Origin of the sequence: Pantoea agglomerans NBRC 102470 (assembly GCF_001598475.1) — a bacterium.
In the GTDB taxonomy this organism is placed as follows: Bacteria; Pseudomonadota; Gammaproteobacteria; order Enterobacterales; family Enterobacteriaceae; genus Pantoea; species Pantoea agglomerans.
This window is the reverse complement of sequence record NZ_BCZA01000005.1, coordinates 342628-432075: the sequence shown is the minus strand read 5'-3', so window position 1 is coordinate 432075 and position 89448 is coordinate 342628. Positions and strand designations below refer to the sequence as shown.

The following is an 89448-nucleotide window of genomic DNA, read 5'->3' as shown; positions in this document are numbered from 1 at the left end:
GAGAGACAGATTTTCAGCCTGTACCGGATAAAAATTAGCGGAAACGAAAGATTTTGCGGCGTGACAAGGCGCAGAGCGAGGACGTCAGCGGGAGCATACTGAAGTATGTGACCGGTGTGGCTGAGCGATGGCAACGCGGTCATGGCGTAAAAGATTCGTTTCGTGCACCAAGATTTGCCTGGCGGCTTTAGCGCGGTGGTCCCACCTGACCCCATGCCGAACTCAGAAGTGAAACGCCGTAGCGCCGATGGTAGTGTGGGGTCTCCCCATGCGAGAGTAGGGAACTGCCAGGCATCAAATAAGTGAAGAAGCCCCGCACGAAAGTGCGGGGCTTTTTTACGTCTGCACTTTGCCACGTTAAGCTGAATACATGACCTGCAGGCACGCGGTATGTCACCCTTAACTCCCCATTCTCCACCTCTGAATGACCAGCAACCCGCTGATTTTTCGATAATTAGCGACATGGCTCACAATAATAATCTCGGATTACGCCGCCTTTACCTTCAGTAGACTTAAATGCTTTACTCACTCCTTTAAACGCTGTTGATCAGCAAGGAACAGAGGTAAGGCATGGCACCCACAAATAATAAAACTCAGACGGATGATACAAAGAAACGTATCTGGGCTATCGTCGGCGCGTCATCAGGTAACCTGGTTGAGTGGTTCGACTTTTACGTTTACTCCTTCTTCTCACTCTATTTTGCCCACATTTTCTTTCCGCAGGGCGATACCACCACTCAGTTGTTACAGACGGCGGGCGTTTTTGCGGCAGGATTTTTAATGCGTCCGATTGGCGGCTGGCTGTTTGGCTATATCGGCGACAAACATGGCCGAAAAAATTCGATGCTGGTTTCGGTCTGCATGATGTGTTTTGGTTCGCTGGTGATCGCCTGCTTACCCGGTTACGCAACGATCGGCGTGGCTGCGCCCGTCATTCTGCTGCTGGCGCGTATGTTTCAGGGATTATCGGTGGGCGGAGAATATGGGACCAGCGCAACCTACATGAGCGAAGTGGCTCTGGAAGGACGCAAAGGATTCTACGCCTCATTCCAGTATGTCACGCTGATTGGTGGCCAGTTAGCGGCGGTACTCACCGTCGTGGTCCTGCAATTTTTGCTGACGGATGCAGAACTGCGAAGCTGGGGCTGGCGTATTCCGTTCTTCCTCGGCGCACTCCTCGCCGTTGTCGCATTATGGTTACGACGCTCACTGGAAGAGACCTCAGATAAGACGAGCCGCGAACATCGCGATGCGGGTAGCGTAATCGGGTTACTGCGCAATCATACTCGTCCCTTCCTGATGGTGCTGGGTTTCACCGCAGGCGGCTCCCTGAGTTTTTACACCTTCACCACCTACATGCAGAAGTATCTGGTTAATACGTCAGGTATGGATCCTAAAACCGCCAGCGGCCTGATGACCGGTGCGCTGCTGGTCTTTATGCTGATTCAGCCGATTATCGGTGCCCTGTCAGATAAAATCGGTCGTCGCACCTCAATGATGATTTTTGGCGCGGGCGCGGCCATCTGTACGGTCCCCATTCTGACGCTGTTGCAAAACGTGCAAAGTCCCGGTGTGGCTTTCCTGTTAATCATGCTGGCGCTGCTGATTACCAGCTTCTACACCGCCATCAGTGGCATTCTTAAAGCAGAAATGTTTCCGCCACAGGTGCGCGCACTGGGTGTAGGGCTATCTTACGCAGTAGCGAATGCGATCTTTGGTGGGTCGGCAGAGTATGTTGCGTTGCTGATGAAGCAGCAGGGGATTGAGACGACTTTCTTCTGGTATGTTTCAGCGATGGGCGCGGTGGCATTTCTGGTGTCGTTGTTGCTGCACAAGCGCGGTAAGGGGATTAAGCTTTAACAGAGAAAGCTACTGACTCAGATTCCACAGGGCAATGCCGCTGGCAGCACCGGCGGCATCCCAGGCGAAATCTTTCCAGCTCCAGCCGCTGCCATTCGGGCGGCTGTCATACCACTCTTTTCCCGCCCCAGGCGTTAATGAAAACAGTCTGGCTTTGCCGGTCAGAATGGTGCTGACGCTGCCTGCCCATATTCACTACCGGCAGCGGCCAGGACTGCAGAGGCGACAAAATGCTCCGCTTTATCCCGTCCGGTCTACTGATCTTCCGCCATATGGGCGCATCCGCTACACAACAACACAGCAAGCAGCACACTTCGCATAGCAGATGCCTTATTAACCGTAGTGATTAAAGAATCCGGCTGATCAGGCGATCGATACGTATCCGGCGCAGACGGCGAATCAGCTTGCGCACCTTGGCCGGGTAATCAGCAATACTTTCAAGCTCACGGAAATGCGTTACTACCGTCGTGTTCTGCCGGATTAACGTCAGTTCCTTCTCACGCTGAGCCGCTAACTCCTGATGAGGATCGTGGATCAGCACCGCATTTTCCAGATCGAGCCGCCAGGCACGTGGATTGAGGTTATTACCGGTAATCAGCTGCCATTCGTCATCAACCCACATTCCTTTAAGGTGATAACTATTCTCGCCATCCTTCCACAGTCTCACGACCAGCTGATCGGTCGTAACGTAGTAGTGCAAACGGCTCATAAAGCGACGCAGATTGATTTCATACAGGTAAGGCAGCGCGCCTATGATTTTGAACGGCTGATCGGGCGCAATATAGAAGTCATTGGCTGTTTTATCGCCGACGATGATCTCAACCTGTTTTCCCTGACGCAGAAGATGAATGATATTACGTACCAGCAAGGCGGGCATGTTGAAGTAGGGGGTACAGATGATCAGCTTCTGTTCCGCACAGGGCATCAGGTGGAAAATGGTTTTATTGAGCAGGCTATGCTTACCCAGACCGACCAGCGGCGTGACCGTCAGTTCATCGTTGCCGGCATTCCCTTCAAACTGATAATTGAAACCGCGCAGGTCCTGACGGAACTGGCGTGTCTCATTTTTAATTTCAGGACTTGAGGGGCGCTCAGCAAAATCGAGTCGGTTTACCGCTTCCGCTGACTTCAGATTGAGCGTGATCCAGTCATACATCGTATCTGTCAGCTGGGAATTACGGATAACCTGGTAACGGTCATAGCGATACTTATCATGCTGATGCAGGTAGACATCATTGATGCTGGCACCGCTGTAGAGCAGCATATCATCAATAATGAACCCTTTAAGGTGGAGCACGCCCAGCGCTTCACGGGTATTGACCGGGATACCATAAACCGGGATGGCGATATCCGGATAACGTGTCGCCATTTCGCAATACCAGTCGGCATTGGTTACGCCTCGCGCTGCGCCAATTCGGCCACGCTGCGCACGGTGCCAGTCAACCAGAATCGAAATATCCAGCTCCGGCCGCGCCTGCTTCGCACTATAAAGCGCATCCATGACGGCACGTCCGGCGTCATCATTTTCCAGATAGAGCGCAACAATACAGATGCGAGTCTGCGCTGCCGCAATCTTCTCCAGCAACGTCTGGCGAAATTCGGCAGGCGAGTAAAGTGTCGACACATCCGCAACGGATTGTGACAGTTTCGGCAGCTGTGCGAGGTGTTGTTGGTGTTTGTTACGTTTAAATTTAGTCAACATCACAGTGCACTTCTTCTCTGTTCATTGCATGGCCTTTTGCCATCAAATCAGGGTTATAACCACAAATAATAACATCAACTTCGCCGATTCGAACGTTTTTTACCTTTCTCTACAAGGTTAGTTGATCTCATTCTGTAAAGACAATTTCAGGCTGACAATACCGTCATCCAGTTGAATATCAACATGAAAGTTGAGCTTTCGTGCCAGCGTAATCATGCCGCGGTTATGGGGCATGGTGATACCGTTCAATTGTTGCAAGCCGTGATGCCGGGTATAGCGGATCATCTTTTCCAGCAGACGACGGCCCATGCCCAGGCCTTTCAGGTCGGAACGGACCAGCACCGAAAACTCTGCATCAATGTTATCTGCATCAGAGATAGCGCGGGTGACGCCGATGATCTCGGGTCGTCCATGATGCTGACGTACCGCCACAATCGCCATCTCGCGGTCATAATCGATCTGGGTCATGTTGGCGAGATCATCATGAGTAAACTCACTGATTTCACTGAAGTAGCGGTAGTAGAGATCTTCTTTGGTGACCTGACTGATGAAATCGCGCAGCAGGGGCTCATCCTCTGGCAGAATGGGCCGGAACAGGCAGAATTGCCCATCCTTTAACTCCACCTGCTCTTCCAGATGCTGAGGATAAGGACGTATTGCCAGCCGTGCTTCGTTATCGCCGTGGAACGGAGCCAGCGTCAGGGTGACATCCAGCAGGGTAAAATCATTGCCCGCCGCCAGCAGCGGATGAATATCCAGTCGCTGGATCTCCGGGCAATCCACCACCAGGTTAGAGACCTGCACCAGCAACTGGCTTAAACCGGGGATATCCAGCGGATTCAGCGCGCTGCGGCTGCGGATTTTTCCGCTCTTGATCGCCTGAATCACCAGATAGCGTGCCAGCGTCATATTCAGCGGGGGAAGGGCAACGGCAGCCTGTTTATCGGCCTGCCATTCAACGCCGCCTTCCCCCAGCATAATGATCGGGCCAAACAGGGCATCCTGTTCGACCACGACCCGCAGCTCCTGTGCGCCTGCACGACTCGCCATGCTCTGAACCAGTAGCCCTTCGATACGTGCCTGCGGCAACGTCTGTTTTACCCGATCAAAAATGGCCTCAGCGGCATGCTCCACTTCGCTGGCATTACGCAGGTAGAGCATCACGCCCTGCACCTCCGATTTATGCGCGATATCGGGTGAACGCAGTTTTAGCGCCACCGGATAGCCAATCTGATCGGCAATCGCCACTGCCGCCTTACTGTCGCTGGCGATCCAGGTCGGCAGCGTGGCCAGGCCGTAAGCCTGCAGTACCGGCTGCACTTCGTGGGTATCCAGCGCGGTAACACCGCGCTCCAGCGCCTGTGACAGCAGCTGGTGTGCATGGGCACTGTCCAGGTTCAGGGTGGCGGGCAGGGCAGGGGTTTCGCGCAGCTGCTTCTGGTTACGGCGGTACTCAACCTGATGCATAAAAGCGGTCACCGTTCCCTCTGGCGTGCGCCAGGTCGGTATCCCCGCCTGCGTAAAGGCTCGGCGCGCGGCTTGTGAAGAGAACTCGCCGCTCCAGTTGGTCAGCAGCGTCACCAGCTTACCGCGCGGGTGACGGGCGATGGTGTCGATCAGATGTCCGGCCGTTTCAGTCGCGGGCGCGACCGCGCTTGGCGCATGAATAATCATCAATGCATCAAGTTCATGGCTGTCGAGCAGGATCTCTGTGCAGGCGGCATAACGTTCTGCTGTGGCGTCATCTTTTAAATCCAGCGGGTTGCCGCGGCCTGCGCCAGCGGGCAACAGCGCCTCGAGCTGCTGAATCGTCTGCTCGCTGAGCTGTGCCAGTTTCCCATTGCGGGCATAGAGCTCATCCAGCGCCAGCGCGGCGGGGGCGGCACCATTACTGATGATCATCAGCCTGTCGCCACGCAGCGGCCGCATATGACTCAGCGACTCAACGGCGGAGAAGAGCTCATGAGTATCCTGCACCCGCAGTAACCCGGCACGCTGAATGGCTGCATCCCAGGCGGCGTCCAGACCGCTGTGGGTGCCCAGCAGCGCCTGTGCTTCCCGGCTGCGACCACTCTTGATCACCAGAATCGGTTTATTACGGGAGGCGCTGCGTGAGGCAGAAACAAAACGACGCGCATCGCTGAGGTGCTCCAGATAGAGCAGGATAGCGCTGGTTTTACCGTCGCGAGCCAGGAAGTCGAGCAGATCATCAACATCGGTATCCAGACTGTCACCCAGCGCGATAAACCAGGAGAATCCGAGATTACGCTGCTGCGCCCAGTCGAGAATGGTGTTGGATACGGCGGCGGACTGAGAGATAAATGCGATACGGCCTTTCTCTATCGGCACCGGCGAGAAGCTGGCATTCAATCCCTGCCAGGGGGCCAGCAGGCCAAGACTGTTCGGTCCCAGCAGACGTATCTGCCACTGGCTGGCGCAGGCTTTGAGTTCGGCCGACTGGCTGGCGGGCGCAGAAAGAATAATGCAGGCCTTGCAGCCTTTTTCACCGAGCTGTTGCAGCAGTTCGAGGTTACGTTTTGAGTGGGTGCAGATTACTGCCAGGTCTGGCGCAAAAGGTAAGCTGTCGATGGTGGGCCAGGCCAGTACGCCGCTGACCGCTTTATATTTTGGCGTCACCGGCAACACCGGTCCGCTAAAACCGCCTGCCAGCAGGTTACGCATCATAAAATATCCGGCGCGCCCTGGCGTGACCGAGGCACCAATCACCGCAATTGATTTAGGTCGTAACAGCGCTTCCAGTCCGCGTTGGCTCATCTCGCTCTCCAGAGTTCGGGATTTGCGTGATTGTAAACGCTTTTTGCTGGCAGTGCTTCCGGGCAGATCGCAGGCTGCGCATCCCGATTTTAATCTCTGTCACCGCAGGGTCTCTCCCGCCAGGAGGTGACAGGGCGCTTAATCCTGTCCGGCGTGGTGTGGTTTCCCTGCCAGATAGGCCGCGCGGAACTGATCAAAATGGTGAGATAACGCCTCAGCCGCCAGCCGATCGCCCGCCTGCGTCAGCAGCGCCGCGGCCACTTCAGCAGTGCAGTGCTGACCTGCGCCGTGGGCTTCACGCAGCGTATAGCGCGACGGGGTGCTGACATCCAGCGACATCACCGGCAGGGCGTCGAGCCAGGGGCTTTTACGGAACATTTTGCGGGCTTCGGTCCAGGTGCCGTCCAGCATAATAAACAGCGGCGGCTTGCCACTGACGGGCGGCGTTGTCAGCACTTCGCGACCGGCATCGGCATAAGCGGCCGGGAAAACGACCAGCGGCTGATAATCGGGATTGCGCACCGCCGCCAGCAGCAGCGGATCCGGCTCGGTGCGTGACCAGCCAAAAGCCTGAGTTTCCGGCAGAATATCGGCAATCAGCCGGCCGGTGTTGCTCGGCTTCATCGGCTCGGTATCGAACATCACCAGGCAGAAGCGGCTACGGGCGGACTGCGGCACGATCTGACTGCAGAGACAGTTGACCTCTGGCAGCAGACAGCCCTGACAGCGGATGACCCGATTCCCGCGCGCGAGGAAAGGACGGGTAGATCGGGCCAGGCGTTGGGTGCGCAAGCGCAAAACAGCATTATCAGACATGAGTATTCAGGGCAGGAAAAACGTCAGTGTAATCGAAGCGCAGGCGAAAAGGAAAAGGCCAGCCAGGCTGGCCTCTGAAGATTAAAGTGACTCATCCAGCCATTCATTGAAAGGCGCTTTGGGCATCGCGCCATTCAGCATGTCGACCCGCTCGCCGTTCTTAAACAGCATGATGGTCGGGATGCTGCGAATGTTGAAACGGGCGCTCAGGGCCGGTTCCGCTTCGGTGTTCACTTTAATAAAGCGGACTTTACCGCTGCGTTCACTGGCGACATCTTTAAACACCGGCGCAAAATTGACACAGGGACCACACCAGGGCGCCCAGAAATCGATCACCACCGGCAGATCATCCTGCAGATATTTGTCAAAGTTAGCGCTGGTGGCATTCACCACTTCGCCATCAAATAACGCATTTCCACAGCGACCACATTTCGCCACGTCGGCAAGGCGTTCTTCAGGAACGCGATTGGTTGCCTGACAGGAAGCGCATACCGTATTCATAGGAACCTCTGATGTTGAAAAGTGTCAGTCTGATAAATATTGTTCATTATGAAAGGGGACGGATTCCCTCTCAATCTGGATTGCTCTATAGGTTCAATAGTTGATAGCTAAGCGCCAGCACATCAGGTAATCTGCGCGCTCTCAATGCAGGAGGAAGACATGAACGACGAATTTAAAGGCAAGAGCGGTAAGGTTAAGGTGATGTACGTGCGTGGCGAGGACGATAAAAGCGCGCGCGCGCCTAATCCTCGTACAGGCAAAGGTGGTCACGCTGCTGCCCGTTCGGATGATAATCGTCGTTCGTCTGGCCCCCGTACTGAACGCAGTCAGGAAGGTGGTCGCTCCGCTGGCCGTCGCAGCGACGACACCGGTCGCAGCAGTTCACCGCGTCGTGATGAAGGCGGACGTGGCGCTCCACGCCGTTCAGACGATGGCGCAGGCCGCCGCAACGATCGTGGCGATGATAATCGCGGCGCCTATGGCAGCAGCGATTCCCCATGGCGCACTGTGTCACGCGCGCCATCAGCAGATCGTCCGGCAACCGAAAGCGATAAGCCGGATCATGGCGGCATCAGCGGCAAGAGCTTCGTCGATCCCGAGCAGATCCGTCGTCAGCGTAACGAAGAGACGCGCGTCTATGGTGAGAACGCCTGTCAGGCGCTGTTCCAGAGCCGTCCTGAAGCGATTGTTCGCGCCTGGTTCGTGCAGGAAGTGACACCGCGTTTCCGCGAAGCGCTGCGCTGGCTGGCGGCTAACCGCAAAGCCTATCACGTCGTGGAAGATGCTGAGATTACCAAAGCGTCAGGCACTGAGCATCACGGTGGCGTCTGCTTCCTGATCAAAAAGCGCATGGGTATGGCGGTTTCTGAATGGCTGAGCCAGGCGAATACCAAAGATTGCGTACTGGCACTGGAAGATGTCAGCAACCCGCATAACCTCGGCGCGATTATGCGCAGCTGCGCGCACTTTGGCGTAAAAGGTTTGCTGGTGAACGACGCCTCACTGCTGGAGTCCGGCGCAGCGGTACGTACCGCAGAAGGCGGAGCTGAGCATGTGCAGGCCATCAGCGGCGCAACCTTCAGTGAAGGTCTGGAAGCGTTCCGTAAAGCGGGTTACACCATCGTCACCACCTCCAGCCATCAGGGCACGCCGCTGGCGCAGGCTCAGCTGCCCGAGAAAATGGTGCTGGTGTTAGGGCAGGAGCGTGAAGGTCTTTCTGATACCGCGTTCAAACAGGGTGACATGAGCCTGTCGATTGGCGGCACCGGCAACGTAGAAAGCCTTAACGTCTCGGTCGCAACCGGCGTACTGCTCGCCGAATGGTGGCGTCAGAACGCATAAAAAAACGGGCCGAAAGGCCCGTTTTGCTGTGTCACATCAGTGCGCGCCACCGCCACCGCCGCCTGCGCTAAACGGCGGACGGGCAAACCAGATCAGCACCAGCAGAATCAAAAAGACTCCCGCCGACGCCCAGAAAATTTCATTCGCTGAAATAATCAGTCCCTGATTGGTAATCTGCTGCGCGATCCAGGCCGACGCCTGCTGCTGCGTCATCCCCATGCTCTCCAGCTGGCTATACATCTGCTGAGAATTGACGTTGTACGGGGTGATCGACTCCGTCAGGTAGCTATGATGCATCGACTCGCGGTTACTCCACATGGTGGTGGTAATCGACGTTCCCACCGAGCCTGCAAAGGTACGCATAAAGTTCGACAGGCTGGAGGCAGCGGCCATGCGCTCCGGCGGCAATCCCGAGAGCGTAATGGTGGTCAGCGGCATAAAGAAGCAGGCCACGGCAAAGCCCTGAATAAACTGCGGCCAGGCTGAGGCACCAAAGTCCATTCCCGGTTCAAATGTATACGCGCGCCAGTAGAAGCAGACGGCATACATAATGAAGCTGAACGTGACCAGCCGTCGCATGTCGAGCTTATGGGCAAAGCGTCCGATGATCGGCGACAGGATCACCGGCAAAATGCCCACTGGCGCAGACGCCAGACCGGCCCAGGTTGCGGTGTAGCCGTAGACCTCCTGCAGCAGCTGCGGCAACAGAACAATCGAGCCGAAGTAGAGCATATAAGCCAGACTGATCGACAGGCAGCCAATGGTGAAGTTGCGCGACTTAAACAGCGACAGATCAATGATCGGGTGATCGTCAGTCAGCTCCCACACCAGCAGGACTGACAGCGCAATCACGGCCACTACCCCGAGCACGATAATCTCGGACGAGTTAAACCAGTCGAGCTCCTTTCCGCGATCCAGCATCACCTGCAAACAGCCGATCCCCACCACCAGCAGCACCAGCCCGACCATATCGATCCGCCGGATTTCGGTTTTGGTTTCCCGGCCGCGCAGGGTTTGCAGCGTCAGTATTACCACCGCCACACCAATGGGCACGTTGATAAAGAAGATCCAGCCCCAGTGATAGTTATCGCTGATCCAGCCGCCCAGTATCGGGCCACAGATTGGGGCGACGATCACCGTCATCGCCCACAGCGACAGCGCAACACTGCGCTTGGCGGGCGGATAGTTGTTGAGCAGCAGACTTTGCGACAGCGGGATCAATGGACCCGCGACGATCCCCTGAATGACGCGGAAGAAGATCAGCATCTCCAGGCTGTCTGACATGCCGCACGCCCAGGAGGCGATAGCAAACAGAATGGTCGACCAGGTAAAGAGCTTCACTTCACCGATGCGTTTTGCCAGCCAGCCGGTCAGCGGGATCGAGATCGCATTGGCCACACCAAACGAGGTGATCACCCAGGTTCCCTGGGAGTTCGACGCCCCCAGATTACCGGCAATCGTAGGGATAGCCACGTTGGCGATGGTCGAGTCCAGAACCTGCATGAACGTCGCCAGCGATAGCGCAATGGTCATCAGGACCAGCGGCATTCCTTCAAGCGGTTTTTGTGCCATTACAGCCTCCGCGTCATCATCCGGCGTTGGCGCGGACGATATCGGTGATCAGCTGATTGACCGGCGCAAGGTCAATCGCCAGTGCGTTGCTGCTGTAAGCGGCTTGCTGACGGGCGCTGGTGGCCAGCGCGCTGCCCTCTTTGCTGGTGGTATCGATTTTAACCAGCGTTGAGAGGCCAATACGCAGCGGATGTCTGGCGATATCTTCCTGATTCAGTTCGATACGAACTGGCAGGCGCTGAACCACTTTGATCCAGTTACCGGTGGCATTCTGTGCCGGCAACAGTGAGAAGGCGCTGCCGGTGCCCATATCCAGTCCTGCAACTTTGCCCTGATAAACCACTTCGTCACCGTAGATGTCGGCAACCACGGTGACAGGCTGACCAATACGAACGCCAGCCAGCTGAGTCTCTTTAAAGTTGGCATCGACCCACAGATTCGTTGCAGGCACGACGGCGAGCAGCGGGGTGCTGGTGGAGATTTGCGAACCGACCTGCACGCTGCGACGGGAGACAAAACCATCCATCGGACTACGGATTTCGGTGCGCTGCAGCGCCAGCCAGGCGTCACGCAGCTCAGCCGCGCTCTGTTGCACGGCAGGCTGATTTTCCAGTGAGGTGTTGAGAATCATCGCCTGATTCGCATTGTATTGCTGAATCGCCACGTCCAGTTGTGCTTTGGCCGTCGCGACGGCATCGCGGGCGTGCTGCAACTCTTCACGGCCAATCAGATTAGCCGCGCCTAACGGCTCACGGCGTTTCAGGTCGGCCTGTGCCTGCGCCAGAGCGGTCTGTTGCAAGGTAATGCTGGCCTGATACTGTTTGCCATTAATCATCAGCTGATGCGTCTGACGCACGCTGGTGGCGAGTGCCGTCTGCGCTTTTTCAAACGCCTGCTCCGCATCCGTCTTATCCAGTGAAACCAGCACATCGCCTTTTTTGACGAAATCGGTATCTTCAAACCAGACTTTATTCACGCTACCGGAGACCTGTGCCATCACCTGCACCTGGTTACCCGCAACGTAGGCGTCATCCGTTTCCTGAAAATGGCGCAGGACCAGGAACCAGTAAACTCCCCAGGCAATACCAATCAGCACAAAGATCAACGCCAGCACGATGAGCACACTTTTGCGCTTCTTCTTTTTGTTGGCTGACGGTTGCGGGCTTTGTGCTTCTGCCGTTGCACTCATGTCTTTCTCCACGTTTTCCATTTAGTCGGGCGGCAGAAATCCCTTTTCGCCAGCGCCCGAGTCGAAAAAGCCAGCGACTGAGCGCTGGCCAGATAAAAAAGGAAATTAAAATAACGATTCCGACAGGTGATTGTGTCGCACTTATTGCTATTAGCGGGAAAGCGAGGCGATCAGCTGATCTTCATCCATTTTATCAAGACGATTAAGTAGCTTACGGGTGATGCCTTCCAGCTGCGACTTCTCATCGACGGAGAGCGACGACCAGAGGTACTGCAGGCTCTGATGCTGAGGTGGCAGCAGCTGACGCAGGAACTCCATCCCTTTATCGGTCAGATGCAGGTGCAGGCAGCGACGGTCGTGATCGCTTTCACGACGCTCAATCCAGCCGCGCTTTTCCAGCTCATCAGCAATGCGCGTGGCATTGGTGCGTGAAGAGCCAAGGGCGGAGCTGAGCTCAGAGGGCTGAATACTATGGTTTTCCTGTGCATCCAGCGTAATCAACGCCATGAACAGGGTTTCATTAATACCCTGTGCTTTCAGCATCTTATTGCGGTTGTCCAGCAGTTTACCCTGCATATGCATACAGAGACGCGTCAGAATAATTTCCTGCAACGGAAAATCCTTATGGCGATTGGCACGGATGTTTAGCATCTGCTCAATGGGAGTAAACGAACTTTCCATTAAAAAAAACCTCACTAATTGCAACTTGTATAATAACTATGGTGACAGGATAAGCGTAGTCACTTTTTGGCAGGTGATCGCTGACAGAATCACTATTCACCATCAAAGGTATTCCAGGCCATTCCCTGGCCCTGGGTCAAAAACCCGTACGTCCGGCGGCAGCCGCTGTGCCGGAACGTGATCAAAAAGGGGGCAAATTTAATAATATCGCGGGGAAAAATAACTGAAGTGAATAGGTTTGCTACTAACCATAACAAACCTAACCATTTGTGACCAGACGCAATGCGCTGTCCGGCCAGGCTTCAGTTGATTTTTTCCGGCTCAAAGCGCGATCCGGCTGCCCAAATCAGCAGATTAACCACAGTCAGCAGCGCGCCAGCGCCACAGACGCCATACCAGCCCCAAAGATGGTAAGCGGTCGCGGAGAGCAGTGAGCCGGCCGCGCCACCCATAAAGTAGCTGGTCATGTAACCGGCATTAAGACGGTTCCGCGCCTCCGGCATCTGCGCGTAGATCACGCTTTGATTGGTGATATGGACGGCCTGTACCGCCAGATCCAGCAGCAGGATGCCGACGATCAGCGGCGCAAGCTGCTCCGCGCCCCACGCAATGGCAGCCCACGACAGCAGCATAAGCAGCAGGCCCAGTCGGGTGGTCAGCTTCGCTTTACCCTTGTCAGCCAGCGCGCCCGCCTGACGTGCGGCCAGCGCACCCGCGGCACCGACCAGCCCCAGCAAGCCAATCTCGCCCTCTGAGAAGTGATAAGGCGCCCCGGCGAGCAGAAAGGCCATTGAGGTCCACAGCAGGCTGAAATTGGCAAAGGAGAGGCAGCCGGTCCAGGCGCGGGTGCGGAGCACCCGATTACCGGCATACAGGTGAAAGATGGAGGCCAGCAGTTGCGGATAGCTCATGGGCACGGACTGTTTTACGCGTGGCAGCGCTCGCCACAGCGCCAGGGCCATCACCACCATCAGCAGGCTGGCAGTCCAGTAGACGGTACGCCAGCCGCCAAGCTGCGCCAGGCCGCCTGCCACGGTGCGCGCCAGCAGAATCCCCAGCAGCAAACCGCTCATTACCGTCCCCACTATTTTGCCGCGCCGCTCCGGCTCTGCCAGCGTGGCGGCCAGCGGCACCAGGATTTGTGCGGCGACCGAGAACAGGCCGGTCATCACCGTGCCCAGCAGTAAAAAGAGAAAGGAGTGCGAAAGGGCGATAATCACCATGCCCGCAGCAGCCAGCAGGATCATCGTAACAATCAGGCTGCGTCGTTCAAACCGATCGCCAAGCGGCACCAGCAGCAGCAGACCGCAGGCGTAGCCCAGCTGCGCCGTGGTGACAATAAATCCGGCGAGGCTGACAGAGAGATCAAACTGTTGGGCGATGGTATTCAGTAGTGGCTGAACGTAGTAATTACTGGCTACGCAGAGGCCGGTTGCTACTGACATCAGCATTACTAAAGCAGGCGTCAGACCCTGGCGAGTCGCATTCATAAACAGCATCGGTCGCTAATAATCATTTGAGGTTAATAGTAACTCAAAAAACTATTTCACACGCATGTTTATTAACAGGCCATACCAGTCGGGAAAGCAGGCATAAAAAAAGGGCAGAAAAATTTCTGCCCTCAGATAACTGCCCGACTAAAAGCGTATGCTCACTGAGCCAGCACTTTTATCAACCACCCTGGGGCGGAAATGTTTTCATGTTATTGCGCGGCGGCCTGCGCCTCGCTGATCCATTTATCGAACTCAGCCTGATGCGCCTTAATCCAGCCATCCACATGACGGTTAATCGCCTCTTCTGAGTTTTGTCCGGCATGCATTGCTGAGTTTTCAGCATTGATATCGGTAATGGGCAGCTTCATGACCGCAAACAGACGGGCAGCCGCCGGGTTTTTCGCCGCCCAGGCTTTGTTGGCGACGATGTGCATGGTGTTAACCGGGAAACCGTAGTTCGCGCCGTTTGGCAGCTTAGTATCCACATCCTTCTGTTCGCCAGGCAGCGAAGAGAACGGCACCTGCAGCCAGACCACATCGCGGCCCGGCTTCAGCACATCGCTCAGCCAGTAGGGCGTCCAGGTGTAATAAAGGATCGGTTTACCCTGTTTGTAGCGTGCCAGCGTATCCGCCACCATCGCCGAATAGTTACCCATATTGGCGGTCACGGTATCACTGAGACCGAAGGCGCTGTTCTGATGATTAATCACCGCTTCACAGCCCCAGCCTGGCGTACAGCCGGTCATATCCGCTTTGCCATCGCCGTTGGCGTCAAACAGGCTGGCGATCTTAGGATCTTTCAGCTGTTCGATATTGGTGATGTGATATTTCTCGGCGGTCTTCTTATCAATCAGATAACCCTGGGCGGCACCGGTAACGTAGGTTCCCTGACGATAGAGCTTCTGATCGCCACCGGCGGCTTTGTACATGTCGTCATGCAGCGGCTGCCAGTTCACCGCGGTAAAGGTGGCGTCGCCGGCGGCGATAGAGGTGTAGCCAACGTTGTAATCCACTTCACTCGGCTTGCTGACCTGATAGCCGAGTTTTTCCAGCGCGCGGCTGACAATCAGGGTCTGAAAAGTCTCTTCAGCGATAGTGCTCTGTATGGGTTGTACCGTAATACCTTTGCCCGGCAGATCGGCAGCGGAGACGTGTGAAACGGCCAGCGTGGTTACCACGGCGGCGAGCAGAGAGGCTCTGTTGCGCATAGTCATTCCTTATTTCAGATGTCGCGTCAGGATGGGCGGCGCGCAGGCGCCGCCCGACAGATTATTTTTTACGCGAAGGAGAGAAGATCAGGCCCAGCGGGCCGGTGTGATACCAGTGACGATTACCGCGGCTGCGGCTATCGCGACCAAACGATTGGGTCAGGCGGTCAAGGATAATGGCAAGGATCACAATCCCCACGCCACCCACCGTAGCCAGCCCCATATCGAGACGGCCAATACCGCGCAGAACCATCTGACCGAGTCCGCCCACGGCGATCATCGAGGCGATCACCACCATCGACAGCGCCAGCATCAGGGTCTGATTAACGCCCGCCATAATGGTGGGCATCGCCAGCGGCAACTGCACTTTGAATAGCAGCTGACGGGGACTGGCACCAAAGGATTCGCTCGCTTCGATCAGATCGGCGGGCACCTGCTTAATGCCGAGAATAGTCAGACGCACAATCGGTGGCAGGGCGAAGATAATCGTGACCACCACGCCTGGCACGTTGCCGATACCAAACAGCATTACAATCGGCACCAGATAGACAAAGGCGGGTGTCGTCTGCATCGCATCCAGCAAGGGACGTACGATACGCGCTGCCCGTTCACTGCGGGCCAGCCAGATCCCCAGCGGCAGGCCGATGAGAATGCAGAACATCAGCGCGGTAAGCACCAGCGCCAGCGTGACCATCGCCTGCGACCAGGCGCCAATTGCGCCAATCACGATCAGCGATACCAGCGTGGCGATGCCCATGGCGGGCGTCGCGATCTGCCAGGCGATTAGCGCAAACACCAGAATCGCTACCGGCGCGGGCATTCCCAGCAACAGCTGCTGAAAGGCGCTGAGAATATAGTCAACCGGTACCCGGATACCCTGAAACAGCGGGCGGAAATGGTTGACCACCCAGTCGATGCCGGTAGTCACCCAGTGATCAAGCGGGATCCAGGTTTTGTGGAACGGATCCATGATATTGAAATGTTCCGGCGCGGGCGCAGGGGCGCTGTTGAGCCAGTCACTGCTGCTGGCTGCATCGGGTGTCGCGCTGCCATCGGGCGTGCCCCAGGCATCGGCACCGCCGCTGCTGGTGGGCGCAGCCTGACTGCTGGCGGCGGTGCCGCTATCCCACGGATTGGTGGTTTCCTGACTCATGGCTGGGCTCCTTCACGATCTAACGCGCGCAATAGCGTGCTTTTGGAAATGATACCGACATACTGATTCTCCTCGCCGACCACTGGCACCGCACAGGGCGCCTGAGCGACGTGCGAGAGCAGATCGCTCAGTGAGGTATCGGCGGGCACCGCGGCTGGCGAGTCGAGGAGGGCGCTATCGAGTCCCAGACCTGCTGCCAGCGCGGCTTTCAGCGAGTCGGTGGAGACCACGCCAAGAAACTTCTGTTTTTCCAGCACGTAACCGTAGTCGCGGTCTTCATCCTGCAGCAGCTTAATGGCGGAGCGCGGGCCGAAACCTGGCGCTTTGCGGATCAACGCTCCCGCGCTACGACGGGCGATATCTTTGGCGCTGAATACGTGACTGATATCGACGCCACGGAAAAAGGTGCGGACATAGTCATTGGCCGGGTTATTCAGGATCTCATCCGGCGTACCAACCTGTATCACTTCGCCGCCCTGCATAATGGCAATACGGTCGCCAATACGCATCGCTTCATCAAGATCGTGGGAAATAAAGACGATGGTGCGCTGATGCCTGGCTTGTAAATTAACCAGTTCATCCTGCATTTCAGTACGAATCAACGGATCCAGAGCGGAGAAGGCCTCATCCATTAATAAGATGTCGGGATTGATAGCCAGGGCGCGGGCTAATCCGACGCGCTGCCGCATCCCTCCGGAAAGTTCATCCGGGTAAGCGTGCGCATAATTCTCCAGCCCGACCTGACGTAACGCTTCCAGTGCTTTTTCCTGGCGTTCAGCCAGTGCGACTCCCGCTAATTCCATACCAAATGCCGTATTATTTAATACATTCATGTGCGGCATCAAAGCAAATGACTGGAATACCATGCTGATTTTATTTCTGCGCACGTCACGCAGTTCGCTGGCTGATATTTTGGCAATATCGACACCGTCAATAATCACCTGACCGCGCGTCGGCTCTATCAGACGATTGAGAAGGCGAACCATGGTCGATTTTCCTGAACCGGATAACCCCATGATGACGAATATCTCGCCTTCTTCAATGGCCAGACTGGCGTTCTTTACACCAAGAGAGAGCCCGGTCTTCTCAAGAATGACATCTTTGGTCGCACCCTTTTCAATATATTTAAACGCGCGATCCGGATTGTCGCCAAATATCTTATAGAGATTTTTTACTTCGAGCTTAATAGCCATGCAGTCATTAAATCCTGGTTGAAATATCTAATATTATCCTGTCGTTCCCGCTGAAATTTAAGCAGGCCATACCGTAGCACACTGACGTTATCTGACAACCCTGAAGTGGAATATTGACCGGCCGCGGGACATTCAGATGCCGATTATCTTCAGTGCTCACAAGGGATAAGCGTGGATTAATTTTTTGTGAAATCATTGGCGGGTTTTTGGCATTTCAGCCGATTTGCCGCGTGAAAGGGAGAAAAACAAGCGTCACCAGGGTGAAATATTACGGAAATAATGGATTCCGATGCAGGGAAATAATCACGCCTGAAACGATCGGATTCAGTGGAATAATTGGTCGAAAAAAAAGGAAATGCGGGAAGGGGCAGAATCAACAAACGGTGAAATAGTCAGGCTGTTTTGCAGTAATATTTTTTTCTTATGATTAGACGGAATGGCGCGGCTGACACGGCACTGCCAGAGAAAACCGGATGCTGACAAAACAGCACCCGGTAACCCTCAGAAATTCCAGTCCTCGTCTTCGGTTTCGACCGCTTTTCCCATCACATAGGAGGAGCCTGAACCGGAGAAGAAGTCGTGGTTTTCGTCGGCGTTGGGCGACAGAGCCGACAGAATGGCCGGATTCACCGCTGTCAGCTCCGCCGGGAACAGCGCCTCATAGCCCAGATTCATCAACGCTTTGTTGGCGTTGTAGTGCAGGAAGGTTTTCACCTCCTCTACCCAGCCGACATCGGCATAGAGCGCCTCGGTATAAGCCACTTCGTTCTCATACAGCGCCAGCAGCAGATCATAGGCGAACTGCTGCAGCTCTTCGCGGCGCAGATCGTCAGCGGCAGCCAGCGCCTGCTGATATTTGTAACCGATGTAGTAACCGTGAACCGCTTCATCGCGAATAATCAGGCGAATCAGGTCAGCGGTGTTGGTCAGCTTGCCACGGCTCGACCAGTACATCGGCAGCCAGAAGCCGGAATAGAACAAAAACGACTCCAGGAAAACGCTGGCGATCTTCTTCTTCAGCGGATCATCGGCCTGGTAGTGTTCCAGAATGATGCGCGCCTTGTTCTGCAGCGGCGCATTCTCTTCACTCCACTGATAAGCGGCATCCACATCCTGGGTGTTACACAGCGTTGAGAAGATCGAACTGTAGGAGCGGGCATGCACCGCTTCCATAAAGCTGATATTCGACAGCACCGCCTCTTCGTGCGGGGTAATGGCATCTTCCATCAGCCCCGGCGCGCCGATCACGTTCTGGATAGTGTCGAGCAGCGTCAGGCCGGTGAACACCCGGATGGTCAGCTGCTGCTGCTGTTTATCCAGCGTCTGCCAGCCGGGCAGATCGTTGGAGAGCGGCACTTTCTCGGGCAGCCAGAAGTTGCTGGTGAGACGATTCCACACTTCAAGATCTTTGTCATCCTGAATGCGGTTCCAGTTAATTGCCTGAATCTGTTTTAGTTTCATCATTTTCATCACAGGGAGCATGAGACGCAGCCCTGAACCTCCGTGCCCTGAAGCGCCATCTGGCGCAGTCGAATGTAATAGAGCGTCTTAATGCCTTTTTTCCACGCGTAAATCTGCGCTTTGTTGATGTCACGGGTTGAGACGTCATCGCGGAAGAACAGCGTCAGCGACAGGCCCTGATCGACATGCTGAGTCGCTTCTGCGTAGGTATCAATAATCGCTTCCGGCCCAATCTGATACGCATCCTGATAGAGATGGAGATTCTCATTGGTCATAAACGGCGCGGGATAGTAGACGCGGCCGGTTTTGCCCTCTTTGCGGATCTCGATAGGGGAGACAATCGGATGGATGCTGGAGGTGGCATGGTTAATGTAGGAGATTGAACCGGTTGGCGGGATCGCCTGCAGGTTCTGATTAAATAGTCCGTGCTGCATCACCGCGTCGCGCAGCGCCTGCCAGTCCGCCTGTGTCGGCAGCGTCAGTCCGGCATCCGCAAACAGCGTCGCTACCCGTTGCGTGCGCGGCAGCCATTCGCGCTGCAGATACTTATCGAAGTAGACGCCGCTGGCGTACTGCGATTCCGTAAAGCCGTCGAAGGTCTGCTGACGCTCCTGTGCCAGCTGATTAGAGGTGCGCAGCGCATAATAGGTGATGCAGTAGAAGTAGAGATTAGTGAAATCCAGCGCTTCCGGTGAACCGTAGGCGATGCCTTCCCGCGCCAGATAGCCGTGCAGGTTCATCTGACCCAAGCCAATGGCGTGCGAACGGCGATTGCCTTCGGCGACCGAGGGCACCGAGCCAATTTCGCTCATCATCGACACCGAGGTCAGGGCGCGGATCGCCACATCCACGGTACGCGCCAGATCGCGTGAATCCATGGCGTGCGCAATGTTCAGTGAGCCGAGATTACAGGAGATATCTTTGCCGATCCGGCGATAGCTGAGATCGTCATTGTACTCGCTGGCGCTGTTCACCTGCAGGATCTCAGAGCAGAGGTTGCTCATATTGATGCGACCGGCAATCGGGTTACTGCGGTTCACGCTGTCCTCATACATGATGTAGGGATAGCCCGACTCAAACTGAATCTCGGCCAGCGTCTGGAAGAAGTCGCGTGGCTGAATATAGGTTTTACGGATGCGGTCGTCGGCCAGCATCTCGTCATACTTCTCGCTGATGCTGATATCGCCAAAGGCCTGGCCGTAGATCCGTTCAACGTCGTAGGGCGAGAACAGCGCCATCGGTTTGTTCTCTTTTGCCAGCTGGAAGGTGATATCGGGGATCACCACGCCCAGCGACAGGGTTTTGATGCGGATCTTCTCATCGGCGTTTTCGCGCTTGGTATCAAGGAAGCGGAAAATATCGGGATGGTGCGCATTGAGCCACACCGCGCCAGCGCCCTGACGCGCGCCGAGCTGATTCGCATAAGAGAAGGCATCCTCCAGCATTTTCATCACCGGGATAACGCCCGACGACTGATTTTCAATACGTTTGATTGGCGCACCGGACTCACGCAGGTTCGACAGCAAAAAGGCGACGCCGCCGCCGCGCTTTGAGAGCTGCAGTGCCGAATTCACCGCGCGACCAATCGACTCCATATTGTCTTCGATGCGCAGCAGGAAGCAGGAGACCAGCTCACCGCGTTGCTGTTTGCCGCAGTTCAGAAAAGTTGGCGTGGCGGGCTGGAAACGGCCGCTGAGGATCTCCTCCAGCAGGGCCCGCGCAAGCTTTTCATCGCCCTGAGCCAGCGTCAGCGCCACCATGCAGGCGCGCTGCTCGAAGGTTTCCAGATAGCGTTTGCCGTCGAAGGTCTTCAGGGTGTAGCTGGTGTAGTATTTCCAGGCACCGAGAAAGGTTTTGAACTCAAAGCCCCAATTTTCCGCCACCTCATGCAGCGCAAGCAGGAACGAAAAATCGTACTGGTTCAGTACTTCCGCTTCGTAATAGCTCTCTGCCACCAGATAGCGTAAACGCTCAGCGCAGCTATTGAAGGGGACGGTATTGGGTTGCACATGCTGCAGATAAAACTGACGTGTCGCTTCGCGATCCTTGTCAAACTGGATGCGGCCCTCGGCGTCGTAGAGATTAAGCATGGCATTAAGGGCGTGATAATCGAGCGTCACGCCGTTGAGGGTGTCTGTTGTTGCCAAAATTGGGTTACTCCCGCTTTAACTTTCGCGATATCGTCAGGCGTTCCCATCAGCTCGAAGCGGTAGAGGCAGGGAACCTGACATTTTTTTGCAATGATGCTGCCCGCCAGGCAGTACCCGGCACCGAAGTTACGGTTGCCCGCTGCGATCACGCCACGAATGCCGCGTCGGTTCGCCTCATCATTAAGAAACTGAATCACCTGACCGGGCACCGCACCGCGACTGCTGCCACCGCCATAGCTGGGCACGACCAGAATATAGGGCTGGTCGATATGCAGTTGTTGCCGGGCATCAAGCGGGATGCGCCGGGCAGGCAGGCCGAGGCGCGTCACAAACCGGTGGGTGTTTTCCGACTGGCTGGAAAAATAGACCAGCGGGAACATGTGTTTATCCCCCGACAGCAGAAAGCGAGCGCAGCGTGGCGATTTTGTCCGGGCGGAAACCGCTCCAGTGATCGTTATCTGCCATCACGACCGGTACCTGGCGGTAACCCAGTGATTTCAGGTTGTCGATCGCCTCGGGCTGGCTGTCGAGATTGATAAGCTGATAGGCGAGACCCTGACGGTCCATCGCATTTTTGGTTGCCGTGCACTGGACACAGTTATCTTTAGTGTAAATAATAATGCGCATGATTCGTATTTCCCTCTGTATGCGGTTCTGATGTCAGGAAACAGAGCTGGAGGAGCAGGTTGCGGGCCTCATTCTGCCGGACATCTGGTGTCGTGCTGATGAGATAAATACTAGATGTAGTGGTTTTGTGGGTCAAGCCCACCAGATATAGGGTTTTATGATTTGCATTTGCGCAACAGCGGCAAAGCCAGCAGGGATGCGCCCTGCAGCCTGGAAAAATCTTTTGTAAATGTCACCAGCCAGAAAAAGGGCATAAAAAAGCCCCGCACAGGGCAGGGCTCAGGGGATTTTTTAGAGTTGAGCTTAGCGGCGTGAAGCCAGCAGCACACCCACTACGATACCGAAAGCGGCACCGATACCAACACCGTGCCATGGCTTGTCATGGACATAGGTGTCAACCTGCGCACTGGCATCACGCGCAACCTGTGAAACACGGTTGCTGCCGCCGTTCAGTCTGGAGCGGGTCTGTTTCAGCAGCTTTTCTGCCTGACTGCGTGCAGAATCCACTTCGTCTTTGGCGTCACTGCCGTAAGATTTCAGCAGCGCTTCCAGTGAATCGGCCAGTTCGTTAACATCCTGATTAATATCAATGTCATCGTTTTTTACAGTGCGATTAAACATTTTTTAGCTCCCTTTGATTTAAAAACGTAATACTAGTGTAGACGACCTTGAGATAAACGAGACGCGGGAGTGTTCTTTAGGGAAAATTCCGAATGCCCACTCTGTCATGCTGTTGTAAGGTTGCGAAGCTTTTGAAAGAGGAGAGGATCGAGCATGTATTTACGACCAGATGAGGTAGCGCGCGTACTGGAAAAAGCGGGTTTCGAAGTCGATGAAATTACCCCACGGGCCTATGGTTATCGCCGTGGAGAGAACTATGTTTATGTGAATCGCGAAGCGCGCATGGGGCGCATGGCACTCGTCATTCACCCGACACTGAAAGAGAAGAGCCAGCCGTTCGCTGAACCTGCTTCAGAAATGAAGACCTGCGATCACTACACCCAATTCCCTCTCTACCTGGCGGGTGATTCACAGGAACACTACGGCATCCCGCACGGATTTAGTTCCCGCATGGCGCTGGAACGTTATATTCAAAGCGTTTTCGGCTAACGCATCAGGCCCCGCCGCGACGGGGCACTGAACCGCCTTTACCTCCTCCCTGTTTCCCTGCCGTTGCAATTACCGGCTGTGACGCGTATAAAACTGTTCCTTATAGATGTTTAGACGTCCATACGGATAAAAGTGATGAGCGAACAGCCAACTCCCTCGCAGGAACAATTTAAACGCACCATGAAAGTGCGCCATCTGGTGATGTTATCGCTGGGCGGCGTAATCGGCACCGGCCTGTTTTTTAACACCGGCTACATCATTTCAACCACCGGGGCGGCGGGGACGCTGCTCGCCTATCTGATTGGCGCGCTGGTGGTCTGGCTGGTGATGGTCTGTCTGGGCGAACTCTCGGTGGCGATGCCGGAAACCGGCGCGTTCCACGTCTATGCCGCACGCTATCTCAGCCCGGCAACCGGCTACACCGTGGCCTGGCTCTACTGGCTCACCTGGACCGTCGCCCTCGGCTCCAGCCTGACGGCGGCGGGCTTCTGTATGCAGTACTGGTTCCCGCAGATCCCGGTATGGATCTGGTGTCTGGTCTTCTGCTGCGCCATCTATCTGCTGAACGTCATCTCAACCCGCTTCTTCGCCGAAGGGGAGTTCTGGTTCTCCCTGATTAAGGTGGTAACGATCGTCGCCTTTATCGTGCTCGGGGGTGCGGCGATGTTTGGGTTTATCCCGATGAAGGATGGCACGCCCGCACCGGGCCTGAGCAACCTGACGGCGCACGGCTGGCTGCCTAACGGTGTACTGCCGATTCTGATGACCATGGTGGCAGTCAACTTCGCTTTTTCCGGCACCGAGCTGATCGGTATTGCGGCCGGTGAAACCCAGCAGCCGGAGAAAGTGCTGCCGCTGGCGATCCGTACTACCGTGGCCCGGCTGATTATCTTCTTCATCGGCACGGTATTTGTGCTGGCGGCGCTGATTCCTATGGATCAGGCGGGTATCGTGAAAAGCCCGTTCGTGCTGGTCTTCGAAAAGATCGGCATCCCGTGGGCGGCTGACATTATTAACTTTGTGATTCTGACCGCTATCCTGTCTGCGGCCAACTCCGGACTCTATGCCTCCGGGCGGATGCTCTGGTCGCTGGCCAATGAAAATACGCTGCCGCGCGCCTTTGCCCGGGTGAACAAGCGCGGCGTGCCGATGCTGGCGATCACCGTCAGCATGGTGGGTGGTTTGCTGGCGCTGGTCTCCAGCGTGGTGGCGCCAGACACGGTGTTTGTGGCGCTGTCGGCCATTTCCGGCTTTGCGGTGGTAGCCGTCTGGCTCAGCATCTGCGCTTCGCATTTTGTTTTCCGTCGTCGTCATCTTCAGCAGGGCAAATCGCTGGCCGATCTGGCCTACCGTGCGCCGCTCTATCCGCTGACGCCGGTGCTGGGTTTCCTGCTCTGCCTGCTGGCCTGTGTCGGTCTGGCGTTTGATCCGACCCAGCGTATCGCGCTGTGGTGTGGCATCCCGTTTGTGCTGTTCTGCTATGCCGCTTACCATCTGACCCACAAATCATCCCCGAAGCCTGAGGAGGCCAATGATGTCGTATAACCCTGTCGCACAGGCTTTAACGGAGTCGCCACTGCTGATTCTGGATGGTGCCCTGGCCACCGAGCTGGAAGCCCGCGGCTGTCATCTGGTCGATGCGTTATGGTCAGCTAAGGTGCTGATGGAAAATCCTGAGCTGATCTATCAGGTGCACTACGACTATTTTGTCGCCGGCGCGCGCTGTGCCATTACCGCCAGCTATCAGGCGACGCCGCAGGGCTTTGCCACACGTGGCCTTGATGAGGCGGAGTCACTGGCGTTGATCGCGCAGAGCGTCGAGCTGGCGCGACGCGCCCGTCACGATTATCTGGCGGTCCGGCCCGACGCGAAAACGCTGCTGGTAGCGGGATCGGTCGGTCCCTATGGCGCCTTCCTGGCGGATGGTTCGGAATATCGCGGCGACTATGCGTTGCCGGAAGCGGAGATGATGGCGTTTCACCGCCCACGCGTGCAGGCGCTGTTGGCGGCGGGTGCCGATCTGCTGGCCTGCGAAACCCTGCCTTCGTTTGCCGAAGCGCAGGCGCTGGTGAAGCTGCTGGCTGAATTTCCTGAAGGCCGCGCCTGGTTCTCGTTTACCCTGCGTGACGCCGGACACATCAGCGACGGCACGCCGCTGTCAGACGTCGTGAGCTGGCTGAATCAGCAGCCGCAGGTGGTAGCCGTGGGAATCAACTGTGTGGCACTTGAGAGCGTGACGCCTGCGCTGCAGCAGTTGCAGAAGCTGACCGACAAGCCGCTGGTGGTCTATCCCAACTCTGGCGAGCAGTATGATGCCAGCAGCAAAACCTGGCACTCAGCGCCATCAGGCTGCACGTTGTATGACAAACTGGCAGAGTGGCAGCAGGCGGGCGCGAAGCTGATTGGCGGCTGCTGTCGCACCTCACCCAACGACATCGCGGCTATCGCCCGCGCTTGTCAACCGCAATAAGCTGGCTGAATCGGGCGATGATAGCCCGATTGAGGCGGAGAGGGCGGTCTACACTCTGATCACTGATCACTCTGTGGACCCCTTCATGAAACAGCGAATTCTGGCCCTGGCCGCCGCGCTGCTGCTTAGCGGCTGTGCCACCATTGTCGGCAATGAAACCCAACTGGTGCGCATCGACTCCTTGCCGCAGGGCGCGCGCTTTACCGTGCAGGATGAGCGTGGCTATGCGGTTGCGCAGGGTTTCACGCCGCAGACCGTTGAACTGGAAAAATCTACCGGCCGCTACTTCGGCAAAAAGCACTACCTGCTGATGCTGGAAAGTCCGGGCTACGTGCCGGTCACGGTGCCTATCGAGGCACGCGCTAACCTGTGGTATCTGCTGGGCAATATCCCGCTGGGTGGCTTCCCCGGCTGGCTGCTGGTCGATCCCTTCTATGGCGGCATGTACGACCTTAAGCCTGAACACCCGCGTCCCTTTATGAACCCGGTTGGCGCGCGCGGCTGATTACTGCGCGGTCGGCTTCACCATTCCGCCTGGCGTTTTATGGCGTTCCAGATACTGATGCTGGAAAATGCACATGCGGATGGTGTTGCGGTACTCCCCGTTGATGAAAAACTCATGTTTAAGCACGCCTTCGATCTCGAAGCCGAGTTTGGTGTAGATGTGGATCGCTTTTTCGTTCTCCTGATCGACAATCAGGTAGAGCTTGTAAAGATTCAGTACCGAGAAGCCGTAATCCATCGCCAGTTTTGCCGCCTGGGTTGCCAGTCCTTTGCCCTGATGCGCCGGATCGATAATGATCTGAAACTCGGCGCGCCGGTGCACATGGTTGATTTCCACCAGTTCCACTAATCCCGCTTTCTGCCCGCTGTGCTCGACCACAAAGCGACGTTCGGTCTGATCGTGAATGTGCTTGTTGTAGAGATCGGACAGTTCCACAAACGCCTCATACGGCTCCTCAAACCAGTAACGCATCACGCTGGCGTTGTTATCCAGCTGATGGACAAAGTGCAGGTCTTCCCGTTCCAGCGGACGTAGTTTTACCGTCATTGCTTTTTCCTCTCATGAAATAATGGTCGCGAGTATACCGCATCAGCCAGCCGCTGCGTTTTGCGCTGTCGCATTCGCGTGCCTGCTTCAGCCTGTAAAGGTTTACAGCGTCGCGTGGCAATCTAATGACTCAGAGGAAGAGAACAGCGCGCCGTTCTGGCAATGGAGAGGATGACGCTAATGGCGGAAGAAGGGGATGTTACAGAAAGGCGCGGCGGATGCAGCAGCGCCGGACGGCAGGTGAACGCCGTCCGGCCTGATTTCAGGCAGAGATCTGTTCGATGATGCGACCCTGCGACATGTGCACGGCGCGATCGCACATGTGATCGATCACGTCGGGATCGTGGCTGACCAGCACCATGGTCAGGCCATCCTGCTGTTTCAGATCGTTGAGCAGATTGAGGATCTCCGCCTGCACTGACATATCCAGCGCCGACGTCGGCTCATCCAGCAGCAGGATCTTCGGTTGCAGCAGCAGGGCGCGCACGATGGCAACGCGCTGACGCTGACCGCCGGAGAGCTGATGCGGATAGCGATCCGCCAGGGCGGGATCGAGTCCGACGTGACGGAAGCCCTGATCGATACGATCGTTGATATTGTCGCGTTTCAGCAGCTTCAGCGGCTCCGCCAGTGTGCGACGCAGCCGGTGACGCGGATGCAGCGAGGCATAGGGATCCTGAAACACCATCTGCACTTCCTGACGCAGCGCTCCGGTGAAAGCTTTACCCGGCTGAACTTCGTGACCGGCAAGCTGCATCTGACCCTGCCAGTGTGGGTTCAGACCTGCCAGCACCCACAGCAGCGACGACTTGCCGCAGCCTGACGGACCCACCAGACCAAAACACTCGCCAGCGTTAACCTCCAGGTTAACCTCATGCACCACGGTGCGCAGCTCGTAACCCTGTTTGTGGGCGACGCTTAGATTCTGCAGCTTAATCATCATTCGCCTCCAGCGCAGCGCGGTCCAGCACCGGTAAAGTCTGTCCGTGGGTCGCTTTGCCCGGACGGCAGGCCCACAGCGTGCGGGTGTAGGGATGGGTAGCGTGCGGCAGATCGGCGGCGGGCAGCGTATCCAGCAACCGGCCTTTATACATCACCATCACCCGCTCGCAATGTTCTGAAACCTGCTGCAAATCATGGCTGATCAGCAGCAGGCCCATGTTGCGCGCCTCCACCAGACCGCGGATCAGCGCCAGCACCTGATCGCGCATGGCATGATCCAGCGCGGAGGTCGGTTCATCGGCGATCAGGAAGTCCGGATCGGTAATCAGGGCGATCGCCAGCATCACGCGCTGGCCCATGCCGCCAGAGAGCTGATGCGGATACTGCTGCATCAGACGACGCGGATCGGGAAGGCCGACCGCATCCAGCATTTCACACACTTTCTCTTTACGCTCGGCACGGCTCAGACGGCGATGCAGGATCAGCGGCTCTTCAACCTGCCAGCCAATGGTGCGCGTTGGGTTAAGGGCATACTTCGGGTCCTGCATCACCATCGCCACGCGGTTACCGCGCAGCTGGTTCCAGTGACGCTCGCTCAGCGTCAGCGCATTTTCACCGGCCACCTGGAGCTGGCTGGCCTGCAGATGCAGCGCGGGCGAGAGTAAGCCCATCAGGCTGCGGGCGGTCAGTGACTTGCCGGAACCGGACTCACCGACCAGCGCCACACGTTCGCGGCCTACGGAAAAACTGATGTTATCGACCAGCAGCGCATCGTCGCTGCGAATGGTCAGCCCCTCGGCATGGAGCAGATTATTTTGCATGACGGGTATCCAGTCGGTCGCGCAGGCCATCGCCTGTCAGGTTAAAGGCCAGGCTGGCAAACAGAATCGCCGCGCCCGGTGCAGCAGCAACCCACCACTGATCAAAAATGACTTTACTGCCTTCGGCCACCATCGAACCCCATTCCGCCGTCGGCGGCTGAACGCCCATACCGAGGAAACCGAGTCCGGCCGCAGCCAGGATAATCCCGCCCAGGCTCAGTGCGGCGCGGACAACCGCCGTCGGCATGCAGAGCGGCAGGATATGACCGAACATCAGGCGAAAGCCCGTAATCCCCTGCATCCGCGCGGCAGCAAGGTAGTCGCTGCGGCGCAGTGCCAGGGTTTCAGCGCGTGCCTGACGGGCAAACGGCGGCCAGCTGGTCAGTGCCAGCGCCAGTGCGCCGTTCATCAGGCCAGGGCCGAGAATCGCCACCAGCGCCAGCGCGATCACCAGGTTGGGCAGCGAAAGGAAGATATCGGTAATGCGCATCAGCAGGCGTTCGGTCCAGCCGCCCACGTAACCGGCGGTGATGCCGATCAGCAGCCCGGCCGGAATGGTCAGCACCAGAATCAGCGACACCAGCAGCAGGGTCGGACGCGCGCCGTAAATCACGCGCGACAGCAGATCGCGGCCAAAGCCGTCGGTGCCGAACCAGTGCTGTGCCGACGGGGCCAGCAGACGGCTCGACATGGTCTGCACGTTCGGATCGAACGGCGCAATCAGCGGCGCCAGCAGTGCCATCAGGATAAGAATCGCCACCAGCGTCAGCCCAACGGTTAACGAGGTAACGCGTTGCCGGCGACGGCGTGGTCGCAGCGTTTCGAGTTCAGAGAGTTGTTGCGTCATCGGGTTCTCGGATCGGTTAACCAGGTTAAAACATCCGCCAGGGTGTTAATCAGGATAAAGCAGCTGCCGATTAACAGGGTTGAGCCCAGAATCGCCGGCACATCGCCGGAGAACAGCGCATTGGTCATATAGCGACCCACACCTGGCCAGGCGAAGACGGTTTCAGTCAGCACCGAGCCTTCCAGCAGCGTAGCGTAGGAGAGGGCGATCACCGTGACCAGCGTGCCCAGCACGTTGGGGAAGATATGGCGCAGCAGGATGCGCACCCGACCCGCGCCTTTAGCACGCGCCAGCACCACATACTCTTTGCTGCTCTCTTCCAGCAGCGCAGCACGCAGCAGGCGGGTAATGCCCGCCATCGCCAGCAGGCCGAGGATCACCACCGGCAGCCAGAGGTGCGCAATTGCATTGCGGAACATCTCCGGTTCACCCGACAGCCAGCTGTCGATCAGCACAAAGCCGGTTTTCGGCTCCAGGGTGTAGACCCAGATATCATCCAGCCGTCCCGGTCCGGCGGACCAGTGCAGCACCGCATAAAAGAGCAGCAGGCCCAGCAGGCCGAGCCAGAACACCGGCACCGAGTAGCCCAGCAGCGAGACAAAGCGGGCGAGATTATCGATCCAGCTCCCCGGTTTCCAGGCGGCCAGCAGCGCCAGCGTCACACCGAACACCACCGCGAAGATCATCGCGCAGGTCGCCAGCTCGATGGTGGCGGGGAAGGTGGTCATCAGGTCGCCGCTCACCGACTGATTGGTGAGACGGGAGACGCCCAGATCGCCCTGCGCCAGATGTTCGACGTAGCGCCAGAACTGCATCAGCACCGGCTGGTCGAGACCCAGGTCATGACGCACCTGCTCATAGGTCGCTTCACTGGCGTGATCGCCGGCGATCTGCTGCACCGGATCGATCGGCGAGAGATGCGACAGCATAAAGGTGAAGGCGAGCAGGCCAAGCAGCGTAACCAGCAGCGACAGTACGCTACCGATCAGGCGCCCGCCACGCTGCCAAAAAAGCCGGGCGAACCCGGCTGAAGGAACAGACTGTGCCATTACTTAGTGACCTGCGAGTAATACACCATGTCAGGGTTAATGCCCTGTACATAGCCTTTCAGGTTGTCGCGCAGGGCGATCAGGTTCTTCGCCTGCATCCCAATCACATACGGTGAGTTCTTCATCACTTCACGCTGCATCGCTTCATACAGCGCCACGCGTTTCTTCGGATCGCTCTCGGCGGTCGCCGCAATCACCTGCTTGTTCAGCTCAGGAATGTGCCAGTCTGAACGGAAGGCGATGGTTTTGCTGCCATCTTCCGGGTTGTAAGCAAACGAGGCGGCATTGGTGTTGGGATCGAAGTAATCGGAGCCCCAGGCGTTCAGCGTCGCTTCATATTTATGCGCTTTCACGTTGGTCGACACTTCGGAGCTCAGACCCGGCACCACTTCCACTTTCACGCCCGCTTTGGCGAAGCTGCCCTGCAGCGCCTGTGCGATATCCAGATAAGGCGGCTGGTTGCTGGTGGAGAGCTTGAAGGTGACGTTGTTCAGGCCCGCTTTCTTCAGAATCGCTTTGGCTTTTTCCGGATCGTAGCTGTATGGCGTGTCGTTGATCGCGCCCAGGAAGCCCTTAGGCAGGAAGCTCTGATGCACGTCGAACTGGCCTTTCAGCAGCTCACTGGCGATGCCTTTGTAATCCCACAGGTAGCGTGCCGCTTCCCAGAAGGCCGGGTTCTTCATCGTCTCGTTCGCGCCGATGTTGAACTGGATGTAGTAGAGCGACGCCATTGGAATCGCTTCCGTCTTCACGCCCGGTTTGCCGTTCAGCGCAGCAATCTGATCGGCACCCAGGTTACGGGCGATATCGGCATCACCCTGTTCCAGCAGCAGACGACGCGCAGCCGGTTCAGGCACGTTTTTGATCAGGATGTTCTTCATTTTTGGCGCGCCCGCTGGTGAGGTCGGGTTAGCGCTGAGCAGCACCACCTGATGCATCACCACTTTGCGGATCTGATACGGGCCGCTGCCCGCCGAGTGGGTGGCCAGCCAGGCGTTACCGAAATCGCCGTTCTTCTGGTTCGCCATCGCGGTTTTTTCATCAATGATGGACGAAACCGGGGCAGAGAGCAGGCTCAGGACGTAGGTCGGGCTGACGTTGGCGGTCCAGCTGATCTGCACATGATTGTCGTCGACTTTCTTCAGGAAGCCATCGACGTTATCTTTGTTCCAGCCGAGCTGCGTCAGGATGAAAGAGGGATCGAGGTTCAGCTTCACCACGCGGCCCAGCGAGAAGATCACATCTTCCGGACGCAGCGGGTTGCCGGTAGAGAATTTCGCATCTTTACGCAGTTCAAAGGTCAGGCTGCGGTTGTCGCTGCCGGGCTGCCAAGAGGTGGCCAGTGTAGGTTTCAGGTCCACCGGATTCTGCGGGTCAGACTGTACCAGGCGCTGATAGATGTTCGTAAAAGCCTGAACGCTGGTCAGTTCAAACCCTTTGGCCGGGTCGAAGCTGTCTGCGTCGTCAGTTGATTGTGCAATCACCAGCGTATCTTTTGGTGTTGTGGCCTGGGCTGTGAAGGCGGCAGCCAGCGTCAGCGCCAGCAGTGATGGAATTATAGTTTTCATGAAATTTCCTTGCCTCTAAAAAGTTACGCGAGTTTACGAAAGGGCCGATGCGAAGAATAGTCGAATATGGGCTAATCATATGCCAAAAGGTTATAAGCATTACCTGGAGGTTATAAGAAGATCGCCACGCTGTTACCGAAGCGGCAACCTGAGCAGAAACAAATCCTCAACGAAACCGTTATTCAATACGTTATTGCTTTACCGAAGCCGGCCTCTCTTTATAATGGCGGCAGATAACTTCAGGAGAATTCAGTTGGACAGTCACCCGAGATTAACCTTTATTCTGGCAAGCTGAGTTTCCTCTGCTGCTTGCCAACCGGCGAGCAGCGATCCCCGCTTTAATTAACGATCGCGCTCCTTATTTTTAATCCTGCTATCACCAGGAGTGCGCGTTATGCTGCTGTTTATATTCGCTCTTTTTCCTCCGCCCCGTCTGGCGTAGCCCAGGCTGCGCCCAATCGCTGATATCAGACTTTTAAAACGCCGCGTATAACCGGCGTCAGGTAACCCTGCGCGCGTCATTATTTAGCGCGCCGGCGGAATAACCTGACTGTTTCTGAAAGTCACCCCATTAAATAACCCGGCCACGCCAGGTTTTATCCATGCACGTTATTTCCCGTGCAGGACAACTATTGCTTTAAATCAGGGAGATGTCGAAATGAGCGACATGAAACTGGAACAGGTTGCGATCACTTCATCCGGCAACCGTAATGATAAAAAAAGTAAAAAAATGTTTGCTGTGGCGCAGCAGGCGGACCAGCACATTGATATGACGCTGGCGAACCTGCGCAGTCAGCGTCAGGGTCTGACTCAGGCTGAGGCGGCGAAACGACTGGCTTTGTATGGCCGTAATGAAGTGGCGCATGAGAAAGCGCCACCCGCGCTGATTCAGCTGCTGATGGCGTTTAATAACCCGTTTATCTATGTATTACTGGTCCTGGCGCTGGTGAGCCTGTTTACCGACTATATTCTGCCGCTGCGCGCCGGTCAGGAGACCGATCTCTCCGGCGTGATCATCATCTTCACCATGGTGATGCTGAGCGGGCTGCTGCGCTTCTGGCAGGAGTTTCGCACTAACCGTGCGGCGCAGGCTCTGAAGTCACTGGTGCGCAGCCAGGTCACCGTGTTGCGCCGTGAGCCAGGCAGCGAAACCGCGCAGCGTCAGGATGTGGATATGAGTGAACTGGTGCCGGGCGATATCATTCTGCTCAGCACCGGCGATCAGGTGCCTGCCGATGTCCGTCTGCTGAGTTCGCGTAATCTGTTTATCAGTGAAGCGGTGCTGACCGGCGAGTCGCTGCCGGTTGAAAAACAGAGCTGCGATGCGGGTATCGATGCCGAAGGTCAGACCGCCCAGGAGCGGCTGGCATCACCGAATATCTGCCTGATGGGCACCAGCGTGGCCAGCGGCACAGCCAGCGCAGTGGTAGTAGCGACCGGCGGCGAGACCTGGTTCGGCTCACTGGCCTCATCGCTGACCGGAAGCCGTCCGCAGACCGCGTTTGATCGCGGGGTGAACAGCGTCAGCAAGCTGCTGATCCGCTTTATGCTGGTGATGGTTCCGGTGGTGCTGCTGATTAACGGCTTCACCAAAGGCGACTGGATGGATGCCACGCTGTTTGCACTGGCCGTCGCGGTTGGGCTGACCCCGGAAATGCTGCCGATGATTGTCAGCGCCAACCTGGCTAAGGGCGCGATTGCGATGTCACGCCGCAAAGTGATCGTTAAAAAGCTCAACGCCATTCAGAACCTCGGCGCGATGGATGTGCTCTGTACCGATAAAACCGGCACGCTGACCCAGGACACCATCCTGCTGGCGCATCATCTGGATGCGCGGGGCAACGAAGATGCACAGGTGCTGCTGCTGGCATGGCTCAACAGCGGCAGCCAGAGTGGCGCGAAAAACCTGATGGATCGCGCCTTACTCTGCGCGGGCGACAAGGTCATTTCACAGTCTCAGCGCAGCCAGTTCCAGCTGATCGATGAGCTGCCGTTTGATTTTACCCGCCGTCGGGTGTCGGTGCTGGTGGAGGATCTGACTCAGCATCGTTCACAACTGATCTGCAAAGGCGCAGTGGAAGAGATGCTGGCCGTCAGCATTGCCGTGCGGCAGGGCGACACGGTGGTCGCACTGGATGCGGCACAGCGTGCGGCGCTGCTGGCGCAGACCGAACACTATCATCAGCAGGGTTATCGCGTGCTGCTGGTGGCAACCCGTGATGGCGAGCTACACGCGCCGCTCAGCGACAGTGATGAGCGCGATCTGATTATCCAGGGAATGCTGACCTTCCGCGATCCGCCTAAAGCCAGCGCGGGTAAGGCGATTAAAGCCCTGCGTGACAGCGGTGTGACAGTGAAAGTGCTGACCGGTGACAATCCGCTAGTGACGCTGCGGGTGTGTGCCGATGTCGGGCTGACCGATCCGGCGATGCTGACCGGCGATCAGATTGAGGCGATGAACGATGATGAGCTGGCGCAGGAAGCAGAGCGCTGCACCCTGTTTGCTCAGCTGACGCCGCTGCAGAAATCCCGTCTGGTGCGGCTGATGCAGCAGAACGGTCACACCGTCGGGTTCCTGGGCGATGGCATTAATGACGCGCCTGCGCTGCGGGCGGCTGACACCGGGATTTCCGTGGACAGCGCGGCAGATGTGGCGAAAGCCTCATCGGACATCATCCTGCTGGAGAAAGATTTACAGGTGCTGAATGAGGGTGTACTCAAAGGACGCGAGACCTTTGGCAACATCATCAAGTATCTCAACATGACCGCCAGCTCCAACTTCGGCAATGTTTTCTCGCTGCTGGTGGCCAGTGCCTTTATTCCGTTTCTGCCGATGCTGTCGATTCATCTGCTGATTCAGAACCTGATGTATGACGTTTCCCAGCTGGCGCTGCCGTGGGACAAGGTTGACCGTGAGTTTCTGAATAAGCCGCGTAAATGGGATGCCGGCAACATCAAACGCTTCATGCTGTGGATGGGCCCGACTTCGTCAATTTTTGACGTCACCACCTTTGCGCTGATGTGGTTTGTTTTCGGCGCTAACCATGCAGGCGTGCAGTCGCTGTTCCAGTCCGGTTGGTTTATCGAGGGGCTGCTGTCACAGACGCTGGTAGTGCATATGCTGCGTACCCGGAAGATTCCGTTTATTCAGAGCCGCGCCACCTTACCGGTGATGCTGACGACGCTGGCGGTGATGGCGCTGGGCATCCTGATCCCGTTCTCACCGCTGGGTGCGATGGTCGGTCTGGTGCCACTGCCATGGCAATATTTCCCGTGGCTGGTGCTGACGCTGTTCAGCTACTGCCTGGTGGCACAGGGCATGAAGCGTTTCTACATCCGTCGCTTTGGTCAGTGGTTCTAGGGAGGAGAAGATGAAAAAAAGCAGGCTCGATACGGTCTTTGTCGGCGTGATGATCATCGGCTTAACTCTGATTGCGCTGACGGTCATCGTGCGGTGATGGCGTTGTGATAGTGCGGTAAGTGAGAGGCAGCGAGGCGACTCGCTGCCTTTTTTATTGATGCAGTTACTCTTCGTCGCGCTCACGGCTGGCGCGCTGGCGCTCATAATATTCATCTTCTGCGGTGATGATCTCATCCATCAGAGAATCCATATCGACCACGCGCTCCTCTTCCACAAACTTCCCGGTAAGCGGTGTTTCCGGCGTCAGCTTGCCATCTTCATAGAGCAGCCAGATCTCTTTGGCGTAGCGCGTCTTCAGCAGCTGCGGAGCGAACTGACCGTAGTAGGAGGTGATGTTGTCCACGTCACGTTCGAACATCGACTCGGCATGGTTATTGGCCGCCGCATCGACCGCCTGTGGCAGGTCGATAATCACCGGGCCCTGGTCATCCAGCAGCACGTTGAACTCGGATAAGTCACCGTGAACGATACCGGCACAGAGCATGCGGACGATGTTGCGGATCATGGTGTGGAAATCCGTCACCGCCTGCTCTTCAGACAGAGAGACATCGCTGAGACGTGGCGCGACCGAGCCATTGGCATCGGTCACCAGCTCCATCAATAACACACCGTCGATGCAGAGATAAGGCTGTGGCACGCGAACACCGGCGTTCGCCAGGCGGAACAGGGCATCTACTTCGGCGGTCTGCCAGGACTCTTCCTGCTGCTTACGGCCGAACTTTGTGCCTTTCTGCATGGCGCGGGCGTTACGGCTGTTACGGGTTTTACGACCTTCCTGATACTGCACGGCCTGCTTGAAGCTACGCTGGGTTGCTTCTTTATAGACTTTGGCGCACTGCACCTTGCCGCCGCATAGCACGGTATAGACGTCTGCTTCTTTGCCGCTTTTCAGCCGCTGCAGGACATCGTCAATCAGGCCGTCATCGACCAGGGGCTGGATTCTGTTTGGGATTTTCATGCGGCTTTATACCTTATTTCACCCGCTTTTCGTATCACTTTGCGATGATGGAAAACATTGGCAATGACTGAACAAAGTTTCTAATTCTACCCTGGAAAGTCGCTTTGTGGGGATGAACCTTGATGAGCTGCGCTTTTGACCTTTGTTTTATCATAAACAATGGATTAGAGGGGAGAGCAGGACGGTTTTATCCGCCAGAGGAACGCTTTGTCATGCATCAGCCCTGTGGGCGGGGATTTCGTGTCAGAGAAATGTGCCTGAAGAGCAGGCTGGCAGGAGGCTGAAGGCCGAAATCCTGCCAACAGGATTTCGGCCCGCCTGCGGGATTACTTCAGGCCTTTAAGCACTTTAACCGTGCTTTCAATGTCGATCTCATCTTCAGAGAAGATCAGTGTCGTACCCTGGAAGGTGGTGACCGCCAGCTTTTTCAGCGAGCGCATCTCATTGGCGTTAGGGTCAGTTTTCGGCCGGATATTATTCAGCAGCAGTCCCACTGACAACACCGCGTTCTCTTTATAGACACCGGCATCGACCGGGACTTCTTCGTTGTAGACCAGATAAGACTTAATCGAGGTGATCTTGAGCCGCTCGCCTGCGATATAGATGTATTTGCTTGTCGGCGCGACCTTCACCGCATAGGCGGATAAGCCCTTGTTGTTGGTGGTGGGTTCAAACGTCACCGCCGCATCTTTCTTGATCAGATCAGGATTGGCGACCTTAATCACATGAAAATAGCGGTTATCACCGTTTTCATCTTTGATAAAGCCAAAACCTTTATCTTCAAACCAGGTTGTGATCGTTCCGTTCATCGCCATTTTTGCCTGCTTAATCTACTCAGTTTTTTACAGCGCGCAGTGTAAAACACAATGCCTGCGCAGACTATATAAGTCTGGATGATAATTTTCAGGTGCGCCAGAGGGTGAGCGGCGGAAGGGGGCTTTGTGGCGGATGAAGGCGTGTGTGATGGAGTGTGTGTAGCGGCAGATAAAAACGAAGATGGGTCGTTAGGGCAGGGAACGGACATCAGCCACGTGAAACACGTGGCTGTCAGCACTGGGCGTTGTTACGGGGATACAGGCGGGCGAATGCGGTACTGAGTCAGGCAGATTCACCGGCAAACTGCGCAAAGCTCGTCTGCCGGTGAGCGTCTGTTACTCGTTGCCCCAGCGGTTCAGGAACTCGGCAATTTCATCAATACGCTGCTCATCGATACCCGCTTCACGCGCCATATCCTGCTGCGACTCTTCACTGATCTCTTCGTTGTTCATCAGACGGGTGATCAGCAGCTGGAAGTAGTGCGCCAGCGGCGTACGTTCTGCTTCGCTCACCGGCTTAGCGGACTCTGTCGCATACTCATCTGCGACATCATAGTATTTGAGAGAGATTTCGTTATTCATAAATTGTCCGCAGAGTTGAGTTTGGGTTTAAGCGTTGGCAGGGCATTGTGGCCCGGCGTAGAGGGGTATTATTTCGTGTTTGGGTTGGGGCTGTAAAGGGGGAGTGGGGAGGCGGAAGGGAGTATGGTAATGACGTTGCAGAAAATGTTGATAGACATGCCTGAAGCGCATTCGCACGGAAGGCCGCAGGGCTGCACAGACACAAAAAGCCCGCAGTACGTTTATCTCGCGGGCTCTGAGGAGTTCGACGAAGTTCTGGTAACCCTCCATCGAACACCAATGCTCGTTTATAAGGGATTGCCATGGTCACTATGCTTGTTGATGCTTTCGAGTATTCTCAGAAGCAACCCTTTACCATCTTCCGGTGCAAAGGCGTTAATATACCTGTCTCTGAACTCTGATTTTATCATTTCATCGTCATATGTCAGAAAGTTCATCACTTCTTTTTTTAGGTCTTCACGGTCCGGGAGTGTTAATTCAGCTGTATAAATATCAATAGCTTCATCAATGGTGTCAGCACCTGTAATAAAATCAAAGTCCTGATTTAATGTCCCTTCAATCAGAATATCTATATTAGTAGTGAGTAGCATAATTTAAACCTCCGGGAATGCAGTCAGAATATAGTAAGGCTTGCCGTTGTACAATTCATATTTAAGAACAACCTTGACTTTCGTTGCCGGAGTCAGTTTTTGACTACCCCTGAACAGGGAGTAACCAATGGCTTTCCCGGTGTCATATTTGATATTTAAATTATGTCCTGGTCTGCTTGCCGCCCAAATTTTTATCCACTCTTTATTTACTTTTATTGCATCGGATACTGACTTTTCGGCCATATCTATATTGGTGAAAGAACTAATGGCATTTGGCGGGCGAGCCATATTTTCTGTGCTTTTTAACCGGGCTGCTAATTCATGCTGTGTTTTACCAATATGCTTTAAAATTGCATGGCCTCCGGGCGTGTTACCAGTTACTGATTCATATTGAATAAGTTTGATGCGTCCTGTGCGAATGGCTGAAATTCTCGCTGCTCCTGCCCCCAGAGAAAGAGCAACAGGTACAGCAACATCGAAGGTCAAACCTACCAATCAGTTCACGAATGGGTGCGCACGCAACATCACTTTTGATCGTATCTTTTGATGCTTTCAAGGAAATAGAGCAAAAAACTGCTGGCGTAATCAGGTGAAATATCTTGCCAGCGCTGAGAAAACTCTTCCTTTATCTCTTCTTCTGACAGCTTGAGAAAGTCATTAATTTCTTTACGTAAATTACATCTTTCTTCTGGAGAAGCTTCGTCAACGACTACATCAATGGCACCATCCATCGTATCAGCGCCAGTGATAACGTCGAAGTCCTGATTAAGTGTTCCCACAATGCATAAATCTAAGTTTGGGGCAAGAGGTGCGCGGCTCATGATCAACTCACTTATCTGGAAAAGAAGTAATTATATAATAAGGTTTGTTATTGTAAGTCTGATACTTCAGCGCAACTCTGATTTTAGTTGCTTTATACGTAGTGTTGCTCCCTTTCTGAACAACATAACCAACGGTTTTACCCACATCGTAACTTATCGTCATGTTATGTCGTGGTTTACTTGCTGCCCATAGTTTTATCCACTCCCGATTGTTATGAAGTGCCTTTGATATGGCTGTTTCGGCAATCTCCAGCGACGAGAACGAACCAGATAGATCCAATACCCCATTGGATTGGATAATTCTTTCATGAAGTTCATGGGGTGATTTTCCAATATGCTTTAAAAGCGTATGCCCGCCCGGTTTTGATCCAGAGACAGATTCATGCTCAATTAATTTGATTCGGCCAACACGAACGGCAGCAATTCTCGCCGCGCCAAGTCCAAGAGAAAAAGCTATCGGCACGCCCACATCTATGGTCAGGCCTACTTTCCATGCTGTATCTTCATCGGCGCCAAACTGTTTCGCCATCTCAATGGCGGCGCGATATGTCGCACTACGAACATTCTTGCCGCTCAGAACCTGATTTGCTGCGCTATTAATACTGTCCATGCTGTGCGTGCCAACAACGACGCAAGCCGCCTTTGTCAAGCCTGTAGGCTCGGGTGCAATACAAAGCGCAGTTGCCCCGGCCAGCTCCAGCGTTCCCATTACCAGCCCCAGCCCGCCCATAAGACGGTTAGATATTGTCTCTGATTCGGTTACTGACTTGTCAGAAAGGGCAGCAGCCAGCTGGACAGGAGACAATACAATTTTTAACCCATCATCCATGATTCAACTCCATCTGTGTGAACGGCATCCTTTTTAAATCAGACAGGTAGGTGCTTTGATCAGACCTACCTTAAATAATTACTATTTCTTTAAAGCTTTGTTATCTGGATTATTAGTTATTTATTCTTAAAATAATATAGTCAGGTCACTAACTATGGGGATTAACTCACACAGGGAGGCTCATGCCAGGTTCCTTCGTTAGGGAGTTAGTCAGACGATGGAGCGGGCTTTGCTTCAGTCGAGGGGGATGTTTTAAGGAAGATCGCAGATTCAAAAAGTCCGCACGGTTTTGATTTAGCGGCTGGCGGAATCTGAATGGATGGTTCAACTTTATGAAATTAAAAGTTTTTATCTAATTCAACTCTGAGCCGTGTACCTAAACGTGTACCAATTATTGGATCTCATACCCCGAGCGGCAGGGTAAGGATGACGAACAACCGGAGCTAAATCCAAAATAAAATAATTTAAGAGAAAAGTATCCACACTGTTCAATTTTTGTTTTTATTCAATAGTTTCAATATCTTAAGTGGTAAATGGTTTGAGGTTGGATGTACACTAGTGTGCACTAAGAGTAACTACTTTAGTTGAATTGATTGATAAGCGACCGAAGCACAGTATGTGCGATGTGACTCTAATAAGCGCTTCATACTGGTAATTGTCAGCTTAGCACCTCAAGAAGACTTCTGGGATATTACGGCACGTGTAATAGATGTTTAAAAATGCAGGGCTGCTTAGATGGATTTTTACATTAGCCCACGAAAGACTAATAGGTTTCGCGTGGCTAAGATGCTTTACACTAACGTTCACTGAGTAGTTAATGAGCTCTGATTTACCTAAGTTACATTTGTCGGGATATATTATGGTTTAACTGGCCATCTCATCACTGTGAGTGGTTATTAGTAACATTGTCGAAGAATGGATGTGAAATGATCAATCAAAATGTTATAGGTGGACTTGCATGGCTGTATTCTATTTTTGATATAAAGTTGCTGACTTTAATCGCTGCAGGTTTTACTATTTACTTCGGATACCAGAAAGTAACAAAGAAAATATGTGTATCGTATAGTCTAAGTACTGGGAAATTGTACAATTTACACCTAACAAACTTTGTCATTTCAAATAAGAGAGATAACACAGTTATTATTTCCTCAATAAACATGAGGATTAGTAATAAAGGTATCATTGAAATAATAAAATTTGAAGAACCACTAGTCTTAAAAGGCTATGAAGCTAAATTGATTGATATACCTAAATATAGTGAGATTTGTGATCAAAATGGCTTAGTTTCGATTGATATTTCTGAGCAACTTTTCTTTTCTGTGGTTACTGGAGGCGGAAATATTATCGCTTGTGATGTGGAAAATTCACTAACATTAAAGAGTTTTGAAAATCGTCTACATAAAAAAGTCATTACTTTCAATGATATAGTATTGACGCGAAAAATGGGGTTCATATTCACTTATCGAATTAAAGATAAAACTATAGATGTAATTTTCGATAAGTTTGGTTTCATAACAGGATATACACCATTTAACTTTAACATGTTCACGGAAATGTCAGGTGAATCATTTGAGTTTTTTCTAATATCAAATGGTTATCATGAACACTATGATGATTACGCTCTATTTAAAGTGCAGGATAACCTAGATGCAATTGTAATATTGAGTAAATCTAATGTGCAGAAAAAATTAACAGATAAAAACGCAAGTAAAAATGATGTTAAATTTGATTCAGTTTAATAAAATCCCCACATAAGTGTATGAATATGCAATGATATAGTTTAAATTGGTATGGTTTTTAGGATTCCAATTGCGCGAGTGCGCCTTACAACATGATTTATTTGTGTTAATATTATTTTACACATTTGCTAAGGCGCATGCTTACATATAAGTCAAAGTTTGGATGATTGGATTTTTTTTATGATCTTAGCACTGAATTTTTCACAAAGGGAATTTATAAAAAGAGGCTCAACACTTACACAATATGAAAGGTATCCTTGAAGATATTTTTTCTTTTCAATTGTTAGTTGATCCCATTTGTATACTAAACTTCTAATTTCTCGTTTCTTATCTCTACCAATCGATATATTGCCAGTATTTGTAATTGTAAGTCCAGTTACCATCATCCTGCTTTTTTTGGATGAATGCTTGGTTTTCGATGAATTGATTATTAAGTGTTTTGGATATTCTAATAAGCGCAGTACGTTAATAATTCTTTGAGGCATGCTTCCTAAAATACCAGCCGTATTAGTGGATAGATAAATATCATCGGCATATCTCGTGTAAGTGATATTTTGCTGACTGCAAATTGAGTCGATAATCCTATCAAGTTTATTACAAATTAAATTAGATAACATTGGAGACGTAACAGCACCCATGGTTAGTCTTCCATTGTAACAAACAAGTTTTAGGAAAATTTCTTTATCATATTCATTCCAATCAGGATGGATTTTATTTTCCATCATGAATGACAAAATATCATTGTGTGTAATTGATTTAAAAAAATCCACGAAATCAAGGCGGAGAAGATATTTGTTGTTTTTATGTTTTTCGGCGTTATTTTTAACTGAAGCACCCTTTAAGTAAGCTGTAGATGCTGGGTGTACTGGCATCTTAACTAAAAAATCATCATGAATTACTCGTTGTAATAATTTTAGTTCTTTGTGTGGTTGATAAACAACTCTCGTACCACCATTTTTTTTGGGTACGCTGAATTTGTTATAATTTTTACTAGCGGTATCAGCAAGTTCACAGATAAAATTTTCAGTTAAAATAAGACTATCTGAAAGATGTTCAATTAACATTCTTCATTACCTTCCCCAATTCGCTTTTGAAAGCTGGTATCATTATCAAATCTGATAGTGCTCTTGCCCTGCTTTTCAGTATCTTACTCAATAGTTTTTTGGTGGAATCATGATTGAAAAATTTATCAAAATCAACGCACGAGTAATATAACTCACTTCCAACTTGTGTTTTCTTAAATAATTCTAAAGCGATTCCAAGAGATAGCATAAATCTAATGTTATTTTTGCTTCTATCTTTCAGCCCAATAATGTTAGAACTCAGTTTTGCTATTTCTGTTGTCCCAATGGGACCAAGAGAAGCAATTACACATAATAAGAAGAAAAGAAGAACTTTTGGCGAGTATTGATAGTCACCATGAAGATTATTTTTCGACACAGAAGATCTTGTTTTTCTAGTTAGTCTCTCATTAATTTGAGGAATGCATGTTAGAATCGTTTTAAAATCAGTGTAGATTGTTGGTTTAAATTTAGAGTCATTATTTACCCACATTACCGGGCCTGTGTTAATAAATGAGTTGTGTCTCTCAAACTGTTTATCTAAAACAGGTAACAACTTCTTTCTTAAGCTAGGGCTTAATGAAAATGCACCTAGTTCAGCCACAGTTCCAAAGCTCTCAACTAATATAATTACAATGTCGGAAATATCTGCAAGCCACTCCTCTAAAGCTAGCGCATTCACATTCTTTGAATTATCACTACTACTAATTAGATCCCAGGCAAGTTCAGCACGAAATGTAAGATATTCCTTGTGATGTTTTCTAATGTAACCTTCTAAAATTCCACGATTTTTACAGCTTTTTTCTTCACCACCACAAATAAAAAGGATCTTTGGTAACGAATAACTCAACTGCGTTAGTTCACTTGCTGAGAAGTTAGCAACGAAATCCTTACGAGCATTCAGATATTTTGGATGTTTTGACCACATCAAATGAGCCCTTACACAGGTTACGAGGCGCAAGATCGCGAGGTGGCACGAGGACGGCTGTCCTCGTGACGCCTCGCGTTCTTGCGACGAGAAACCAAACAATAGTAACGGGTCGGATATACACCAACCACAAGAAATGCCGGAGCACTTCCAAACTAAGGGTTGACCAGAAAATATCATCAATTCGACAAATTCGAAAGCGAAAAAAATAATTTCCGTTAATAGTTTTCATTCTTTTCATTTATGCTATTAATTAATATTAATCAATAGATTAATAAGTGAATGGTGTCATTACAGGTGCACATCAGTATGCACTTAAGGTGATTACCCTAACGGATGTTAAAAAACTGGCCTAAGCTGGTTTTTATGGGATGAGATTATCAGGCACTACATGCAGGCAGCCAATCTGCCTCACTGTCTTCATGTAACTTGAGGTTGGTTTGTATGCCGTTATTCGTCCGGAGCTTGAGCAGTACACGTTCATACTCTTTCAGAGTCTGTGGCACAGCATGGCCGAAGGCTGTCAGGCTGAGCGGATGCTGATGTCCGCGCGATTCAATGAAGGACAGATACGCATCATAGAGATAGCGCTTCGGGTTTATAGGGCAAATATTGGCGTTACCGATAAACAGCCCATTTGGCGTGCTCAATGGCATCAGGTAGCCACCGAAATCGACTAGCGTATCGGCTTGTCGCTTTATCTCCAGCGCTTCGCCGGATGACTGCTGCCCTGCAACAACTCGCGCGCTTCATCAGGAGATGCGAAACGTTGCATCAGATGACGAACGATGACGGCTAGTTCGGTGCTGATCTTATCCAGCAATTGCGTGTCACGCTCTTTCGCCGGTATTACTTATGGAAACGCCAGGATTACCCGGCGACGCGAAACGCCGCCGCTGTGGTCGATAAAGCGCATCGGATTTTTATTAACCGCCAGAATTACTGCCGGAATATGGGTTGAATAGGCGTCGCGATATTTGGGAGCGATGACAACCGCATCGCCGCCGATAATCGCCTTAATACCCGCGTCATCGCCGCCCAACTTGCATGTTCAGACAGGATAATCAGCAAGTATCCAATTACCGCAGCGCGTTCGCGCGGCGATTCCAGCGTTTAGATGGTCGCAGAGGGGCTGTTGTCCCAGCACTGCCAGGGCCATTAATAGTGTCTTTCAAAATCACAGACACAAAAAAGCCCGCTAGGCTTTCACCTTGCGGGCTCTCAGGACTTCGATGATGGTTCTGGTAACCATCAACCAAGAATTTGGTGGAGCTGGCGGGAGTTGAACCCGCGTCCGAAATTACTACACCGTCGGCACTACATGCTTAGTCAGTTTTTACATTCGCCGGTTAGCTGCGAACAGACACGCCACTAACAGACTAGCCTGATTGGATTTAACGCTTCAACCCCAGGCAAGGCATCCACGCGATCTCTTTTGGGTTTGACTTCTCTTGATCCCCGTCTTAAGAGCGGAAGCTAGGGAGAGAAGGCTCTAAGCAGGTTATTAAGCTGCTAGTGCGTAGTTTTCGTCGTTTGCGACTATTTTTTTGCGGCTTTTTACGAGGCAAACCGCCCCTCGGCATGCTCCTAAGGCTTCACAATCCCGTCGAGTCCAGAATCAGCCCCAGAACTTCAAATACTAGCAACAAAACAACTCAAAATCCAGTGCTTAACGCTTTGAATTCTTCATGATACGTGCTTTGTCTAATTGCCATTCGCGGTCTTTAATATCATCGCGCTTGTCGTGCTCTTTTTTACCGCGTGCAACACCAATCTTCAGTTTGCACCAAGCGTTCTTCCAGTACAGCGACAGCGCCACGATGGTGTAGCCTTCGCGGTTGACGCGGCCATACAGGGAGTCGAGTTCACGTTGCTTCAGCAGCAGCTTACGGCTGCGCGTCGGGTCACAGACCACGTGACTGGAGGCAACGGCTAAGGGTTGAAAGGTTGAACCGAACAGAAAGGCTTCGCCATCGCGCAGCAGAATATAGCTGTCGCTGATGTTGGCTTTACCAGCACGAAGTGACTTAACTTCCCATCCTTGTAACGACAATCCCGCTTCGTACTCCTCTTCAATGAAGTACTCGTGACGGGCGCGTTTGTTCATGGCAACAGTGGCAGAACCGGGTTTGTGTGCTTTTTTCTTTGTCATAGTGCGGCGTATTTTACATCACTTAGTCGGTTATCGCATCCCCAGTCCAGCGGGGCGGCAGGAAACGGGATATTCTAGCACACCCTCACTCGGGGACATTTTTGTTTAATCGCTGAAAATGCTATTATTCAGCGGTTTCGTGATGAACAGGAACCATTATGGCTCAGATTAGTCGTTCGGCGCTGGTCCCGTTTAGTGCCGGGCAGATGTACAAACTTGTAAATGATGTGGATGCCTATCCGCAATTCCTGCCGGGTTGCACCGGAAGCCGCGTGCTGGATGCGTCAGATAATCAGATGACTGCGTCCGTGGATGTGTCGAAAGCGGGCATCAGCAAGACATTTACCACCCGCAATACCCTGACAGATAACCAGAGCATCCATATGCAACTGGTTGATGGACCGTTCCGCAAGCTGACCGGCGGCTGGAAGTTCGTCTCGCTGGGCGATGACGCCTGCAAGGTTGAATTAAGCCTGGAGTTTGAATTCACCAACATGCTGGTAGAGATGGCCTTTGGACGTATCTTCAAAGAGCTTGCCAACAGCATGGTGCAGGCTTTCACTCAGCGTGCCAAAGAGGTCTACAGTGCCTGAGATCTCCGTTGAGGTGGTCTACGCCTTACCTGAAAAACAGTATCAGCTTTACGTGAAAGTGGAGCAGGGCAGTACGGTAGAGCAGGCCATCCAAAAGTCAGGGCTACTGGAACTGCGTCGGGAGATTGACCTCACCAGTAACAAAGTCGGCATCTACAGTCGGCCAGTGAAGCTGGGTGATGAGGTTAATGAGGGCGATCGTATTGAGATCTATCGTCCGCTGATTGCCGATCCCAAAGAGCTGCGCCGTCAGCGCGCAGAGCGAGCGGCAGAAAGCAAAAAATAAGTCGCTATCCTGTCAGGCTCAGTGGATAGCGGGCATAAAAAAAGGCGCTCAGTGCGCCTTTTTGCTGTCTGTTGTTTAAACGGTCTTACGTTCAATCAGTCGCTGTTTCTGGCCAGATTCTGCTTATTGTCGATGTTAGTCAGAACACCGTTGCCATCAAAGTTCAGCGTCAGCGTCTGCTGCTTCACGCGCTCATGACCTGGCTCCTGACGGAACACGTAATACCATACGTTGCTGCCAAACGGGTCTTTCATCATCGGCGTACCGAGGGTGTAAGCCACCTGTTGCTGTGTCATACCGGTATGGATCTTGGCTACGTCATTAGCTACCAGATAGTTACCCTGGTTGATATCAGGACGATAGACCACGCGCTCTAAGGTGGAACATCCGGCGGTCATCATCAACATTACTACTGCCGCGGCAGTCAGCGTTTTACAGCGCATCTATACATTCCTTTTCCGGGGCCAAACGCCTTTTACAGGCGGTTTTCTTGCCATCAAAATCTGAACTCTGCCTGCGGCAGGCTTTATTACTTTGGCGACATAAGTGCCGATGATAATAAACCTTTTCGCTATTGGAAACCTCTACAGAGCAAGCTTATGACCCCAGCCGGTTAAAAAAGTGCGCTGCTATGCGGCTAAAAGTTCTTTTGCGTTGGCCAGGGTGTTGCGTGTGACCTCGCTGCCACCCAGCAGTCGTGCCAGTTCCTGCAGACGTGCACGCTTGTCCAGTGGCTGCATATGGGTCTCGGTCATCGCACCATCGGTCTCTTTGCTGACATAAAAATGCTGATGACCACAACCGGCAACCTGCGGCAGGTGGGTTACGCACATCACCTGGGTCGATTCGCCCAACTGACGCAACAGTTTACCTACCACGGCGGCGGTCGGGCCGCTGATGCCGACATCCACTTCATCGAAAATCATCGCCGGCGTTTCCATTTTCTTCGCGGTGATGACCTGAATTGCCAGGGCGATACGTGACAGTTCACCGCCCGAAGCGACTTTGCCCAGCGGCTGCAGTGGCTGACCTGGGTTAGTGGTTACCTGGAAATCTACGCGGCTCGCACCGTCTGCGGTCAGCTGATCCGGATTAAAGGTCAGCGCGATTTTAAACTGGCCATGCGGCATCGAGAGCAGGTGCATACTCTGGGTAATCAGCAGTTGCAACTCATCTGCATAGTGGCTGCGCTGCTGGTGCAGCTGCTCTGCGCTTTGCAACGCTGCCTGATAGTGTTCACCCACCAGTAATTGCAGGCTCTCCTGATCGCTCTCCTGCTGAGACAGCAGTTCCGCTTCCGCCAGCAGTTGCTGATGCAGTTCAGGCAGCCCTTCAGGGGTGACGTGATGCTTACGGGCTAAGGCGATCTGGCGCGAAATACGCTGTTCCAGTTCGTACAGGCGGTTAGGATCCAGATCGAGGCTGTCGCAGTAGTGGCGCAGTTCGTCACTGGCTTCGCTCAGCTGTATCGCCGCCTCTTCCAGCAGGTTGTGAACGCCGTTCAGCTTCTCATCCAGCGAGGTCAGTTCTGAAATCATCTCACGTGCGCTGTAGAGCAGGCTGTTGAGATTATTGTCATCGCTGTCTGCTAACAGTTGCAGTGCCTGCTGGCTGGTCGACAGCAACTGTCCGCTGTTGGCCAGACGCTTGTACTCTTCGTCGATCTGCTCGTATTCACCCTGCTGCGGAGCGAAGTCGTTCAGCTCTTTCAACTGATACTGCAACAGCTCGCGACGGGATTCGCGCTCCTGCGCCTGCTGCTGATGCAGCGCCAGGGTGCGGCAGCTCTGATGCCAGGTCTGATAGCTGGCGCGCATTTGCTGCAGCAGCTCGTCGTGACCGGCATAGGCATCCAGCAGATGTTTCTGATGGTCTGGTTTGAGCAGAAGCTGATGGGCATGCTGGCCGTGGATCTGAATCAGTAACTGGCCGAGATCGCGCAGCTGAGAGAGCGGCACCGCCGTGCCGTTGATAAAGCCGCGGGAACGTCCGTCAGCGCTGATAACCCGGCGCAGCAGACATTCGTTGCCATCGTCCAGATGATTATCAATCAGCCAGCGCTGAGCAGAAGGGGAAGATTTGAGCTGAAATCGGGCGCAGAGGTCGGCCCGGCTGGCGCCCTGACGCACCATGTCGGCATCAGCACGACCACCCAGACATAATCCCAGCGCATCAATCGCGATAGACTTACCGGCACCGGTCTCACCAGTGATTGCTGTCATGCCGCGTTGAAAATCAATGTCGAGCTCACGAACGATAGCGAAATTACTGATGGTCAGTTGGGCCAGCATAGGTTCACCTGTATGAATAAACACATATGGTTTTTCATACAGTATAAACTGGTTTTTTATCCAGTAAAGAGGGGAGGCCGCATTTCAGAACAATTTTTTTGACCAGCCCAGCTTTGAACTCAGCGTATTGAAATAGCTGTAGTTTTTAGGATGAATCAGGTTCAGATGGTTGCTGCTGCGCCGAATCAGTACATCCTCGCCTTCCTGAATCGGCAGCGCAATCTGGCTGTCACAGCTGATTTCCAGATCGCTGCGGCGTGAGGAAAAGCGCAAACGGATGGTACTGCTGCTGTTGATGACCAGTGGCCGCGCTGACAGCGTATGCGGGAACATCGGCACCAGCACAATCGCTTCAAGTGACGGCGTCAGAATCGGGCCGCCCGCAGAGAGTGAATAGGCGGTCGAGCCGGTGGGTGTTGAGATAATCAGCCCATCTGATCGCTGGGAGAAGGCGAACACTTCATCGATGTAGACTTCAAATTCAATCATGTGCGCGACTTTGCCGGGATGCAGCACCACTTCGTTGATAGCGGAGCCAATGCGCGGCGAGCAGTCAGATTTGCACACCTGCGCTTCCAGCAGAAAGCGGCTCTCGACGAAATAGTTGCCCTGCAGCACCTCATCCAGCTGCTGCTGCGCATTGTCCGGGTCAAGGTCGGTAAGAAAGCCGAGATTACCGCGGTTAATCCCAATCACTTTAATGTCGTAGCGCGCCAGCACTCGCGCTGCGCCCAGCATATTGCCATCACCGCCCACCACGACCGCTAAATCAGCCTGCTGACCAATCTCCGCCAGCGTGCCCGTCTGTACGTCGTGAAGCGACAGCTCCTGCGCAATTTGCTTCTCAACGATCACTTGATAACCTTTGGCTGTCAGCCAGCGCCAGAGCATCTCATGCGTGGTTAACGCGGTGGGATGGCGCGGATGACCCACAATACCAATGCAGTTAAAGTGTTTGTTCATCTGGTCGGTGTTCCTTATAAGCCAAAACGGTAAGGCAATGTGATAGGTTCCCTTGAATCCGTCATACCAATCCCCATAATAAGCCAACCAGCGAAATGAATGTGCAAAACGCGGAGAAATTCATGAGTAGTAAAGAACAGAACACCCCAAACGAGCAAGTCTCAGACGAAATTCAGCAGGATCAGCAGCAACCTCAGGAAGCGGAGACAGCGGCAGAGGTGGATCCGCGTGATGAGCGTATTGCTCAGCTCGAAGCTGAATTAGCGCAGTCGCAGACCGGTGTGCGCGATGCCCAGCTGCGTGCGCAGGCAGAGATTGAGAACATTCGTCGTCGTGCCGAGATGGACGTTGAGAAGGCGCACAAATTTGCGCTTGAGAAGTTTGCCAACGAACTGCTGCCGGTGATCGACAGTCTCGAACGTGCGCTGGAAGTGGCGAACAAAGAGGATCCACAGCTGGCTTCGATGATTGAAGGGATTGAACTGACCCTGAAAGGCCTGCTGGGCGCCGTACGTAAATTCGGTGTTGAAGTGGTCGGCGAAACCGGCGTGCCATTTAACCCGGAAGTGCATCAGGCGATGTCGATGATGGAGTCTGAAGAGTTTGAGCCAAACCATGTCATGCTGGTGATGCAGCGTGGCTATACGCTGAATGGTCGCCTGCTGCGCCCGGCGATGGTTGCGGTTTCCAAAGCTAAAAGCTGATTCAACGCCTGAATCCCGTTACACGGCCGCGCACTGACGCGGCCGTGTGCTTTCTGGCGTTAGTCCGGTAAAACCGGCGTCCAGTCCACCGGCTTTTTACCGGCAGCGCTCAGCAGCTCATTGGTTGTTGAAAAGTGTTTGCAGCCGAAAAAGCCACGGTGCGCGGAGAGCGGCGAGGGATGGGGTGCCTGCAACACGTGATGGCGCTGGCGATCGATAATGCTGCCTTTCTTCTGCGCATGTGAACCCCACAGCAGAAAAATCACCCCTTCACAGTGCTGGTTAATCGCCGCAATCACATTATCCGTAAAGGTCTCCCAGCCAAATCGCGCATGGGAATGCGCTTTGCCCGCCTCAACTGTCAACACGGTGTTCAGCAACATCACGCCCTGTTTTGCCCAGCTCTCAAGAAAGCCGTGACTGGGCTTCTGAAAACCTGGAATATCCTGCATCAGCTCTTTATAGATATTCTGCAGAGAGGGCGGCACCTGGACGCCGGGCAGTACCGAGAAGGCCAGGCCGTGCGCCTGATGAGGCCCGTGATAGGGATCCTGACCGAGTATCACGACGTTGACGTCGCCCAGCTCCGTCAGGCGAAAGGCGTTGAACACATCTTTCTGCGGCGGATAGACCGTGACACCTGCGGCGCGTTGATCGGCGACCTGCTTCAGCGTCTCGATAAAATAGGGTTTCTCTTTCTCTTCAGACAGCACGTCGTGCCAGGTCAGCTTTTCAGCCATGTTTAACTCCCTTAACTTTAGTGCCATAAGCTTAGCGGTTCCTGCCGCTGACCTGAAGGCAAAAATAATTTGAATAATACAAATTAAGTTTAGGTGGCAGGGGTATTGAGATCAACGGGTTAGCTTAAAAGCGGCCGGAATGCCTGATTAATATTGATACAGGTCAAAACTGTCCGAGATCAAAGGTGATATACCGGGGCCTCAAATTTGATTTATCCACGTATTACCCGGGAGACGCAATCATGATCACTGGTATCCAGATCACTCAATCAAACAATTCACAACTACTGAACTCCTTCTGGCTGCTGGACGAAGAGAAAGCCGAAGCGCGTTGCTTGTGTGCAAAAGCGGGCTACGAAGAAGATCAGGTTGTCGCCATCAGCGAACTGGGCGAATTCGCTTACCGCGAAGTGCCGGTTGAAATCAAACCACAGGTACGTGTTGAAGGTGGACAGCATCTGAACGTCAACGTTCTGCGCCGCGAAACGCTGGAAGATGCAGTTAAACATCCTGAAAACTATCCGCAGCTGACCATCCGTGTTTCAGGCTATGCCGTGCGTTTTAACTCACTGACACCTGAGCAGCAGCGCGACGTGATTACCCGTACCTTTACTGAAAGTCTTTGAGCAGCCTGAGTTATCGGTTGCTGAAAATTAGCGCAAAGCGCACACAGCAATTTTTATTAATATTATGAATAAGATAAACAGTTAACTTTCCGGCACGCTGATGCCAGTGTCATGAAGAAAGCGCTCTGGCAGATAAAAGATTGTGAAAGGGCTGTTACTGATTATCAGATAAAAAAAATCGCCTCCTGTGAGGCGATTTTTTTATAGCTGCGATGATTTATTCCGCATTCTCGTTAGCTGGCGTACTGCCGCTTGCCTTGCGGCGTTTGCCGACATTTTTGGCATCACGATGGCGTTTTTTCACACGTGGTTTTTCTGTTTCACTGGCTTTCTGCTCTGCACGCTTCGCCAGAACCTTTTTCGACGGTTTGCCGGTCGTTTTGGCACTTGGCGCCCGCGTCTCAGGGCGCAGCTCATCAATCACGCGCGCTTTGATTGGCTCGTTCACGTAACGGGTGATTTTGCCCAGCAGCACGAAATCGTGCGCTTCAACCAGTGAGATGGCGATGCCTTTACGGCCCGCACGACCGGTACGCCCGATGCGGTGCAGATAGGTATCGGCGGTGCGCGTCATGTCATAGTTGAAGACATGACTGACATCTTCAACGTCAATGCCGCGCGCGGCGATATCCGTCGCTACCAGCACGTTAACGCGGCCTTCACTCAGACGTTTAATCGCTTCGTTACGCTTCGCCTGCACCATTTCGCCTTCAAGATAGCTGCTACGAATCCCCGCTTCGTGCAGCCAGCTCACCAGCTCATGCAGACGTTCACGCTTACGCACGAACACGATGCTGCGCGTCACATCCGGCTGTTTCAGCAGATGGATCAATAATTTGGTCTTGTGCTGCAGATCGTCAGCGCGGTAGTACCACTGCTGGATCTTTTTGCGCTCACGGCGGCTTGGGTCCGCTTCCAGCTCAACCGGATCGTTCAGCAGACGCTCGGCGAAGTCACGAATATTGTCGCCTTCCAGCGTGGCGGAGAACAGCAGGGTTTGCTTGCGCCAGCGCGTTTCAGCCGCGATGGTTTCGATATCCTGGGCAAAGCCCATATCGAGCATGCGGTCCGCTTCATCCAGCACCAGGGTTTCTACTGCGCGGCAGTCAAAGTTCTCTTCTTTGATGTACTGCAGCAGACGGCCAGTGGTGGCGACCACGATGTCCTGGTTTTCGCTGAACACTTCGGCATGGTTCATATAAGCCACGCCGCCAGTGATGGTGGCGATGTCCAGATGAGTATGTTTCGCCAGCTCACGCGCATGATCGGCGACCTGCATCGCCAGTTCGCGGGTCGGGGTCACAATCAGGATGCGTGGCGGGCCAGATTTCTTACGCGGAAAATCAAGGAGGTGCTGCAACGCCGGTAACAGATACGCGGCGGTTTTCCCGGTCCCTGTAGGTGCCGAACCCAGAACGTCACGGCCCTCCAGCGCGGGCGGAATTGCAGCAGCCTGGATCACTGTTGGGCGCGTAAAGCCTTTTTCCTGCAACGCTTGTAGCAGGCTTTCGTCGAGTTCGAGTTCGGAAAATGTGGTTACTGTCATGGTCTACCTCAGTTTGGGGCGCTGATTATAGACAGATCAGACTGAATCTTCATCTGTTAATCCGTTTCGGCTGCGCCTGGGGTTGTCTGCCGCGTGAATTCCCTCTGTTGTCACGTTACACTCATGCGCTGCCGTACGGCAGGAAAAAAAACGATGGTAGTGACGAATGATGCAGGATAAGCCGCGTGAACGGCCACAGTTAAACAAGAACGGTTTTACCTTTAAACAATTTTTTGTCGCGCACGATCGCTGTGCGATGAAAGTGGGCACCGATGCCATTCTGCTTGGGGCCTGGGCGCCGGTTGCCGGGGTAAAACGTATTCTGGATATTGGCAGCGGCAGCGGGCTTATCGCGCTGATGCTGGCGCAGCGTACGCCGTCGCCGGTCAACATCGATGCGGTTGAGTTAGAACCGCAAGCCGCGCTTCAGGCGCAGGAGAATGTGCAGCAGTCGCCGTGGCCTGAACGTATTCAGATTCATCAGCGTGATATCGCCGACTGGGCCGAACAGTGCGATAAACGTTACTCGCTAATCGTCAGCAATCCGCCTTATTTTGCGCCTGGCGTGGCCTGTTCGACTGCGGCACGGGACAGCGCCCGTGCGACTGCCTCGCTCGATCATCAGACACTGCTACGCAGCGCTGCATTACTGATTGAAGAAGAGGGGATGTTCTGCGTGGTGCTGCCCACCGCGACCGGCCAGGAATTCATCGCCCTGGCGCAGGCGGATGGCTGGCACCTGCGTTTCCGGCTGGACGTGGCGGAATATGCCCATCGTCCGCCACACCGCGTCCTGCTGGGGCTGTCGCCGCAGGCCGGTGAAACCCTGCTGGAGCGCCTTGCCATCCGCACGCCGGACACCCGCTATTCTGCTGAGTGGTGTAGCCTGACGCGGGAGTTCTACCTTTTTATGTAGTCCGGCGGCGTCAGGATGGTTGGCCGCGCCTCGGGCAGTAAATCCGGGTAGTCGCGGATATAGTGCAGGCCGCGACTCTCTTTTCGCTCCAGCGCACAGCGCACCATCAGGTCAGCGACCTGCACCAGATTCCGTAGCTCCAGCAGATTATTGGAGAGGCGGAAATGACGATAATATTCATCGATCTCCTGCTGAAGCAGGTTGATGCGACGCAGCGCCCGCTCCAGCCGCCGGGTCGTGCGGACGATTCCCATGTAATCCCACATGAATAATCGCAGCTCGTGCCAGTTATGCTGGATCACCACGCGCTCATCGGCGTCATCGACCTGACTTTCATCCCATGCGGGTAGCGCAGTAACGGCTTCGATGGCGGGCAGGGTGCGAATCAGCTCCTCTGCGGCGGACCAGCCATACACCAGACACTCCAGCAGCGAATTGGATGCCATGCGGTTAGCGCCATGCAGGCCGGTATAACTCACCTCACCGATGGCATAGAGGCCACTGACGTCGGTCTGGCCGTGCTGATCAACGACCACGCCGCCACAGGTATAGTGCGCGGCAGGCACAATCGGGATGGGTTCTTTGGTGAGGTCAAAGCCAAAGGTCAGCAACTTCTCATAGATCATCGGGAAGTGCGCGCGAACAAACTCCTCAGGCTGGTGGCTGATGTCCAGATACATACAGTCAACGCCCAGCCGCTTCATCTCATGATCGATGGCCCGGGCGACGATATCGCGCGGGGCGAGTTCGGCGCGCTCATCAAAATCGGGCATGAAACGGCTGCCATCGGGACGCAACAGCCAGGCACCTTCTCCACGTAACGCTTCGGTTAACAGGAAATTCTGCGCCTGCGGATGAAACAGGCAGGTCGGGTGGAACTGATTAAATTCCAGATTGGCAACCCGGCAGCCGGCACGCCAGGCCATCGCGATGCCGTCACCGGAGGCGATGTCGGGATTAGTCGTATATTGATAGACCTTGGCGGCACCACCGGTTGCAACCACCACGGCCCGTGCCCGACAGGTTTCCACCTGTTCGCGATTACGGTTCCAGATCCACGCGCCTACTACACGGCGTGGGCCTGGCAGGCCGATTTTATCTGAAAGAATCAGATCGACTGCGTTGGTGCGTTCCAGAATCCGGATATTGGGATGGCTCAACGCCTGGCTTACCAGCGTCGTTTCAACCGCGTGGCCGGTGGCGTCAGCGCTGTGCAGGATACGGCGATGACTGTGGCCGCCTTCCCGCGTCAGGTGATAACGCATGTCGCCGGCCGCCTGCGGATCGAGATCAAAAGCGACACCGTTGTCGATCAGCCACTGCACGCAATGCCGGGCATTACTGGCGATAAACGAGACGGCTTCACGGTTGCATAATCCTGCTCCGGCAATCAGCGTATCTTCGATGTGCGACTCGATACTGTCAGTCTCATCAAATACCGCAGCAATACCGCCCTGGGCGTAAAGGGTTGACCCCTCATTGACCTGCGCTTTACTGAGAACTGTCACCTGATACTGTTTTGCCAGCCGCAACGCCAGCGACAGGCCAGCAGCACCGCTGCCCACAATGAGTACATCACACTGATAATCCGGGTTCGCATTCATCATAATGTTTAATTTACTAAACAAGAATAGGGCTGAGCATAAGCGCAATGGGGGTTGCTGTGAAGTATTTTAAACATCTGGCGCAGGTTTTTGTCTGATGATTTCCCAAAGTTACTTAATATCAGTGAGTTAAAACCGGGCTGCTTTTGGCGCGGTTTTTTATAGCAAACTTATTAAACCTAAAGGATTTAATGATGAAAAAGCTGTTGTCATAGGTTACTCTGCCTGCGATTTACGCTCCTTACACTGAACGAAAACGAAGAACCTGTGTAATGTCCATCGGAGCGGTAAATATCAGGGCGAGAAGTGAACTTCGCACCACATCACAACTCTAAGCGCATGCTTGCTCAGAACCATGAGATGTGCTGGCAGTTACTTTATGCGTATGAAAAATTTGGGGAGACATTACCTCGGATGAGCGAGCAGTTGACGGACCAGGTCCTTGTCGAGCGCGTACAGAAGGGAGATCAAAAAGCTTTCAACTTACTGGTGATTCGTTACCAGCATAAAGTGGCGAGCCTGGTTTCACGCTATGTTCCCTCGGGCGACGTACCTGATGTAGTACAGGAATCGTTTATTAAAGCGTATCGCGCACTGGATTCATTCCGGGGCGATAGCGCGTTTTATACCTGGCTGTACCGCATTGCGGTAAATACAGCGAAAAATTACCTGGTTGCTCAGGGGCGTCGTCCGCCATCCAGCGATGTGGATGCTATTGACGCAGAAAATTTCGAAAGTGCGGGTGCATTAAAAGAAATTTCGAACCCTGAGAACTTAATGTTGTCAGAAGAATTGAAACAAATTGTCTTTCGTACCATCGAGGCGCTACCCGAGGACTTGCGTATGGCAATCACCCTCAGGGAACTGGACGGTCTGAGTTATGAAGAGATCGCCGTCATTATGGATTGCCCGGTAGGCACTGTTCGATCACGTATCTTTCGTGCGCGAGAGGCCATTGATAACAAAGTTCAACCGCTTATCCAACGTCAGTGATAACGGCTACTGGAAGGGTACATAGGCATGCAGAAAGAAAAACTTTCCGCTTTAATGGATGGTGAGACCTTAGATAACGAGCTGTTTTCCGCCTTGTCTAAGGACGCAGAATTACAGAAAAGCTGGGCAAGCTATCATCTCATTCGCGATACCATGCGCGGTGATGTGGGCGATGTCCTGCATTTTGATATTTCTGCGCGCGTCGCTGCTGCCATCGAAAAAGAACCGTTGCGTACGGTTACAACGCTGATCCCTGAAGCTCAGCCAGAACCTTCCCGCTGGGAAAAAATGCCGTTCTGGAAAAAAGCGCGCCCGTGGGCTGCGCAACTGACCCAGGTCGGTGTCGCTGCCTGTGTTTCACTGGCCGTGATCGTAGGCGTTCAGCACTATAACCAGCCAGAGGGCAGCGCCACGCAGACCTCTGACTCTCCGGTGTTCAATACGATGCCGATGATGGGCAAAGCGTCTCCGGTGAGCCTGGGCGTGCCGTCTGATGCATTTGACACCAACAGTTCTAACCAGCAGGTTCAGGACCAGCGTCGTCGCGTAAATGCCATGCTGCAGGATTACGAACTGCAACGTCGCCTGCACGCTGACCAGCTGCAGTTTGAAACCACTGCGCCAAAACAGGCGCAGGTTGATGTTCCCGGAAATCAATCATTAGGACAGCAACAGCAGTAATGAAGCCGCTTTGGTATGCTGTTAGCCTGCTGACAGGCAGCCTGTTGTGGTCATCTGCCGCCCCGGCGCAACCTTCTGCGTCCGGGGCGCTATTGCAGCAGATGGAGCAGGCAAGTCAGAACCTCAACTACGAATTCGCCTATATCAACGTTTCCCGCATCGGCATCGAATCGCTGCGTTATCGTCATGCTGTAATCGATAACCGGATATTCGCGCAGCTGTTGCAGATGGACGGGCCACGTCGGGAAGTGATCCAGCGCGGCAATGATATCAGTTACTTCGAACCCGGCCTCGATCCCTTTTCGCTCCCCGGCAATCACATTATCGATGCTTTACCGTCGGTAATTTTTGCTGACTTCACCAAGCTCGCCACAGCCTATGATTTTATTACCGTGGGCCGCTCGCGCATTGCCGATCAGATGTGTGATGTGTTGCGCATCGTTTCACGCGATGGCACTCGTTACAGCTATGTGGTCTGGCTGGATGTGGACACCAAGCTGCCGCTGCGCATCGACCTGCTCGATCGTGATGGCGAAACGCTGGAGCAGTTCCGCGTCATCAGCTTTGCGGTGGACGAAGGGGTGCGTAATCTGATGCAGGGGCTGGAGAAAGCCAATCTGCCTCCGTCGCTATCGGTGCCGAAAGGGGATGCGGTTACGCTCACCTGGCAGCCAGGCTGGATACCTGCCGGTATGTCGCTGGTGTCGCAGAATCGCCGCACGCTACCCGGTCTGAATAAAAATATGGAATCGAAGCTCTACAGTGATGGCCTGTTTAGTTTCGCGATCAACGTGACGCCGGCCGATAAAACCAGCACAACGCAGACATTGCGCACTGGGCGTCGTACGGTACAGACCGTTGTGCGCAATAATAACGAAATAGCGGTGATCGGCGAATTACCGCCCTCGACCGCAAAACGTATTGCGGACAGCATCGACCTGGGGTCACAAAAATGATGAGAGAATGGGCCACCGTGGTGGCATGGCAGGATGGCATCGCCACGCTGCACACCGAAGCTAAAACCTCCTGCAACAGCTGCCAGGCGCGTAAAGGCTGTGGCAGCCATATGCTGAATAAGCTCGGTCCGAAGAATGCCCACGTGATGCAAATCGCCAGCAGCAAGCCGCTGCAGCCGGGGCAGCGGATCGAACTTGGTATCAAAGAGAGCAGCCTGCTGGGTTCCGCGTTGCTGGTCTACATGACGCCGCTGTTTGGCCTGTTCCTGGTTTCCGGGCTGTTTCAGGCGCTGTTCAGCAGCGATCTGGCCGCCGCCTGCGGTGCGCTGCTGGGCGGCATCGGGGGTTTTATTGTCGCCAAAGGCGTTTCAATGAAATTCGGCGATCGAGAAGCCTTTCAGCCGGTCATTCTGAACATCGCCCTGCCTCCCGATGCGCTGCGTGTTGAAAGCGAAGCGTAACGCACGTCCAGGCCGCGCATCCCGCGGCCTTTATCTGTTCTGCCTCGCGCAGATATCTGTTTCGCTTCCACCACGTTCCATTCTTTTATGCGCGGCGTTAACAGTGTAATATGCGTCGTCATTAATGAGGCTGACAGGATTGTGGGTAAAGAGCGATCTTCCTGAATGTGTCTGTGCTCAGGTTTTCAACTGAATTTTAAGCGAAGATATCCCAATAAATGAAGCACATAAGAAATTTCTCCATCATCGCTCATATCGACCATGGCAAATCTACGCTCTCTGACCGCCTGATTCAGATTTGCGGCGGCCTCACCGCTCGTGAAATGGCTGCGCAGGTTCTTGACTCTATGGATCTGGAGCGCGAGCGTGGCATCACCATCAAAGCACAGAGCGTCACACTCGATTACCACGCGAAAGACGGCCAAACTTACCAGCTCAATTTCATCGATACCCCAGGACATGTAGACTTCTCTTATGAAGTTTCCCGCTCACTGGCCGCCTGCGAAGGTGCGCTGCTGGTGGTGGATGCCGGTCAGGGTGTTGAAGCGCAGACACTGGCGAACTGCTACACCGCGATGGAGATGGATCTGGAAGTGGTGCCGGTTCTGAACAAAATTGACCTGCCCGCTGCCGATCCCGATCGCGCCGCGCAGGAAATTGAAGATATCGTCGGCATTGATGCAACTGACGCGGTGCGCTGCTCAGCCAAAACCGGCGTCGGCGTTCCGGAAGTGCTGGAACGCTTAGTGCGCGATATTCCGCCGCCAGAAGGCGATCCGGAAGCGCCGCTGCAGGCACTGATTATCGACTCCTGGTTCGATAACTACCTGGGTGTTGTTTCCCTGGTGCGCGTGAAAAACGGCACCATGCGCAAAGGCGACAAGATCAAAGTCCTGAGCACTGGTCAGGTTTATAACGCTGACCGCCTGGGTATCTTCACCCCGAAACGGGTTGATCGTAATGAGCTGAACTGCGGTGAAGTAGGCTGGCTGGTCTGCGCCATTAAAGATATCCTCGGCGCACCCGTGGGCGATACGCTGACTACCGCACGTAACCCGGCAGACAAAGCGCTGCCAGGTTTTAAAAAAGTGAAGCCACAGGTTTACGCCGGTCTGTTCCCAATCAGCTCTGACGACTATGAAGCGTTCCGTGATGCGCTCGGTAAACTGAGCCTGAACGACGCCTCGCTGTTCTATGAGCCAGAAAGCTCAACGGCGCTGGGCTTTGGTTTCCGCTGCGGCTTCCTCGGTCTGCTGCACATGGAGATCATCCAGGAGCGTCTGGAGCGCGAATACGATCTCGATCTGATCACTACCGCACCGACGGTGGTGTATGAAGTCGTGACCACCAGCGGCGAAATCGTTCATGTCGACAGCCCATCCAAGCTGCCGGCACTGAACAATATCGAAGAGCTGCGTGAACCGATTGCCGAATGTCACATGCTGCTGCCGCAGGAGTATCTGGGCAACGTCATCACGCTCTGTATTGAGAAGCGTGGCGTGCAGACCAACATGGTTTACCACGGCAATCAGGTGGCACTGACTTACGAAATTCCGATGGCTGAAGTGGTACTCGACTTCTTTGACCGTCTGAAATCAACCTCGCGCGGTTATGCCTCGCTGGATTACAACTTTAAACGTTTCCAGCCTTCAGACATGGTACGCGTCGACGTACTGATTAACTCTGAGCGTGTGGATGCGCTGGCGCTGATTACCCACCGTGACAACGCGCCTTATCGCGGACGCGATCTGGTTGAGAAAATGAAAGAGCTCATCCCGCGTCAGCAGTTTGATATTGCGATTCAGGCTGCCATCGGCAACCACATTATCGCGCGTTCAACGGTGAAACAGCTGCGTAAAAACGTTCTTGCCAAGTGTTATGGCGGTGACGTCAGCCGTAAGAAGAAACTGTTGCAGAAGCAGAAAGATGGTAAGAAGCGAATGAAGCAGGTTGGTAACGTTGAGCTGCCACAGGAAGCGTTCCTCGCCATTCTGCATGTCGGTAAGGACAGCAAATAAGGATTTCCAATGGCTAATATGTTCGCCCTGATTCTGGCGATAGCGACGCTGATTACTGGCATCGTATGGGTAATTGATCGTTTTAAATGGGCACCCGCGCGTCGCGCGAAACAGGCTGAGGCTCAGGCCCAGACCGGTAACGCGCTCGACAGCAAAACGCTGGCGAAGGTCGCTGCAAAGCCAGGCTGGGTTGAAACGACCGCATCCGTGTTCCCGGTGCTGGCTGTGGTTTTCATCGTGCGTTCGTTTATCTACGAACCATTTCAGATTCCCTCTGGCTCGATGATGCCGACGCTGTTGATTGGTGACTTTATCCTGGTGGAGAAGTTTGCTTACGGCATCAAGGATCCGATCACCCAGACGACGCTGATCCCAACCGGTCAGCCGAAGCGCGGCGATATCGCGGTATTTAAATACCCGAAAGATCCGAGCCTGGATTACATTAAGCGCGTGATCGGCCTGCCGGGCGACAAAGTCATTTATGATCCTTACAGCAAAACGCTGACGGTGAAACCGACCTGCTCCGATGATAAAGCCTGCGACACAGCGTTAGCGGTAACTTACACCGACGTTGAGCCAAGCAACTTTGTTCAGACCTTTAGCGGCTTTGATGGCAACGAAACCGGCAACGGTTTTTATCAGGTGCCGCAGGGCGATACCCTGCGCGGTGGTTTGCGCCTGGGAACCCGCAAAGAGACAATCGGTAACGTGACGCATGACATTCTGCTGGTAAACGAAGCGCAGAGTCAGGCAGGCATGTATTATCAGCAGCCGGGTCAGCCGCAGGCGAGCTGGGTCGTGCCGAAAGGGCAATACTTCATGATGGGCGACAACCGTGATAACAGCGCCGACAGCCGCTACTGGGGCTTTGTCCCGGAGCGTAATCTGGTCGGTAAAGCGGTCGCTATCTGGATGAGCTTTGAGAAACAAGAAGGCCAGTGGCCAACCGGCGTGCGATTCAGTCGCATCGGTGGTATCCACTAACATTATTGTCTGATTAACAGGCAAATCGGGTGGCCTCCTCAGGGAGGCCACTGCACACCAAACGGAACGTGTTGGATTACCAGCCCCGTTTGGTATGCAGAGTCACAGACGCAACAAAGAACTGGAATCGCATGAACCCCATCCTGATTAACAAGCTTCAGCGCAAACTGGGCTACACTTTTACTCATTCGGAACTGTTACAGCAGGCCCTGACTCACCGCAGCGCCAGCAGTAAGCACAACGAACGCCTGGAATTTCTTGGCGATTCTATTCTTAGCTATGTGATTGCTAATGCCCTTTATCACCGCTTCCCGCGGGTTGATGAAGGTGACATGAGCCGCATGCGCGCCACGCTGGTACGGGGCAACACGCTGGCTGAAATGGCTCGCGAATTTGATCTTGGCGAGTGCCTGCGCCTGGGACCCGGTGAGCTGAAAAGCGGCGGTTTCCGTCGTGAATCGATCCTGGCGGATACGGTGGAAGCGCTGATTGGCGGTATCTTCCTCGACAGCTGTATTGAGCGGGTAGAGCAGCTGATCCTCGACTGGTATCAGACCCGCCTCGACGAAATCAGTCCTGGCGACAAACAAAAAGATCCGAAAACGCGCCTGCAGGAGTATCTGCAGGGACGTCATCTGCCGCTGCCAAGTTATCTGGTGGTACAGGTACGTGGCGAAGCCCACGATCAGGAATTCACCATTCACTGTCAGGTGAGTGGCATGGCCGAGCCGGTTGTCGGCGTCGGCTCCAGCCGTCGTAAAGCTGAGCAGGCAGCGGCTGAACAGGCACTGATAAAATTAGGTCTTGAATAGATCTGTCGGGATGACAGTGCCGGAACCGGCACTGACCATTAACCTGACACTCTATCCCGGCGTCAGAAGACGCTGAATGACACATGACTCAAATAGCACTCTTTCGGCGCCGCATCAGGCGCTGAACAATTCAGGACTCGAATGAGCGAAAACGTTACTTATTGCGGCTTTGTCGCGATTGTTGGCCGACCAAACGTCGGTAAATCCACCTTACTGAACCAGTTGCTGGGGCAGAAGGTGTCGATCACCTCGCGTAAGCCGCAAACCACGCGCCACCGCATCATGGGCATTCATACCGAAGGCGAATATCAGGCGATCTACGTCGATACCCCGGGTCTGCACATGGAAGAGAAGCGCGCTATTAACCGTCTGATGAACCGCGCAGCCAGCAGTTCCATTGGCGACGTAGAACTGGTGATCTTCGTGGTTGAAGGCACCCGCTGGACGCCCGATGATGAGATGGTATTGGGCAAACTGCGCGACAATAAAGTGCCGGTGGTGCTGGCGATCAATAAGGTCGATAACATCCAGGATAAAAGCATTCTGCTGCCGCATCTGCAGTTCCTGAGCCAGCAGATGAACTTCCTCGATATCGTGCCTATTTCTGCTGAGAGCGGCAAAAACGTCGATACCATTGCGGCGATTACCCGCAAGCATCTGCCGCAGGCCGATCATCACTTCCCGGAAGATTACATCACCGACCGCTCACAGCGTTTCATGGCGTCAGAGATGATCCGTGAAAAACTGATGCGCTTCCTGGGTGCTGAACTGCCTTACTCCGTTACGGTTGAGATCGAGCGCTTCGTCACCAACGAACGTGGCGGTTACGACATTCACGGTCTGATTCTGGTTGAGCGCGAAGGGCAGAAGAAGATGGTGATTGGCAACAAAGGTGCCAAAATCAAAGTCATCGGAACAGAAGCGCGCAGAGACATGGAAGAGATGTTCGAAGCGAAAGTGCATCTCGAACTGTGGGTGAAAGTGAAATCCGGCTGGGCAGATGACGAACGTGCGCTGCGCAGCCTGGGTTATACAGACGATCTCTGATTCAATGGAAGGCTGGCAACGCGCCTTTGTGCTGCATAGTCGCCCCTTCAGCGAAACCAGTCTGCTGCTCGACCTGTTCAGCGAAAGTGAAGGGCGGGTGCGGGTTCTGGCCAAGGGCGCACGTTCGCGGCGCTCGCAGCTGAAGGGGGCGTTACAGCCTTTTACCCCGCTGCTGGTTCGCTGGAGCGGGCGCGGGGAAGTCAAAACCCTGCGCAATGCCGAAGCGGTGTCGCTGGCCTTACCGCTCAGCGGCATCACGCTCTACTGCGGTCTCTATGTCAATGAGCTGGTCTCTCGCGTATTGCAGCAGGAATTCCCCTTCTCAGAACTCTTCTTCGACTATCTCAACTGCCTTCAGGCATTAGCCTCAACGCACGGCAAGCCCGAACCGGCACTGCGACGTTTTGAACTGGCGCTGCTCGGTCACCTGGGTTATGGCGTCGATTTCCTGCACTGCGCCGGCAGCGGCGAGCCGGTCAGCGACAACATGACGTACAGCTACCGCGAAGAGCGCGGCTTTATTGCCAGCCTGGTGGTCAATCAGCGCAGCTTTACCGGCCGCGAATTGCGCGCCCTGTGCGAGCGAGAGTTTCCCGATGCCGACACTCTGCGCGCCGCGAAGCGGTTTACCCGCATCGCCCTGAAGCCCTATCTTGGTGGCAAGCCGCTGAAGAGTCAGGAGCTGTTCCGCCAGTTTATCCCGAAGAAAAAGCCTGAACAGGCAGAAGAATAGCGCGGGTCGTACCGCCTGTTTAACTTTGCGCGGTACACTCAACATCACGATGAAAAAGAAGTGAGGATGGTCATGGCTGAGTTGCTGTTAGGCGTCAATATCGATCACATTGCTACGGTGCGTAACGCCCGTGGGACAAACTATCCCGATCCGGTGCAGGCGGCGTTTATCGCCGAGCAGGCGGGCGCAGACGGTATTACTGTGCACCTGCGCGAAGATCGCCGTCACATCACTGATCGCGACGTGCGTATCCTGCGTGACACCATCCAGACGCGGATGAATCTGGAGATGGCGGTCACCGATGAGATGATCGGCATCGCCTGTGATATCCAGCCCCATTTCTGCTGTCTGGTGCCGGAAAAGCGTCAGGAAGTGACCACTGAAGGCGGGCTGGATGTGGCGGGGCAGCAGGAGAAGATGAACGCGGCCGTACGACTGCTGAGTGACGCAGGCATTCTGGTTTCGCTGTTTATCGATGCCGATCACCGTCAGATTGAAGCGGCCGTGGCCAGCGGCGCGCCTTACATCGAAATCCATACCGGCGCTTACGCCGAAGCACCAGAGGGACTGGCGCGTGACGCTGAGCTGGCGCGTATCCGTCACGCCGCGACCTTTGCCGCCAGCCTGGGACTGAAGGTCAATGCCGGTCACGGTCTGACCTATCACAACGTGCTGCCGATTGCGGCGCTGCCGGAAATGCATGAGCTGAATATCGGCCATGCGATTATTGGTCGTGCGGTGATGAGTGGTCTGCCGGATGCGGTCAAAGAGATGAAGCAGCTGCTGCGTGAAGCCCGTCGCTGATGGCTATTCTGGGACTGGGTACGGACATCGTTGAGATTGAACGTATCGCCGGGGTGATTGAACGCTCCGGCGACCGGCTGGCGCGGCGGGTGCTGAGCGAAGCCGAATGGCAGCAATATCAGGCGCACAAACAGCCGGTGCGCTTTCTCTCTAAACGCTTTGCGGTAAAAGAGGCGGCGGCAAAAGCCTTTGGCACCGGCATTCGCGGTGGTCTGGCGTTTAATCAGTTTGAAGTTTACAACGATGCGCTGGGAAAACCGGGATTACGCTTCTTTCAGCATGCCGCTGAAGTGGCAGAGAGGCTGGGCGTTAAACACGTTCACGTGACGCTGGCCGATGAGCGTCACTACGCCTGCGCCACGGTGATCATTGAAAGCTAGCCGTGCAGCAGCACGAACTTCTCCCACAGCGCATCACGTGATTCGGTGTGCTGTGGGTCAATGATGATGGTGTTGTCGATGGGGCATACCTGCTGACAGGTTGGCGTCTCATAATGCCCGACGCATTCCGTGCAGCGGCTGACATCAATCTCATAGATCGCATCGCCCAGTGAAATGGCCTGGTTCGGGCACTCCGGTTCACACATATCGCAGTTAATGCATCTGGACGTAATCAACAGCGCCATTTTACCCACCTGATAACAACAGAAAAAGCGCGGGTATTATACGCGCTGCCGCTGATCAGACCAGCTTTTTCACCAGCGCTTCGCTGTGGCGAATATGACTGGACGCGCGTTCCGGATCGTTTTGCACCAGTGCCATAAACAGCAGATCGGTCAGGGCCAGCTGCGCCGTGGTCGAGGAGATGGCCGCGCTGCGGGTACTCTGCTCTTCCGCCACCGTATAGAGACAGTAACTGGCGCTCTGCTGCAGCGTATTCGGCGTAAAACCGGTAAAGGCCACCACATCGGCGCCCACCTGAACCGCCTCCTGCGCGGCCAGATTGATCTCCCGTCGTTCACCGGTGTAAGAGATGGCGAGCAGCACATCGCCTGGCCCCATCGCCTGCACGCTGGCCAGCAGGGCGTGCATATCCTGCTCCGCCACCGCATTGATGCCAATCTTCATCAGCTTCCAGGAGAAGTCCTTTGCCACCAGACCCGAAGCGCCGATGCCTACCAGTAAAATACGCCGGGCATTTTTCAGCAGCTGCAACACATCGTTGAGCTTCTCTTCACTGTTGATATCCAGCGTGGCGCGGATCGCCGAGAGTTTCTCCGTCAGCAGCTTCTCACCCACCATTTTAAGGGGATCGTCGCTGAGGATATGGTTATGCACGGTAATGGCATCTTTGTCCGCCAGTGACTCACTCAGAGCCAGCTTAAGCGCCGGAAAGCCTTTGTATCCCAGTTTCTGAGCAAACTTCACCACGCTCGACTGGCTGACGCCAGACTCTTCCGCCAGCTTTTGCGAACTCAGGTGGCGCGCCCGATCGGGTTGCGACAGTAAAAAATCAGCCAGCCGACGCTCGTTCAATGCCAGACGTGGATAAAGCTGGCGAATGCGCAGCAATGAACTCATGCCCAATCCTCGTAATTCAGGGATAATCTGTGAAGAATAAACTATTCATCAGGCATTGTAGTCATCGGAATTAAAAATGACAGTCATCGCCGTAGCGCCTGATGATGGCTACACTACTCTTTATCATTCCAGAATCAGCCTGAAGGAGAGTTGTTTGACCAGGGGAACACAACGTCGCGTCGTATTTTTTGACCTGGATGGCACTTTGCACCAGCAGGACATGTTCGGCACTTTTATGCGCTATCTGCTGCGTCGCCGCCCGCTTAATCTGCTGCTGGTGGTGCCGTTATTGCCGGTAGTGGGTATCGGCTTGCTGTTTAAAGGCCGGGCGGCACGCTGGCCCATGAGCCTGCTGCTCTGGTCTATTACTTTTGGCCGTTCTGAGCGGACGCTGCTGCAACTCGAAGCCGAATTTGCGCAGTGGTTTCGCCTGCGCGTCAAAGCCTTTCCGGTGGTTCAGCAGCGCCTGACCGATTATCTCGGCAGTGATGATGCTGACGTCTGGCTCATCACCGGATCGCCACAGTCTCTGGTGGAGCAGGTCTATTACGACTCCGCGTTTCTGCCACGCGTGAAGCTGATTGCCAGTCAGATGCAGCGCGGCTGGGGCGGGCGGGTACTGGCAATGCGCTGCCTCGGCCATGAGAAAGTGGCACAGCTTGAAGAGAAAATCGGCACGCCGCTACAGCTCTACAGCGGCTATAGCGACAGCAAACAGGACAACCCGCTGCTGTTTTTCTGTCAGCATCGCTGGCGCGTAACACCCGCAGGTGAGCTGCAACAGCTGGAATAAGTTTCTAAAGGATCGGTGAGACCGCTATAATGCGCCGCTTTTCTGTCGCCCGGAGTGGTCAGCATGAAACAACAAGATGAATACTGGATGCGCCATGCGCTTGACCTGGCGCGCCGGGCGTGGGAGCAGGGCGAAGTGCCGGTGGGTGCGGTGCTGGTTCAGAATGACCGGGTGATCGGTGAAGGCTGGAACCGGCCCATCGGCCAGCACGATCCGACGGCGCATGCGGAGATTATGGCGTTGCGGCAGGGCGGTAAAGTACTGGAAAATTATCGTCTGCTGGACACCACGCTCTACGTGACGCTGGAGCCGTGCGTGATGTGCGCCGGCGCTATGGTTCACAGCCGCATCAGCCGGCTGGTCTACGGTGCGCACGACATCAAAAGTGGGGCGGCAGGATCGCTGCTCGATGTGCTGGGACACCCCGGCATGAATCATCAGGTTGAATTACAGAGCGGCGTGCTGGCTGAAGAGTGTGCCGCTATGCTGAGCGACTTCTTCCGTATGCGTCGCGAGCAGAAAAAAGCGCTGCGGCAGGCGCAACGCCAGGATTAATTCATGGCGATCTTCGGTTCGACCGCCGGATAGCCTTTGGCCAGTTCGGCCTGTGCTTCTTGTGCTTCAGCCTGCTGCGCCAGGCGTTTTTCCTGCTCCTGCAGATAACCCACCAGGCTTAACTGATATTTGCGGATGTTCTCCACATAGTTATAGGCTTCATGCCCACGGGCATAGCCATAAGCCGTCTGGGTGTAGTAACGCTTCTGACTCAGCATGGGCAGACGCAGCTTCACATCCGCCCAGCTATCCGGATTACCTCCCTGGCGGGCAGTGAGTTTACGGACATCCAGCATATGGGCATAGCCCATGTTATAGGCCGCCAGCGCAAACCAGATGCGCTCATCTTCCGGGATGGTCTGCGGCACCTTCGCCATCATATCCTGCAAATACTGACTGCCGCCGCGAATGCTCTGTTCGGGATCGGTCCGGTCACCCACGTCCAGGCTCTCAGCGGTGTTACGGGTCAGCATCATCATGCCGCGCACGCCGGTAGGGGAGGTGGCCTGCGGGTTCCAGTGCGACTCCTGATAGGAAATCGCCGCCAGCAGTCGCCAGTCAATGCTGGTGGCGTACTTCTCAAACAGCGGTTTGATGTCAGGCAGCGTGTTGTCGATGGCGCGCAGGAAAGTGCGGGTATCGACATAATCAAAGGTGCCGACGTGGCCGAGATATTTCTCCTCCAGCCGCGCCATCGCCCCTTCTTCACCCATACCGTTAAAGAAGTCGAGCATCGCGGCATTCAGGCTGTCGTCATCGCTGTGCCGCACATACCAGGTGACCGGCTCTTCATCAGTGACGTCAAACGCCACCGCCAACTGCGGATAGATGCGCTGCAGCAGAGCGATGGTCACGGAGTCGCCAATCGTATAGTCGAGCTTGCCGTCTGCCACCGCTTCGAGCAGGGCTTTAGGACTTTGATCGGTGGAGATCGCCCAGTCCAGATCGGGGTACTGATTTGACCGCGCGCTCTTCAGCGTTGACAGATACGCCGATCCTGACGCAACAGTCAGCCGCCCCTTTAAGTCACCGAGGTTTTTAGGGCGCGGCTTATCCACGCGATAGACCAGCTGCTGCGAAACGTTGTAGTAGCCTGGCCCGGTCTGATAGCGGGTCAGGCGTTCGCTGTTGTAGTTCAGACCCGCGGCCAGCAAATCGGCTTTGCCATCATCTAAATCGTCAAACAGATCGCTCAGGTTGGGACGTACAGTCACCTTGAGTTTGACGCCCAGATAATCGGCGAAGCGTTTTGCCAGCTCATAATCCATACCGGCCGGAGATTGGTTCACTGTGTAGTAAGTCAACGGAGAATTGATGGTACTGACACGCAGTACTCCCCGTGATTTAATCTGTGAAATCTGGTCCTGCCCACCCCCATACCAGGGAATGGATGGCCATAGCGCTAACGCTAACAGCACGGCAACCAGACCGATAAACAGATAATTAAATTTTAGGCGTTTCAAATAGTTATCTCTCGCTGGCTCTAAGGCCTCTGTCTTTTAAAGGCAGTATTTGTCTTCTTTGAACTCCCAGAGCGAGGGGCATTTTGCGCAACAAAATCACGCTGAGCAACTTTTATAGCAGCTTTTGCGCAAAATTCAGGCAAATCCGGGTCGCCAAAAATTGTGCGCAAACGGTTTCGTCGCGAGGTCGCTTTCTCTATAATACGCCCCGTTTTCCCTGTTGCGCCCAATGAAGCGTCGCCCGGCGCCCTGACGAGAGATTTATTAATGGAAATTCTGCGTGGTTCGCCCGCCCTGTCGGCATTTCGTGTAAACAAACTGCTGACCCGCTTTCAGGACGCTCATCTGCCGGTGAGTGATATTTACGCTGAGTACATCCATTTTGCTGATGTCAGCACGCCCTTAAGCGCTGACGAACAGAGCCGTCTGCAGCGCCTGCTGAAATATGGTCCCTCTCTCGCTGAACATGCCCCACAGGGGCGTCTGCTGCTGGTGACGCCTCGTCCCGGCACCATTTCGCCCTGGTCATCCAAAGCCACGGACATTGCCCACAACTGCGGCCTGCCGCAGGTACGTCGCCTGGAGCGCGGCCTGGCCTTTTATGTGCATGCCCCACAACTGACGGAAGCGCAGTGGCAAACGCTGGGCACACTGCTGCACGATCGGATGATGGAAACGGTCTTCGGCGATCTGGCGCAGGCTGAACAGCTGTTCGCGCATCACACGCCACAGCCGGTGAAAAGTGTCGATCTGCTGGGTGAGGGCCGTCAGGCGCTGGTTCAGGCGAATATCTCACTGGGTCTGGCGCTGGCCGACGATGAAATCGACTATCTGGTGGCGGCGTTTACCGCACTGGGCCGCAATCCCAACGACATTGAACTCTACATGTTTGCGCAGGCGAACTCTGAGCACTGTCGTCACAAGATCTTCAACGCCGACTGGATTATCGACGGCGAGAAACAGCCAAAGTCGCTGTTTAAGATGATCAAAAACACCATGGAGCAGACGCCGGACTACGTGCTCTCTGCTTACAAAGATAACGCCGCCGTGATGGAAGGCTCAGAGGTTGGCCGCTTCTTTGCTGACGCCGGAGAGAGCGAATACCGCTGGCATCAGGAAGCCGCACACATCCTGATGAAGGTGGAAACCCATAACCATCCAACGGCCATCTCGCCGTGGCCTGGTGCTGCGACCGGTTCCGGTGGTGAGATCCGTGATGAAGGCGCAACCGGAAGGGGTTCGAAGCCAAAAGCGGGCCTCGTCGGTTTTTCCGTATCGAACCTGCGTATCCCAGGCTTTGAACAGCCGTGGGAAGAGGACTTCGGCAAACCGGCCCGCATCGTCAGCGCGCTGGAAATCATGACCGATGGCCCGCTGGGCGGCGCTGCATTTAACAATGAATTTGGTCGTCCGGCTCTGAATGGTTACTTCCGTACCTATGAAGAGCAGGTCACCAGCCACAACGGCACTGAACTGCGTGGCTACCATAAGCCGATTATGCTGGCGGGCGGCATCGGGAATATCCGTGCCGATCACGTGCAGAAAGGTGAAATCACCGTAGGCGCGAAGCTGGTGGTGCTGGGCGGTCCGGCAATGAACATCGGCCTGGGCGGCGGCGCGGCGTCATCGATGGCCTCGGGTCAGTCTGATGCCGATCTCGACTTTGCCTCGGTACAGCGTGATAACCCGGAGATGGAGCGCCGTTGTCAGGAAGTGATCGACCGCTGCTGGCAACTGGGTGATGAGAACCCGATTCTGTTTATCCACGACGTGGGCGCTGGCGGCCTCTCCAATGCGATGCCGGAGCTGGTCAGCGATGGCGGTCGTGGCGGCCGGTTTAACCTGCGTGACATCCTGAGTGATGAGCCAGGCATGAGTCCGCTGGAGGTCTGGTGTAACGAATCACAGGAACGTTATGTGATGGCAGTGGCACCCGATCAGCTGGCGCAGTTTGAGGCAATTTGCCAGCGCGAACGCGCACCGTTCGCGGTCATTGGTGAAGCCACCGAAGAGCTGCACCTGAGCCTGGAAGATAGTCATTTCGGTAACAAGCCGATCGATATGCCACTTGATGTCCTGCTGGGCAAAACGCCGAAGATGACGCGGGATGTGGTGACGCAGCAGACACAGGGTACTGCCCTGCAGCGTGACGGCATTACGCTGGTCGATGCGGTGAATCGCGTGCTGCATCTGCCTGCCGTGGCGGAAAAAACCTTCCTGATCACCATCGGTGACCGCAGCGTGACCGGCATGGTTGCGCGCGACCAGATGGTGGGACCGTGGCAGATCCCGGTTGCCAACTGTGCAGTGACAACCGCCAGCCTCGACAGCTATCACGGCGAAGCGTTTGCCCTGGGCGAACGTTCACCGGTTGCGCTGCTGGACTTCGCGGCATCGGGTCGTCTGGCCGTCGGTGAAGCACTGACCAACCTGGCGGCTACCCATATTGGTTCGCTGAAGCGTGTGAAGCTTTCCGCAAACTGGATGTCCGCAGCCGGTCATCCGGGTGAAGATGCCGGTTTATATGCGGCGGTGAAAGCGGTCGGCGAAGAGCTTTGCCCGGCGCTGGGGATCACCATCCCGGTCGGTAAAGATTCGATGTCGATGAAAACACGCTGGCAGGAAGGCAGCGAACAGCGCGAAATGACCTCACCGCTGTCGCTGGTGATTACCGCTTTTGCCCGCGTCGAAGATGTCCGTCGCACCGTCACGCCACAGCTGCAGGCCGATCAGGATAACCTGCTGCTGCTGATCGATCTGGGCAACGGCGCGAATACGCTGGGCGCAACCGCGCTGTCGCAGGTTTACCGTCAGCTTGGCGACAAACCTGCCGACGTGCGCGATGCCGCTCAGCTGGCGGGCTTCTTCAATGCCATCCAGGCGCTGGTGGCTGAGCAGAAACTGCTGGCTTACCACGATCGTTCCGACGGTGGTCTGCTGGTGACGCTGGCCGAGATGGCGTTTGCCGGTCACTGCGGCATCGACGTTGACATCGCCTCGCTTGGTAACGATGCGCTGGCCTCCCTGTTTACCGAGGAGCTGGGCGCGGTGATTCAGATCAACGCCGCCGATCGCGCCGTGGTTGAGCAGATCCTGGCGGATCACGGCCTTGCCGACTCGACGCATCTGCTGGGCAGCGCGCAGCCGGGCGATCGCTTTGTGATCCGTTCTGGTGACAGTGCGGTCTACAGTGAAAGCCGCAACACGTTGCGTACCTGGTGGGCGGAAACCACCTGGCAGATGCAGCGTCTGCGCGACAACCCGGCGTGTGCCGATCAGGAACATGAAGCGAAGAAAAACGACAGCGATCCTGGCCTGAACGTTAATCTGACATTTAATCCGCAGGAAGATGTTGCTGCCCCGATGATCGCCACTGGCGCACGTCCAAGGGTCGCGGTGCTGCGTGAGCAGGGCGTGAACTCCCATGTAGAGATGGCCGCCGCCTTTGATCGGGCAGGTTTCACCGCCATTGACGTTCATATGAGCGATCTGCTGGCCGGAAGTCGCGGTCTGGAAGAGTTCCAGGCGCTGGTCGCCTGTGGCGGCTTCTCCTACGGCGATGTGCTGGGTGCCGGTGAGGGCTGGGCGAAATCGATTCTGTTTAATCCGCGCGTGCGTGACGAGTTCGAAACCTTCTTCCATCGTCCGCAAACCCTGGCGCTGGGCGTCTGCAACGGCTGCCAGATGATGTCTAATCTGCGTGAACTGATCCCAGGCAGCGATCTCTGGCCGCGCTTTGTGCGTAACCAGTCTGAGCGCTTTGAAGCGCGCTTCAGTCTGGTAGAAGTGGCCGCCAGTCCCTCGCTGTTGCTGGACGGCATGGCCGGTTCGCATATGCCCATCGCCGTTTCGCACGGTGAAGGCTTTGTTGAAGTGCGTGATGCTTCGCATCTGGCGGCGCTGGAGTCGAAAGGGCTGGTGGCACTGCGCTTTGTCGATAACTTCGGCAAGGTGACAGAAACCTATCCGGCTAACCCGAATGGCTCACCAAACGGCATCACTGCCGTGACCAACGAAAGTGGTCGCGTCACTATCATGATGCCGCATCCGGAGCGGGTGTTCCGCACCGTCAGCAACTCCTGGCATCCGGCAGAGTGGGGCGAAGACAGCCCGTGGATGCGTATTTTCCGCAATGCGCGCAGACAGCTGGGTTAATTTAATCCGCTGAAAAGAGCAGGAGGCCAGTGTGCCTCCTGCTCTTTTTTGTGGCTCTGTTGGCAAATGGCGACAATGAGCATGTCGTACTGTCTCTTTTTGGCGACATCTATCTCGTTGATTTTTAATGGGCGCCTCTCCGGCGCGATTTCATGTCGCTCAGCGGAGACAGTTTTCACTTACTGTAATCAGATTTTGCGCAACAGTTGTCCGGTAAGCTTATTCAATCTGCTGAAAAATATAATGATTTATTTTCTGGCATGGAACTTGCTATACTCATGCAGCTGCTCATTCACCTGTTTATGATTGCCCCGCTTAGCGGAGAAGAGCTCATAAAGCCCGAATGACGCACCAAACGGAGCCTGCCGTCCAACTGACCGATAATCGCTTGCGTTATCAAACACCGGACGTAACGTTGAGTAAGGCTCCACCCATTTTTACGCGATGCATCATGCGTCGTGCCAGCGGCAGGCCATTGAGCCTGCCGTTTTCTTTTGTTCCCCTTTCTTCCGCCGACACCTTTCTTCCGCTGACAGAGTCCGTTAGCATCCAGACAGCAAATCTTAAGGAAGCGGCTGCGTGAAAAAATGGCGTTTATTTCCCCGTTCTCTGCGTCAGCTGGTGCTGATGGCGTTTGTACTGGTGCTGCTGCCGTTGCTGGTGCTGGCCTGGCAGGCGTGGGAAAGTCTCTCTGCGTTAAGCGAACAGGCAGCGGATACCAACCGCAATACCTTCACCGATGTTCGCAGAAGTGAGGCGATGGCACGAACGGCGGTTGAGCTGGAGCGCAGCTATCGCCAGTACTGCGTGCTGGATGATGCCTCGCTGGCGCGCCTTTATCAGACCCAGCACACCCGCTACAGCCAGATGCTGAGTTCGCACAGCGCCAGCCTGCCCGAGCTGCCCGCATTCCAGACTTTACAGGCGACGTTGCCGCTGCTGACACCGTTAAAGTGCGATAACGGTAATCCGGTTACGCCTGCCGCAGAGGCGCTGGATCGTTTTTCTGCCACCAATGCGCAGATGGTGCAGGACACGCGCGAAGTGGTGTTTTCGCGCGGCCTTCAGCTGCAGCGCGAAATTGCCGATCGCGGCCAGTTTTTTGGCTGGCAGGCGCTGATTCTGTTTATCATCAGTCTGGCGTTGATGACGCTGTTTACCGGCATGATTATCGGGCCGGTCAAGCGTATTGAGCGGATGATCAACCGGCTTGGCGAAGGCCGGGAACTGGGTAACAGCGTGACATTTCGCGGCCCGCGCGAGTTACGCTCGCTGGGACAGCGCATCGTCTGGCTCAGCGAACGGCTTCAGTGGCTGGAATCGCAGCGCCATGAATTCCTGCGTCATCTTTCTCACGAACTGAAAACGCCGCTGGCCAGCCTGCGTGAAGGCACCGAACTGCTGGCGGACGAGGTAGCCGGGTCGCTGAACGCCGATCAAAAAGAGGTGGTCACTATCCTCGACGGCAGCAGCCGTCATCTGCAGCGGCTGATTGAACAGCTGCTTGATTACAACCGTAAACTGGCAGATGGCCCGATCCAGCTGGAACCGGTCAGCGTGGCGGAAATTGTGGAGGGGGTGGTGAATGCACATGCACTCTCGGCGCGCGCCAAACTCATGCAGACGGTTGTCGATCTGGAGGTCAGTCACTGCCTTGCCGAACCGATGTTACTGATGCGGGTCATCGATAATCTCTATTCGAACGCCGTGAACTACGGCAGCGAATCCGGTACCATCTGGCTGCGCAGTCAGCAGCAGGGCGATCGGGTCTGGATTGATGTCGCGAACAGCGGCACGCCGATCCCGCCGGAAGAGCAGGCAATGATTTTCGAACCTTTTTTCCAGGGTAGCCAGCAGCGCAAAGGGCCGGTAAAAGGCAGCGGGCTGGGATTGAGTATTGCCAAAGATTGCCTGCGCCGGATGCATGGCGACCTGACGCTGGTCTCCTGCGAGCAGGCTGACGTCTGTTTTCGAATTGAACTGAACACCACAGCCGGGAATGTCTGACTGATGAAATATTTACCCGCTTTGCTGTTGAGCACACTGACCACGCTGCTGCTCAGCGGATGTACGACCTCCCCGGCCACCTCATCCCTGCCGTCAGGCCATCAGGTAGCGGAACCCGAGGTCAGCGTGGCTGATTACCTGGCGACCCGCTGCAGTGACCTGTGGACGATAGAGAATAGTGCGGCACTGAGTAATCCCCTCTACTGGATGCGGGCGATCGATTGTGCTGAACGCCTTTCCCCCGCCGAGGCCCGAGCCGAAGCTCACCGCTGGCCGGTTGAGAGCTGGTCGCGCGCCTTCAAGCAGGGCGTGCTGATGTCGAACGGCAACGTGACGCCAGTGGAGCGTCGTCGCTATGTTGAAACCCTGGATCGCTACAGCAGCGATTTCCCGCAGTCTGTGCGTCCGCTGCTCCAGTTGTGGCGCAGTAATCAGGCCGCGCAGCTCGACCTGAGTGAAGCGCGCACCCGTTATGTTCATCTGCAACAGAGCAGCGATACCCAGCTGGAGGCGATACGCCAGCAGATGGTTAAACAACAGCAGCAGCTCAGCGACACGCAGCATAAGCTGGAGCGGCTTACTGACATTGAGCGCCAGCTTTCATCGCGGAAAGCCCCGGATGTGTCTGACAGCGGCCACGGCACTGCGCTGCCGCAGGATGAGGAGCAATAATGGTCAGACAAGCGGCAAAACTGCTGCTGGTGGATGACGATCCCAGCCTGCTGAAGCTGCTGGGCATGCGTCTTCGCAGCGAAGGTTATCAGGTCACCACCGCGGCCAGCGGACCCGAAGCGTTGCGTCTGCTGCAGAAAGAAAAAATCGAGCTGGTGATCAGCGATCTGCGGATGGATGAGATGGATGGTCTGGCGCTGTTTGGCGAGATCCAGAAACGCCACACCGGTCTGCCAGTGATTATCCTGACGGCACACGGCTCAATCCCGGACGCAGTTTCCGCCACGCAGCAGGGCGTCTTCAGCTTCCTGACCAAGCCGGTGGATAAAGATGCGCTTTACAAAGCGATCGATGAAGCACTGGCTCAGCAGGCGCCGGTCAGTGATGACCGCTGGCGGGAAGCGATCGTCACCCGCAGCCCGCTGATGTTACGGCTGCTGGAGCAGGCACATATGGTGGCGCAGTCGGACGTCAGCGTGCTGATTAACGGGCAGAGCGGTACCGGTAAAGAGATGCTGGCACAGGCGATTCACGCCGCCAGCCCGCGAAACGGCAAGCCCTTTGTCGCCATTAACTGTGGCGCACTGCCGGAGCAGTTGCTGGAGTCAGAGCTGTTCGGGCATGCCAAAGGGGCCTTTACCGGCGCAGTCAGTGCCCGTGACGGTCTGTTTAAAACTGCAGGTGGTGGCACGCTGTTCCTGGATGAGATTGGCGATATGCCGCAACCGCTACAGGTTAAGTTGCTGCGGGTGTTGCAGGAGCGTAAGGTCAGGCCGCTGGGCAGCGATCATGATATTGAGATTGACGTGCGCATTATTTCAGCCACGCATCGCGATCTGCCGAAGGCGATGGAGAAAAAGGAGTTTCGCGAGGATCTCTTCTATCGTCTTAATGTGGTGAACCTGAAGATTCCGGCGTTGCATCAGCGCACTGAAGATATTCCGCTGCTGGCTAATCATCTGTTGCGTCAGGCGGCGGAACGGCATAAACCGCAGATCCGCAGTTTTTCCGTTGATGCGATGAAGCGGTTGATGGCGGCCAGCTGGCCGGGCAATGTGCGTCAGCTGGTTAACGTGATTGAGCAGTGTGTGGCGCTGAGCTCATCGCCGGTAATCAGCGATGCGCTGGTGGAGCAGGCGTTAAGCGGTGAGAATAGTGCTTTGCCGACCTTTGCTGAGGCGCGCAATCAGTTTGAGCTGAACTATCTGCGTAAGCTATTGCAGATGACCAAAGGCAATGTAACCAACGCCGCACGTCTGGCTGGACGCAACCGCACGGAGTTCTATAAGCTGCTGTCTCGTCATGAGCTGGATGCCAGTGATTTCAAAGAGTAGCGGAGGCTGCGGAGTGATACCGGCAGGTTGCCTGCTCAGGCCCGAATCAGAATGGGTGCGGTCAGCATAATCTGGCAGCGCTTGCGGCAACCTGAAGAATCCCGGATATTACCGCCCGACAGCGCCAGCAACATTTATACTTGATAAACCCTCTGACCATGGAGGGAGTGAAAAAGGGTCTGACATGAAAAAGATTGATGCGATTATCAAACCATTCAAACTCGATGATGTCCGTGAAGCCTTAGCGGAAGTCGGCATCACCGGGATGACCGTGAGTGAAGTAAAAGGTTTTGGCCGCCAGAAAGGGCACACCGAGCTTTACCGCGGCGCAGAGTATATGGTCGACTTTTTACCTAAAGTGAAAATCGAGATGGTGGTGGGCGACGATATCGTTGATACCTGCGTCGAGACCATTATGCGTACTGCGCAGACCGGCAAAATCGGTGACGGTAAAATCTTTGTCTTCGACGTGGCGCGCGTGGTGCGCATCCGAACTGGCGAAGAGGATGAAGAGGCGATCTGATTATCTCTTTATCAGCTCTTTATCAGCATAAAGAAGCCCGCGCTGCGGGCTTTTTTTATTGCTCAATTACATCCCTTTGTGCGGTCCAAAAAGTTCGTAATGAATGCGTGTATCTGCCACGCTGGCATCACGCAGTTGCGCCACCACATGCTGCATAAAGGGCAGCGGACCGCAGAGGTAGAAGTGGGTGTCGGGTGAGGCGAGACGTGCGGAGATCGCGGTGATATCCATCAGACCCTGCGCGTCATAGCGACCGGCATCTTCAGCGGCGGGATCGCGATACCAGACCTGACTGACGAAATCGGTGAGCTGAGCGCCCGTTGCTATCACTTCCGGGCCAAATGCATGCTGTTTGCCGTTCTCTGCTGCGTGCAGCCAGCTGACCGGCGCGCGGTGCTGGCGGGCCGCCAGGGCATGCAGCATGGCCAGCATCGGCGTCTGACCCACGCCCGCGGAAATCAGCGCCACCGGGGTTGCAGCATCGACCTCAAGTAAGAAGTCGCCATGCGGTGCGGCCAGCATCAGCTCATCACCCACTTTGCCATTCTGATGCAGCCAGCCGGAGACGGTGCCCTGCGCTTCACGTTTCACCGCAATCCGGTAATCTTTGCCATTACTGAGGTGAGTAAGCGAGTACTGGCGAATCTGGTGATGTTCGAAACTGGCGGGCTGCAGATGCACCGTCAGATACTGACCCGGTTTAAAGGCCGCTACCGGGCCGCCATCTACCGGACTGAAGGTAAAGCTTTTAATCACCTCGCTCTGCTGCTCAACAGCACTGATGCGAAACGCACGAGTGCCGCGCCAGCCACCGGTTTGCTGCTCCGTCGCCTGATAAATCTCCTCTTCGCGATTAATGAACACATCTGCCAGTACGCCATAGGCCCGGCCCCAGGCTGCCAGCGCCTCTTCACCCGGATTCAGCAGCTCTTTAATGGTTGCCAGCAGATTTTCACCGACGATGGCGTATTGCGCAGGCTGAATATTCAGGCTGGTATGTTTCTGTGCAATCTTTTCCACCGCAGGCAGCAGCACGGCCAGGTTCTCCAGATTCGCGCCATAGGCGCAAATGGCGTTGAACAGCGCTTCACGCTGATCGCCATTGCGCTGGTTGTTCATATTGAAAACATTTTTGAGTTCAGGATGGTGCGACAGCATACGGTCATAGAAGTGTGCGGTAAGCGCAGGACCACAGGCGGCGATGGCAGGCAGGGTCGATTTAACCGTGGCGATAGTGTGTGCATCAAGCATAAAAACGGCCTCTCATTTAAAGGTGTATTTTAAATGCATCTTATAGCCGTCTCGCCTGTGGTGTAAATAACCCGATAAATTTCCCGGTTGTCAAAGTGGCAACTTTTTGGTGCATCCTGAGAAGCCGCCGTCACATCCTGAAGAAAAATCGTGGCGTCTGAACAGGGTGAAAAGGTGTAAAAAAGCCCTGCCAGTAGCCAGCCAATCGTTTGCGTAAAAAGAGGAGGTTCACCCTACCTTCACCTCTTAAAACGGTTTACACTGTGGGCCTTCGCCCCTGAAGGGGGGTAAATACCGTCAGAAAGTTAGCTGAGTCAGGAGATCCGGATGTTAAAGCGTGATATGAACATTGCCGATTACGATGCCGAGTTGTGGCAGGCGATGGAGCAGGAGACAGTGCGTCAGGAAGAGCACATTGAACTGATTGCTTCTGAAAACTACACCAGCCCGCGTGTTATGCAGGCACAAGGTTCTCAGCTCACCAATAAATACGCTGAAGGGTATCCGGGCAAACGCTACTACGGCGGCTGTGAGTACGTTGATATCGTTGAGCAGCTGGCGATCGATCGCGCAAAAGAACTGTTTGGTGCCGATTACGCTAACGTGCAGCCACACTCAGGTTCTCAGGCTAACTTTGCGGTTTACACCGCGCTGCTGCAGCCGGGCGATACTATTCTGGGGATGAACCTGGCGCACGGTGGGCATCTGACTCACGGCTCACCGGTTAACCTGTCGGGCAAACTCTATAACGTCGTGGCTTACGGTATCGATGAGACCGGTAAAATTGACTACGACGAACTGGCTGAACTGGCGAAAACCCACAAGCCAAAAATGATCGTTGGCGGATTCTCAGCTTACTCCGGCGTTTGCGACTGGGCGAAAATGCGCGAAATCGCGGATAGCGTAGGTGCATGGCTGTTTGTGGACATGGCACACGTTGCCGGCCTGATTGCTGCAGACGTTTACCCGAGTCCGATCCCGCATGCGCACATCGTGACCTCTACCACTCACAAAACGCTGGCGGGTCCGCGCGGTGGTATCATTCTGGCGAAAAACGGCGACGAAGATTTCTATAAGAAACTGAACTCTGCTGTCTTCCCTGGCGGTCAGGGCGGTCCTCTGATGCACGTTATCGCTGGTAAAGCGGTTGCGTTCAAAGAGGCGATGGAGCCGGAATTCAAAACCTACCAGCAGCAGGTGGCAAAAAATGCCAAAGCGATGGTTGAGGTGCTGATTGAGCGTGGCTATGACATCGTTTCTGGCGGCACCTATAACCATCTGTTCCTGATCGATCTGGTGAGCAAAAACCTGACCGGTAAAGAAGCGGATGCGGCATTGGGCCGTGCCAACATCACGGTTAACAAAAACAGCGTGCCTAACGATCCGAAAAGCCCGTTTGTGACTTCTGGTATCCGTATCGGCACACCAGCTGTTACCCGTCGTGGCTTCAACGAAGCGGACGTGCGTGAGCTGGCTGGCTGGATCGCGGATGTGCTGGATAACGTCAATGACGAAGCGACCATTGAGCGCACCAAAAAGAAAGTGCTGGAAATCTGCAGCCGTCTGCCGGTCTACGCTTAATCGTTAACCTGTTGTGAGACAGCATACAAAGGATGGCATCAGCCATCCTTTTTTATTGTTAAAAAACGAGTGCGTGTTAGCTGTGATACCGGAGTTGCTCAGGAAACACGGTCAGATCGGAAAGTCGCTAAAGCCAATCCCTGGCCGCTCGGCCCGCGCGATTACGCACCTCATCCCTGAGGTGCGCCCGTAACCGGGCCAACGTGTTGCGTTGTTCAAAAACGCTCCCGGCGTTTTTGTCCATGGCGCGGGACGCTTTCCTCCTCTGACCGTGTTTCCTGCGCGTGAAATTCAGATGTAGCGGCAAGAGGCGCTCTGATTTGGATTGGTTAGTGTTCTGAAAGGATGGCATCAGCCATCCTTTTTTATTGCCTGTCCTGCGGCGCTCTGCCAGAGTAGCGCCCACTCATGCTGCCAGGCAGCACTCTTGCTGGAGGGAATATGGCAATCGGCTCCGCCAGATGGCTCGGATTGGGCTACTTCACTTACTTCTTCTGTTACGGCATCTATCTGCCATTCTGGGGCGTGTGGCTGAAAGGCACCGGTCTTGATGCTGAAAAGATTGGCCTGCTGCTCGGCTGTGGCATGGTGGCACGCTTTGTCGGCAGTCTGCTTATCGCTTCTCAGGTCAAAAATCCTTCACGGTTGATTACGGCGCTGCGTCTGCTGGCGCTGATGACCTGCCTGTTCGCTGCCGGTTTCTGGGTGGGTGAGCAGTGGATGTGGCTGCTGACGGTCATGATCGGCTTTAACCTCTTTTTCTCGCCGCTGGTCCCGCTTAGCGATGCGCTGGCCGCCACCTGGACACAGCAGATAGGGCTGGCGTATGGGCCGGTCAGGCTGTGGGGATCGCTGGCCTTTGTGATCAGCTCAGCGTTAACCGGCGTGCTGGTCAGTGCTTACTCTTCAAACGCCATTCTGCTGCTGCTTTCCGTCGGCGTCATCTCTATGCTGGCAGGCATGATGCTGTCACCCGCCACCCAGCCACAGGGTAATGAACGGCAGGGCGCGGCGGGCGGCGGCTGGCAGGTGTGGCGTGCATTGCTGCGTGAGAATGCGGTATGGCGATTTATGCTCTGCGTAACGCTGCTGCAGGGTGCGCACGCCGCCTATTACGGCTTCAGTGCTATCTGGTGGCAGGAGAGTGGCTATTCCGCCTCCACGGTGGGTTATCTCTGGTCGCTGGGCGTGGTGGCCGAAATCGTAGTGTTTGCCCTGAGCAACCGGTTGTTCCGCCGCTGGAGCGCGCGCGATCTGCTGCTGCTTTCGGGCATTTGTGCGTTGATCCGCTGGAGCCTGATGGGTGCTACTACCGCGCTGCCGCTGCTGATTGTGGCGCAAATCCTCCACTGTGGCAGCTTCACCGTCTGTCATCTGGCGGCGATGCGTTTTATTGCGGCGCGTCAGGGAGCGGAAGTGATCCGTCTGCAGTCGCTCTATTCCGCGCTGGCGATGGGGGGTGGCATTGCGATAATGACCATGATCTGCGGCGTGCTGTTCGCTCATCTGCAGGGGCATCTGTTCTGGGTGATGGCACTGGTGGCGCTGCCCGCGCTATTTCTGCGTCCCGGCTACGACTCCAGTAAATAACGAATCCGCTGCTGATGGTGTAACGTCAGCGGCAGTTCCGCATGCACCAGCGGCGGAGAGAAGAGTGGCAGCGAGGTGGGGTAGGGCGAAATGATGATGTCCACATCCCGCGGTGCGCCATCCCGCTGAAACTGTTTCACGTCCTGATAGGTAATATTGATCGGCAGCAGCGTGATCTCCCGGATCTGCTGCTCCACATCCTGCTCCAGATCGGTATCGTCACCCGTCAGAATCAGCACCTGCTTCTCCTGCAACGCATTCTCCTGCATCAGCCAGGCACCAAAAATAACGGTAATTAAGCTCACCTCTTCCGGGCTGAACGCAATCCCGTATTGCTGCTCAAACGCCTGCAGCGCCTGCTGAGTGGTGCGCAACAGGCGGGGATAGAGGCGGCTGACATCCAGCGCCACGCTGTTGTCGATGCCGATAGTGAAGTGGGTGCGATCCAGCGCCTGTGCCAGATGAGGATAGAGCTGGTTAAGCAGCTCGTCGCGATCAGCAAAAGTGATGTCGGCACACCGTTCAAAGTCATTAATTAACTGCTGGGTCGCAGCCATTAACTGCTGCTCAGCAGGATGGGCAATCGCATCCACGACAGGCGTATGTATCTGGCTGAACAGCAGTGTCCAGAAGTCGGTTTCACTGACGGGCGGCGCAAGGTGGCAGCGTTTGCGCCAGTGGTGAATCACATCCTCGGCAGCCTGCCGCTCAGCCTTCTGCTGCAGCCAGTGACACTGCGCTTCACTGAACAGCACCGGCTGGCGCTGGCACAATCCATATTTCATGAAAATCTGCAGAAAAAGCCGGTCGCGTTCGCTGAAATCGCGCTTCAGACGCAGGCTACAGTGCTGGATCAGCGCCTGTAAATTGGTCTCATCCCACAGCGCCTTCTCAATCTTCATCACCTTCAGGCGCTGACGCAGGGGAGCTGCAAAATGGTCGCAGACGAAATCCTGCGATAAACGCAAACTGCGTCGCAGGTTGTGCAGCAGACAGAGGCGCCGATCCAACTCTGTGCCATGAAGACGAAAGCTGCCATCCACCATCTGATGCAATTCCAGCTGGTGATATCGCTGTATCTCAAGGCCCACATCCGCGATATCCTGTCGGGCAACAGCAGGATCGACGCCATTCAGCTGGCAGACTTTTTCAAGCGTAAGCACGGGTGTCGGCAGAAACAGCAGCAATAAAAGATGGCACTGACGCTGTGAGCGGGTGAAGAGTGGTGCCAAAGGGGTAGCAGAACTCATCAATCAGGTTTCCAGCAGGCTATTTTGAGCTAAGAATAGTCAACCCCGTCAGCGCCTGCGCGGTTTACGCGGTTTATTTGCCGGAGGTTTAAGGCGGGTCACAAAATTTTGTTACTTATAGATTCTTTTCATCGGGAACGTTACTTTATAACATTATGAAACGCACACTCTTTGCCCTCTTGATGGTATTAAGTCCGGCTGTAATGGCACATCCTCACAGCTTCATCGATATGAAAACCGAACTGGTGGCGCAGGATGACACCTTTACGGGATTAAAGATGACCTGGACCATGGATGAGATTACCTCCGCCGATCTGCTTTACGACGCGGGCGAGGCGAAACCAGGCAGCGTGGTGTGGAAGAAGCTGGCGGCAGGCGTGATGGCGAACGTGCTGGGCCAGCACTACTTTTCTGAAATCTGGCACAACCAACAGCGGGTAAAGTTTTTGAATCTGCCAACCGAATACAACCTGTCACGTAACGGCCATAAAGCGGTGCTGGAATTTATTCTGCCGCTGGCGGAACCCCCGAAGCTGACCGGGCAGCGCTTTGAGATCCTGACTTTTGATCCCACCTATTTCGTCGATATGTTCTATGACAATCCCGGTGCGTTAACGCTGCCGACGGCGCTGCAGGCGCGCTGCAAGTTCGCGCTGAACACGCCAAAGCCCAATGATTCACTTAAGCAGTATGCGCTGTCGCTGGATAAAGCCGACGCGCCTGCAGAGGAGATGGATTTAGGCCGCCAGTTTGCCCAGACGGTGATACTGACATGTCAGTAATCTCCCCACCGTTACGGGCTTCCCGCCTCTGGCCGCTGTGGCTGATGGCGGGCGTGCTGCTGAGCAGCGCATTGCTGGTCTGGCTCTACTGGCCGCAGATTCTGATGCAGAGCGTACTGTGGCAAAAAGATCTGCATCGGCAGATGACTCAGCTGCTACAGCAGGTAGCGGAGCAGCCCCACCAGGCAGGCATTTCGCTGGTGATATTCAGCCTGCTATATGGCGTACTGCACGCGCTGGGGCCGGGCCATGGCAAAGTGGTGATCGCGACTTTTCTGGCGACCCATCCCACCAGAGTGAAAACCAGTATCAGGCTGACGCTGCTCGCCTCACTGCTGCAGGGTTCGGTGGCGATTGCCCTGGTGACGGTGATGCTGGTGCTGCTGAAAACGTCATCGCGACAGCTGCATCTCAGCAGTTTCTGGCTGGAGAAGGGCAGTTATCTGTTGGTGATCGGGCTGGGCGTGATGATCGGTTATCGGGCGCTGCGTTCGCTGTGGCGGACATTGCGTCCGCGTCCGGCCCCGGTATTTCGCACCTTCAAACCTCACCATCAGCATGACGATCAGTGCGGATGCGGACACGCACATCTTCCGACACCGCAGCAGATGAGCGGCAATCTCAGCGTGAAAACCCAGCTGCTGGTGGTGGTGTCGATGGGATTACGTCCCTGTTCCGGCGCGATTATGATGCTGCTGTTTGCCAAAGTGATTGGTGTCTATGGCTGGGGGGTTATCTCTGCTGCGGTGATGGCGCTGGGCACGGCACTGACCATTTCGGCGATTGGCCTGCTGGTTCAGCAGGCGCGCACGGTGGCGCAACGGCTGGCACAGCCTGGCGTTACCGCAGGCATGACGCGACTGCTGATCCCCGCGCTGGCCTTAACCGGCAGTCTGATTTTAATCGTAGCGGGTATCGCGCTATGGCAGTCAGCGCAGATGACGCTGGGTGGCGGAATTCGACCTTTCTGAATAAAAGCGCAGCGGAAATAAAATTGCCGCTGCGCTCTTCTCTTCGTTAATTATCTCTGAATTCATCTCTTTATTTTTTTCTCTGGCTGGTTTAGTGGTGAAATGACTATTCCCTGTCTACGCTGATAATACCAAAACGGCATTCCGCCGTCGGGATGATAAAAGATCAAGACCGCTTTCTGTTTATTGCGAGGAGTATATTTCATGGCTGATACCCGTATTAATAATGGCTACACCGAAACGCTGGCGACCGGGCCGGCTGGATTGCCGTTAAAACGTATTTCCTGGAGCGCCGTGTTTGCCGGTGTCATTTGTGCGTTGATCGTTCACATTATTCTGACGCTGCTGGGAACCGCCATTGGTGCAACAACCATTGATCCGATGAAAGAACAGAATCCACTCGACGGCCTGGGCACAGGCGCGCTGGTCTGGACTGCCATTGAAATGCTGGTCGCGATGGCTGCAGGTAGTTATGTTGCAGGCCGACTGGCTCAGCGCGAAGGCGCACTGCACGGTTTACTGATGTTTGGCCTTAGCACAATTTTCACTATTTACCTGGCTATTGCGCTGGCGACCAGTGTATTAGGCGGCGCGATGAATATTGTGGGCTCAGGCTTCCAGGCGCTGGGTAGTGGTATTTCCGCTGCTGCGCCATCCGTTACCCAAATGGCAAAAGACAAACTGCAGGAGAGTAATATTAATTTAGATAACCTGCAGAACGAACTGGAAACGACTTTACGCCAGACCGGGAAACCGGAATTACAGCCAGAGAACTTAAAGCAGGATGCAAATAAAGAAGCGCAGAATGCTGAAAACCAGGCTAACAACACCGCAAACCATCCACAGACAGCGGATACTGATCTGGCTAACTGGTTAAAAGGGGTGATGGATCGTCATTCCGATACCCTGCAGGCAGCCGATCGTGATGCGCTGAAAAATATTATCAAAGCGCGCACCGGCAAAAGCGATCAGGAAGTGGATCAGATCGTGGCCAAAACTGAACAGAGCTATCAGCAGGCCGTTCAGAAGTATCAGGAACTGAAACAGCAGGCTGAACAGAAAGCGCGTGAAGCCGGTGAAAAAGCCGCTGCCGCGACTGCGAAAGCGAGCTGGTATGCCCTGATTCTGCTGATCATCGAAGCGGTGCTGGCAGGCGTGATGGGTATGGTAGGTCGTCGTACTCAGCCTCGTCAGGTGCTGTCACACGAACGTCGTTAATCATCACTGAGTAACAGGCAATAAAAAAGGCGGCTGAGAAGCCGCCTTTTTCTGTACTGAGACTTAGCGTTTTAACGCTTCGCTCAGCTCATCACGCATGTTCGACAGCATCGATTTCACCACACGTGGGTTACCCGCGACCAGGTTACCTGACAGCAGATAGCCATGGTTGCCGGTGAAGTCGGTCACCAGACCGCCCGCTTCACGGACCAGCAGTTCACCCGCCGCAAAATCCCACGGCTTCAGGCCAATCTCAAAATAGCCATCTACGCGACCGGCAGCCACATAGGCCAGATCCAGCGCAGCAGAACCGGTGCGGCGGAAGTCAGCACACTGGGTAAAGAGTTTGGTCATGATATTCATGTAAGCCGGCGCGTGCTGCTTCATTTTGAACGGGAAGCCGGTCGCCAGAACGGTGCCATCCAGATCGCGGGCCGTGCTGCCACGCAGACGATAGCCATTCAGCTGAGCGCCCTGACCGCGTGAAGAGGTGAAGAGTTCATTGCGCATTGGATCGTAAACGACGGCGACTTCGGTGCGGCCTTTAATGCGCACAGCGATAGAAACAGCAAAGTGGGGTAAACGTTTGATGAAGTTTGAGGTGCCATCCAGCGGATCGATAACCCATTGAACATCCTGATCTTCGCCCGCCAGTTCACCGCTTTCTTCGGTGATGATGGTATGTTTCGGGTAAGATTTACGAATAATTTCGATAATCAGGCGTTCTGCTTCGCGGTCAACATTCGTTACGAAGTCGTTGCTGCCTTTCTGGCTGGCTTCGACGGCGTCCGGGGTTTCATAATATTTGGCAATTAAATTTCCGGCCTTGCGCGCTGCGCGCACGGCAATGTTGAGCATTGGATGCATCGGTATCTCTCGCTGGATGTTAAAGAACGGGGAAAACGGCGCGGAGTATAGCAGCGTGTTCGGTAATTGTCCTGCTTTATGTTAATATTCTCTCTACTGATTTTACTGACCCGTTTCTGAGTATCCCTAATCATGTTGCAAAATATTCGTATCGTGCTGGTCGAGACTTCTCACACCGGTAACATGGGCTCCGTTGCGCGCGCCATGAAAACCATGGGCTTAACCAACCTCTATCTGGTTAACCCGCTGGTCAAGCCTGACTCACAGGCTATCTCACTCGCGGCCGGTGCCAGCGACGTTATCGGCGACGCCAAAATTGTCGACTCGCTGGATGAGGCCATTGCCGGATGCAGTCTGGTGGTCGGCACCAGCGCACGCTCCCGCTCGCTGCCCTGGCCGATGCTGGATGCGCGTGAATGCGGCGTGAAAAGCGTGGAAGAGGGTCAGCAGGCACCGGTTGCGCTGGTATTTGGTCGTGAACGTGTCGGCCTGACCAATGACGAGTTGCAGAAGTGCCACTATCACGTCGCGATTCAGGCAAACCCGGAATACAGCTCGCTGAACCTGGCGATGGCCGTACAGATTATCGCCTATGAAGTGCGCATGGCGTGGTTACAGGCGCAGGAGCAGGCCAGCCCGCCGCCGCAGTATGAAGAGTCACCTTATCCACTGGTGGATGACCTGGAGCGTTTCTATCAGCATATGGAACAGATGATGCTGAACAGCGGCTTTATCCGTGAAGCCAGTCCTGGCCAGGTGATGAGCAAACTGCGCCGTCTTTACACCCGCGCCCGCCCGGAACGCGATGAGCTGAACATCCTGCGCGGCATGCTTTCGTCGTTTGAAAAGCGAAAAAACGATAAAAAAGAAGCAGATAATAGTTGAGTGAATTACCAGGTTAAATACCTGACTAATTTACCAGGTTAAATAGTTGACCAATTTACTCGGGAATGGCAGACTTCAGAGCATCTGTTGCTAATCCTCCGATAACCGGACGCTATTGAGGTCGTACGCTATGAGACTGACATCCAAAGGACGTTATGCCGTTACTGCAATGCTGGACGTTGCCCTTCACTCCCATGAAGGCCCGGTCCCGCTGGCTGATATTTCAGAGCGTCAGGGCATTTCGCTCTCCTATCTGGAGCAGTTATTCTCCCGATTGCGTAAAAATGAGCTGGTTTCCAGCGTACGTGGTCCGGGCGGCGGTTATCTGTTGGGCAAAGCGTCTAATACCATCTCTGTCGGTGAAGTGATCACCGCCGTTGATGAGTCTGTTGATGCCACCAAGTGCCAGGGTAAAGAAGGCTGCCAGGGCGGCGAGCGTTGCCTGACTCACGTGCTGTGGCGCGATCTGAGCGTGCGCATCAGTGACTTCCTGAACAATATTACACTGGCTGAGCTGGTGAATAATCAGGAGATCCTGGATGTAGCCGATCGTCAGAATGCGATTGATAATCGTCGCTTCCAGAGCCCGCGCACGCAGGAAATTAACGTCAACCAACGCGCCTCGTAATCCCCGCTGTTGCGGCCCTTACTGCTAACGCGGTCAGGGCCGAATCTGCTATAAAGACGTATGATTTTTTATACGGAGCTGTAGCGAAATGAAATTACCGATTTACCTGGATTACGCCGCCACCACGCCGGCCGATCCGCGTGTGGCCAGCAAAATGATGCAGTTTCTG

Annotated in this window: 84 protein-coding genes, 1 rRNA gene, 1 other RNA gene and 2 pseudogenes (1 of these 88 only partly in view); 41 read left to right on the top strand and 47 right to left on the bottom strand. The window is 54.6% G+C overall.

The window, feature by feature from the left end:
* The first annotated feature begins 177 nt into the window (after positions 1-177).
* Both rrf and PAG01S_RS12550 read left to right on the top strand, forming a co-directional pair.
* Positions 178-293, top strand: a 5S ribosomal RNA gene (gene rrf / locus PAG01S_RS12555).
* A gap of 277 nt (positions 294-570) precedes the next feature.
* Positions 571-1860 carry an MFS family transporter gene (locus tag PAG01S_RS12550; RefSeq protein WP_010257813.1) on the top strand — a complete coding sequence of 430 codons (1290 nt, stop codon included), beginning with the start codon at positions 571-573 and terminating at the stop codon, positions 1858-1860.
* Positions 1861-1869: 9 nt separating this feature from the next.
* On the opposite strand, the pseudogene PAG01S_RS22610 reads toward PAG01S_RS12550, so the two are convergent.
* From PAG01S_RS22610 to trxC, 5 genes and pseudogenes are all read right to left on the bottom strand, one after another.
* Positions 1870-2180: pseudogene (locus tag PAG01S_RS22610) on the bottom strand (YfiM family lipoprotein).
* Between the two features lie 26 nt (positions 2181-2206).
* The gene (gene pssA / locus PAG01S_RS12545) at positions 2207-3562 is read right to left on the bottom strand and encodes a CDP-diacylglycerol--serine O-phosphatidyltransferase (RefSeq protein ID WP_062758859.1); all 1356 of its coding nucleotides are present in this window, start codon (positions 3560-3562) and stop codon (positions 2207-2209) included.
* A gap of 117 nt (positions 3563-3679) precedes the next feature.
* Complete coding sequence (locus PAG01S_RS12540) at positions 3680-6337, bottom strand: bifunctional acetate--CoA ligase family protein/GNAT family N-acetyltransferase (protein WP_033758680.1); 2658 nt, start codon at positions 6335-6337, stop codon at positions 3680-3682.
* A 138-nt stretch (positions 6338-6475) separates the two neighbouring features.
* On the bottom strand, positions 6476-7153 hold the full coding sequence (locus tag PAG01S_RS12535) for a tRNA-uridine aminocarboxypropyltransferase (protein ID WP_062758857.1): 678 nt from the start codon (positions 7151-7153) through the stop codon (positions 6476-6478).
* Between the two features lie 81 nt (positions 7154-7234).
* The gene (gene trxC, locus PAG01S_RS12530) at positions 7235-7654 is read right to left on the bottom strand and encodes a thioredoxin TrxC (protein WP_010257800.1); all 420 of its coding nucleotides are present in this window, start codon (positions 7652-7654) and stop codon (positions 7235-7237) included.
* A 159-nt stretch (positions 7655-7813) separates the two neighbouring features.
* On the opposite strand from trxC, the gene PAG01S_RS12525 reads away from it, so the two are divergent.
* Positions 7814-8995: a tRNA/rRNA methyltransferase gene (locus PAG01S_RS12525; RefSeq protein WP_010672152.1), complete on the top strand. Its 1182-nt coding sequence runs from the start codon at positions 7814-7816 to the stop codon at positions 8993-8995.
* A gap of 36 nt (positions 8996-9031) precedes the next feature.
* Here the strand turns inward: PAG01S_RS12525 and emrB are convergent, their stop codons facing one another.
* The 12 genes from emrB to PAG01S_RS12465 form a co-directional block, all read right to left on the bottom strand.
* On the bottom strand, positions 9032-10567 hold the full coding sequence (emrB, locus tag PAG01S_RS12520; RefSeq protein ID WP_010257793.1) for a multidrug efflux MFS transporter permease subunit EmrB: 1536 nt from the start codon (positions 10565-10567) through the stop codon (positions 9032-9034).
* A gap of 16 nt (positions 10568-10583) precedes the next feature.
* Positions 10584-11756 (bottom strand): multidrug efflux MFS transporter periplasmic adaptor subunit EmrA, encoded by a 1173-nt coding sequence (emrA, locus tag PAG01S_RS12515; protein WP_010257791.1) that lies wholly within the window; start codon positions 11754-11756, stop codon positions 10584-10586.
* 150 nt (positions 11757-11906) lie between these two features.
* Positions 11907-12437, bottom strand: coding sequence for a transcriptional repressor MprA (gene mprA, locus PAG01S_RS12510; protein WP_003850381.1), 531 nt, complete (start codon positions 12435-12437; stop codon positions 11907-11909).
* Positions 12438-12739: 302 nt separating this feature from the next.
* Positions 12740-13927 (bottom strand): MFS transporter, encoded by a 1188-nt coding sequence (locus PAG01S_RS12505; protein WP_062758872.1) that lies wholly within the window; start codon positions 13925-13927, stop codon positions 12740-12742.
* 212 nt (positions 13928-14139) lie between these two features.
* The gene (gene proX, locus PAG01S_RS12500; protein ID WP_010257785.1) at positions 14140-15138 is read right to left on the bottom strand and encodes a glycine betaine/L-proline ABC transporter substrate-binding protein ProX; all 999 of its coding nucleotides are present in this window, start codon (positions 15136-15138) and stop codon (positions 14140-14142) included.
* 61 nt (positions 15139-15199) lie between these two features.
* Positions 15200-16291 carry a glycine betaine/L-proline ABC transporter permease ProW gene (gene proW / locus PAG01S_RS12495; protein ID WP_022624068.1) on the bottom strand — a complete coding sequence of 364 codons (1092 nt, stop codon included), beginning with the start codon at positions 16289-16291 and terminating at the stop codon, positions 15200-15202.
* Positions 16288-17484, bottom strand: a complete 1197-nt coding sequence (gene proV, locus PAG01S_RS12490) for a glycine betaine/L-proline ABC transporter ATP-binding protein ProV (protein WP_010672155.1) — start codon at positions 17482-17484, stop codon at positions 16288-16290. The genes proW and proV overlap by 4 nt, the downstream gene beginning before the upstream one ends.
* 501 nt (positions 17485-17985) lie before the next feature.
* A complete protein-coding gene (nrdF, locus tag PAG01S_RS12485) occupies positions 17986-18945 on the bottom strand; it encodes a class 1b ribonucleoside-diphosphate reductase subunit beta (RefSeq protein ID WP_010257777.1) in 960 nt (319 codons plus the stop codon).
* Between the two features lie 8 nt (positions 18946-18953).
* Positions 18954-21092, bottom strand: coding sequence for a class 1b ribonucleoside-diphosphate reductase subunit alpha (nrdE, locus tag PAG01S_RS12480; protein WP_073970668.1), 2139 nt, complete (start codon positions 21090-21092; stop codon positions 18954-18956).
* Complete coding sequence (gene nrdI / locus PAG01S_RS12475; protein WP_033778606.1) at positions 21062-21475, bottom strand: class Ib ribonucleoside-diphosphate reductase assembly flavoprotein NrdI; 414 nt, start codon at positions 21473-21475, stop codon at positions 21062-21064. Before nrdI ends, nrdE begins: the two co-directional genes overlap by 31 nt.
* A 4-nt stretch (positions 21476-21479) precedes the next feature.
* Positions 21480-21722, bottom strand: a complete 243-nt coding sequence (nrdH, locus tag PAG01S_RS12470; RefSeq protein ID WP_003850362.1) for a glutaredoxin-like protein NrdH — start codon at positions 21720-21722, stop codon at positions 21480-21482.
* 303 nt (positions 21723-22025) lie between these two features.
* Positions 22026-22343 carry a DUF883 family protein gene (locus tag PAG01S_RS12465; RefSeq protein WP_010257764.1) on the bottom strand — a complete coding sequence of 106 codons (318 nt, stop codon included), beginning with the start codon at positions 22341-22343 and terminating at the stop codon, positions 22026-22028.
* Positions 22344-22496: 153 nt separating this feature from the next.
* Here PAG01S_RS12465 and PAG01S_RS12460 point away from each other — a divergent pair, with 153 nt between their 5' ends.
* The 4 genes from PAG01S_RS12460 to PAG01S_RS12445 all read left to right on the top strand — a co-directional run bounded on the left by PAG01S_RS12460 (position 22497) and on the right by PAG01S_RS12445 (position 25807).
* Positions 22497-22832 (top strand): DUF2002 family protein, encoded by a 336-nt coding sequence (locus PAG01S_RS12460; RefSeq protein WP_003850360.1) that lies wholly within the window; start codon positions 22497-22499, stop codon positions 22830-22832.
* A 135-nt stretch (positions 22833-22967) separates the two neighbouring features.
* Entirely contained in the window at positions 22968-24377 is a 1410-nt protein-coding gene (gene mmuP / locus PAG01S_RS12455; protein ID WP_033758676.1) for an S-methylmethionine permease, read from the top strand.
* Positions 24367-25302 carry a homocysteine S-methyltransferase gene (mmuM, locus tag PAG01S_RS12450; protein ID WP_062758856.1) on the top strand — a complete coding sequence of 312 codons (936 nt, stop codon included), beginning with the start codon at positions 24367-24369 and terminating at the stop codon, positions 25300-25302. The genes mmuP and mmuM overlap by 11 nt, the downstream gene beginning before the upstream one ends.
* 85 nt (positions 25303-25387) lie before the next feature.
* Positions 25388-25807, top strand: coding sequence for a hypothetical protein (locus PAG01S_RS12445; RefSeq protein WP_010257757.1), 420 nt, complete (start codon positions 25388-25390; stop codon positions 25805-25807).
* Here the strand turns inward: PAG01S_RS12445 and speG are convergent, their stop codons facing one another.
* The 6 genes from speG to PAG01S_RS12415 all read right to left on the bottom strand — a co-directional run bounded on the left by speG (position 25808) and on the right by PAG01S_RS12415 (position 31580).
* Positions 25808-26353, bottom strand: coding sequence for a spermidine N1-acetyltransferase (speG, locus tag PAG01S_RS12440; RefSeq protein WP_003850356.1), 546 nt, complete (start codon positions 26351-26353; stop codon positions 25808-25810).
* Between the two features lie 262 nt (positions 26354-26615).
* The gene (locus PAG01S_RS12435; protein WP_033758674.1) at positions 26616-27293 is read right to left on the bottom strand and encodes an ABC transporter ATP-binding protein; all 678 of its coding nucleotides are present in this window, start codon (positions 27291-27293) and stop codon (positions 26616-26618) included.
* Entirely contained in the window at positions 27286-28116 is an 831-nt protein-coding gene (locus PAG01S_RS12430; RefSeq protein WP_031594057.1) for an ABC transporter ATP-binding protein, read from the bottom strand. The genes PAG01S_RS12435 and PAG01S_RS12430 overlap by 8 nt, the downstream gene beginning before the upstream one ends.
* Positions 28106-28963, bottom strand: a complete 858-nt coding sequence (locus PAG01S_RS12425) for an ABC transporter permease (RefSeq protein WP_010257750.1) — start codon at positions 28961-28963, stop codon at positions 28106-28108. Before PAG01S_RS12425 ends, PAG01S_RS12430 begins: the two co-directional genes overlap by 11 nt.
* Positions 28960-30012: an ABC transporter permease gene (locus PAG01S_RS12420; protein ID WP_010257745.1), complete on the bottom strand. Its 1053-nt coding sequence runs from the start codon at positions 30010-30012 to the stop codon at positions 28960-28962. The genes PAG01S_RS12425 and PAG01S_RS12420 overlap by 4 nt, the downstream gene beginning before the upstream one ends.
* Positions 30012-31580: an ABC transporter substrate-binding protein gene (locus PAG01S_RS12415; RefSeq protein WP_062758854.1), complete on the bottom strand. Its 1569-nt coding sequence runs from the start codon at positions 31578-31580 to the stop codon at positions 30012-30014. Before PAG01S_RS12415 ends, PAG01S_RS12420 begins: the two co-directional genes overlap by 1 nt.
* Positions 31581-32238: 658 nt before the next feature.
* Here PAG01S_RS12415 and mgtA point away from each other — a divergent pair.
* Positions 32239-34941, top strand: a complete 2703-nt coding sequence (gene mgtA, locus PAG01S_RS12410; RefSeq protein ID WP_062758852.1) for a magnesium-translocating P-type ATPase — start codon at positions 32239-32241, stop codon at positions 34939-34941.
* Between the two features lie 10 nt (positions 34942-34951).
* A complete protein-coding gene (mgtU, locus tag PAG01S_RS22735; protein WP_354439566.1) occupies positions 34952-35038 on the top strand; it encodes a magnesium transporter protection protein MgtU in 87 nt (28 codons plus the stop codon).
* 66 nt (positions 35039-35104) lie between these two features.
* Here mgtU and PAG01S_RS12405 read toward each other — a convergent pair whose 3' ends face one another.
* From PAG01S_RS12405 to PAG01S_RS12375, 7 genes are all read right to left on the bottom strand, one after another.
* A complete protein-coding gene (locus PAG01S_RS12405) occupies positions 35105-35959 on the bottom strand; it encodes a PA4780 family RIO1-like protein kinase (protein ID WP_010257738.1) in 855 nt (284 codons plus the stop codon).
* A 326-nt stretch (positions 35960-36285) separates the two neighbouring features.
* Positions 36286-36774 carry a cold-shock protein gene (locus PAG01S_RS12400; RefSeq protein ID WP_062758850.1) on the bottom strand — a complete coding sequence of 163 codons (489 nt, stop codon included), beginning with the start codon at positions 36772-36774 and terminating at the stop codon, positions 36286-36288.
* 336 nt (positions 36775-37110) lie between these two features.
* Complete coding sequence (locus tag PAG01S_RS12395; protein WP_010672163.1) at positions 37111-37356, bottom strand: YmjA family protein; 246 nt, start codon at positions 37354-37356, stop codon at positions 37111-37113.
* A 287-nt stretch (positions 37357-37643) separates the two neighbouring features.
* The gene (locus tag PAG01S_RS12390; RefSeq protein ID WP_062758848.1) at positions 37644-37946 is read right to left on the bottom strand and encodes a contact-dependent growth inhibition system immunity protein; all 303 of its coding nucleotides are present in this window, start codon (positions 37944-37946) and stop codon (positions 37644-37646) included.
* A 3-nt stretch (positions 37947-37949) separates the two neighbouring features.
* On the bottom strand, positions 37950-38441 hold the full coding sequence (locus PAG01S_RS12385; RefSeq protein ID WP_245006270.1) for an RNase A-like domain-containing protein: 492 nt from the start codon (positions 38439-38441) through the stop codon (positions 37950-37952).
* Positions 38442-38470: 29 nt separating this feature from the next.
* A complete protein-coding gene (locus PAG01S_RS12380) occupies positions 38471-38767 on the bottom strand; it encodes a contact-dependent growth inhibition system immunity protein (protein ID WP_073970670.1) in 297 nt (98 codons plus the stop codon).
* Between the two features lie 7 nt (positions 38768-38774).
* On the bottom strand, positions 38775-39596 hold the full coding sequence (locus tag PAG01S_RS12375; protein WP_062758841.1) for an RNase A-like domain-containing protein: 822 nt from the start codon (positions 39594-39596) through the stop codon (positions 38775-38777).
* 926 nt (positions 39597-40522) lie between these two features.
* Here PAG01S_RS12375 and PAG01S_RS12370 point away from each other — a divergent pair.
* Positions 40523-41335, top strand: a complete 813-nt coding sequence (locus PAG01S_RS12370) for a hypothetical protein (RefSeq protein WP_062758840.1) — start codon at positions 40523-40525, stop codon at positions 41333-41335.
* Between the two features lie 152 nt (positions 41336-41487).
* On the opposite strand, the gene PAG01S_RS12365 is transcribed toward PAG01S_RS12370, so the two are convergent.
* The 5 genes and pseudogenes from PAG01S_RS12365 to smpB all read right to left on the bottom strand — a co-directional run bounded on the left by PAG01S_RS12365 (position 41488) and on the right by smpB (position 45476).
* Positions 41488-42399, bottom strand: a complete 912-nt coding sequence (locus tag PAG01S_RS12365) for a retron St85 family RNA-directed DNA polymerase (protein WP_062758838.1) — start codon at positions 42397-42399, stop codon at positions 41488-41490.
* On the bottom strand, positions 42389-43324 hold the full coding sequence (locus PAG01S_RS12360; RefSeq protein WP_062758836.1) for a retron St85 family effector protein: 936 nt from the start codon (positions 43322-43324) through the stop codon (positions 42389-42391). Before PAG01S_RS12360 ends, PAG01S_RS12365 begins: the two co-directional genes overlap by 11 nt.
* A gap of 380 nt (positions 43325-43704) precedes the next feature.
* A pseudogene (locus PAG01S_RS21715) lies at positions 43705-44464 on the bottom strand (primase-like DNA-binding domain-containing protein); the annotation flags it as partial.
* A gap of 124 nt (positions 44465-44588) precedes the next feature.
* Positions 44589-44950, bottom strand: a transfer-messenger RNA (tmRNA) gene (gene ssrA, locus PAG01S_RS12345).
* A 43-nt stretch (positions 44951-44993) separates the two neighbouring features.
* Entirely contained in the window at positions 44994-45476 is a 483-nt protein-coding gene (gene smpB / locus PAG01S_RS12340; RefSeq protein ID WP_010257694.1) for an SsrA-binding protein SmpB, read from the bottom strand.
* 158 nt (positions 45477-45634) lie between these two features.
* Here smpB and PAG01S_RS12335 point away from each other — a divergent pair, with 158 nt between their 5' ends.
* Entirely contained in the window at positions 45635-46069 is a 435-nt protein-coding gene (locus PAG01S_RS12335) for a type II toxin-antitoxin system RatA family toxin (RefSeq protein ID WP_010257692.1), read from the top strand.
* Positions 46062-46355, top strand: coding sequence for an RnfH family protein (locus tag PAG01S_RS12330; protein ID WP_010257690.1), 294 nt, complete (start codon positions 46062-46064; stop codon positions 46353-46355). The genes PAG01S_RS12335 and PAG01S_RS12330 overlap by 8 nt, the downstream gene beginning before the upstream one ends.
* 95 nt (positions 46356-46450) lie before the next feature.
* On the opposite strand, the gene bamE is transcribed toward PAG01S_RS12330, so the two are convergent.
* From bamE to nadK, 3 genes are all read right to left on the bottom strand, one after another.
* Positions 46451-46798, bottom strand: coding sequence for an outer membrane protein assembly factor BamE (gene bamE / locus PAG01S_RS12325; RefSeq protein ID WP_010672176.1), 348 nt, complete (start codon positions 46796-46798; stop codon positions 46451-46453).
* Between the two features lie 186 nt (positions 46799-46984).
* A complete protein-coding gene (gene recN, locus PAG01S_RS12320; protein ID WP_062758833.1) occupies positions 46985-48646 on the bottom strand; it encodes a DNA repair protein RecN in 1662 nt (553 codons plus the stop codon).
* Between the two features lie 84 nt (positions 48647-48730).
* Positions 48731-49609 carry an NAD(+) kinase gene (gene nadK, locus PAG01S_RS12315; protein ID WP_010672178.1) on the bottom strand — a complete coding sequence of 293 codons (879 nt, stop codon included), beginning with the start codon at positions 49607-49609 and terminating at the stop codon, positions 48731-48733.
* Positions 49610-49731: 122 nt separating this feature from the next.
* Between nadK and grpE the strand changes: the two genes are divergently transcribed.
* The gene (gene grpE / locus PAG01S_RS12310) at positions 49732-50313 is read left to right on the top strand and encodes a nucleotide exchange factor GrpE (RefSeq protein ID WP_010257683.1); all 582 of its coding nucleotides are present in this window, start codon (positions 49732-49734) and stop codon (positions 50311-50313) included.
* Positions 50314-50372: 59 nt separating this feature from the next.
* Here the strand turns inward: grpE and ung are convergent, their stop codons facing one another.
* Positions 50373-51053, bottom strand: coding sequence for a uracil-DNA glycosylase (gene ung / locus PAG01S_RS12305; RefSeq protein ID WP_062758831.1), 681 nt, complete (start codon positions 51051-51053; stop codon positions 50373-50375).
* A 242-nt stretch (positions 51054-51295) separates the two neighbouring features.
* On the opposite strand from ung, the gene grcA reads away from it, so the two are divergent.
* Positions 51296-51679 carry an autonomous glycyl radical cofactor GrcA gene (gene grcA, locus PAG01S_RS12300; RefSeq protein WP_010672180.1) on the top strand — a complete coding sequence of 128 codons (384 nt, stop codon included), beginning with the start codon at positions 51296-51298 and terminating at the stop codon, positions 51677-51679.
* A 217-nt stretch (positions 51680-51896) separates the two neighbouring features.
* On the opposite strand, the gene srmB is transcribed toward grcA, so the two are convergent.
* Entirely contained in the window at positions 51897-53225 is a 1329-nt protein-coding gene (gene srmB, locus PAG01S_RS12295) for an ATP-dependent RNA helicase SrmB (protein WP_010257676.1), read from the bottom strand.
* Between the two features lie 166 nt (positions 53226-53391).
* Here srmB and trmN point away from each other — a divergent pair, with 166 nt between their 5' ends.
* Positions 53392-54141 carry a tRNA(1)(Val) (adenine(37)-N(6))-methyltransferase TrmN gene (gene trmN, locus PAG01S_RS12290; protein WP_062758830.1) on the top strand — a complete coding sequence of 250 codons (750 nt, stop codon included), beginning with the start codon at positions 53392-53394 and terminating at the stop codon, positions 54139-54141.
* Here trmN and nadB read toward each other — a convergent pair.
* A complete protein-coding gene (nadB, locus tag PAG01S_RS12285; protein ID WP_413467831.1) occupies positions 54126-55745 on the bottom strand; it encodes an L-aspartate oxidase in 1620 nt (539 codons plus the stop codon). The genes trmN and nadB overlap by 16 nt on opposite strands.
* 414 nt (positions 55746-56159) lie before the next feature.
* On the opposite strand from nadB, the gene rpoE reads away from it, so the two are divergent.
* The 11 genes from rpoE (at position 56160) to acpS (ending at position 65614) form a co-directional block, all read left to right on the top strand.
* Complete coding sequence (gene rpoE, locus PAG01S_RS12280) at positions 56160-56738, top strand: RNA polymerase sigma factor RpoE (RefSeq protein ID WP_010257669.1); 579 nt, start codon at positions 56160-56162, stop codon at positions 56736-56738.
* 27 nt (positions 56739-56765) lie between these two features.
* Positions 56766-57419, top strand: a complete 654-nt coding sequence (rseA, locus tag PAG01S_RS12275) for an anti-sigma-E factor RseA (protein ID WP_010257667.1) — start codon at positions 56766-56768, stop codon at positions 57417-57419.
* Complete coding sequence (rseB, locus tag PAG01S_RS12270; RefSeq protein WP_010257666.1) at positions 57419-58375, top strand: sigma-E factor regulatory protein RseB; 957 nt, start codon at positions 57419-57421, stop codon at positions 58373-58375. Before rseA ends, rseB begins: the two co-directional genes overlap by 1 nt.
* The gene (gene rseC / locus PAG01S_RS12265; protein WP_010257664.1) at positions 58372-58836 is read left to right on the top strand and encodes a SoxR-reducing system protein RseC; all 465 of its coding nucleotides are present in this window, start codon (positions 58372-58374) and stop codon (positions 58834-58836) included. The genes rseB and rseC overlap by 4 nt, the downstream gene beginning before the upstream one ends.
* A 218-nt stretch (positions 58837-59054) precedes the next feature.
* Positions 59055-60854, top strand: coding sequence for a translation elongation factor 4 (gene lepA, locus PAG01S_RS12260; RefSeq protein ID WP_010257661.1), 1800 nt, complete (start codon positions 59055-59057; stop codon positions 60852-60854).
* Between the two features lie 9 nt (positions 60855-60863).
* Entirely contained in the window at positions 60864-61838 is a 975-nt protein-coding gene (gene lepB, locus PAG01S_RS12255) for a signal peptidase I (protein ID WP_010257658.1), read from the top strand.
* A 131-nt stretch (positions 61839-61969) separates the two neighbouring features.
* Entirely contained in the window at positions 61970-62650 is a 681-nt protein-coding gene (gene rnc, locus PAG01S_RS12250) for a ribonuclease III (RefSeq protein WP_062758828.1), read from the top strand.
* Between the two features lie 141 nt (positions 62651-62791).
* Positions 62792-63697, top strand: coding sequence for a GTPase Era (gene era, locus PAG01S_RS12245; RefSeq protein ID WP_010257653.1), 906 nt, complete (start codon positions 62792-62794; stop codon positions 63695-63697).
* Positions 63698-63701: 4 nt separating this feature from the next.
* Positions 63702-64430, top strand: coding sequence for a DNA repair protein RecO (recO, locus tag PAG01S_RS12240; RefSeq protein ID WP_010257651.1), 729 nt, complete (start codon positions 63702-63704; stop codon positions 64428-64430).
* Between the two features lie 72 nt (positions 64431-64502).
* On the top strand, positions 64503-65234 hold the full coding sequence (pdxJ, locus tag PAG01S_RS12235; RefSeq protein ID WP_010257647.1) for a pyridoxine 5'-phosphate synthase: 732 nt from the start codon (positions 64503-64505) through the stop codon (positions 65232-65234).
* Positions 65234-65614, top strand: coding sequence for a holo-ACP synthase (gene acpS / locus PAG01S_RS12230; protein ID WP_010257645.1), 381 nt, complete (start codon positions 65234-65236; stop codon positions 65612-65614). The genes pdxJ and acpS overlap by 1 nt, the downstream gene beginning before the upstream one ends.
* Here the strand turns inward: acpS and PAG01S_RS12225 are convergent.
* On the bottom strand, positions 65611-65859 hold the full coding sequence (locus PAG01S_RS12225) for a YfhL family 4Fe-4S dicluster ferredoxin (protein WP_010671305.1): 249 nt from the start codon (positions 65857-65859) through the stop codon (positions 65611-65613). The two genes, acpS and PAG01S_RS12225, sit on opposite strands and share 4 nt — an antisense overlap.
* A 55-nt stretch (positions 65860-65914) precedes the next feature.
* A complete protein-coding gene (locus PAG01S_RS12220) occupies positions 65915-66754 on the bottom strand; it encodes a MurR/RpiR family transcriptional regulator (protein WP_010257643.1) in 840 nt (279 codons plus the stop codon).
* Positions 66755-66908: 154 nt separating this feature from the next.
* Between PAG01S_RS12220 and yfhb the strand changes: the two genes are divergently transcribed.
* Positions 66909-67547: a phosphatidylglycerophosphatase C gene (gene yfhb / locus PAG01S_RS12215; RefSeq protein WP_010257641.1), complete on the top strand. Its 639-nt coding sequence runs from the start codon at positions 66909-66911 to the stop codon at positions 67545-67547.
* A gap of 63 nt (positions 67548-67610) precedes the next feature.
* Positions 67611-68102 carry a tRNA adenosine(34) deaminase TadA gene (tadA, locus tag PAG01S_RS12210; protein WP_010671307.1) on the top strand — a complete coding sequence of 164 codons (492 nt, stop codon included), beginning with the start codon at positions 67611-67613 and terminating at the stop codon, positions 68100-68102.
* Here the strand turns inward: tadA and mltF are convergent.
* Positions 68099-69565 carry a membrane-bound lytic murein transglycosylase MltF gene (gene mltF, locus PAG01S_RS12205; RefSeq protein ID WP_010257637.1) on the bottom strand — a complete coding sequence of 489 codons (1467 nt, stop codon included), beginning with the start codon at positions 69563-69565 and terminating at the stop codon, positions 68099-68101. The genes tadA and mltF overlap by 4 nt on opposite strands.
* A gap of 267 nt (positions 69566-69832) precedes the next feature.
* Between mltF and purL the strand changes: the two genes are divergently transcribed.
* The 5 genes from purL to glnB all read left to right on the top strand — a co-directional run bounded on the left by purL (position 69833) and on the right by glnB (position 78256).
* A complete protein-coding gene (purL, locus tag PAG01S_RS12200) occupies positions 69833-73720 on the top strand; it encodes a phosphoribosylformylglycinamidine synthase (protein ID WP_062758827.1) in 3888 nt (1295 codons plus the stop codon).
* Between the two features lie 579 nt (positions 73721-74299).
* Complete coding sequence (locus tag PAG01S_RS12190; RefSeq protein WP_010257633.1) at positions 74300-75727, top strand: sensor histidine kinase; 1428 nt, start codon at positions 74300-74302, stop codon at positions 75725-75727.
* Between the two features lie 3 nt (positions 75728-75730).
* Positions 75731-76399 (top strand): two-component system QseEF-associated lipoprotein QseG, encoded by a 669-nt coding sequence (gene qseG, locus PAG01S_RS12185; RefSeq protein ID WP_033758654.1) that lies wholly within the window; start codon positions 75731-75733, stop codon positions 76397-76399.
* Positions 76399-77733: a two-component system response regulator GlrR gene (gene glrR / locus PAG01S_RS12180; RefSeq protein ID WP_010257627.1), complete on the top strand. Its 1335-nt coding sequence runs from the start codon at positions 76399-76401 to the stop codon at positions 77731-77733. The genes qseG and glrR overlap by 1 nt, the downstream gene beginning before the upstream one ends.
* Before the next feature lie 184 nt (positions 77734-77917).
* Positions 77918-78256 carry a nitrogen regulatory protein P-II gene (glnB, locus tag PAG01S_RS12175; RefSeq protein ID WP_003848647.1) on the top strand — a complete coding sequence of 113 codons (339 nt, stop codon included), beginning with the start codon at positions 77918-77920 and terminating at the stop codon, positions 78254-78256.
* Between the two features lie 66 nt (positions 78257-78322).
* Here glnB and hmpA read toward each other — a convergent pair whose 3' ends face one another.
* Positions 78323-79507, bottom strand: coding sequence for an NO-inducible flavohemoprotein (gene hmpA / locus PAG01S_RS12170; RefSeq protein WP_062758823.1), 1185 nt, complete (start codon positions 79505-79507; stop codon positions 78323-78325).
* A gap of 327 nt (positions 79508-79834) precedes the next feature.
* Between hmpA and glyA the strand changes: the two genes are divergently transcribed.
* Entirely contained in the window at positions 79835-81088 is a 1254-nt protein-coding gene (glyA, locus tag PAG01S_RS12165; RefSeq protein WP_010257616.1) for a serine hydroxymethyltransferase, read from the top strand.
* Positions 81089-81529: 441 nt separating this feature from the next.
* Positions 81530-82678: a 3-phenylpropionate MFS transporter gene (locus PAG01S_RS12155; RefSeq protein WP_033758649.1), complete on the top strand. Its 1149-nt coding sequence runs from the start codon at positions 81530-81532 to the stop codon at positions 82676-82678.
* Here PAG01S_RS12155 and csiE read toward each other — a convergent pair.
* Entirely contained in the window at positions 82660-83928 is a 1269-nt protein-coding gene (gene csiE, locus PAG01S_RS12150) for a stationary phase inducible protein CsiE (protein WP_010671313.1), read from the bottom strand. The genes PAG01S_RS12155 and csiE overlap by 19 nt on opposite strands.
* 155 nt (positions 83929-84083) lie before the next feature.
* Between csiE and PAG01S_RS12145 the strand changes: the two genes are divergently transcribed.
* The 3 genes from PAG01S_RS12145 to PAG01S_RS12135 all read left to right on the top strand — a co-directional run bounded on the left by PAG01S_RS12145 (position 84084) and on the right by PAG01S_RS12135 (position 86899).
* Positions 84084-84710 (top strand): DUF1007 family protein, encoded by a 627-nt coding sequence (locus tag PAG01S_RS12145; RefSeq protein WP_010257608.1) that lies wholly within the window; start codon positions 84084-84086, stop codon positions 84708-84710.
* Entirely contained in the window at positions 84701-85681 is a 981-nt protein-coding gene (locus tag PAG01S_RS12140; protein ID WP_062758820.1) for a nickel/cobalt transporter, read from the top strand. The genes PAG01S_RS12145 and PAG01S_RS12140 overlap by 10 nt, the downstream gene beginning before the upstream one ends.
* 204 nt (positions 85682-85885) lie before the next feature.
* Positions 85886-86899, top strand: a complete 1014-nt coding sequence (locus PAG01S_RS12135; protein WP_010257601.1) for a TIGR04086 family membrane protein — start codon at positions 85886-85888, stop codon at positions 86897-86899.
* Positions 86900-86962: 63 nt separating this feature from the next.
* Here PAG01S_RS12135 and suhB read toward each other — a convergent pair whose 3' ends face one another.
* Positions 86963-87766 (bottom strand): inositol-1-monophosphatase, encoded by an 804-nt coding sequence (gene suhB, locus PAG01S_RS12130; RefSeq protein WP_008926709.1) that lies wholly within the window; start codon positions 87764-87766, stop codon positions 86963-86965.
* 132 nt (positions 87767-87898) lie between these two features.
* Between suhB and trmJ the strand changes: the two genes are divergently transcribed.
* From trmJ to PAG01S_RS12115, 3 genes are all read left to right on the top strand, one after another.
* Entirely contained in the window at positions 87899-88651 is a 753-nt protein-coding gene (trmJ, locus tag PAG01S_RS12125; protein WP_039389621.1) for a tRNA (cytosine(32)/uridine(32)-2'-O)-methyltransferase TrmJ, read from the top strand.
* A gap of 130 nt (positions 88652-88781) precedes the next feature.
* The gene (gene iscR / locus PAG01S_RS12120; protein WP_010257591.1) at positions 88782-89279 is read left to right on the top strand and encodes a Fe-S cluster assembly transcriptional regulator IscR; all 498 of its coding nucleotides are present in this window, start codon (positions 88782-88784) and stop codon (positions 89277-89279) included.
* Between the two features lie 88 nt (positions 89280-89367).
* Positions 89368-89448 carry the beginning of an IscS subfamily cysteine desulfurase gene (locus PAG01S_RS12115; RefSeq protein ID WP_031592489.1) on the top strand. It continues 1080 nt past the right edge of the window, so the window shows 81 of its 1161 coding nt (coding positions 1-81); the start codon lies at positions 89368-89370; its stop codon lies beyond the right edge, outside the window.

Bases quoted from the DNA above. Each gene is read 5' to 3' on its own strand.
- recO (WP_010257651.1), top strand. From the start codon at position 63,702: ATGGAAGGCTGGCAACGCGCCTTTGTGCTGCATAGTCGCCCCTTCAGC.
- PAG01S_RS12145 (WP_010257608.1), top strand. From the start codon at position 84,084: ATGAAACGCACACTCTTTGCCCTCTTGATGGTATTAAGTCCGGCTGTA.
- srmB (WP_010257676.1), bottom strand. From the start codon at position 53,225: ATGACAGTAACCACATTTTCCGAACTCGAACTCGACGAAAGCCTGCTA.
- emrB (WP_010257793.1), bottom strand. From the start codon at position 10,567: ATGGCACAAAAACCGCTTGAAGGAATGCCGCTGGTCCTGATGACCATT.
- PAG01S_RS12420 (WP_010257745.1), bottom strand. From the start codon at position 30,012: ATGGCACAGTCTGTTCCTTCAGCCGGGTTCGCCCGGCTTTTTTGGCAG.
- mprA (WP_003850381.1), bottom strand. From the start codon at position 12,437: ATGGAAAGTTCGTTTACTCCCATTGAGCAGATGCTAAACATCCGTGCC.
- PAG01S_RS12380 (WP_073970670.1), bottom strand. From the start codon at position 38,767: ATGAGCCGCGCACCTCTTGCCCCAAACTTAGATTTATGCATTGTGGGA.
- PAG01S_RS12535 (WP_062758857.1), bottom strand. From the start codon at position 7,153: ATGTCTGATAATGCTGTTTTGCGCTTGCGCACCCAACGCCTGGCCCGA.
- grcA (WP_010672180.1), top strand. From the start codon at position 51,296: ATGATCACTGGTATCCAGATCACTCAATCAAACAATTCACAACTACTG.
- nadK (WP_010672178.1), bottom strand. From the start codon at position 49,609: ATGAACAAACACTTTAACTGCATTGGTATTGTGGGTCATCCGCGCCAT.
- trxC (WP_010257800.1), bottom strand. From the start codon at position 7,654: ATGAATACGGTATGCGCTTCCTGTCAGGCAACCAATCGCGTTCCTGAA.
- pdxJ (WP_010257647.1), top strand. From the start codon at position 64,503: ATGGCTGAGTTGCTGTTAGGCGTCAATATCGATCACATTGCTACGGTG.
- emrA (WP_010257791.1), bottom strand. From the start codon at position 11,756: ATGAGTGCAACGGCAGAAGCACAAAGCCCGCAACCGTCAGCCAACAAA.
- PAG01S_RS12445 (WP_010257757.1), top strand. From the start codon at position 25,388: ATGAAACAGCGAATTCTGGCCCTGGCCGCCGCGCTGCTGCTTAGCGGC.
- PAG01S_RS12405 (WP_010257738.1), bottom strand. From the start codon at position 35,959: ATGAAAATCCCAAACAGAATCCAGCCCCTGGTCGATGACGGCCTGATT.
- PAG01S_RS12540 (WP_033758680.1), bottom strand. From the start codon at position 6,337: ATGAGCCAACGCGGACTGGAAGCGCTGTTACGACCTAAATCAATTGCG.
- glyA (WP_010257616.1), top strand. From the start codon at position 79,835: ATGTTAAAGCGTGATATGAACATTGCCGATTACGATGCCGAGTTGTGG.
- PAG01S_RS12435 (WP_033758674.1), bottom strand. From the start codon at position 27,293: ATGATTAAGCTGCAGAATCTAAGCGTCGCCCACAAACAGGGTTACGAG.
- era (WP_010257653.1), top strand. From the start codon at position 62,792: ATGAGCGAAAACGTTACTTATTGCGGCTTTGTCGCGATTGTTGGCCGA.
- lepA (WP_010257661.1), top strand. From the start codon at position 59,055: ATGAAGCACATAAGAAATTTCTCCATCATCGCTCATATCGACCATGGC.
- PAG01S_RS12550 (WP_010257813.1), top strand. From the start codon at position 571: ATGGCACCCACAAATAATAAAACTCAGACGGATGATACAAAGAAACGT.
- PAG01S_RS12140 (WP_062758820.1), top strand. From the start codon at position 84,701: ATGTCAGTAATCTCCCCACCGTTACGGGCTTCCCGCCTCTGGCCGCTG.
- speG (WP_003850356.1), bottom strand. From the start codon at position 26,353: ATGACGGTAAAACTACGTCCGCTGGAACGGGAAGACCTGCACTTTGTC.
- hmpA (WP_062758823.1), bottom strand. From the start codon at position 79,507: ATGCTTGATGCACACACTATCGCCACGGTTAAATCGACCCTGCCTGCC.
- csiE (WP_010671313.1), bottom strand. From the start codon at position 83,928: ATGAGTTCTGCTACCCCTTTGGCACCACTCTTCACCCGCTCACAGCGT.
- acpS (WP_010257645.1), top strand. From the start codon at position 65,234: ATGGCTATTCTGGGACTGGGTACGGACATCGTTGAGATTGAACGTATC.
- PAG01S_RS12370 (WP_062758840.1), top strand. From the start codon at position 40,523: ATGATCAATCAAAATGTTATAGGTGGACTTGCATGGCTGTATTCTATT.
- rseC (WP_010257664.1), top strand. From the start codon at position 58,372: ATGATGAGAGAATGGGCCACCGTGGTGGCATGGCAGGATGGCATCGCC.
- PAG01S_RS12400 (WP_062758850.1), bottom strand. From the start codon at position 36,774: ATGGCGATGAACGGAACGATCACAACCTGGTTTGAAGATAAAGGTTTT.
- PAG01S_RS12155 (WP_033758649.1), top strand. From the start codon at position 81,530: ATGGCAATCGGCTCCGCCAGATGGCTCGGATTGGGCTACTTCACTTAC.
- trmJ (WP_039389621.1), top strand. From the start codon at position 87,899: ATGTTGCAAAATATTCGTATCGTGCTGGTCGAGACTTCTCACACCGGT.
- nrdI (WP_033778606.1), bottom strand. From the start codon at position 21,475: ATGTTCCCGCTGGTCTATTTTTCCAGCCAGTCGGAAAACACCCACCGG.
- mmuM (WP_062758856.1), top strand. From the start codon at position 24,367: ATGTCGTATAACCCTGTCGCACAGGCTTTAACGGAGTCGCCACTGCTG.
- PAG01S_RS12430 (WP_031594057.1), bottom strand. From the start codon at position 28,116: ATGCAAAATAATCTGCTCCATGCCGAGGGGCTGACCATTCGCAGCGAC.
- PAG01S_RS12135 (WP_010257601.1), top strand. From the start codon at position 85,886: ATGGCTGATACCCGTATTAATAATGGCTACACCGAAACGCTGGCGACC.
- PAG01S_RS12360 (WP_062758836.1), bottom strand. From the start codon at position 43,324: ATGTGGTCAAAACATCCAAAATATCTGAATGCTCGTAAGGATTTCGTT.
- mmuP (WP_033758676.1), top strand. From the start codon at position 22,968: ATGAGCGAACAGCCAACTCCCTCGCAGGAACAATTTAAACGCACCATG.
- PAG01S_RS12335 (WP_010257692.1), top strand. From the start codon at position 45,635: ATGGCTCAGATTAGTCGTTCGGCGCTGGTCCCGTTTAGTGCCGGGCAG.
- qseG (WP_033758654.1), top strand. From the start codon at position 75,731: ATGAAATATTTACCCGCTTTGCTGTTGAGCACACTGACCACGCTGCTG.
- glnB (WP_003848647.1), top strand. From the start codon at position 77,918: ATGAAAAAGATTGATGCGATTATCAAACCATTCAAACTCGATGATGTC.
- rseB (WP_010257666.1), top strand. From the start codon at position 57,419: ATGAAGCCGCTTTGGTATGCTGTTAGCCTGCTGACAGGCAGCCTGTTG.
- lepB (WP_010257658.1), top strand. From the start codon at position 60,864: ATGGCTAATATGTTCGCCCTGATTCTGGCGATAGCGACGCTGATTACT.
- PAG01S_RS12415 (WP_062758854.1), bottom strand. From the start codon at position 31,580: ATGAAAACTATAATTCCATCACTGCTGGCGCTGACGCTGGCTGCCGCC.
- nrdF (WP_010257777.1), bottom strand. From the start codon at position 18,945: ATGAAACTAAAACAGATTCAGGCAATTAACTGGAACCGCATTCAGGAT.
- PAG01S_RS12465 (WP_010257764.1), bottom strand. From the start codon at position 22,343: ATGTTTAATCGCACTGTAAAAAACGATGACATTGATATTAATCAGGAT.
- ung (WP_062758831.1), bottom strand. From the start codon at position 51,053: ATGGCTGAAAAGCTGACCTGGCACGACGTGCTGTCTGAAGAGAAAGAG.
- glrR (WP_010257627.1), top strand. From the start codon at position 76,399: ATGGTCAGACAAGCGGCAAAACTGCTGCTGGTGGATGACGATCCCAGC.
- recN (WP_062758833.1), bottom strand. From the start codon at position 48,646: ATGCTGGCCCAACTGACCATCAGTAATTTCGCTATCGTTCGTGAGCTC.
- smpB (WP_010257694.1), bottom strand. From the start codon at position 45,476: ATGACAAAGAAAAAAGCACACAAACCCGGTTCTGCCACTGTTGCCATG.
- rpoE (WP_010257669.1), top strand. From the start codon at position 56,160: ATGAGCGAGCAGTTGACGGACCAGGTCCTTGTCGAGCGCGTACAGAAG.
- purL (WP_062758827.1), top strand. From the start codon at position 69,833: ATGGAAATTCTGCGTGGTTCGCCCGCCCTGTCGGCATTTCGTGTAAAC.
- tadA (WP_010671307.1), top strand. From the start codon at position 67,611: ATGAAACAACAAGATGAATACTGGATGCGCCATGCGCTTGACCTGGCG.
- proV (WP_010672155.1), bottom strand. From the start codon at position 17,484: ATGGCTATTAAGCTCGAAGTAAAAAATCTCTATAAGATATTTGGCGAC.
- nadB (WP_413467831.1), bottom strand. From the start codon at position 55,745: ATGAATGCGAACCCGGATTATCAGTGTGATGTACTCATTGTGGGCAGC.
- PAG01S_RS12220 (WP_010257643.1), bottom strand. From the start codon at position 66,754: ATGAGTTCATTGCTGCGCATTCGCCAGCTTTATCCACGTCTGGCATTG.
- proX (WP_010257785.1), bottom strand. From the start codon at position 15,138: ATGCGCAACAGAGCCTCTCTGCTCGCCGCCGTGGTAACCACGCTGGCC.
- mgtA (WP_062758852.1), top strand. From the start codon at position 32,239: ATGAGCGACATGAAACTGGAACAGGTTGCGATCACTTCATCCGGCAAC.
- nrdH (WP_003850362.1), bottom strand. From the start codon at position 21,722: ATGCGCATTATTATTTACACTAAAGATAACTGTGTCCAGTGCACGGCA.
- PAG01S_RS12390 (WP_062758848.1), bottom strand. From the start codon at position 37,946: ATGCTACTCACTACTAATATAGATATTCTGATTGAAGGGACATTAAAT.
- rnc (WP_062758828.1), top strand. From the start codon at position 61,970: ATGAACCCCATCCTGATTAACAAGCTTCAGCGCAAACTGGGCTACACT.
- grpE (WP_010257683.1), top strand. From the start codon at position 49,732: ATGAGTAGTAAAGAACAGAACACCCCAAACGAGCAAGTCTCAGACGAA.
- PAG01S_RS12460 (WP_003850360.1), top strand. From the start codon at position 22,497: ATGTATTTACGACCAGATGAGGTAGCGCGCGTACTGGAAAAAGCGGGT.
- PAG01S_RS12425 (WP_010257750.1), bottom strand. From the start codon at position 28,963: ATGACGCAACAACTCTCTGAACTCGAAACGCTGCGACCACGCCGTCGC.
- mgtU (WP_354439566.1), top strand. From the start codon at position 34,952: ATGAAAAAAAGCAGGCTCGATACGGTCTTTGTCGGCGTGATGATCATC.
- PAG01S_RS12395 (WP_010672163.1), bottom strand. From the start codon at position 37,356: ATGAATAACGAAATCTCTCTCAAATACTATGATGTCGCAGATGAGTAT.
- PAG01S_RS12525 (WP_010672152.1), top strand. From the start codon at position 7,814: ATGAACGACGAATTTAAAGGCAAGAGCGGTAAGGTTAAGGTGATGTAC.
- trmN (WP_062758830.1), top strand. From the start codon at position 53,392: ATGATGCAGGATAAGCCGCGTGAACGGCCACAGTTAAACAAGAACGGT.
- proW (WP_022624068.1), bottom strand. From the start codon at position 16,291: ATGAGTCAGGAAACCACCAATCCGTGGGATAGCGGCACCGCCGCCAGC.
- PAG01S_RS12375 (WP_062758841.1), bottom strand. From the start codon at position 39,596: ATGGATGATGGGTTAAAAATTGTATTGTCTCCTGTCCAGCTGGCTGCT.
- bamE (WP_010672176.1), bottom strand. From the start codon at position 46,798: ATGCGCTGTAAAACGCTGACTGCCGCGGCAGTAGTAATGTTGATGATG.
- rseA (WP_010257667.1), top strand. From the start codon at position 56,766: ATGCAGAAAGAAAAACTTTCCGCTTTAATGGATGGTGAGACCTTAGAT.
- PAG01S_RS12225 (WP_010671305.1), bottom strand. From the start codon at position 65,859: ATGGCGCTGTTGATTACGTCCAGATGCATTAACTGCGATATGTGTGAA.
- iscR (WP_010257591.1), top strand. From the start codon at position 88,782: ATGAGACTGACATCCAAAGGACGTTATGCCGTTACTGCAATGCTGGAC.
- suhB (WP_008926709.1), bottom strand. From the start codon at position 87,766: ATGCATCCAATGCTCAACATTGCCGTGCGCGCAGCGCGCAAGGCCGGA.
- PAG01S_RS12365 (WP_062758838.1), bottom strand. From the start codon at position 42,399: ATGTTAATTGAACATCTTTCAGATAGTCTTATTTTAACTGAAAATTTT.
- PAG01S_RS12505 (WP_062758872.1), bottom strand. From the start codon at position 13,927: ATGAATGCGACTCGCCAGGGTCTGACGCCTGCTTTAGTAATGCTGATG.
- pssA (WP_062758859.1), bottom strand. From the start codon at position 3,562: ATGTTGACTAAATTTAAACGTAACAAACACCAACAACACCTCGCACAG.